84 protein-coding genes and 13 pseudogenes are annotated in these 96,744 nt (G+C 68.5%); 57 read left to right on the top strand and 40 right to left on the bottom strand.

Going from position 1 to position 96,744, the window contains the following annotated elements; genetic code table 11:
- Positions 1-336 precede the first annotated feature (336 nt).
- Positions 337-600 (bottom strand): DUF6199 family natural product biosynthesis protein, encoded by a 264-nt coding sequence (locus tag M4V62_RS43140; protein WP_344646465.1) that lies wholly within the window; start codon positions 598-600, stop codon positions 337-339.
- A gap of 380 nt (positions 601-980) precedes the next feature.
- Here M4V62_RS43140 and M4V62_RS43135 point away from each other — a divergent pair.
- The 5 genes and pseudogenes from M4V62_RS43135 to M4V62_RS43115 all read left to right on the top strand — a co-directional run.
- A pseudogene (locus M4V62_RS43135) lies at positions 981-1,025 on the top strand (hypothetical protein); the annotation flags it as partial.
- 19 nt (positions 1,026-1,044) lie between these two features.
- Entirely contained in the window at positions 1,045-1,317 is a 273-nt protein-coding gene (locus M4V62_RS43130; RefSeq protein ID WP_249593230.1) for a hypothetical protein, read from the top strand.
- A 411-nt stretch (positions 1,318-1,728) separates the two neighbouring features.
- Complete coding sequence (locus M4V62_RS43125; RefSeq protein WP_249585091.1) at positions 1,729-2,190, top strand: hypothetical protein; 462 nt, start codon at positions 1,729-1,731, stop codon at positions 2,188-2,190.
- Between the two features lie 8 nt (positions 2,191-2,198).
- Entirely contained in the window at positions 2,199-2,447 is a 249-nt protein-coding gene (locus M4V62_RS43120) for a helicase associated domain-containing protein (RefSeq protein ID WP_249585092.1), read from the top strand.
- Between the two features lie 35 nt (positions 2,448-2,482).
- Positions 2,483-2,905 carry a helicase associated domain-containing protein gene (locus M4V62_RS43115; RefSeq protein ID WP_249585093.1) on the top strand — a complete coding sequence of 141 codons (423 nt, stop codon included), beginning with the start codon at positions 2,483-2,485 and terminating at the stop codon, positions 2,903-2,905.
- Between the two features lie 119 nt (positions 2,906-3,024).
- Here M4V62_RS43115 and M4V62_RS43110 read toward each other — a convergent pair whose 3' ends face one another.
- From M4V62_RS43110 to M4V62_RS43090, 5 genes are all read right to left on the bottom strand, one after another.
- Entirely contained in the window at positions 3,025-3,405 is a 381-nt protein-coding gene (locus M4V62_RS43110; RefSeq protein ID WP_283779054.1) for an FKBP-type peptidyl-prolyl cis-trans isomerase, read from the bottom strand.
- 133 nt (positions 3,406-3,538) lie between these two features.
- A complete protein-coding gene (locus tag M4V62_RS43105; RefSeq protein WP_249585094.1) occupies positions 3,539-4,165 on the bottom strand; it encodes a GrpB family protein in 627 nt (208 codons plus the stop codon).
- 315 nt (positions 4,166-4,480) lie between these two features.
- Positions 4,481-4,627 (bottom strand): hypothetical protein, encoded by a 147-nt coding sequence (locus M4V62_RS43100; RefSeq protein ID WP_249585095.1) that lies wholly within the window; start codon positions 4,625-4,627, stop codon positions 4,481-4,483.
- Between the two features lie 166 nt (positions 4,628-4,793).
- Complete coding sequence (locus M4V62_RS43095) at positions 4,794-5,300, bottom strand: 2OG-Fe(II) oxygenase family protein (protein ID WP_249592639.1); 507 nt, start codon at positions 5,298-5,300, stop codon at positions 4,794-4,796.
- A gap of 343 nt (positions 5,301-5,643) precedes the next feature.
- Positions 5,644-5,844, bottom strand: coding sequence for a peptidoglycan-binding domain-containing protein (locus tag M4V62_RS43090; protein WP_249585097.1), 201 nt, complete (start codon positions 5,842-5,844; stop codon positions 5,644-5,646).
- Between the two features lie 901 nt (positions 5,845-6,745).
- On the opposite strand from M4V62_RS43090, the gene M4V62_RS43085 reads away from it, so the two are divergent.
- The gene (locus tag M4V62_RS43085) at positions 6,746-7,021 is read left to right on the top strand and encodes a hypothetical protein (protein ID WP_249585098.1); all 276 of its coding nucleotides are present in this window, start codon (positions 6,746-6,748) and stop codon (positions 7,019-7,021) included.
- 80 nt (positions 7,022-7,101) lie between these two features.
- Here M4V62_RS43085 and M4V62_RS43080 read toward each other — a convergent pair whose 3' ends face one another.
- Both M4V62_RS43080 and M4V62_RS43075 read right to left on the bottom strand, forming a co-directional pair.
- Complete coding sequence (locus M4V62_RS43080) at positions 7,102-7,545, bottom strand: nuclear transport factor 2 family protein (protein WP_249585099.1); 444 nt, start codon at positions 7,543-7,545, stop codon at positions 7,102-7,104.
- Between the two features lie 606 nt (positions 7,546-8,151).
- On the bottom strand, positions 8,152-8,496 hold the full coding sequence (locus M4V62_RS43075) for a transposase (protein ID WP_249585100.1): 345 nt from the start codon (positions 8,494-8,496) through the stop codon (positions 8,152-8,154).
- A 192-nt stretch (positions 8,497-8,688) separates the two neighbouring features.
- Between M4V62_RS43075 and M4V62_RS43070 the strand changes: the two genes are divergently transcribed.
- Both M4V62_RS43070 and M4V62_RS43065 read left to right on the top strand, forming a co-directional pair.
- Positions 8,689-9,069, top strand: a complete 381-nt coding sequence (locus M4V62_RS43070) for a hypothetical protein (RefSeq protein ID WP_249585101.1) — start codon at positions 8,689-8,691, stop codon at positions 9,067-9,069.
- 391 nt (positions 9,070-9,460) lie between these two features.
- Positions 9,461-9,637, top strand: a complete 177-nt coding sequence (locus M4V62_RS43065; RefSeq protein ID WP_249585102.1) for a hypothetical protein — start codon at positions 9,461-9,463, stop codon at positions 9,635-9,637.
- A gap of 144 nt (positions 9,638-9,781) precedes the next feature.
- On the opposite strand, the gene M4V62_RS43060 is transcribed toward M4V62_RS43065, so the two are convergent.
- From M4V62_RS43060 to M4V62_RS43780, 3 genes and pseudogenes are all read right to left on the bottom strand, one after another.
- Positions 9,782-10,387, bottom strand: coding sequence for a dihydrofolate reductase family protein (locus tag M4V62_RS43060; RefSeq protein ID WP_249585103.1), 606 nt, complete (start codon positions 10,385-10,387; stop codon positions 9,782-9,784).
- Between the two features lie 323 nt (positions 10,388-10,710).
- On the bottom strand, positions 10,711-11,001 hold the full coding sequence (locus M4V62_RS43785; protein WP_347277112.1) for an alpha/beta fold hydrolase: 291 nt from the start codon (positions 10,999-11,001) through the stop codon (positions 10,711-10,713).
- Positions 11,002-11,087: 86 nt separating this feature from the next.
- Positions 11,088-11,396, bottom strand: a pseudogene (locus M4V62_RS43780) (alpha/beta fold hydrolase); the annotation flags it as partial.
- An 851-nt stretch (positions 11,397-12,247) separates the two neighbouring features.
- Between M4V62_RS43780 and M4V62_RS43050 the strand changes: the two are divergent.
- From M4V62_RS43050 to M4V62_RS43040, 3 genes are all read left to right on the top strand, one after another.
- Positions 12,248-20,518, top strand: coding sequence for a non-ribosomal peptide synthetase (locus M4V62_RS43050; RefSeq protein WP_249592638.1), 8,271 nt, complete (start codon positions 12,248-12,250; stop codon positions 20,516-20,518).
- 186 nt (positions 20,519-20,704) lie between these two features.
- Positions 20,705-21,295, top strand: coding sequence for a carbonic anhydrase (locus M4V62_RS43045; protein ID WP_249592637.1), 591 nt, complete (start codon positions 20,705-20,707; stop codon positions 21,293-21,295).
- Positions 21,292-22,791, top strand: a complete 1,500-nt coding sequence (locus M4V62_RS43040) for a SulP family inorganic anion transporter (protein ID WP_249592636.1) — start codon at positions 21,292-21,294, stop codon at positions 22,789-22,791. Before M4V62_RS43045 ends, M4V62_RS43040 begins: the two co-directional genes overlap by 4 nt.
- A 168-nt stretch (positions 22,792-22,959) precedes the next feature.
- Here the strand turns inward: M4V62_RS43040 and M4V62_RS43035 are convergent.
- Positions 22,960-23,523 (bottom strand): annotated as a pseudogene (locus tag M4V62_RS43035) (DUF2637 domain-containing protein); the annotation flags it as partial.
- Positions 23,524-24,072: 549 nt separating this feature from the next.
- Between M4V62_RS43035 and M4V62_RS43030 the strand changes: the two are divergent.
- From M4V62_RS43030 to M4V62_RS43015, 4 genes and pseudogenes are all read left to right on the top strand, one after another.
- Positions 24,073-24,651: a phosphoesterase gene (locus M4V62_RS43030; protein WP_249592635.1), complete on the top strand. Its 579-nt coding sequence runs from the start codon at positions 24,073-24,075 to the stop codon at positions 24,649-24,651.
- The gene (locus M4V62_RS43025; protein WP_249592634.1) at positions 24,648-26,213 is read left to right on the top strand and encodes an alkaline phosphatase D family protein; all 1,566 of its coding nucleotides are present in this window, start codon (positions 24,648-24,650) and stop codon (positions 26,211-26,213) included. Before M4V62_RS43030 ends, M4V62_RS43025 begins: the two co-directional genes overlap by 4 nt.
- A 49-nt stretch (positions 26,214-26,262) precedes the next feature.
- Positions 26,263-26,844, top strand: a pseudogene (locus tag M4V62_RS43020) (dihydrofolate reductase family protein).
- Positions 26,841-27,254 (top strand): VOC family protein, encoded by a 414-nt coding sequence (locus M4V62_RS43015; protein ID WP_249592633.1) that lies wholly within the window; start codon positions 26,841-26,843, stop codon positions 27,252-27,254. Before M4V62_RS43020 ends, M4V62_RS43015 begins: the two are co-directional and overlap by 4 nt.
- A gap of 535 nt (positions 27,255-27,789) precedes the next feature.
- On the opposite strand, the gene M4V62_RS43010 is transcribed toward M4V62_RS43015, so the two are convergent.
- Positions 27,790-28,632 (bottom strand): oxygenase MpaB family protein, encoded by an 843-nt coding sequence (locus tag M4V62_RS43010; protein WP_249592632.1) that lies wholly within the window; start codon positions 28,630-28,632, stop codon positions 27,790-27,792.
- Positions 28,633-28,732: 100 nt separating this feature from the next.
- Positions 28,733-29,245: a hypothetical protein gene (locus M4V62_RS43005; RefSeq protein WP_249592631.1), complete on the bottom strand. Its 513-nt coding sequence runs from the start codon at positions 29,243-29,245 to the stop codon at positions 28,733-28,735.
- Between the two features lie 196 nt (positions 29,246-29,441).
- Here M4V62_RS43005 and M4V62_RS43000 point away from each other — a divergent pair, with 196 nt between their 5' ends.
- The 5 genes and pseudogenes from M4V62_RS43000 to M4V62_RS42980 all read left to right on the top strand — a co-directional run bounded on the left by M4V62_RS43000 (position 29,442) and on the right by M4V62_RS42980 (position 33,510).
- On the top strand, positions 29,442-29,621 hold the full coding sequence (locus M4V62_RS43000; protein ID WP_249592630.1) for a DUF6480 family protein: 180 nt from the start codon (positions 29,442-29,444) through the stop codon (positions 29,619-29,621).
- A 200-nt stretch (positions 29,622-29,821) separates the two neighbouring features.
- Positions 29,822-31,102, top strand: a complete 1,281-nt coding sequence (locus tag M4V62_RS42995) for a polyprenyl synthetase family protein (RefSeq protein WP_344646405.1) — start codon at positions 29,822-29,824, stop codon at positions 31,100-31,102.
- A pseudogene (locus tag M4V62_RS42990) lies at positions 31,009-31,464 on the top strand (FAD-dependent oxidoreductase); the annotation flags it as partial. The gene M4V62_RS42995 and the pseudogene M4V62_RS42990, both read left to right, overlap by 94 nt.
- Positions 31,465-31,492: 28 nt before the next feature.
- Positions 31,493-31,987 carry a hypothetical protein gene (locus M4V62_RS42985; RefSeq protein WP_249592629.1) on the top strand — a complete coding sequence of 165 codons (495 nt, stop codon included), beginning with the start codon at positions 31,493-31,495 and terminating at the stop codon, positions 31,985-31,987.
- Positions 31,974-33,510, top strand: a pseudogene (locus M4V62_RS42980) (ISKra4 family transposase). The gene M4V62_RS42985 and the pseudogene M4V62_RS42980 overlap by 14 nt, the downstream one beginning before the upstream one ends.
- A 33-nt stretch (positions 33,511-33,543) precedes the next feature.
- Here M4V62_RS42980 and M4V62_RS42975 read toward each other — a convergent pair.
- Complete coding sequence (locus M4V62_RS42975) at positions 33,544-33,915, bottom strand: hypothetical protein (RefSeq protein WP_249592628.1); 372 nt, start codon at positions 33,913-33,915, stop codon at positions 33,544-33,546.
- 244 nt (positions 33,916-34,159) lie between these two features.
- Positions 34,160-34,774 carry a TetR/AcrR family transcriptional regulator gene (locus M4V62_RS42970; protein WP_249592627.1) on the bottom strand — a complete coding sequence of 205 codons (615 nt, stop codon included), beginning with the start codon at positions 34,772-34,774 and terminating at the stop codon, positions 34,160-34,162.
- 104 nt (positions 34,775-34,878) lie between these two features.
- On the opposite strand from M4V62_RS42970, the gene M4V62_RS42965 reads away from it, so the two are divergent.
- From M4V62_RS42965 to M4V62_RS42955, 3 genes are all read left to right on the top strand, one after another.
- Positions 34,879-35,760, top strand: a complete 882-nt coding sequence (locus tag M4V62_RS42965; RefSeq protein ID WP_249592626.1) for an NmrA family NAD(P)-binding protein — start codon at positions 34,879-34,881, stop codon at positions 35,758-35,760.
- A gap of 136 nt (positions 35,761-35,896) precedes the next feature.
- Complete coding sequence (locus M4V62_RS42960; RefSeq protein ID WP_249592625.1) at positions 35,897-36,952, top strand: site-specific recombinase; 1,056 nt, start codon at positions 35,897-35,899, stop codon at positions 36,950-36,952.
- Complete coding sequence (locus M4V62_RS42955; protein WP_249592624.1) at positions 36,927-37,514, top strand: hypothetical protein; 588 nt, start codon at positions 36,927-36,929, stop codon at positions 37,512-37,514. Before M4V62_RS42960 ends, M4V62_RS42955 begins: the two co-directional genes overlap by 26 nt.
- Before the next feature lie 139 nt (positions 37,515-37,653).
- Here M4V62_RS42955 and M4V62_RS42950 read toward each other — a convergent pair whose 3' ends face one another.
- Together M4V62_RS42950 and M4V62_RS42945 are read right to left on the bottom strand one after the other, a co-directional pair.
- Positions 37,654-38,067, bottom strand: a complete 414-nt coding sequence (locus M4V62_RS42950; protein WP_283779183.1) for an RRQRL motif-containing zinc-binding protein — start codon at positions 38,065-38,067, stop codon at positions 37,654-37,656.
- 255 nt (positions 38,068-38,322) lie between these two features.
- On the bottom strand, positions 38,323-39,480 hold the full coding sequence (locus tag M4V62_RS42945) for an IS5 family transposase (RefSeq protein ID WP_249592622.1): 1,158 nt from the start codon (positions 39,478-39,480) through the stop codon (positions 38,323-38,325).
- Positions 39,481-39,799: 319 nt separating this feature from the next.
- Here M4V62_RS42945 and M4V62_RS42940 point away from each other — a divergent pair, with 319 nt between their 5' ends.
- Together M4V62_RS42940 and M4V62_RS42935 are read left to right on the top strand one after the other, a co-directional pair.
- Entirely contained in the window at positions 39,800-40,957 is a 1,158-nt protein-coding gene (locus tag M4V62_RS42940) for a threonine synthase (protein ID WP_249592621.1), read from the top strand.
- A 25-nt stretch (positions 40,958-40,982) separates the two neighbouring features.
- Positions 40,983-41,669, top strand: a complete 687-nt coding sequence (locus M4V62_RS42935) for a helix-turn-helix transcriptional regulator (RefSeq protein WP_249592620.1) — start codon at positions 40,983-40,985, stop codon at positions 41,667-41,669.
- 158 nt (positions 41,670-41,827) lie between these two features.
- Here the strand turns inward: M4V62_RS42935 and M4V62_RS42930 are convergent.
- Positions 41,828-43,035 (bottom strand): IS3 family transposase gene (locus M4V62_RS42930; RefSeq protein ID WP_249592619.1). Its coding sequence is split into 2 segments (ribosomal slippage): positions 41,828-42,750 and positions 42,750-43,035, totalling 1,209 coding nucleotides; the frame shifts between segments, so codons are not numbered across the junction.
- 681 nt (positions 43,036-43,716) lie between these two features.
- Here M4V62_RS42930 and M4V62_RS42925 point away from each other — a divergent pair.
- The 9 genes from M4V62_RS42925 to M4V62_RS42885 all read left to right on the top strand — a co-directional run bounded on the left by M4V62_RS42925 (position 43,717) and on the right by M4V62_RS42885 (position 51,661).
- Entirely contained in the window at positions 43,717-44,916 is a 1,200-nt protein-coding gene (locus M4V62_RS42925) for an ATP-binding protein (RefSeq protein WP_249592618.1), read from the top strand.
- Positions 44,913-45,311 (top strand): roadblock/LC7 domain-containing protein, encoded by a 399-nt coding sequence (locus tag M4V62_RS42920; protein WP_190086119.1) that lies wholly within the window; start codon positions 44,913-44,915, stop codon positions 45,309-45,311. The genes M4V62_RS42925 and M4V62_RS42920 overlap by 4 nt, the downstream gene beginning before the upstream one ends.
- A complete protein-coding gene (locus M4V62_RS42915) occupies positions 45,308-45,697 on the top strand; it encodes a DUF742 domain-containing protein (RefSeq protein ID WP_249592617.1) in 390 nt (129 codons plus the stop codon). The genes M4V62_RS42920 and M4V62_RS42915 overlap by 4 nt, the downstream gene beginning before the upstream one ends.
- On the top strand, positions 45,672-46,277 hold the full coding sequence (locus M4V62_RS42910; RefSeq protein ID WP_160509866.1) for a GTP-binding protein: 606 nt from the start codon (positions 45,672-45,674) through the stop codon (positions 46,275-46,277). The genes M4V62_RS42915 and M4V62_RS42910 overlap by 26 nt, the downstream gene beginning before the upstream one ends.
- Positions 46,274-47,632, top strand: a complete 1,359-nt coding sequence (locus tag M4V62_RS42905) for a cytochrome P450 (RefSeq protein ID WP_249592616.1) — start codon at positions 46,274-46,276, stop codon at positions 47,630-47,632. Before M4V62_RS42910 ends, M4V62_RS42905 begins: the two co-directional genes overlap by 4 nt.
- Before the next feature lie 348 nt (positions 47,633-47,980).
- Positions 47,981-49,237, top strand: a complete 1,257-nt coding sequence (locus M4V62_RS42900; protein WP_249592615.1) for a tryptophan dimethylallyltransferase family protein — start codon at positions 47,981-47,983, stop codon at positions 49,235-49,237.
- Complete coding sequence (locus M4V62_RS42895) at positions 49,210-50,583, top strand: tryptophanase (RefSeq protein WP_249592614.1); 1,374 nt, start codon at positions 49,210-49,212, stop codon at positions 50,581-50,583. The genes M4V62_RS42900 and M4V62_RS42895 overlap by 28 nt, the downstream gene beginning before the upstream one ends.
- A 261-nt stretch (positions 50,584-50,844) precedes the next feature.
- Entirely contained in the window at positions 50,845-51,045 is a 201-nt protein-coding gene (locus tag M4V62_RS42890) for a hypothetical protein (protein WP_249592613.1), read from the top strand.
- On the top strand, positions 51,038-51,661 hold the full coding sequence (locus tag M4V62_RS42885) for a hypothetical protein (protein ID WP_249592612.1): 624 nt from the start codon (positions 51,038-51,040) through the stop codon (positions 51,659-51,661). Before M4V62_RS42890 ends, M4V62_RS42885 begins: the two co-directional genes overlap by 8 nt.
- 159 nt (positions 51,662-51,820) lie before the next feature.
- On the opposite strand, the gene M4V62_RS42880 is transcribed toward M4V62_RS42885, so the two are convergent.
- Entirely contained in the window at positions 51,821-52,291 is a 471-nt protein-coding gene (locus tag M4V62_RS42880) for a hypothetical protein (protein WP_249592611.1), read from the bottom strand.
- Between the two features lie 473 nt (positions 52,292-52,764).
- Here M4V62_RS42880 and M4V62_RS42875 point away from each other — a divergent pair, with 473 nt between their 5' ends.
- From M4V62_RS42875 to M4V62_RS42865, 4 genes and pseudogenes are all read left to right on the top strand, one after another.
- Positions 52,765-53,106, top strand: a complete 342-nt coding sequence (locus M4V62_RS42875) for a hypothetical protein (RefSeq protein WP_249592610.1) — start codon at positions 52,765-52,767, stop codon at positions 53,104-53,106.
- 78 nt (positions 53,107-53,184) lie between these two features.
- A pseudogene (locus M4V62_RS44060) lies at positions 53,185-53,430 on the top strand (pentapeptide repeat-containing protein); the annotation flags it as partial.
- Positions 53,384-53,701, top strand: a complete 318-nt coding sequence (locus M4V62_RS44055) for a pentapeptide repeat-containing protein (RefSeq protein ID WP_425575245.1) — start codon at positions 53,384-53,386, stop codon at positions 53,699-53,701. The pseudogene M4V62_RS44060 and the gene M4V62_RS44055, both read left to right, overlap by 47 nt.
- Before the next feature lie 23 nt (positions 53,702-53,724).
- Positions 53,725-54,057: a hypothetical protein gene (locus M4V62_RS42865; RefSeq protein WP_249592608.1), complete on the top strand. Its 333-nt coding sequence runs from the start codon at positions 53,725-53,727 to the stop codon at positions 54,055-54,057.
- A gap of 79 nt (positions 54,058-54,136) precedes the next feature.
- Here M4V62_RS42865 and M4V62_RS42860 read toward each other — a convergent pair whose 3' ends face one another.
- Positions 54,137-54,418 carry a hypothetical protein gene (locus M4V62_RS42860; protein WP_249592607.1) on the bottom strand — a complete coding sequence of 94 codons (282 nt, stop codon included), beginning with the start codon at positions 54,416-54,418 and terminating at the stop codon, positions 54,137-54,139.
- Between the two features lie 869 nt (positions 54,419-55,287).
- Complete coding sequence (locus tag M4V62_RS42855; RefSeq protein WP_249592606.1) at positions 55,288-56,028, bottom strand: class I SAM-dependent methyltransferase; 741 nt, start codon at positions 56,026-56,028, stop codon at positions 55,288-55,290.
- A 168-nt stretch (positions 56,029-56,196) separates the two neighbouring features.
- On the opposite strand from M4V62_RS42855, the pseudogene M4V62_RS42850 reads away from it, so the two are divergent.
- A pseudogene (locus M4V62_RS42850) lies at positions 56,197-56,478 on the top strand (ATP-binding protein).
- A 54-nt stretch (positions 56,479-56,532) separates the two neighbouring features.
- Positions 56,533-56,892, top strand: coding sequence for a hypothetical protein (locus M4V62_RS42845; protein WP_249592605.1), 360 nt, complete (start codon positions 56,533-56,535; stop codon positions 56,890-56,892).
- A 195-nt stretch (positions 56,893-57,087) separates the two neighbouring features.
- Here the strand turns inward: M4V62_RS42845 and M4V62_RS42840 are convergent, their stop codons facing one another.
- A complete protein-coding gene (locus M4V62_RS42840) occupies positions 57,088-58,578 on the bottom strand; it encodes an MFS transporter (RefSeq protein WP_249592604.1) in 1,491 nt (496 codons plus the stop codon).
- Positions 58,575-59,777: a M20 metallopeptidase family protein gene (locus tag M4V62_RS42835; RefSeq protein WP_249592603.1), complete on the bottom strand. Its 1,203-nt coding sequence runs from the start codon at positions 59,775-59,777 to the stop codon at positions 58,575-58,577. The genes M4V62_RS42840 and M4V62_RS42835 overlap by 4 nt, the downstream gene beginning before the upstream one ends.
- Before the next feature lie 104 nt (positions 59,778-59,881).
- Here M4V62_RS42835 and M4V62_RS42830 point away from each other — a divergent pair, with 104 nt between their 5' ends.
- Positions 59,882-60,991, top strand: coding sequence for an Lrp/AsnC family transcriptional regulator (locus M4V62_RS42830; RefSeq protein ID WP_249592602.1), 1,110 nt, complete (start codon positions 59,882-59,884; stop codon positions 60,989-60,991).
- A gap of 61 nt (positions 60,992-61,052) precedes the next feature.
- Here M4V62_RS42830 and M4V62_RS42825 read toward each other — a convergent pair.
- The 5 genes and pseudogenes from M4V62_RS42825 to M4V62_RS42805 form a co-directional block, all read right to left on the bottom strand.
- Positions 61,053-61,622: pseudogene (locus tag M4V62_RS42825) on the bottom strand (IS5 family transposase); the annotation flags it as partial.
- A gap of 547 nt (positions 61,623-62,169) precedes the next feature.
- Positions 62,170-64,200, bottom strand: a complete 2,031-nt coding sequence (locus M4V62_RS42820; protein ID WP_249592601.1) for a serine/threonine-protein kinase — start codon at positions 64,198-64,200, stop codon at positions 62,170-62,172.
- Positions 64,201-64,384: 184 nt separating this feature from the next.
- On the bottom strand, positions 64,385-66,370 hold the full coding sequence (locus M4V62_RS42815; RefSeq protein WP_249592600.1) for a serine/threonine-protein kinase: 1,986 nt from the start codon (positions 66,368-66,370) through the stop codon (positions 64,385-64,387).
- A gap of 907 nt (positions 66,371-67,277) precedes the next feature.
- Positions 67,278-67,616: a helix-turn-helix domain-containing protein gene (locus tag M4V62_RS42810; RefSeq protein ID WP_249592599.1), complete on the bottom strand. Its 339-nt coding sequence runs from the start codon at positions 67,614-67,616 to the stop codon at positions 67,278-67,280.
- Positions 67,617-68,585: 969 nt separating this feature from the next.
- A pseudogene (locus tag M4V62_RS42805) lies at positions 68,586-69,049 on the bottom strand (maleylpyruvate isomerase family mycothiol-dependent enzyme); the annotation flags it as partial.
- A gap of 274 nt (positions 69,050-69,323) precedes the next feature.
- Here M4V62_RS42805 and M4V62_RS42800 point away from each other — a divergent pair.
- Positions 69,324-69,768: pseudogene (locus tag M4V62_RS42800) on the top strand (transposase).
- Positions 69,769-69,842: 74 nt separating this feature from the next.
- Here the strand turns inward: M4V62_RS42800 and M4V62_RS42795 are convergent.
- Positions 69,843-70,028 (bottom strand): hypothetical protein, encoded by a 186-nt coding sequence (locus tag M4V62_RS42795; protein WP_249592598.1) that lies wholly within the window; start codon positions 70,026-70,028, stop codon positions 69,843-69,845.
- Positions 70,029-70,264: 236 nt separating this feature from the next.
- Complete coding sequence (locus M4V62_RS42790) at positions 70,265-71,188, bottom strand: GNAT family N-acetyltransferase (protein ID WP_249592597.1); 924 nt, start codon at positions 71,186-71,188, stop codon at positions 70,265-70,267.
- Positions 71,189-71,795: 607 nt separating this feature from the next.
- Here M4V62_RS42790 and M4V62_RS42785 point away from each other — a divergent pair.
- The gene (locus tag M4V62_RS42785) at positions 71,796-72,338 is read left to right on the top strand and encodes a DinB family protein (protein ID WP_249592596.1); all 543 of its coding nucleotides are present in this window, start codon (positions 71,796-71,798) and stop codon (positions 72,336-72,338) included.
- Positions 72,339-72,708: 370 nt separating this feature from the next.
- Here the strand turns inward: M4V62_RS42785 and M4V62_RS42780 are convergent, their stop codons facing one another.
- The gene (locus M4V62_RS42780) at positions 72,709-73,269 is read right to left on the bottom strand and encodes a GNAT family N-acetyltransferase (RefSeq protein ID WP_249592595.1); all 561 of its coding nucleotides are present in this window, start codon (positions 73,267-73,269) and stop codon (positions 72,709-72,711) included.
- A gap of 267 nt (positions 73,270-73,536) precedes the next feature.
- On the bottom strand, positions 73,537-73,920 hold the full coding sequence (locus tag M4V62_RS42775) for a hypothetical protein (RefSeq protein WP_249592594.1): 384 nt from the start codon (positions 73,918-73,920) through the stop codon (positions 73,537-73,539).
- 74 nt (positions 73,921-73,994) lie between these two features.
- Between M4V62_RS42775 and M4V62_RS42770 the strand changes: the two are divergent.
- Together M4V62_RS42770 and M4V62_RS42765 are read left to right on the top strand one after the other, a co-directional pair.
- A pseudogene (locus M4V62_RS42770) lies at positions 73,995-74,636 on the top strand (transposase).
- A gap of 532 nt (positions 74,637-75,168) precedes the next feature.
- Positions 75,169-76,974 (top strand): hypothetical protein, encoded by a 1,806-nt coding sequence (locus tag M4V62_RS42765; protein WP_249592593.1) that lies wholly within the window; start codon positions 75,169-75,171, stop codon positions 76,972-76,974.
- Between the two features lie 84 nt (positions 76,975-77,058).
- Here the strand turns inward: M4V62_RS42765 and M4V62_RS42760 are convergent, their stop codons facing one another.
- Entirely contained in the window at positions 77,059-77,559 is a 501-nt protein-coding gene (locus M4V62_RS42760) for a MarR family winged helix-turn-helix transcriptional regulator (protein ID WP_249592592.1), read from the bottom strand.
- Positions 77,560-77,646: 87 nt separating this feature from the next.
- Here M4V62_RS42760 and M4V62_RS42755 point away from each other — a divergent pair, with 87 nt between their 5' ends.
- Entirely contained in the window at positions 77,647-78,096 is a 450-nt protein-coding gene (locus M4V62_RS42755; protein ID WP_249592591.1) for an SgcJ/EcaC family oxidoreductase, read from the top strand.
- 283 nt (positions 78,097-78,379) lie between these two features.
- Here the strand turns inward: M4V62_RS42755 and M4V62_RS42750 are convergent, their stop codons facing one another.
- Positions 78,380-79,822 (bottom strand): serine hydrolase domain-containing protein, encoded by a 1,443-nt coding sequence (locus tag M4V62_RS42750; RefSeq protein ID WP_425575244.1) that lies wholly within the window; start codon positions 79,820-79,822, stop codon positions 78,380-78,382.
- A 147-nt stretch (positions 79,823-79,969) separates the two neighbouring features.
- Between M4V62_RS42750 and M4V62_RS42745 the strand changes: the two genes are divergently transcribed.
- Together M4V62_RS42745 and M4V62_RS42740 are read left to right on the top strand one after the other, a co-directional pair.
- Positions 79,970-80,695 (top strand): TetR/AcrR family transcriptional regulator, encoded by a 726-nt coding sequence (locus M4V62_RS42745; protein ID WP_249592589.1) that lies wholly within the window; start codon positions 79,970-79,972, stop codon positions 80,693-80,695.
- A 13-nt stretch (positions 80,696-80,708) separates the two neighbouring features.
- Positions 80,709-80,927, top strand: coding sequence for a DUF3732 domain-containing protein (locus tag M4V62_RS42740; protein WP_283779182.1), 219 nt, complete (start codon positions 80,709-80,711; stop codon positions 80,925-80,927).
- Between the two features lie 1,008 nt (positions 80,928-81,935).
- Here the strand turns inward: M4V62_RS42740 and M4V62_RS42735 are convergent.
- Positions 81,936-82,589 (bottom strand): GOLPH3/VPS74 family protein, encoded by a 654-nt coding sequence (locus M4V62_RS42735; RefSeq protein WP_249592587.1) that lies wholly within the window; start codon positions 82,587-82,589, stop codon positions 81,936-81,938.
- Between the two features lie 62 nt (positions 82,590-82,651).
- Positions 82,652-84,541, bottom strand: a complete 1,890-nt coding sequence (locus tag M4V62_RS42730) for a S9 family peptidase (RefSeq protein ID WP_249592586.1) — start codon at positions 84,539-84,541, stop codon at positions 82,652-82,654.
- Positions 84,542-84,874: 333 nt separating this feature from the next.
- Between M4V62_RS42730 and M4V62_RS42725 the strand changes: the two genes are divergently transcribed.
- The 4 genes from M4V62_RS42725 to M4V62_RS42710 all read left to right on the top strand — a co-directional run bounded on the left by M4V62_RS42725 (position 84,875) and on the right by M4V62_RS42710 (position 88,561).
- Positions 84,875-85,558, top strand: coding sequence for a DUF3159 domain-containing protein (locus M4V62_RS42725; RefSeq protein ID WP_249592585.1), 684 nt, complete (start codon positions 84,875-84,877; stop codon positions 85,556-85,558).
- Positions 85,559-85,793: 235 nt separating this feature from the next.
- Positions 85,794-86,999: a phthiocerol/phthiodiolone dimycocerosyl transferase family protein gene (locus M4V62_RS42720; protein ID WP_249592584.1), complete on the top strand. Its 1,206-nt coding sequence runs from the start codon at positions 85,794-85,796 to the stop codon at positions 86,997-86,999.
- 156 nt (positions 87,000-87,155) lie between these two features.
- Positions 87,156-87,815 carry a TetR/AcrR family transcriptional regulator gene (locus M4V62_RS42715; RefSeq protein ID WP_249592583.1) on the top strand — a complete coding sequence of 220 codons (660 nt, stop codon included), beginning with the start codon at positions 87,156-87,158 and terminating at the stop codon, positions 87,813-87,815.
- A gap of 119 nt (positions 87,816-87,934) precedes the next feature.
- Positions 87,935-88,561, top strand: coding sequence for a TetR/AcrR family transcriptional regulator (locus tag M4V62_RS42710; RefSeq protein ID WP_249592582.1), 627 nt, complete (start codon positions 87,935-87,937; stop codon positions 88,559-88,561).
- A 12-nt stretch (positions 88,562-88,573) separates the two neighbouring features.
- Here M4V62_RS42710 and M4V62_RS42705 read toward each other — a convergent pair.
- Positions 88,574-89,023 (bottom strand): annotated as a pseudogene (locus M4V62_RS42705) (MFS transporter); the annotation flags it as partial.
- A gap of 637 nt (positions 89,024-89,660) precedes the next feature.
- On the opposite strand from M4V62_RS42705, the gene M4V62_RS42700 reads away from it, so the two are divergent.
- Positions 89,661-90,722, top strand: coding sequence for a DUF6461 domain-containing protein (locus M4V62_RS42700; RefSeq protein WP_249592581.1), 1,062 nt, complete (start codon positions 89,661-89,663; stop codon positions 90,720-90,722).
- 60 nt (positions 90,723-90,782) lie between these two features.
- Here the strand turns inward: M4V62_RS42700 and M4V62_RS42695 are convergent, their stop codons facing one another.
- Positions 90,783-90,980 carry a hypothetical protein gene (locus tag M4V62_RS42695; protein WP_249592580.1) on the bottom strand — a complete coding sequence of 66 codons (198 nt, stop codon included), beginning with the start codon at positions 90,978-90,980 and terminating at the stop codon, positions 90,783-90,785.
- 351 nt (positions 90,981-91,331) lie between these two features.
- Here M4V62_RS42695 and M4V62_RS42690 point away from each other — a divergent pair, with 351 nt between their 5' ends.
- Together M4V62_RS42690 and M4V62_RS42685 are read left to right on the top strand one after the other, a co-directional pair.
- Positions 91,332-92,054 carry a hypothetical protein gene (locus M4V62_RS42690; RefSeq protein WP_249592579.1) on the top strand — a complete coding sequence of 241 codons (723 nt, stop codon included), beginning with the start codon at positions 91,332-91,334 and terminating at the stop codon, positions 92,052-92,054.
- A gap of 18 nt (positions 92,055-92,072) precedes the next feature.
- The gene (locus tag M4V62_RS42685; protein ID WP_249592578.1) at positions 92,073-92,381 is read left to right on the top strand and encodes a hypothetical protein; all 309 of its coding nucleotides are present in this window, start codon (positions 92,073-92,075) and stop codon (positions 92,379-92,381) included.
- A 1,462-nt stretch (positions 92,382-93,843) separates the two neighbouring features.
- Here the strand turns inward: M4V62_RS42685 and M4V62_RS42670 are convergent.
- On the bottom strand, positions 93,844-94,905 hold the full coding sequence (locus tag M4V62_RS42670; protein WP_249592575.1) for a TerC family protein: 1,062 nt from the start codon (positions 94,903-94,905) through the stop codon (positions 93,844-93,846).
- 199 nt (positions 94,906-95,104) lie between these two features.
- On the opposite strand from M4V62_RS42670, the gene M4V62_RS42660 reads away from it, so the two are divergent.
- Together M4V62_RS42660 and M4V62_RS43675 are read left to right on the top strand one after the other, a co-directional pair.
- Entirely contained in the window at positions 95,105-95,512 is a 408-nt protein-coding gene (locus M4V62_RS42660; protein ID WP_344646404.1) for a hypothetical protein, read from the top strand.
- Between the two features lie 448 nt (positions 95,513-95,960).
- Positions 95,961-96,548, top strand: a complete 588-nt coding sequence (locus M4V62_RS43675) for an aspartyl/asparaginyl beta-hydroxylase domain-containing protein (protein WP_344646408.1) — start codon at positions 95,961-95,963, stop codon at positions 96,546-96,548.
- Positions 96,549-96,744: the final 196 nt, after the last annotated feature.

Here is a 96,744-nt window from a genome sequence, read left to right as displayed (position 1 = left end):
CGAACACCCGGGCTGCGCCCGGGTGTTGCGCTCCCGCTCCGCGGGAGCGCTGGCGTGGGGCTGCGCCCCACGCTCACCCGCCTTGCTGCGCAAGGCGGGTGACACTCCGTCCGCTGCGCTCCCGGAGTGCACCGCTGCAGCTCCGGAGTGCAGGCCTTCGCTGCGCTCCGGCCCAGTGGGTCCGCTTCGCTCCCCCACCCAACGGCCCCTCCGGCTTCGCCTCCAGGGCCTCCGATCTAGCACCCACCCGACCCGCTTTAGTTGGCGGACCTTGACGGGTGTTCACAGGCCTAACGGCCTAGCAGCAGAAGGGGCTGGGGGGTTCGTGAGTTCCAGTCAGATCTGCTGCACCAGCATCCATATGGCGAATCCCAGGACCAGCACCCCGCTCGCTCGTTTCATCGCGTACCCCTTACTAGTGGGTTCGGTCGCATCCGGATCCTTCACCCACCCTCTCTGCATGTTTCTGTTCATCCTCCAAAGCAGTTGAGGCCGTATGACCTGCACAAGCCCCATGATCAGGAAGAGGCACAGGAGCGGGATGAGGACTGGACTGCTGTCGCCGTCGGAAGCGGCTTGAATGACTGCGTCGCGATTCATGCTTCTCCGAGTGCCCGGGGTGCTTCCCAGGAAACAGTGTCGATCAGATGAGGGTAGCATGCTTCATTTTCAGTATCGGATAGACTCTGGAATCAGAGCCTATCCGCCAGGCCCGCTCCGAAGGATTATCGAGATCCATCCCACAGCCGTACCGATGACCATGACGGGCAGAGCAGCCAGCCACGTCAGTCCAACCACAACCCTCACGGCCCCTCTTAAACCGGATACACCCCAGCAGAAGGCAGGCGAAGCATGTCCATCACAGGCCACGCTGACCAACGCGAGGCAGCCCAGCGAGAGACCATTGACGCGGTCGTGCGCGCCCTCGAACTGCCTGCAAGATCGCTTGTGCCTGAGCGAGGACTCCGGACTCAGGTGTCATGGCCACCGGGTCCGGGAAGACCCGGGTCGCGGCCCGCAGCGCAGAGAAGCTCCACGCAGGCCGTGTGCTGGTACTCGTCCCCCTCGCTGGACCTGCTCGCCCAGACCGAGGCCGCGTGGCGTGAGAGCGGCCACACGGGCCCGATGATCGGGGTCTCGTCCCTCCAGGGCGAGGACGTGACCTTCCCCAACACCACTGACGTGAAGGAACTGGTCGACTGGGCCCGGCTGTTCGACAAGGTCACCGTGTTCGCCACGTACGCGTCCCTCGGGCTCGGCACCCTGGAGCGCGCACAAGGCAGGCCTCCCGGGCTGGGAGCTGATCGTGGTCGATGAGGCGCACCGAACGTCGGGTCGGCTGGGCAAGCCCTGGGCTGTCGTCCACGACACACCCGCATCCCGTCCCTGCGTCGCCTCTACATGACGGCCACGCCCCGACTGTGGCAGCTCGGGGACGAGGATACCGAGGGGCGCCGGGCGAGTTGGTCGCAAGCATGGAGGACAGCCCGGACGGGCAGTTCGGCGCGCGCTGCTACACGCTGATGCTGTCGGAGGCCATCGGCCGGGGGATCTGCGCGCCGTACCAGGTGGTGTGCGTGGACATCACCGACACCCAGCTCCAGGCTGCGCAGCTCCTGGGTGCTGAGGGACGCTCGGACGAGGTCCGTGGGGCCCGGATTGCAGCCCGCGCTGCTCAAGGCGTCGTCCGAGGAAGGCTTCTGACGCACGTTCGTCTTCCATCACGTGGTGAAGGAAGACGAGGCGTTCGCGGCCGGGATCGCCACGGACGGCACAGTCGTGGAGAAGGGCTTCCTCAGCTCGGTGAAGGTCTTGCGCGAGGGCGTCGACACCAAGAACTGCGACTCCGTCTACTTCGCCGACGTACGCGGCTCCATGCCCGGCCTCGTCCCGGCCGTGGGACGGGCACTGCGGATGCAGCCAGGCGAGGGGAAGGTCGCCTTGTTCATGGTGCCAGTGCTGCTCGGGCCGGGCGAGACAGCGGACAACATGCTCACCTCCCGGGCATGCGGCGGGTTGGCGAAGCTGCTGGAAGCGCTCTGGGCGCACGACGCACGCGTAGTGGAACAGCTCGCCGAACAGCAGGTCCCAAGCCACTACAAGCCCGTCCAGAAGGCCGCGCAGGGCCAGGAGAGCCGGGCGAGGGGAACGGGTCCGGCGGCCCGTCGGCGTCCGCGCGAGAGCTGCTGAAGTTCTCCGTGCCGCGCGACCCGGCGCAGCTGGCAGCGTTCATCAACCTGCGAGTCCTCAACCCCGACCACGAGCACTGGCGGCGCGGCGTCGAGGCCGCCGTCATCTACGCCCGCGAGCACGGCGACCTGAAGGTGCCCTTCACCTACCGTGTGCCCGGTGGCGAGGACCAGGCGGGTGGCTGGCCTCGCTCGCCGCGTTCCCCCTCGGGCAGTGGATCGCCGACAACCGGCGCTTCTACGCCCGCGGAGACATGAACGAGGACCGCATCTAGCAGCTGGACAAGCTAGGCATGGTGTGGTCGCACTTCGACGTCGCGTGGGAGGAAGGTCTCGCGGCGGCGCGTGGATGGGCCGAGGTGAACGGGCACCTGCTGGCCCCGCTGGACGCCGCGCATCAGGGCTATCGGGTGGGGATTTGGCTGAAGAACGCGCGGGCCGCCGCCCGCAAGGCGCAGGAGATCGAGCAGCGGCGGGCCGAGAGCCTGCCGGTGAAGTCGTCGGCGGGGGCGATGTCGGACGAGCGGCGCGAGCAGCTGGAGGACATCGACGCGTCCTGGCGGGTGGAGTGGCAGCGTGCCTTCCACCTCGTCCTGCTCCACCTGGAGGCCGGCCGGCCTCTGCCGACCGAGCCGGGCGACGTCGTGCACCAAGGCGACTGTGCTGCCGACCTCGCCCGGTGCAGCGCGGGCTGGGCCGTGAGGCTGATCTCGTGAGCCCCCTCCAGGCTGAACCCGCGGTCAGCAGCGCCCCGCAGTCGATCCCGGCGGAGGGCGTCGGCCGGCGAGTGTTTCCCGGCCTTGGTTCCGGACGGAGAGCCGGGTAGCAGAAGGCCTCAGACTGCGACGGAGAACAGATCCACCACGAAGACGAGTGTCGAGCCCGCCGGGATCAACGGCGAGGGTGACTGGTTGCCGTAACCGAGGCGCGGCGGAACGATGATCTCGCGCCGGCCGCCGACCTTCATCCCTCTGACACCGCGGTCCCAGCCCTTGATGACCTTGCCACCGCCCACGGCGAACTTGAACGTCTGGCCCCGGCCCCAGGAGGTGTCGAACTCTTTTCCGGACTCGAGGGTGACCCCGACGTAGTGAACCCGGACAACCCTGCCCGGCTTCGCCTCAAGCCCGTCCCCGACGACAAGGTCGCGGATTGTCAGTTCGGTGGGAGCGTCACCCTCCGGAAGGTCGATCTCGGGCTTCGTCAGTTCACTCATTGCAGCCTCATTCGTTCGCCGCCGGAAGCCCTCATACAGACCAGCCAGGTGCAGGGTCACTCTATGCGGTAGATCATCATGCCGTCCTGAACGCTGATCTCCTGGAGTCATGGCTGAGGCCGAATCCGACTCGCTACGCGTCCGGCCTGGAACTCTCACCCGCCATCGCCCGTTCCAGGATTTCCGCAACGACTTCGGACTTGGCGTCGGCGTAGTTCTGCATGTATTCCCAGGACTGCAGGGAAAGTGACCGTTTGGCGTCGGCGTATAGCTTGCGGTCGCTGCTGACGGTGCGCAGCCGGTCGCGGAAGCGCAGCATACGGACGGCTTCTTGGCAGCCTTCGGGCAGGACGTGCAGGTTGGCCGATTCGACGCCTGGGGCGAGGTGGTATTTGCGCAGAACGCGGTGCTCGTACCATTCGGGCTCTCGGATGACGAGCGTGAAGCCAAGGTTTTCCAGGGCCGGTACGTAGCACGCCTCGTCGCCGGGATCGGGGACGGTCAGGAGCATGTCGATGACCGGCTTGGCGGGCAGGTCCGGCACGGAGGTGGAGCCGACGTGCTCGATCCGGTGGTCGACGTGGCCGAGGCGCTCACTCATGGGGACGGCCTCCTGCTCGAAGACCGCGGGCCACCGCGGGTCGTACTCCCGCAGCGTGACCTGGCCGTTGAGCTTGGGCGGAGCGACAAGGTGGGCTGTCTCGATCTCCTCGGCGGTCATGGGTATGCGCGGGACTTCGTCATCGGGCCGTCCGGACATGGGAGCTCCCGTCTGCGCTCTGGGGCCATGAAGCCAGGGCTCTCGGCAATGGGTTGATGGCTTTCCGGCCCCGGCGCGGTTGGTGGTCATCCTTGCACCGCCGCAGATCCAACCGCCACGACCAGCAACCCCGCGAACCTGTGCCGTCAGGGCACGGGCGTCGTCCCCAGCCGTTCGCTGAAGCTCCTTTCGAAGTCGGGGCAGCCCTCTGCAGTGTGTGTATGGCCTTTGGCTCACGTCGGCTTGACGAGGTGTTCGGTGGCTCCCTTGGCAGCATCAGTTACGCCGGGCTCGCGAGCCTGATCGGCATCACCGCTACACCGCCGATCCGGGGATTCGGGGGGGCTGGCCAAGGGCGTTGTGGCCGTCGCCGATCACCTCGGAGGCGTGATCGGCGACGGCATGGCCGAGTACGGCGGTGTCCCGTCCCGGGCCTTCGGCGTCGAGCTCAAGGACCATCATCTGCGGGGCCTGCGGCAGTGCATCGCCGCAACCACAGCGCCCCCAATCCGGTGGGAGGCTTCCCGGGCGCCGGAATGCCGCTCCGCGGTGACTTCCTCCTCGCCGCGGTGTGTCAGCAACACTGCACGCCGAGAGCGCGGGGGCGGGTTCTACCGGTTGTACCGGTTCAGGAGGGATTGGAGTAGGGCTGCGTACCGGGTGCCCGTGTCGAACGGCGCGTAGCGGGCCGGGGTGTCCGCGCTGGTGCACGGCGCCAGCGGTGCGACGACGGTGCTGTAGTCGGGGCGGTGTTTGTACTGGATGGAGATGCGGCCGCTCTCACCGTGCCGACCCGGTGCGTCGCCCGACGGTAGACGCCGTTCGTGGCCCGCTGCAGGTAGTCGGGAAGGGAGACGAACACCGCGTCAGGGACCAGGGGAACCGAGAGCCAGGTGCCGTCCTCGTCCTGCACCTGCAGGCCCGGCGTGTCCTGGAGCTCGACGGTGAAGTAGGCGTGGTCGATGTGCGGGGACATCGCGTAGTCGACGTTGTTGGCGATGTCGGCGCCGTGCCCGGGCCGGTAGGAGTTGAGGCCCAGGTGGTGCATGGGTGAGGCCCGACAGGAATCGGTGAGCGCACCCTTGAGCGCGAGGTCTTGGGCGCAGGCCGCGAGGAGTTGGTCTCCCAGCACCACCAGGCTTTGGATCAGCGCGGAGCAGTTCGCGAACGGCTCGTGGAAGAAGCCGGGTGACGGCTCCGAGGAGGCTGGGGTGGGCAGTACCGGCCGCGAGGGCTCCTCTCCTGGCCGGGCCCGCCTCAACCGTGGGCGCCGGTGCCGCGGGAATGCTTGGGCGCTGCGGGGGTTGAGGGTCGGCGGCGTCGTCGGACGAAGCTCTGCGGTTCGGTGCCGCTCAGCGGGGCATCCGGCGGTCCACTTCCCGCGCTCGCGTCTCCAGTGCGTCGGCGACGGCGGCTGACGAGGCCCGGGGCTCATCGCCGATCCTCTGCTCAGCAGCCCTGGCACAGGGGAGCCAGAATTACATCGCCGCGGTGCTGATGGCGTTGCGGGTGCCCGGGCCGTAGACGCCGAGGGGTTCGTTGATGGCGCGTGCCTGTTGCATGCGCGCGACCGCGGTCGCGACGTCGTGGCTGTAGTAGCCGTCCACGGGACCGGTGTAGAGACGTAGTCGGCCCAACTGCTCCTGCAACTGCCGAACCGAGGTGCCTGTGCTGCCCACGTGCAGCACGCTCGACGCGGCTGCGCTGCCGGCTGCCTGATGCGAGCGGGCAGGCGGGGCGTCGTGCTCGGCGCTCCCCGGGAGTCTTGGGTGTGGTGCGGGCTTGCTGGGCGGGGTGGGCGCGGTGGGTGCCTTGTCGGGTACGGGCGAAGACCCGTGACCGGGAGCGTGCGGTTGCCGAGCGGGAGGCGCGGCGTGCGGACTGGCGGGGGCCGGGTGGCCGTGGGACTGGGCTAGGAGCCCGGCGGTGAGAGCGAGCAGCGCCGCGGACGCATAGCCGTAGGAGAGCGGCGGGAAGCCCCGTTTGGGCTTGATCGCGCCATGGCGGGCATGGGGGCGGGACCGAGGCTGTCTGCCTTTGGAGGCGGTCGCGCGGTGGTGTCCCTTTCCCTTTCTGCCCGGGGTGGATGCCACGTGTGTCAGCCCGTCCATCGGGCGCGGCACTCCCAACGCCGTACGCGAACGTCGTTGCGACGCGCGCGTCGAAGTCTGCGTCAGGTAGGAGGAGAGCGCGGGGTACGTGGACGGGTCCGGGGCGGCTGCTTGGTAACTCACAAGATCGAACGTAGACGTCCGTGCGGCGCCACTCCCCCGCTGCCGGCCCCGAACTGTGATCCTTAAGGCTGCCTTGATTGATGACTCAGGGCCAGCTAAGCCCCAGCACGTCGCACGCCCGCTCCTCGGGCATGAACCGGCCGCGGCGCGGTCGGCGCTGCGGCGCGGTGCCAGGTCACTTCGTATCCGCTGGGTATGAGGGGGCGCTTGGCTGCCTTCGCAGCCGACGTTGCACACCTGGGCGCCCTGGCTGCCCTGACTGCCCGCATCACCCTTTAGGCCAATCGGGGGAAGGCGGAGCGGTCTCCATCGATGTGGGCCCGCCGGCTGCGGAAGGATGCGTTCCATGCGAACCATGAAACGCGTTCTCCTCGCGGCTGCGGCCGCATCGCTGCTGGTGGCGAGCCACGGCGCAGCGGCCGTGGCCTCCGCGCCCGCACCCACGCCTGCACAGTCCACGCCGGCAGCAGGGCCGGGCTGGCACCACGTGGCGGATTTTCCTCCGACCGAGGAGAACCGCTGTCATGAGCGCGGCCGGTGGTACTTGGAGAACGGCGTACGCGCCTACGAGTGCCGAGCCGCCGGAGTCTGGGAGTTGTGGGTTCTCACCGAGCCCTCCTGACCAGGGCCGGGGCCGGGGCCGGATCGTCGCCCTCAAGGTGGTGCCGCCCGGCAGCCATACGCGATCGTCCCTACGGCCGTTTACTGACTCTCCGCCTCGAACGCCTGGGCGACAGCAAGGCTGTCCTCGTAGACATGGTGCCGAGTGACAAGGCCGTCTTCGACGGTGAGGTGCAGGGCGAACCGCGCGCGATAGGCACGTCCGGTCGGCCGGGCGGTCTGGCGGATCTCGCCGAGCACGACCGCCTCATTTCCGTCGATGAGGATGCACTCGACCTCGGTCGCCACGTGTTCCGGGATGTGGCATTCGGCGAGCTCGCGATAGTGGGCGGCTGCGTCGGCTCGGGTGGACCGGTGACGGATCCACGGCGTGGCAGTGCGGCCGTGCTCGGCCTCCGGCCAGTCAAGCTTCCAATCGCCCCGCTCCGCATACAGCTCGGAGATGCGCTCGGGGTCGCCCTCGCCGATCCTGCGCAGCAGTTCCTCAACCACCGTGCGCGTGTTTGTAGGTGCGGCTATAGGCATGGCAGACCTCTCCCCTCCAGGTCCACGCCCTGTCGACGTGGTGAGATCACCGACATTGCCAGCGCAAGTCGGTCGAGGCGATTACCTCTGGAGTAAGGCAAGCCCATCACCAAGATCCGCTTTGATGCACGTCCTAGCGGCCCTTGACCCCTCGAGCGCGTTGCGGACAGTTGCGCGCAACGACCGTCCCGCGCACCGGTGTCGACGGTCAGGGGCGCGAACTGTCCGCCCGCGTGCGTGATGCTCCTGGGCATGCCCCCCTCGCGGGAGCGCACGATTCATTTCAGTGCGTCCTTCAGTGCTGCAGCGAGGATTCCAGTGCTGCAGCCACGGCAGCGAAGGCGGCAGCTACCCGGCCGTGACGGATCGCCTTCTGGGCGTGGCACACCCAAGGTCCCAACCGTCCCAAACTCCGCCTGCCTGGCTCATTGTGGCCAGGGCGCCATCGCGGAGGACCCCGTCGGCTGCCGCGGCATCCACGTCCCAGACCACGCCTCCTGCCTGGCCCACCTGGCCGACGTCGACCGCGATGCCTGCTTGGCCCACCTGGCCGGCCTGGCCCCCGGCACCGACATCGACCATCGCGGCACCACCTTCACTGAATCCCTACTCGACGCCCTTCTCACAGCTCTCCGCGACTCTGCCACAGCACACAGCCGCTTTGGTGCCGCCCGGTTCGATTCGGCGACTGAGGCTCGGGGCGGCCAATCGCTGCTTCTTCTCCCGTAGTTGCCACCGCAGCAGGCCGTGGATGGTCTGGTCGGTGCCGTTGTCGCGCCACTTGTAGAAGTAGTACTTCACTGCCCCGGCAGGCGGCAGGTCGTGGGGCAGCAGGTCCCACTGGCAGCCGCTGCGGTTCTGGTACAAGATCGCGTTCACGGTCTTGCGCATCGCGTATCTGCCCTGGTGGCCGCTGACCGACGGATGCGCGACCTTCCGTGCTGTGATCACGGGTTCGACCAGTGAGCGATGACAAGCCGGACGGAAGATCAGGTACTGCACTCTGAGTGTTTCGGGCACGCCCGAAACACGATGACCTCCGCCGGGGCACGGTGGAAAAGTCAGCCACGTGCATCAGCCGATGCCACCGGGGAGATGTGCCGCCCCAAACTGACCAGACGGCACACAACGGGGGAAGCTCAGATGCGAACCAAACGACTCGTCACGTCCATGACGGCCGCCTTGCTCCTGGCCGGCGGCGTGAGCGCCGGGACCGCCACGGCCACCAGCAGTACACCCCATGGCGGCTCGTCGGTCATGGGTGCATGCCCGGACACCGGCAACGAGGTCACCGTCCCCGGCGGCAAGGCCGAGTGGGATATCACCTGTGAGAGGGGCAAGGTCCACGTTCGGGGCCACGTCAAGGACACCAGGATGGACGGCAAGTGTGCCCGGGTGAAGGCGACGAACCCCCGCAACGACGAGAAGAGGAAGAAGTCGGCCTGCGGAGTGGGCACCGACAAGTCCTTCGACTGGAACCTCGGCAAGGGCAGCCAGGCCAAGGTGTACCTGTACACCTCCTGACCTGGCATATCCATGGGCAGCGCCCTTACGCGCGACGTACGGGCGCGCGCTGCCCACCTCCTTCCCACACCAACCTGGCTCGGGCGGTTCGAGTCGGACTCGACCTGCCCGCCCGGGACGTGCACGCCTACATCTCCAGGCGGGCCATCGTCGTCGACGTGATCGCCCTGTACTGACCAGCAGGTTCCTGACCGACCCTCGGCGACGACCTGACGTGAACCTCTGCCGATGCGTCCGGACCGTGGCCCGAACTCGCAGGTCCGACAAGTGGCTTCGTAAGCGAGAACGGGGTCCGGTTGCAGGTGAGTGCGGGGCCCAGTTACCGCCTGTCGGGGCATGAAATGTATGCGGAGGCCAGCTGGATGGGGCTGGTGCCTTCCTCGGCGCCGCGATGATGGCTGCCCCTGTCGCGGGTCACCCGTTGCGGGCCCGCGACCTGTGCGGGGCCCTCGACCTGCCGACCATCCCGAAGAACACCGAAGGCATCCGGTCCAAGCTCAAGCGCCTGGTCACACGAGGCGTCCTCACCGAACCCGAACCCGGCCTGTTCGCACAGCCCCGCACCTGATCGACGATCCACCCCACTGGCCAGGTCCCCTCACCCAACTCCGAGCCCGAAACAGGGCATTACCTCGCCTACTGCACTCCTAGGTCTTGCTTCGCGCCCGCCAGCGCCGGCCTGGCGGGCAGTCGAACGGCGGACAAGGCAAGGTCACGCGGGGACGTCGAGCGGGGGGTGCTCAAGCACGCGAGGCTTGTACTCGACCAGCTGGATGCGGCCGTCGAAGGTGCGGTGCCCGATCATCTCCAGGGCAACGTCCGGATAGCCGTCGTAGATGCGTTCCTCACCCGTGGCCCCGGTGATCACCGGGAACATCACGACCCGGAAGCGGTCGACGAGTCCGGCTCGCAGCAGGGACCGGCACAGGCTAAGACTGCCGATCGTACTGAGGAGCCCCGAGCCACTGGACTTCATGGCCCGGACCGCCTCGACGGCATCGTCACGGACGAGCGTGGAGTTGGCCCACTTCAGTTCCTCCTCGAGCGAGGAGGAGAACACCACCTTGGACGCTTGCGTGAGCTCGTCGACGGACGCCTCTTCCTCGGGCCTGAACTCGTCTTGGCCATGTGGGACCTCGCCTGCGGCGAAACCCGACATCAGACGGTAGGTGTTTGCTCCCATCAGGTAGGTGACCTCGGGCTGCTCACCGAGCCACGCAAGGTACTCCGGGCCCTCCAGGCCCCAGAACCCGGGCCACCCCTCTCCCGAGGCATGGCCGTCGAGGGACGTGATGAAGTCGACGAGAAGCTCCGGCATGGCGGTTCCCTTCCTGAGGCGTCACAAGCTTGGACCGGCCGCGACATCCAAACTCATCGGCCGCGCTATGGAGTGGGGACGGCGGGCTTGAGCCCTGCCACAGCCCCAGCTCAGCCCACCCTCGAACGGCCCAGGCCGACCGTCACTCTCAGCCGGGCCGAGTGCAACGCTCAGGGGCCAACTGAAACGCTCAGTCACACACTGTGACCGAGCGCTGTAGTTGGCGGGATTCGCCAACTACAGCACTCAGGACGTAAAGCGCTCAACCAGAGGCCGCCCACCATCCGCTGGCCTTTGGTCTCGGGGACGGCTGCGGGCCTGTGTCAGACCGCGTCGAGGAAGCCGCGGACCGCAGTAGCGAAGGCGGCCGGGTCGTTGGCGTAGACGAAGTGGTCGGTCTCCAGCTCGACGAGGTGGGTGCCGGGGCGCCGGGTGACCATCTGCTCTGCCTGCTCCGCCGGCAGGACGCCGCCCTTGGCGCCACGTAGCAGCAGCGCCGGACAGGCGGAGCCGGTCCAGTCGGCCCAGTGGTCGCCGTGCACCTGGTCCTCGGAGTCGTAGATGTCCTGGGGGTGGAAGTGCAGGCCCCAGACGCCCTCCGGCCGCTCACGCACGGCTGACTCGAAGTGCGGTGCGAACGGGCCGAGTTGCGCGACGAACGTCTCCCGGTCAGGGCGCCGCCCTCCGGCAGACTCAGGACGAACGCCAGCGGATTGCTGCCGTCCAGGCCGAGTTCGGCGCATCCCTCGGCATTGATCAGCGCGGTGACGCGCTCGGGGTGGCGGGCTGCGAACTGGTAGGCGTTGATCGCGCCGAGCGAGTGGCCAAGGAGCGCCGCCCGGTCCAGACCCAGGTGATCCATGAGGGCCTTCAGGTCGGCGAGGTAGCCCTCCCGGCTGTAGTCGGCCGCCCGCCCGGACTCGCCGTGGCCGCGCTGATCGGGGGCTATGACCCGCCACTTTGGGGCGAGACGTGCGGCGAGACCGGCGTACGACAGGCCCTCGGACATGTGCCCGTGCAGGGCCAGCAGCGGGCGGCCGGTGCCGCCGAAGTCCATGTAGGAAAGTGTGCGGCCGTCGATGGTGAGCGCGGATCGCTTGGCGATGTCGGTATCCATGGCTTCACCGTAGAGCAGATCTATACACACGTACAAGACATTCGTTTAATACGCTTGTTTGAACCTCGGTGGTCTGCCCACCCGCCGCCCACCTGTCGCGCTCGATTCGATCCCCGGTCGGGCTGCACCGGATCACCGACCCGGGCGGCGCGGCGTCGCACGACGCCATCCCGCAGCACTTCGCCGAGCACCCATCCCTCCCGATTCCGCCGTCCCGCACCGGCGGGACGCTGACCAGCATCAAGGCGGTGCAGCGCCGTCTTGGGCCGCAAGGCGCGGGTCCTCTGCTCCAGCGGGACGAACGAGCACGGCGCTACCGCATCGGCAATGCCCTCCTGACCGGTCCCGCGAGGGCATTCGCCATGGCTGATGCCCGACCCTCGACCCGGCCTGGTGCGCGGCGAGGGATCGTCACCGGTCATCTGACGCGGCCGCGCCATCGGCAGAAGACAGCGGCGCCCATCCAGGACCTGCCACTCGCGACGCGCACGGTCCAGATCGGTGGGACCGACGAAGTCGGGGGCGATTCCCCGGCAGAGCGCGTCGTACGGGAGTCTCGATCCATCCCGGCAATAAGCGGAACTTGACTCCAGCTTGAGGCGGGCTTCCGAGCGACCGGAGAAATCGACCCGTAGGGCGCTCTGTCCGGCATCGTCAGTGGATGTTCCCGCCGCCAGTCCCGGCTGTGCTACCGCGCAGGGGGCGTACTGGTCTTGCCCCCACTGATGGGAGTGCGGTTCTCCGTGGCTACCTCGCTGAACGAATTCGGCCGCTTCGCCTCGTCCCACTGGTCCGGCTCGGGTGAGCCGGGCGATATCCAGTTTGGCGGTGTCTCGGTGGAGTTCCAGCTCGACCGCGAACTCCTTTGCAGAGTCTCGGAGTTGGCCGAGGAGTGCGACACCACGGCGCCCGTGGTGCTGCAAGCGGCGTTCACGGTGCTGCTGCACCGCCTCGGCGGGGGCGACGGCCTCACGGTGGGACTGTCCGTGGCCGGGTCGCCCGACGAGGGTGCGGCACGGCTGGTGTGGCTCGGCGCCGACACGTCGGTGGCGCAGGGGGATCCGGGGGGCGAGGAGCCGTCGTTCACCGCGCTGGTGACGCGATTACGGGACCGGGCCAAGAGCCCGATGGCCTCTGAGGACGTCCCCTGCGGGCTGCTCAGTCCCCTCCCCCGCTCCGCCGGGGAAGGGCTGGTCTGCACGCTCCGGTGCGACGGTGACGTGCACGGGCCGCAAGCCGCGCAGTCACTCGCAGAGCGGTTCGTGCAGGTCGTTCGCCAGGTGGTGGCCCAGCCCCACCTGCGGATCGGGGCGGTCGGGGTGTCACTGGCACCGGTGAGCCGGCGCGAGATCGAAACGTGGGAGCGCCGTTATCCGGGACTCGCCGAGGTGTGGCCGCTGACGGCGCTGCAGTCGGGGCTGCTCTTCCACACGCTCCTGGACGATGCCTCGCGGGGGACCTACCAGATGCAGTTCGTCATCACACTGCGCGGGCCGGTGGCGGGGACCCGGATGCGGGCGGCAGGTCAGGCCCTGCTCGACCGGTACGCGAATCTTCGGACGGCCTTCGTGGCGGGAGCCGACGGGCAATCGGTGCAGGTCGTCGTCGACGGGGTGGAGCTTCCGTGGCGTGAAGTGGACCTGAACGAAGAGACGCAGACGAAGCTCGAGCCGGGTACGGCCTTCGAAGCCTTCCTCGCGCAGGACTTGCGGAGCCACTTCGATGTGACGGTGCCGCCGTTGCTGCGGATGGCGCTGGTGAAGGTGGGTGCCGAGCGGTTCGAGCTGGTACTGACGGCACATCATCTGCTGTTCGACGGCGCGTCGTTGCCCGTGCTGATGCAGGATCTGCTGCACCTCTATACGGCCGACGGGGACGCTTCCGTGCTGCCGCGCGTGGCCGAGTACCGGGACTTCCTGGCGTGGTCGGCGGGGCACGACCGGGATGCGGCGGCTCGTGTGTGGGCCGAGGAGCTGGCGGGGGTGGAGGACCCGACATTGCTGGCCCCCGTCATCGGATCCGGGGCGGGCGGCGACGCGTCAGCAGGGATCGGCGAGGTCAAGGTGGCCCTGACCGCAGGCGTGGTGCGTGAACTGGCCGGGCGGGCCGCCGAGTTGGATGTCCCCCTGGACGCCGTGGTGCAGGGCGCCTGGGCGCTGCTGCTCGCCGCGCTGACCGGGCAGCAGGACGTGGTGTTCGGGGCGACCGTGCCCGGACGCCCGAAGGCGGTGCCCGGCGTGGCCTCGATGGCCGGGCTGTTCGTCAACACGCTCCCGGTGCGGGTCAGGCTCGCGCCCACGGACACTGCGGCTGATCTGCTGCGCGGGATGCGGGAGCGGCATCAGGCGCTCTCCGGCCACCACTGCGGCCTGGCCGACATCCACCGGGCCACCGGCACGAGCGTCCTGTTCGACACCCTGGTGACGTCCGAGTCGTACACTTTGGGCAACCACCGTGTGGACCGCCCAGGCGGTGCCGACGTGGGCTTCGAGGTCACCGGGGTTCGTTCGTCCGCCGGCACCCACTACCCGCTGACGGTCACCGTCAACGCCGAGCCCCACCTCCAGGTGACCGTGCAGTACCAGCGTCACCTCTTCGAGAGCCCCGCCGTCGAAGCCGTCACCAAACGGCTGACCCGTCTCCTCCAACAGATCGCCGCCGACCCCGAACTGCCCGTCGCCCGCCTCGATCTGCTCGGACCCGCCGAGCGGGACCTGCTGCTGCACGGGCACAACGACACCGCCGTGCCCGTCGAGGCCGCCACCCTCCCCGGCCTCTTCGAGCAGCGTGCCGCCGCGACACCCGACGCGGTGACGGTCGAGTGCGCAGACAGGTCGCTGACGTACCGGGAACTGGACGCGCGCGCCAACCGGCTGGCGCGTGAACTGATCCGGCACCGCGTGGCGGCGGAGACCGTGGTGGCGGTATCGCTGCCGCGCTCCCCCGACCTGGTGGTCGCTCTCCTCGCCGTGATGAAGGCCGGCGGCACCTACCTGCCGGTGGACTCCGCATACCCCGCGGACCGGATCGCCTACATGCTGGAGGACTCCCGCACCCTGCTGATCCTGGCGGACACCACCACGGCGGACGCACTGCCCGACCTCGCCGTGCCGGTCCTGCGGTTGGACGACCCCGCGACCGCCGCAGCGGTGGCGCGGCACGACGGCACTCCGGTGACCGACCAGGAGCGGCCCGGTGGGCCGGTGTCCGTCGCGAACACCGCGTATGTGATCTATACGTCGGGTTCGACCGGGCGGCCGAAGGGTGTGGCCGTCACTCATCGCGGGGTGGCCAGTCTGATCGCGACGCAGCAAGCGCGCCTCGACCTGACGGCCGCGAGCCGGGTGCTGCAGTTCGCTTCGCCGAGCTTCGACGTCTCGGTCTACGAGGTGTGCATGGCGCTCTTCACGGACGCCACCCTGGTGCTCGCCGCCCAGGAGCAACTCGCCCCGGGCAGCCCGCTGATCGACACCCTCGCCGTGCGGCGGGTGACCCATGTCTTCCTGCCGCCTGCCGTCCTCGCGGCGCTGCCGCCCGGCACACTGCCGGGCGTGGCCTCCCTCGCCGTGGGCGGTGACGCGGCCACGCCCGAGCTGGTGACCGGATGGTCAGAGGGCCGGGACCTGGTCAACGCCTACGGGCCGACCGAGACCACGGCGATCGTGACCTTCAGCGATCCCCTGGTCGCCGACGACCGCACTCCGCCCATCGGCCGGCCGATCGCCAACACCCAGCTGTACGTCCTTGATGACGCGCTGCGCCCGGTGCCGACCGGAGTGGCAGGTGAGATGTATGTGGCGGGTGAGGCGCTCGCCCGCGGCTACCTCGGCCGGCCGGGCCTGACCGCCGAACGCTTCGTGGCCTGCCCCTTCGGCGCACCCGGCCGCCGGATGTACCGCACCGGCGACATCGTCACCCGGGCCCCCGACGGCCAGCTGGTCTTCCACGGGCGCGCGGACAACCAGGTCAAGATCCGCGGCTTCCGCATCGAACTCGGCGAGGTCCAAGCCGTGCTGGGCACACACCCGGGCGTGGCCCAGGCCGTGGTCGTCTGCCTCGAGCAGGGCGGCGACCGGCGCCTGGTGGGCTATGCGGTGCCCGCCCCGGGCGCCACCCTGCCGACCTCCGCCGAGCTGCGCGCCCACGTAGCCGAGCGGCTGCCCGAGTACATGGTGCCCTCGACCGTCGTGGCCCTCGCCGAGGTGCCGCTGAATCCGAACGGGAAGCTGGACCGGCGCGCCCTGCCCGTACCCGACTACACGGGCGGGACGAGCGGGCGCGCACCTCGCACACCCCAGGAGCAGGCCCTGTGCGCACTGTTCGGGGACATCCTCGGGGTCGAGCGGGTCGGGATCGACGACAACTTCTTCGACCTGGGCGGGCACTCGATCCTTGCCACGCAGCTGGCCAACCGGATGCGCACGACCCTCGGGGTGGAGCTGCCGCTTCGGGTGGTGTTCGAGTCGGCGACCGTGGCGTTGCTCGCGGCGCACCTGGATGCGGGCAAGCCGTCCTCGCGTCCGGTGCTGCGGCGGGCTCCGGTGAGGCCGCAGCGGGTGCCGTTGTCCTACGCACAGAGCCGGCTGTGGTTCCTGGACCGCTATGAGGGCCCTTCGGCAACGTACAACTTGTCCTACACGCTGCAGCTGAGCGGCCAACTTGACCCGGAAGCACTCGCGTTGGCGATGCGGGACGTGGTCGTGCGGCACGAGAGCCTGCGGACACTGTTCGTGGCGGACGGCCAGGGTGTCGCGTCGCAGGCGGTCGTGGAGGAAGGCGATGTCGTCCTCGATGTGCCCGTGCGCGAGGTGACGCCGGATGCCGTGACCGCCGCGGTGGCAAAGGAAGTCGCCCACCGATTCGATCTGTCGGCCGAGATACCCGTGCGGGCGTGTGTGCTGCGGCGCGGGGCCGATGAGTACGTACTCGTCCTTGTGATGCACCACATCGCTGCCGACGGCGCGTCGATGGCTCCACTGGCCCGCGATCTGGCCACGGCGTACGACGCGCGTCAGCGCGGAGAGGAGCCCGCATGGGCAGACCTGCCGGTGCAGTACACGGACTACGCCCTGTGGCAGCGGGAACTGCTGGGGCAAGAGGAAGATCCCAAGAGCCTCGCGACCGCCCAACTGGAGTACTGGCGCACAGAACTCGCGGGGGTGCCGCAACCACTGCGGCTTCCGCTCGACCGGCCGCGGCCACCGGCGGCAAGCCACCGGGGCGACACGGTCGAATTCACCCTGGAACCCGACGTCCACGCCCGGCTCCAGGAGTTGGCCAGCGCTCAAGGGGCCACCGTACCCATGGTGCTGCAGTCCGCGCTCGCGGTGCTGCTGCACCTGATGGGCGGGGGTGACGACCTGACGATCGGCGCACCGATCGCCGGGCGCACCGATGAGCAACTCGCCGATCTGGTGGGGTTCTTCGTCAATACGTGGGTACTGCGGGCCGACCTTTCGGACAACCCCTCGTTCGAGTCCCTGGTGCGGCAGGTGCGGGACAAGGCCGTCAGCGCGTACGACCACCAGGACGTGCCCTTCGAGCGGCTCGTCGAGGCCCTCAACCCCGAGCGCTCCACGGCCTGTCACCCGCTGTTCCAAGTCATGTTCGCCTGGCAGGGAAACGGCCGCGAGAACATCGAACTGCGCGGCCACCAGGCCCAGTTCACACCCGTCGCGACCCCAACCGCCAAGTTCGACCTCCTTTTCAGCATGTCCGAGGGATCCGGCCATGAGATCTCGGGCGAGATCGAGTACGCCACCGACCTCTTCGACCCGAGCACCGTCGAGGCGCTCGCCGCGCGGCTCGTGCGGATCGTACGGCAGCTGGCCGCCGAACCCGGGCTGCGGATCGGGGCCGTTGACGTCCTGGAGGCCGGCGAGCGCGAGCGGCTGCTGCACGAGTTCAACGACACGGCCGCCGATACGCCGGCCCTCACCGTTCCCGGGCTCTTCGAACGGCAGGCGAGCGCCACACCGGACGCCCCCGCAGTCGTGTGCGGCGAAGTGACCTTGACCTACGCGGAGTTGAACGCCCGCGCGAACCGGCTCGCACGGGCACTCGTACGCCACGGTGCAGGGCCGGAGCAGCTGGTGGCACTCGCCCTGCCACGCTCGGCCGACCTGATCGTGGGGCTGCTCGGCATCTGGAAGTCCGGCGCGGGGCACCTGCCCGTCGACCCCCGCTATCCCAGCCGCCGGCTCGGCCACGTCCTGGCCGACGCACGCCCCCGGTGCCTCCTGACCGACTCCTCGACGCAGGGCATCCTGCCGCAGGGCGGCAACGGCGACGACGGACCCGTCCGGCTGCTCGTGGACGAGCTGGACCTCGACGACGGTGACGGCGCGGACCTGCGAGACGACGAACGGACGGCTCCGCTGGCTCCGCACAACCTCGCCTACGTGATGTACACCTCCGGCTCCACCGGCACCCCCAAGGGCGTCTCGATCACCCAGCACGGCGTCGTGAACGGCGTACTGCGCCTCGCAGGGCCGGCCGGTGTCTCAAAGGGGTCGCGGATCCTCGCCGCGACATCGGTCGCCTTCGACGTGTCGGTGTTCGAGATCCTGACCGCACTGTCGGCCGGCGGCTCGGTCGAAGTGGTCCGGGACGTCCTGGAACTCGCCGAGCGGACCGGCTGGACCGGCGCGGTGATCAGCACCGTGCCCTCGGTTTTCGCGGAGCTCCTCGATGACATCGCCGACCGCATCGACGTGGCCACCCTTGTCTTCGCCGGCGAGGCACTGCCCGACGCGCTGGTGGCACGGGTGCAGGCCGCCCTGCCCGGGGTGCGCGTGGTCAACTCCTATGGGCAGAGCGAGAGTTTCTACGCCACCGTGGCCGAGCTCCCGGCCGGGCACGACGCGGGGGGACCGGACGCGTGCGGTGGCACCGGCAGCGCGCCGATCGGCCGGCCCTTGGGGAACATGCGCACCTACGTCCTCGGGCCCGGCCTCGAGCCGGTGCCGGTGGGCGTGGTCGGCGAGCTGTATGTCGCGGGCGCCGTGGGCCGCGGCTATCACGGGCGGCCCGCGCTCACCGCCGAGCGGTTCCTTGCCGACCCCTACGCTCCCCGGCCGGGCGCGCGGATGTACCGCACCGGGGATCTGGCGCGCTGGAACGAGCAGGGGCAGCTGCAGTACGCGGGCCGCGCCGACGCCCAGCTGAAGATCCGCGGGTTGCGCATCGAACCCGGCGAGGTCGAGGCCGCCCTGACCGCGCACCCCGATGTCGCGCAGGCGGCGGTGGCCGCGCGCGAGGGCCGTGGGGCCGGTCGCCAGCTCGTCGCGTACCTGGTGCCCACACCCGGCGCCGTCGGGAGCGGGGGCGGCGACGACATCGCCCTCACCCCCGGCGTGCCGGTCGGCGAGGTACGCCGGTTCACGGCACAGCGGCTGCCGGAGTTCATGGTCCCGGCCGCGTTCGTGGTCCTCGACCGGCTGCCGCTGACACCCAACGGAAAGCTGGACCGGGCTGCCCTGCCCGACCCCGAGTTCGGCGGCGGCAGCTATCGGGCGCCGCAGTCACCAGTGGAGGAGATCCTGGCCTCGGTGTACGCCGAGGTGCTCGGCGTGGACCGGGTCGGCGCCGACGACGACTTCTTCACCGTGGGCGGGGACAGCATCCGCTCCATCCAGGTGGTGTCCCGGGCCCGGACCCGCGGCGTCGAGGTCACCCCACGCCAGATCTTCGAGGCCCGCACGGTGGCCGCTCTCGCCCGGCTCGCCTCGACGCAACGCCAGCACGCGTCGGACGCGGCGCTGGAGGAGTTCGACGGCGGCGGTGTCGGCCCGATGCCGCTGCCGCCGATCGCCCGGCACATCCGCGAACTCGGCGGCAGCTGGAACCGGTTCACCATGTCCGCACTGCTCCAGCTCCCCCAAGGCATCGACCTCGCAGGCCTTGCGGCCACCCTGGGCGCGGTCATCGACCACCACGACATACTGCGGTCAAGCCTGGAGTCCGCCGGTGACGGAAGCCTGCACGTCGCGCCGCCGGGGTCAGTCGACGCGGCGGCGCTGATCCACCGTGTGACCTGCGACGGCCGCTGGAGCCAGGACTGGCAGCGGGACGCGCAGGCCGAACTCGACACCGCAACAGAGCGGTTGGATCCCGAGTCAGGAGTGATGGTCCAGGCCGTCTGGTTCGACCCGGCGCCCGGCGGCGGCACGGGCCGACTCGTCCTTGTCCTGCACCACCTGGTGGTGGACGGGGTGTCGTGGAGAATTCTGCTGCCGGACCTCGCCGCTGCGTGGTCCCAGATCCGCGCGGGCCGGGCCCCGGCCCTGCCCCAGGTGGCCACGTCCGCGCGGCGCTGGAAACACGCGCTCGCGGCGGAGGCGACCGCCCAGGACAGGGTCGCCGAGCTGGAGCTGTGGCGGTCCATCCTGGATGGACCGGACTCAGCCCCCGACCCGGTCATCGGCTCCAGGCGGCTCGACACCGAACTGGACCGCGCGGACACGGTGGACACCGTGCAGATGCGGCTTTCGGCTCCGGTCACCGAGGCACTCCTCACCGCGCTGCCCGCCGCGTTCGGCTGCGGAGTCCAGGACGGGCTGCTCGCGGCCCTCGCCGTGGCCATCGCCCGCAGAGAAGCGGCACGCCGCGACCGCGTGCCGCCCGGTCCATCCGATACGACACAGCCGGCCGGTCCATCCAATACGGCAGAGCCGACGGGTTCATCCACACGGTCCGCCCCCTCCGTCCTGATCGGCGTGGAAGGCCACGGCCGCGAGGAAAGCGCCGTCCCCGGCGCGGACCTGACACGCACGATCGGCTGGTTCACCAGCCTGTTCCCGATCCGCATCGACCTCACCGAATGCGATCTCGACGAGGTGGTCGCAGGCGGACCGGCCGCCGGAGCACTCCTCAAGACCGTCAAGGAACACCTCCTGTCGATCCCCGACCACGGCCTCGGCGAGGTCGGGGAAGCCAAGCCCGGCGAGGACAACGGAGCGCGGAGTCCGCTGGAGCGACGCGGACGGGCGCGGGATCCCGGCGCCGTGGTGTGAGCGGGAGGTGGGGGGGGACGGCGAGCGGTGAGTCGGCCCCCCACCCTGCCACCGGCCACCTGAAGACGGCTTCAGGTGGCTTCAGGTTGTCTTCAGGATCACTCCGCCACTGTGGATCTTGTCGAGCCCACCGCCTCGCACCAACCGACGCGCCGTCAATTGGCGTGCCAGGAGGAACTTTCCGATATGCAGCCCCTCATCGATCACGCCCGGTCCTTCCACCTACAGTCCGCGGCACGACCCGAGGAGTTTGCCCGGCTGGCCGAGGGCCAGTCCCCGCAGGTTCTGTTCATCACCTGTTCCGACTCCCGGGTCGTCCCCTCATTGATCACTGGGGCCCGTCCTGGTGAGCTCTTCGAGCTGCGGACCGCGGGCAACATCGTCCCTCCGTACACCTCCGAGCAGCCCACGGGCGAGGCGGCCACCATCGAGTACGCGGTGGAGGTGCTCGGAGTCCAGGACATCGTCGTCTGCGGCCACTCGCACTGCGGCGCGGTGGGCGCGCTGCTACGCGGTGACGACCTGACCTCCGTCCCGGCGGTGCGCGACTGGCTCGCGCACGCGACGCCCCGGCCCGACGGGGTGGTGGGAGACCCGGCCGTCGCCCAGGCCGTGCAGAACCACGTGCTGACACAGCTGTTGCGACTTCGTTCCCATCCTTACGTCGAAAGCCGCCTCGCGCAAAACCAACTCCGCCTGCACGGTTGGTTCTACGAAGTGCACACGGGGTCCGTACTGGCCCATGACGTGCACGGCGACACCTTCCAGGCCCTGTGAGCGCGACCGTGGACCACCGGACGAAATTCCCTCATCTGCGGCAGGACTTCGCCGCCTCGCTCGTCGTGTTCCTGGTCGCCCTGCCGCTGTGCGTGGGCGTCGCCGTGGCCTCCGGTGTGCCGGCCGAACTGGGCCTGATCACCGGCATCGTGGGCGGTCTGGTCACCGGCATGATGCGTGGCAGCAGCTTCCAGGTCTCGGGCCCTGCCGCCGGACTGACCGTTCTGGTCTTCGAGGCCGTGCAGGAATTCGGGCTGCCCGCACTCGGGATAATCGTGCTCGCGTCCGGCCTTCTCCAACTGGCCATGGGAGCCTTCAGGCTGGGGAGCTGGTTCCGGGCCATCTCGGTCTCGGTCGTCGAGGGCATGCTCGCCGGCATCGGACTCGTGATCATCGCGGGCCAGTTGTACGCGGCGGCCGGCATGACGGCCCCGGCCTCCGGCCTGGGTAAGATCTCCGGGCTGCCCCGGGCACTGGTCGATGCCGCCGGGAGCGCTACTGCCCTCGCATCCCTCGCTCTCGGCGCGGGCACCATCGCCGTCATGCTGGTGTGGAAGCGGCTGCCGCGGCCCGTACGGTCCGTTCCGGCGGCGCTCGCCGCGGTCGCGCTGGCCACACTGGCGTCTCTGGCATTCGCCATGCCGGTCGACACGGTCGAGGTGCAAGGGCTGGCCGGCTCCATTCAACTGCCCGGGCTCGACGCCATCGGTGGGCTCGCCGACGTGAGCATGCTCGGGACAGTTCTGGCCTTCACCCTGATCGCGTCGGCCGAGAGCCTGTTCAGCGCGGCGGCCGTGGACCGGCTGCACGACGGGCCGCGCACCGAGTACGACAAGGAGCTCATCGCCCAGGGCACAGGCAACGTCGTGAGCGGGTTCCTCGGCGCGCTGCCGATGACCGCGGTCATCGTGCGCAGCTCCGCCAACGTCCAGGCAGGCGCGCGGACCAAGGCCTCGCGCGTCCTTCATGGCGTATGGCTGCTGCTGTTCGCGGCGTTGCTCCCCTTCGCACTGGCGCTCATCCCGATCCCGGCCCTCGCGGGCATCCTCGTCCATGCGGGGTGGAAGCTCATCCCGCTGCGTTCGACAGTGACGCTGTGGCGCGCGCACCGGGGCGAGGCGCTGATCCTGGTGGTCACCGCGGTGGCGATCGTCGCGGTGAACATGTTCGAGGGTGTTCTGATCGGCCTGGCGCTGTCCGTGGCGAAGACCGCCTGGCAGGCCTCGCACATCAGGCTGGAGGTCACCGACAAGGGCGCCGGCCCCATCGAGGCGTGCCTGACGGGCAATGCGACCTTCCTGCGGCTGCCGAAGATCCTCGACAACCTGGAGGCGCTGCCTCAAGACCGTCCCATCCGGCTGGATCTCTCGGGCCTGCACCACCTCGACCACGCATGCGGGACGGCGCTGGAGAACTGGTCGACGCGGCACAGTGCGGCCGGGACCGAGCCGGTGAAGGTCACTGAGCTGCCGTTGGAGCGGGCAACGTCCGGCTGACGCACCCTCTCGCGGGAGCGTAGCGTCCCTCGCTCGGGCCCCTGTCTGACGTGGCAGGGCCCGAGAGAGGGACGCTGGTCGGCGATCGGGGCTCAGGTTCCGGGCACCGCGGAGTGTCCTGGTGTCGCCGCCCCCCCCAGCGCCGACAAGGCGGTTCGATCGCTTTCCGGCGGTCTGGGCGAGCGGTACGCCGAAGCGCGCCAGGCGCAGCGGCATCAGGGACTCCACCGGGGCCTTGCGGCGCCAGGAGCGGCCGAAGCGGGCCTGGAGGCGGGCCTGGTAGATGAGGCGGTCCTGCTCCAGCTGGATGACCTGCTCGTAGGAGCGGATCTCCCACAGCTTCATCCGGCGCCACAGCTTGAACGTGGGCACGGGAGACAGGAGCCAGCGCGTCAGACGCACGCCCTCCATGTGCTTGTCGGCCGTGATGTCCGCGATCCGGCCCACCGCGTGCCGCGCCGCCTCGACGGCGACCACGAACAGGATCGGGATGACCGCGTGCATGCCCACGCCCAGCGGGTCGGGCCAGGCCGCCGCGCCGTTGAAGGCGATCGTCGCCGCCGTCAGGAGCCACGCCGTCTGGCGCAGCAGCGGGAAGGGGATACGGATCCAGGTAAGCAGGAGGTCGAGCGCCAGCAGGACGCAGATGCCCGCGTCGATGCCGATCGGGAAGACCACCGAGAAGCTGCCGAAGCCCTTCTGCTCGGCGAGTTCGCGCACGGCCGCGTACGACCGAGGCGCGTGGCCGCGCATGTGATAGGGGGTCTCCCAGGGCTGCGGTTAACGGGCGCACTGGGGGCTTCGTCCCGTTAGTGGTTGGCCGTCGGGTCCGCGGAGAGGTCGAGGGTGAACGCCACTCGATCGGGTCCGGGGCCGTCGTAGTCCGGCTGCACGGCTGAGGCCGCGAAGCCGAGCCGCGTTCTGGGGCCCGCCGTTCCGTGTCTTCGCCCCCAGCGAGATCCCGCTGCTCGTACTCCGCTCCCCGCAGCAGCCTCTCGCGCCCTGACACGGAGTGAGCCGACCATCCCGCATGGACCCGCTCGGGACGACGCCGTCGATGTCGAGGCCGAGGGCACGAGGTTGACGAACCGACAAGAGAGAAGGCGGAGGGACGCGAGCAGCGCCAGATAGGTGATGCGAGCGTGCTCGAGCCGGCGAACCGGGCACATTCAGCCATGCTCAGCGATGTACGACGTAACAGAATTCGCCGCAATGCTTCTCCTGGTTCATGCGGGGCTGGTGGGCTGACCGCGCTCAACTCACCGATCACAGGAGGCGTGCGTGAATCTCGTCGTCAACGGCGACGCGGAGAGCGGGTCCGGCGGCAGTGCCGACCCCGTCTCGAAGGTCCGCGGCTGGAAGGTCGCCCAGGGAGCCCCGGCGCTCATCGCCTACAGTCTCGGCGGCGGCTACCCGACCGCGTCGGACCCCGGCCCGGCCCGCCGCGGCAGCCGCTTCTTCTCGGGCGGCAACAGCCCGCGCACAGCTCTGGTACAGGACATCGACCTGCCCAGGAGCGGCCCGACTGGACGCCGCGCCGTCGACGCGGGCAAGGTCCGCTACACACTGGCCGGCTGGCTCGGCGGCTTCGCCGGACAGGAGGACGGCGCGCGCCTCTCCGTGGAGTTCCGCGACGCCAAGGGCACCCCGGTCGCTCTCAGCGTCCTCGGCCCCCTCAGCGCGGCCGACCGGCAGGGTAAGACCGGGCTCCTGGAGCGCACGGCCGAGGCCGCCGTGCCGCCCACCGCCCGCTCGGCCCGCGTCCTGCTCGTCTTCACGCGCAGCGGCAGCGGCACCTCCAACGACGGCTACGCGGATGCCCTTTCCCTCACCCTCAGCGCCACCGGAGGCCGCCGATGACCGTCAACCGACGTGACCTGCTCAAGTCCGCCGCGGCCGCCGGAGCGCTCGGTCTCGCCTGGCCGCTCGCCACAGGCCTCACCCCGGCTCAGGCCCGCGAGGCCGCCGAGAACCTGGGTGCCGAGTACGACCGCGCGCCCTTCACGCTCGGCGTCGCCTCCGGTGATCCGCAGCCGCACTCCGTCGTGCTGTGGACCAGACTCGCCCCCGAACCGCTCGCCGCCGAGCAGAGACTTCCCGAGGTCGTGGAGGTCGAGTGGGTCGTCGCCAAGGACGCCCGGCTGCGCCGCGTCGTCGCCCGGGGCACGGCACCCGCGTCGGCGACGCTCGGCCACAGCATCCACGTCCCGGTGAGCGGCCTCGCTCCGGGTAAGCACTACTGGTACGCGTTCAAGGCACTCGGAAGGACCAGCCGGGTCGGCCGTACGAAGACGGCGCCGAGCGGCCGCGTCTCCAAGGTCACCTTCGCCGCCGCCAACTGCCAGGCGTTCCACGACGGTTTCTACGCCGCCCATCGTGGCATCGCTCGCGAGAACGTCGACTTCGTCATGCACCTCGGCGACTACATCTACGAGCACGGCCAGGTCGGCGGCGTACCCGAGAATCATGTGCGGGACCACGACGGACCGGAGATCCTCACACTCGCCGACTACCGCAAGCGGCACGCCCTGTACAAGGGCGACAAGTCGCTGCGCGAAGCGCACGCCGCCCATCCGTGGTTCCTGACCTGGGACGACCACGAGGTCGTCAATGACTACAGCGGCACCGGCGGCGACGCCGCGTTCATGCGGCGCCGCGCGGCCGCGTACCAGGCGTGGTTCGAGCACATGCCGCACCGCGACTCCTTCGGCGGGTCCGCACTGCCCGACCCGGAGATCCACCGAGTGCGGCGCTGGGGCGACCTGTTGGAGCTCGCCGTGCTCGACCTGCGCTCGTACCGCTCGGCGCAGAACCTCCCCGACGGCACCATCCTGGGCACCGAGCAGAAGGCGTGGCTGAAGAAGACCGTCGACCGCGCCCCCGACGCCTGGCACATATGGGCCAACTCGATCATGCTGAGCCAGCTCCGGGGCCGTCCTGGCGGCTCGTACATGTTCACCGACCAGTGGGACGGATTCCTCGCCGAGCGCAAGGAGGTCCTCGGGCACGTGCACGACAGCGGTCTGGAGGACCTGGTCGTCATCACCGGTGACTGGCACTCGGCGTTCGTCGACGACATCCGTACCGACTTCGACGAGCCGGACTCCCCCTTGGTGGGTACGGAGTTCACCGCGCACTCGGTGACGTCCGGCGCGTACTCCGCGGACTGGAACGCGGCCAACGGCCCTCTGATGGGCCAGGCCAATCCGCACCTGAAGTACTTCGAGGGCAACCGATACGGCTACGACGTGTACGAGGTGACGCCGGAGCGGTTCAGCGCGCACATGCGGGTCATCAGTGACCGCAGGGACCCGCACTCGCCCGTCAGCACGCTGACGACATTCCATGTGGACCGGGGCAAGGCCGGGTCCTACGAGGACGAGGACACCAAGGGGTCACCCGCGCAGTACCGCAGGGACTGACATCAGGCACCGACATGCCCCGGCCCGAAGGCCGGGGCATGTTCAGGTGCTGACCTGCGGTTATAAGGCGGCCACTGCAGTGTCGCTCGACGGCTATATCGCCGGCCCGGACGACCAGCCTGGCCAGGAGCTCGGACGCGCCGGTGGACGTCTTTTCAACTGGCTCGACGACCGGGAGTCCAACGGTCCCAGTGGACAGGTCTATCGCGAGGCGCCGGCGACCGGCGCGGTGATCTCCGGCCGTCGCACTTTCGAACTCGCCGGGCGCTGGCAGGGCGACCACCACGACGGCGTGCCGATCTTCGTCCTCACCCACCAGGTGTATGACGAGGACGTGCCACCCGGTCACGCGCGATTCGTCACCGATGTCGAGTTGCGCCCGTCAAGCTCGCGCAGCGGCAGGCGACCGGCCGGTCATGGTGCACGGGCCGGGGCGGCCCAAGCGCTTCTCCGAACCGGGCAGGTCGACGAGATGGAGATCCACCTGATTCCGGTCCTCCTCGGGGACGGCCGACGGCTGTTCGACCACCTCGGTGGTGATCACATCGAACTCGACCTCGTCCGACGACTCGAGGACCGAGACGTCACGCACCTCCGCTACCGCGTGTGCCGACCCGAGGAGGCAGCATGAAGACGCTCTTCGTCTCCTACCGCGTGACCGAGCTGAACCGCTCGCTCGGCTTCTACACCGCCCTGGGCCACGTCGAACTGGGCAGGGTCGAGGTCGGCGACGGGGCTCGCCTCGTGGTCCTCAGGTTCCCCGGCGAACCGTCGGCCTCGCTCGAACTGGTCCACCGCCCCGGCAACGGACCGGTCGATGTGGGCAGCGGTTTCGACCACCTCGCGATCCAGGTGGAAGCGCTCGCGACCACCCTGAAGACCCTGACCGAAGCCGGCCTGGGACCCGAACCCCTTCAGTACCCGGGCGGCTCTCACGGCCCGAAGACGTCGTGGCTCACGGACCCGGACGGATACCGGATCGAGTTGGTGCAGTGGCCATCTGGACATCCCGACGGCATCACAGCAGCAGACTTCACCTGAGGCGGTCATGGCCGGTGGGCCGGCACCGCTTCTGGCGATCAGCTGCCATGCTGGCACTGCCTGATCATCGCTCTGCTCGAGCCCCTGATTATGGACACCGAAAACACAGCTACCAGCTTTGGCGTTGCGGCGGGTACGGCACCCGTCCTGCTCCTGCGCAGACGCTTCCCCTTGATCACGTTCTTCGCCACCATGCCGTGCCATGCCTACACATGGGTGGTGTGGGCGCCAGGCGTGGCGCTCTGCAACCTCGCAACTACCTGCACACGTCGGTGGATCCTGATTCTCGCCAGCGTCCTGTTCGCGACGGTCTGCAAATTCCCTGGTCGCCCGACGCAGCGGACTGGTCCACGGTGGACAGCATCCCGATGATCCTGCTGAACTTCGGCAGAAGCATCGGGCCCCCTCTGGCCTTGGGCGTGCTGGTGCGCACCCGCCAGCAGCTCATCACCAACCTGGAAGAGCTGCGGCATAGCCGGGCCAGCGAGTCTGACCTGCTCGCCGACACCAGCCCGGTCCCGGACGAACAACGGCGCTACCTCATCGCCCATCGAATGAGACCGGTAGCCGCTCTGCCCGCCGGCCGCACCGCCCACTGCTCCACCCGCTCGCAGCGGGTGAACCGCAATTCCGAAGATGCCCACGGAGGCAGCAGGGCCACGGCGTTGGACGCGAGCACACCGTAGAAGGGCAGCGCCACGACGGGTATGGGCGGCCGTAGCAGGAGGTAGCGGGTGGTTTCCAACGCCGCCGGGGTGCAGGCCAGTTCGCTGCGGTAGTCCCCGATGCGAGCCTTAAGGGCGGACAAGGATCGCGGAGGCTCGAGCACGCCGAGAGCCTGGGCGATACGGGCCGTCTGCGCCACATACGTGTCGCACTCCGCAATGCTCAGGGGGCGCGCCCCGTACTTCTGATGCGCCCGCAAGAAACTGTCGGCCTCGGCCACATGCACCCATTCCAGCAAGTGGGGATCCGATGCGCGGTAGGCGATTCCTTCGTCCGTGAATCCACGGATCCGCTCGTGGACACCTCGCACGCGTGCGCAGGCCGCTTCGGCGCTCGACGCGGTGCCGTAGGTCGTGGTGGCGAGGAACGTGCTGGTCCGCTGGAGGCGTCCCCAGGGGTCGCCCCTGAAGCCGGAGTGCCCGGCGACCGCGGCCATGGCGACCGGGTGGAGCGACTGCATGAGCAGCGCGGAGAGCCCGCCGATGAACATCGAGCTGTCGCCGTGGACGCGGCGGATCGGGCTGTCGGGCGGGAACCACCGCGGCCCGGGAGACAGATGGATCTTTTCGCGGTTTCGCGGGCCGTCCGGGCCCGCGACCCGTGCGAACAGCAGGGAGCCGGCACGCTCGCGCAGCGGATCGAGGAGCGACATGACGGCCTACGGTGCTCCCTGCTGTTTCACCATCACACAGGTACTTCGCCGTGCGTCCGGACTTCGGATGCACGGACACCGCATTCTTTGTCCGGGATCGTCAGCCGATGCGGCCGGGCCTGCCGCGCCCGGAGAAGCGGCCACCACCCTCGACGTACGCCTTCGTGCCCTGCTGCGAGCACAGGACGATGGCGACCACCGAAAGGATCAACCCACTGATGAAGCCAGCGAGTTGGGCCTGTGCCGTGTCGGTGCTGAAGTCGGCCTGCGCGATCATCGAGCCGATCGCCACTCCGGACAGGGCGGCGATGATGCCGAGCTGCATGGTCAGTCGCTCGGCCCCGTCCGCGTCGGCCGCGAGGAGCCGGTACGCGTTGCGCGCTATGGAGAGCCCGAAGAGCAGGAGCACCAGGCAGATGAGCGGGCCGAAGCCGGACTCGAACGTCTTGATGCCGGTGTACACGGCGTAACAGGCCATGACCCCGCCGATCAGCATCGAATAGACCCCGGCGGCCGTCGCGACGGCCGGCCGCCGTCGGGCGGCCGGGGTGGGCGCGGGGGTGGGGGTGGACGCGGGGCGGCCGTCGTAGGGGTTACGCGGTGGGTTGGTCACGACGTGTCCTCACTCTCGTGGCGCCGGTTCGCCGCGCGGGACGTTACACGTCGGCCAACACGCCTGCCAGACAATGCAGTTGGCGGCGCGGCGCAGTCCGCCCTGCCCGCTGAGGCGGCACTGACCTGCCCGGTCCGACCCGGCGTGACCTGGTCTTCGATGTGCGTGGAGGTGCTTGTGGCGGGACAGTGGACCCATGAAGGATTCACATGTCCCTCCTACGGAGATGCCGCCGGTCGAGGGTTCGACGGCGGAGGCTCATCAGGAGCTGCCCGACGGCGGAGTGTGGCAGCACCCGGCGTGGTGGCTTTCGCTCATCGTGATCGGCGCCGCTCTGATAGCGGCGTTCTTCATCGTGCGCCTCGTAGGACTCTGAGCGTCTCTTCGCCTCTCCTCACACGTGCTTGCTCGGCAAGTGCATCCACAAGGCGGGTCCGTACGGAAAGGGTCGTACGGACAATGCCGTGGCCCCATGCCGACCGCACCCCAGGAGAGGAACCGCGATGCGCCGCACCCGGGCGGAGGCTCCACCACCCGTCGTCGGCGGCGAGGGCGCGCGAACCCTCGGACCCGAGCATGCGAACGTCCAGCTGCTGTCACGGGAGCCACTCGCCCCTGATCCACACTCCTCGGACCCACACGTCCAGGACCCACTCGGCCGGCATCCCGCGGGCCGCGGCCGCTCCAGCGCCTCGCACACGGCAGCCGCGGTCGACTCCGACGTCGGCGCCGCGGTGGGGCGCCGACGTCGGTGATGTCCTCCAGGAGCGGCTCGACGCGGCGGTCGTCGTCGACCCGGCCTTCGCCCAGGGCGTGGCCGAACATGTCGTCGCCTTCACGCTGGACGGCGGAAAACGCATGCGCTCGCGGTTCCTGTGGTGGGGCCTGCGGGCGTGCGGTAGCCCGGTGGACGACGCTTCCGTGCGGGCGGCCCTGCGCTTGGCCGCGGGCATCGAACTGATCCAGACGTGCGCGCTGGTCCACGACGACGTGCTGGACGGTTCGGCCGTCCGCCGTGGCCGGGCCGCCGTCCATGTGGACCTCGCGGCCACGCCCGGCGCCCACGCCTCTGGGTCAGGCGCTTCGTTCGGTACGGGCGCCGCGATCCTGGTCGGCGATCTGGCCCTGGCCTGGGCCGACGACGTGGCGGCTGCCACGGAGTTCCCGACGCACAGGGCGCGCGAGGTGCGAGCGCTCTGGCAGGCGATGCGGTCGGAGATGGTGGCCGGTCAGTACCTCGACCTGTACGGGCAGGCGACGGGTTCCCGCTCGACTTCCCTGGCCATCAAGACGGCCTCGCTCAAGAGCGGTCTCTACTCCGTGGAACGGCCGTTGGCCTTCGGCGCGGCTCTCGCCGGAGCCGACCGGCGCACGACCCGGGCACTGTGCTCGGCCGGCCGCTGCGCGGGCATCGCCTTCCAGCTCAGGGACGACCTGCTCGGAGCGTTCGGCGACCCCCGGCACACCGGCAAACCCTCGGGCGACGACATCAGGGAAGGCAAGGTCACCTATCTCCTCGCGGTGGCGCGGACCCGCGCGCAGGCGACCGGCAGCCGCGCCGTGCTGCGGCTCCTGGACACCCGGGTGGGCGGCGGCGCCGCACTGACGGAGGGCGACCTGGAGCGCGTACGGGACGCGTTGGTGACCAGCGGCGCGCGCAACACCGTCGAGACCAAGATCCGCCGGCTCCTCGCCCAGAGCGTGCGGCACCTCGACCGCGCCGCTCCCGCACGCCCTGCGGCCGCCCCGTTGAGGGACCTGTTCTGCACCGTCGCGGGCCTCCCTGCGGCCGCCGCGCCCGATGCCGCGGTCGGCCCGCCTCACGCGCTCGGCGGCTCGGCGCCGGGCGCCGCGTGACCGTCGTGGAACGTGCCGCGGTGCCCGGAGGCCGCGCCGGTCTCCTCGAACAGGGCGGGTACCGGATCGACACTGGGCCGACGGTCCTGACCATGCCCGACATCGCGGACGAGGCGTTCGCGGCCGTGGGCGAACGGCTCGCCGACCGCGTGGACCTGATCCCGCTGCATCCGGCTTACCGGACGCGTTTCGCCGACGGCGGCGTCCTCGACGTCCACACCGGCGCACAGGCCATGGAAGCCGAGATCGCCCGCTTCGCGGGAGCCAGGGACGCCTTGGGCTACCGTCGGCTGCGCAGCTGGCTGCAACGTCTCTACCGGGTGCAGATGCGCCGGTTCATCGACACGAACTTCGACTCCCCGCCCGTGGGTGGTGGAGGAGGCGATCCTGATGGGCTCGTTGTTCAAGGAGTTGGAGGCCCGGGAGGCGACTGCCCGGGTGCGGGTGGACGAGCTTGAGGAGCAACTGGCCGAGGTGACGGGCCGGCTGGAAGAGGCTCGGGAGAATCTGGACCGGTTGCGCATCGCTCGGGAGACGGTGTCCGAGGTGATGGCCGAGATGTCGGCGGATGCGCCTGCCCCGGTGGATGCGGAGCCGGAAGTCGTCGGGCCGGACGAGACCGAGGGGGCATCTGCGTACGCCGGAACCGAGCGGCAGATGGTGAGGGTGCTGGCGGTACCCCACTGGCGGCCGGGAATGGACACGAGTGCACTCCCGAAGATCTACCGGGACATCGTGGAGGTGGTCCGGACCTGTTCACTCCGGCCCATCGCGAGGCGGCAATGGGGCCCAACTCCTCATGAGAGAAGGGCTCTTCTCCCTAGAGTCGAAGGTGCCAACCAAATCGACGCTCGCCGAGAAGAGCCCCGGAATGGAACCGTATGACACAAGCGTGAGTGCTGACCTGTTTGCCCGCTCGGTCAGTGCCTTCGAATCGCTGTTACGCACCCTGCAAGGCAAGCCGGCCCAGTCGTTCACCCACGCTGAGCTGGAAGAACACCTGGAACAAGCCGGACGTCAACTGATGCGGCAGCTACTGCAAGATCACCTGGACCTGCGTGCCCGCAGGGAAGAAGAGGCAGCCCGGCGGGAAGTGCCGCCACGAGTGATCGGCTCGGACGGGCGGCCGCGACCGTGGCGGGAGACGGGCCACGCACGCTGGCTGGCCTGCATGTTCGGCCTGGTGCGAGTGGAACGCATGGCCTATCGGGGCCCGTTGATGGCCAATGTCCATCCGGCCGATGCGACGCTCTCGCTTCCCGCGGGCCAGCACTCGATGGGCTTGCGGCGACTCGCGGTGACCGAGGCGGTGCGAGGCTCATTCGACCAGGCCCAGACGGCGATCGAGCGACGCTGCGGACGAGTACTGGGCAAACGCCGCCTTGAACAGCTCGTGGCCGCCGCCTCCAATGACATCGACTCCTTCTACCAACAGCACATTCCCGTCCCCTGCAGCCGGGACGTCCTGCTGGTCATCGAGGTCGACGGCAAGGGCGTGGTCATACGACCGGAAGCGTTACGGCCCGCCACCCAGAAGGCCCGCATCGCCGCCGAGGCCGGACATCGCAGCCGACTCACGCCGGGCGAGAAGCCCAACCGCAAGCGGATGGCCTCCGTGGCCTGCGTCTTCGACGCCGTCCCCACTCCCCGGCGCCCACACGACGTGATCCATCGCATCCGCCCGGCGGCCGCAGCAACCGCCGTCGGATCCGCCGCGGCCCGGCCGCGACACGCAAGTGGTGCACCGCCTCCCTCCTCCACCCGGCCGAGAAGGTCATCGCCGACGTCTTCGCCCAGGCCGAAGCCCGCGACGCCGGCCACCACCGTTGCTGGATCGTCCTGGTCGACGCCGCCCGCCACCAACTCGACCTGATCCAGCGCGAAGTCACCCGACGCGGCTGCACGATCAACGTGCTCCTCGACTTCGTGCACGTCACCGAGTACGTCTGGACGGCAGCCCACGCCTTCCACAAACCCGGCACCCCGAAGCGGATGCCTGGGTCGCCGGCCATCTGAACACGATCCTCGCGGGCCAAGCCGACCGCGCCGCCCAGGAGATGACCACCCAAGCCGACCAGGCCGGCCTCCGGGCCAGCCGGCGAGAGGCCGTCGATACCTGCCGTCGCTATCTGACCGGCCGCCTCGACCAGCTCCGCTACGACATCGCTCTGGCCGCGGGCTGGCCCATCGCCACCGGCGCGATCGAGGGCGCCTGCCGACACCTGATCGGCGATCGCCTGGACATCACCGGAGCCCGCTGGGGCCTCGACGGAGCCGAAGCCGTCCTCCGACTCCGCACATTGATCGATAACGGCGACTTCGATTCCTACTGGCGCCACCACACCGCGCGCGAGCACCAACGTCTCTATCCGGGGCCTGCCCAGCAGAAGTACAGTCTCACGGCTTGATCACAAGCTCCCTCACGCCACGGACTCGAACAACTACCGGTGCAGATACGGGTCATGTGAATGAGCGACCGGATCCGGATGAGCCCTGCACCATTCCACAAGACGATCTGTCAGACGATCGAAGGGCCCGTCATCAGCAGGAACCTCCAGATTGCTGATCACGGCCAAGTCGCCAGCGATCTCTCGGGACGCCGATGCATCGAAGACCAGCGGTTCGTCCAAAGTCCGCCGAAGGAACAGGACCAGCCGCTCGAAGCCGTCGTCCCAGTTGACGTTGCCATTACGGCCAGCCTCGTCGCGCAACTTCTCCACGGCCCGGATCAGTTCACCCTGCACGGTGACCGCCTGCCCCCGTTCAGGGACATACGTCCGCCAGATCCGGCCTGCCTCTTCAGCGTATTTCACGAGGGCGCACTCTATCGCCGTCGCCCTCCCTCAGAACGAGCCGCACCCAACGGCTTTGGCTATGACGTCCTGCACTTCTACGCCAGCGGTAACACCACGACGGCTCTGTTCTCCATATAGCCGACCAGGTGGCATGTAGCTCTGAGAAGCCGCGTCGAGGCGAGTGCGACGGCTGGTCGGTGTAGGGGACCGTTCTTCGGTTCTTTGTCCGCGGGGCCTCTCCGAGCGACTGACCTGCCGGTGGTCAAGAGTTCTGACTGCGATCTTGCTTCGTCGTTGTGTTCCTGTTCGGTGCCCGGGTCAACATGCCGTCCATGGTCAGTGCCACGAGCCGGTCCGCCTGCTCAAGGGGCAAGTGCTCGCGGGTCCAGGCGGCGGCGTTCATCAGGGCGAAGATGTCGGCGCCGGTCACGTCCCGGCGGAGTGCGCCGACCGCTCGGGCGTTGGCGATCAGCTGGTCGCTGATGTCTGTCATACGCACGCAAGAGGCATGGAGTTCGGACTCCTGGTCACCCAGGCCGTCAGCCAGCACAGCGGCCAGCCCCTGGTAGGCGGCGGCGTGCTCGACTACCGCGTACACCCACCGGATGAGCGCTTGCGCGGGCGGGGAGCTGGTGAGCAGTTCCTGCCCGTGCTGGAAAAGGGCCTGATTGCGTTCGCGTAGCAGTGAGCCGACGAGGGCGCGACGGTTGGGGAAATGGCCGTACAGCGTGCCGATCGCGACGCCAGCCCGTCGGGCGACGCTGTCCAAGGGCGCGTCCGTGCCCTCTTGACGGAAGACCGCGTCGGCCTCGGCCAGGAGGCGATCGCGGTTGCGCCGAGCGTCGGCACGCAGCCGGCGGCGCGGGGGCTCGGTCATCTTCTTCGCTCCTTGCTAATTCGAGGAAGCCTCAGGTTAACTCTTTCCGAGGGTCCCTCAGGTTAGCCGTTTTGGGGGCCGCCGTACCCGTTGAGGGGAATTACATGATCTTGATAACGGGAGCCACCGGCTCCATCGGCAGGTCCTTGGCGGGCCAGCTGCGTCAGGCCGGCGCGGCGTTTCGGGCACTGGTCCGCGACGAGGCCAAGGGGCGGGCAATGGGCTGCGATTTCGTCGTCGGCGACTTCGACGACCCGAACTCGATCATCGCAGCGCTTGACGGCGCGGACCGGCTGTTCCTCAACAGCGCGGGCGCGCAGCCGGTGGATGGGGAGCAGCCGATGATCCGTCAGCAGAAGACCGTGATCGACGCAGCGCGCGAGACCGGCATCACGCATGTGGTGAAGGTGTCGGTCTGGCAGGCTCGCCAGGGGGCGAAGCTCTCCCAGGGCGCGCACGGGGAAATCGAGGAGTATCTGCAGGCGTCTGGTCTCGCCTGGTCGCTGCTGCAGCCCGCTGGCTTCATGCAGAACTTCCTCACGCCGGAAGCGTTCACCTCTGACGGAAACCTGATCAGCAGTTACGGCAGCACTCCCGTCGCCCACATCGACTGCCATGACATCGCGGCCTGCGCGGCCGTCCTGCTGGCAGGGTCGCTGGCCCAGGAGAAGGCTTTCGTCCTCACCGGCCCTGAGGCGCTCACTGACGCCGAGGTCGCCGACAAGGTTTCGTCCGCGCTGGGCCGGCCTGTGGGACGTGCGGAACTGCCCCCCGACTCTCTGGCCGCCGCCATGAGGTCCCAGGGCCTACCGCCCCGGTTTGCCGACGATGTCGCTTTCCTGGTTAAGGAGGTCGCCGCCGGATCCCAGGCCACGACCACGACCACAGTCCGCGATATAACCGGCCGGCCAGCGCGCACATTCGACGACTTCCTGGCAGCCAACCTGCAATCCTTGCGGGCCGTCGCCGCTCCACCGACACCCTGAGTACCCCAGATCGGAGATTCCGGAGCCCCTACCGTGATCATCGCGACCTGCGGCGGACCAATCCGGCCACCGGGGCGAGGTGTACGCATTTACTGCGGCAGCGCCGGAAGGGCGGGACGGCGTGACGATCGAACCAGTGACCGAGCTTGAGAGCGGGGGCGCACTTCGGTTGCCGCGTGCTCGGGTCGCACCTCTGTCCGCCCCTCCCGCGTCGTACACCGCGGCGGTCGAGCGGTACCTCACCGGCGCGGGCATCGCGAAGTCGTTCGCGCGGATCTGCCGGATCTCGCTGACGACGTGGGGATGGATGCTCGCCGGCGAACCGGCGCCGACCGGATCCGCCCGCCGGGGCGCGAAGCCGCCCGCCTTCCCCGTCGCCGCGATCGACGACCCGACGCTGCCGGAGGTGCTGGCCGAACTGGCGGCGGCGAGGGCTGACGAGATGGACGCCGACACCGTCAACCGGGAGCTGTCCATCGCGCGCAAGGCGATCGGCTGGTGGCAGCGCCAAGGCTGGATCGAAGGCGATCCCACGATCGGCATCGAGCGGCGGCCGGCACCGCCGGACCGCACCAAGGCCCTGGCGGAGAACCAGATCGCCGCTCTGTGGCGGCTGGACGTGGCGCTGCGGGAGAAGACGCGGTGGAAGATGCTCTACGAGCCCGCCGCACGGGCCGACGAGGTGCTGTGCCTGAACGTGGAAGACCTGTACCCGCAGGACAAACGCGGGAAGATCACCGCCAAGGGCGGGGCGACCGAGTGGATTCACTGGCAGTCCGGCACCGCCCAACTCCTGCCCCGCCTGATCGCCCGCCGCACTCGCGGCCCACTGTTTCTCACCGACCGCAAGGCCCCGGCCGGAACGCCGACGCTCGACGTGTGCCCGGAGACCGGACGAGCCCGGCTCTCCTACCGCCGCGCTGAGGAGATCTTCGAGGAGAACACCCGGCTGCTGGCCAACCCGCTCGCCTCACCCGAGGACATCGAGGACCTGGACGGCTGGACCCTGCACCGGCTCCGGCACAGTGCCCTGACGCACGACGCGGAAGACGGCACCTCCACTCCGATGCTGCTGGCCCGCTCCCGCCTCCGTGTGGCGGGAGCTGTACGAACCGTGCACAAAAGCGTGATCCCGCCGTGCCCTCGACCGTCGACACTCGTACGTCATGGACGAGATCGCGCTACCGCATAAGGGCCGCGGCGACGGAACCGTACCGGTGCTGCACGTGCCGGGCGGGACGGCGACCGTATTGGAGATCAAGAGCAACTTCTACGGGGCGCTCTACGTCTACGGCCTGGTCGACACCCCGGACACCCTGGCGCGCGGCGACATGCTGTGCACCGTCAACTCCTTCAGCCGGGAACGCGCACGCGCCGTCATCCCACGGCAGTACACACACATCGCCGTCGACCCCGGCAGCCGCAAGAGCAAACCGCGCTGGAAAGCCGGCTTCCGCTCCTCCGACACCTGCCGCGGGCTGAAGGAGACAGCGGCCGGGAAGCACCCAGACGTGCTCCTGTACGAGGGCGGCGGCGCGACGGCCGTCTTCGAGGTGCACGGGAAGGGGTACGCGCGGCTGTACCACCGCGCACTTCCCAGCCGCCGATCGCCCGCCAGAGGCACGGAGGGGAAGCGGGCGGAGCTGCAGTCCGTCGGGACCGGGCCCTTCCGCGGGAAGGTCGTCATTCCAGGACCGGGACTGATCGAGGTGGACTGCCTGGTGCCCTGGTCGCTCACCCTCCGTCCGGCATAGACGAGATGAGCCTCTGCCAGGCATTCAAAGGGGCCCTCGTCGGCCCGCGACGTTCGCGCGGCATCACGGGGCGCGGTCTGCTCGAGGTCAGCGCTGGCGAAGAAAGTGGTCTACGAAAAGGGTCTGAGCGGCGCGTGGCCTACACAGCAGCAGCGTACAAAGGTGCCTGACGGGAAGCCGCCGGAGCAGCGGGCGGGTATGTGTAGCTGTCAGGGTCGGCCGGGGTGCCGTCGTAGCACTCCAGGCAGGATCCGAGGGTCTTGAGCGGGAGGCAGCGGTGATACCGCCTGGAGCACGAGGGGCAGGTCTGCCGTTGGGCCATCGCCCAGTCAAGCGCGACCTCCTTGGCGAAGGTCATCGGCCGTATCGGCAGCGTCTTGTCGATCTCGTACAGCCATGCCTTGCGCTTGCCGCCCCGGCACTCGATCGCGGCGACCGGTTCCTGGCCGCCGGGCCGTAGGCGCCGCTCCCGCAACTGCCGCATGGTGTCCAGGCCTTTGGGGGCCTGCCTCCAGCGGTAGACGGGGAAGTCGTCGCTGTCGTAGACGTCGATGTCCCGGACGGCCGGCAGGGACTCGGGGTCAGCGGCGTCGGGTAGTAGGTGGGCTGGGGCTGCTCGCCGTAAGCTTGTCCTACCGTTTTAGCTCGGGCCCACGCCGGTCATTCGTAGGATCGGTGGACCCCAGGAGAGCCGTCGGCTGGCGGCCGCCGCACATGGTGCCGGCCTCGAGGCACTTCTGGAGCAGTTCCTGCCGGACATGCTGCACCGCTTCAAGGTACGCACCGGCTGACGGGGGCCATTTGGCGTCTACTCCGCGAGCTGCTTCTTCAGCTCGCCGGCGCGCGGCCCGGAGTCGGTAGCGGGAATCTTCCAGCGGTGGGCGCTCTCCTCGCCGTCCACGTAGATCAGGGTGCCGCCTTTCGCCCGGGCGGGCGTGAGGTCGAACGCCTGGAGACGCCACTGGTAGGTGCCCGGCTGCACCGCATCCGCGTTGTTGTACTTGTCGACGGTGATGCTCGTCGAGTTGCCGCTGTCGAAGCCGACCGCCTCCCCGTCCGGGGCGATCCACGACCAGCCCCCGCCGCTGATCGGCGCCACCTCGTCCGCCGGTACCCCGGTCATGGCCTTGTCCTTCATCGTGACCACTGCGAAGACGCCGTTCGCCGCAGTCTCCGTGCCGCTCTTCTTCAGCCGCTCGCGGGACGTCGTCGTGGTGGTGTCGCGGGTGAGTCTGCGGTGGTGCATGAGCCAGCCGATGCTGCGCTCGATGGTCCAGCGGCGCGCAATGATGGTGAACCCGCGGACGCCCGGCGGGCGTTGGACGGGGTGGACGTCGATGCCGAGGCGGGCGCCGTGGTTGATGGCGGTGGTGCGGTAGCCGGCGTCCACCCGTGCCTTGGTCACCCGCGGGTGGGCGGCGGCGATGCGGGACAGCAGGGTGGCGCCGGCCGCGGTGTCGGACACGCTGGCCGCGGTGACCAGCACGGTCAGCAGCAGACCCAACGTGTCGCAGCCGAGATGGCGCTTGCGGCCGGTGATGCGTTTGCCCGCGTCGTGCCCTGGTCGGCGAGGTGCACGTTGGCGGAGGTCTTGATGGTCTGGGAGTCCAGCATGCGGGCGGAGGGCTCGGGCCCGCGGCCCGCGGCCCTCGGCCTCCCGGACCAGGAGCGGCAGCAGGCCGGTGAGCTGTTCGAACACGCCGTCCTGTTGCCACGTGGTGAAGTAGCCGTACGTCGTGGCCCAGGGGGCGAAATCGTGCGGCAGATATCGCCAGGGGATCCCGGTGCGGTCCACGTACAGGATGGCATTCATGATCTGTCGCAGGTCGTGCTCGGGCGGCCGGCCGATGTCCAGGGCATCGCGGCGGCGCCGGGCCCGCCGGGCGGCGAGTACGGGTGCGGTCAGCTCCCAGCGTTCATCGCGTTCATCGGACAGGTCGCTGGGATACCCGGTGTGCGGGGTCATGTTTTGGATGTACCGCGCGGCGAGCGGCCTGGCCAGCAGGCACAGGGTGGTGGGCCGGGCCGAGTTGGGAGGAGACAGGAGGTGCCGGGACGAAACAGTCCCCTGCCGACGCATCACCGCCTGCTCGCTCACTGCCCCCTCCCGCCCCAATGCGGCTAGGCCGCCAGAACACCATGCATGGCCATGAAACAGCGCCAAGCACCCAGTTAGACTCATTGTTTAAATCTGGACTCCTCCTCTAGCATGCGGATGGCAGCGTGCCTGCCGGGTCGCAGGACCCCACGACCGCACGTCGAGCGAGGAGAAGCCGGAACCGTCCATGAATGCCGAACAGCACTCAGCCGCCACTGCCCCCGACCTGTACGACCGGTCCGGACAGCGCTACCCCCTGGACGAGCCCCGCTGGCGGGGCAAGGACGGCAGCCCTCTCGCCGTCAGTGCACTGCCGGGCCTGCGGCCCGAGCAGATCGACACCGCCGAACGGTCCCTGTGGCGCTACCACGCGGCCCTGCCCGTCGACGCCGCCCGCCGGGTGAGCCTGGGAGAAGGGTGTACGCCGATGGTCCCGGTCGACTGGGCCGGCCGACGCGTGCACTTCAAGCTGGAGTGGTTCAACCCGACCTCCAGCTTCAAGGACCGGGGCGTATCGGTGATGATGTCCCACCTCGTGGCGCACGGCGCCGATCGCGTCCTCGAGGACAGTTCGGGCAACGGCGGTTCTGCGGTGGCCGCCTACGCCGCCGCTGCCGGCATCCGAGCCAAGGTGATCGTTCCCGCCCTCACCTCGGAGGCCAAGATCCTCCAAACCCGCGCCTACGGAGCGGAGGTCGAGCTGGTGGGCGGTACCCGCGACGAGGTCGCGGACGAGGCGATCCGCCAGTCGGAGCAGATCCCCTACGCCAGCCACAACTGGCACCCCATGTTCCTCCAGGGCACCAAGACCATCGCCTACGAGATGTGGGAGTCCCTCGGCTTCACCGCACCCGACAACGTCGTCCTGGTGGCCGGCGCGGGCAGCAACATCCTCGGGTGCGACCTCGCCTTCGGCGAGCTGCTCGAGGCGGGCCAGATCGACCGGCGCCCGCGCCTGTTCGTCGGGCAGCCCGAGCACTGGGCGACCATTGCCGACACGTTCAACGGCATCGCCCCCTCCAGCCGCGGCGAGCGGGTACCGACGATCGCCGAGGGCGCGTCGATCGCCCGCCCGGTCCGACTGCCGGAGGCCGTGGCGGCCATCCGCCGCTCCGATGGCGCCGCCTACGCCGTCCCGGAGGCGGGGATTCACACCGCGGTCCGTGCGCTGAGCGCGCGAGGCCTGTACGCCGAGCCGACCAGCAGCGTTGCCGCGGCAGCCCTCGACCACTTCCTCGCGACGGGCGACATCGCGCCGGGCGAGACGACCGTGGTCGTCCTCACCGGTGCGGGGCTGAAGTCCGCCGAGCAGCTGGCCTCGGTCTTCGCCGGGCCCAGCGACTGAGCCGATACCAGCAAAGGAAAGCGCGATGGCACACCCCTCCCCAGACGATCTCACCGACGCACACCCCGTGCGGAAGGATGCATTTCTCGTAGCGGAGGACGAGCACCTGGTACAGGAAGCTGAGCGCATCGCCGTCGCCATCGGCCGCATGTTCCCGGGCCTGTGCGAAGTCGTCCTGCACGATCTGCGCCGACCCGACAGCGCCATCCGCGCCATCGAGAACAACCTCTCCGGGCGGCAGGTCGGCGACTCCGCCACTGAGTTGGGGCTGCGCCGCATCGCTGATCCCGACTACCCCAGCGTCATCCAGAACTACAGCAACCAGTTCCCCGACGGACGCCCGGCGAAGAGCACCTCGATCGGCATCAAGAACGCTGACGGGCGTTACGTCGCGGCACTCTGCCTGAACCTGGACGTCAGCACGCTGTCCCCGCTGGCACTGACCCTGGCCAACCTCGTCGCCACGGACAACGAAAATACGGGTGAGGCGTTGGAGACGCTGCGCGACCGCACGGGACGCGAACTGCGGTCGGCCATCGACTCCTTCGCGGCCCAGCGCTCCAGCACCCCCCGCAGCCTTAACCGCGACCAGAAGCGCGAACTGGTCCGGCATCTGCATCACGAGGGATTCTTTGAGGCCCGCAGTTCCGCACAGCACATCGCCGACCGGCTCGGCGTCTCCCGGGCAACTGTCTACAACTACACGAAATAGCCACCCCACCTAACCGGCCACGGCCTGAAGCACAGCCCCCACCGCCAATACCGGGCCCCCACCCAAAACGGGACTGACACGAAAATAGAGTCAGTCCCCGGCGGCGGGGCCCGACGGGCTGCCGGACTTGGGCCTCGACCCCGAATCCTGAACACGGGTTATGCGGCTGGTGTCAGCGTAGTTGGTGTGAGGTGGAAGGCGTTCTCGAAGGCGATCGGTGATCGTTGTCCGAGGCGGGAGTGTCGGCGCCGGGTGTTGTAGCGGTGGAGCCATCTGAACGCGTCGAGTCGGGCCTCTCGCCCGCCTGGCCAGCTCTTGCGTCCCTGCAGGGTCTCGCGTTTGAAGGTTGCGTTGAAAGACTCGGCGAGTGCGTTGTCCGCGCTGGACCCGACCGCGCTCATGCTTCGCCGGACCCCTGCTGACCTGCAGGCTTCAACGAAGGCACTGCTCGAGTTGCTCGTGTACTGGGCTCCGTGGTCGGTGTGCATGATCGATCCGGCGAGGCTGCCGCGGGTGCGGACGGCCGCGGCCAGGGCGTCGACCACGAGGTCCGCGCGCATGTGGTCGGCGATCGCCCAGCCGGCCAGACGGCGCGAGGCGAGGTCGATGACGGTCGCCAGGTAGGAGAACTTCCCGCCCTCGATGGGCAGGTAGGTGATGTCGCCGACGTACTTCGTGTTCGGCTTGGCTGCGGTGAAGTCGCGGACGATCAGATCTGGGGCCCTGGCTGCAGCCGGATCGGGGATGGTGGTGCGGTGCCGGCGGCGCAACCGGACCCCTTCGATCCCGGACTCCCGCATGATCCTGGCGACCCGCTTGTGATTGACCGCCTCACCGATCGTCTCCCGGAGCTCGGCGGTGATCCTCGGCGCTCCGTAGGTGCCGTCCGATTCCTGGTGCACCGCCCGTATCCGGACGGCCAGCTGTGCCTCGGCCGCCTGCCGGGCGGCCCGGTCGGCGGCTGTCCGGCGCCAGTAGGAGAAGCTCGAGCGGCTGACGCCAAGGACGCTGCAGAGCCGCTTCACGCCGTAGCGGCACTGCAGGTCAGCGACGCACTGGAAGCGGTTCACCAGCGCGTCTCCCCGGCGAAGTACTTTGCCGCCTTCCGCAGGATCTCGCGTTCCTCCTCCAGCTCGCGGACCTTGTTCCGCGAAGCCGCGCTCTCCGCCTCCAGCGGGGCCGGCGGCTGGGCCGCCTCCGGCGACCGGCGTCCCCGCGGACGGCTTGCTCCGGCAGCCCTCACGCAGTTCCGCAACGTCTCCGGGTTGATCCCCAGATCGGCAGCGACCGACCTGATCGTCGCCTCCGGCCGCGACTCGTAGAGCGCGACCGCGTCCGCCTTGAACTCCGGCGGGTAATGCTTCATGACCCGAGATGTCCGTTCTCAGGTCCTCAGGAACCAGCGTCTCGTGTGTCCGACATCAGGGGTCAAGGCCCCCGCCCTCCGCCCCCGTCGGCCGTGCCTGATCCTGCTCCTCGGACAGTTCATCTGACGGCACGGATTCCGCAATCCGGATCTGCCGGCGGGCAGTAAATCCCAGGCCCACGAGGGCGTCAATGTCGGCCAGGGCGTGGTGACTTGATGCCTCGCTGCGCGCACGCCTGCGTCGACACCTCGCACTCCCCCAGCCGCGCCCAAATTAGCCAACTTGCGCTGAGCGGACGCCTCTCGTCCATGCTTCGCCTTGCCGGCCCGTGTTCCGGTGCGGGCATCCGGTCACCAGGTGAGGGCTCTTTGCGCTGCGGAAACTCGGACAGCACACTGCTGGGCGACTCAGTGCGCGGCCGGCTGCCGCGAGTCTCCACGTCGCGCTCACATCTTCTTCACTGACCTAAGCATGGCTTTTTCGCCAACGTGGCCACGGCGTGGCGTACTTGACAAAGTGTCATGATCGTTTGGTGTTACGATCTCGGGCACATGCCACGTGGACTTTTTCCTCGGCTTGGCTACAGCCAGGGGGCTCTCCGGGTGGTGAAGGCTGCCCACGCCGAGGGTCCGCATGGACAGATTCCGAGAGCTGGACTCCAGCCGCTCAAAGAGAGTCACATGACAATTTTGCAGGATCCGACGGTCTGGGCGCTTGCTGCCGGCGTCCCTGTCGCCACCATGGTGGTCGTTCGCCAGCGAAAAACGACTGAGTCGTTGCGCCGTCAGAAGCGGGGACTCGAAAGCGATCTGACCGAACTTCAGGGCAGCCACGCTGACCTCCAGTCCACCATCGCAGAGCTCCGCAGGGGCTACGACGAGGTGGTCCGACAGGCAAAGGAAGAGGCGGAGAACGCCACCAATACCGTACTGAAGTCTGCGATGCAGACCCTTCAGGGCCTCGCGGCGGAACAGCAGCGGGCCATCTCCGGGCTGCAGAAGAAGTACGGCGATTCGGCCGTGCTGCGGGATCTTCTGGACGTCGACCACATGAACTCGCAGTTCAACCGGCGTGCACAGTCCATTGCCGTGCTCTGCGGCGGGTGGCTCGGCCGGCAGCGGGATGCGGCATCCATCTACGACGTGATCCGCGCAGCTCAGGGCCGTATCCGGCACTACCAGCGCATCGACATCGCCTCGCGGGTGGACATCGCGGTGACCAGCCGCGCCGTCGAGCCGGTCGCGCTGACGGTGGCCGAACTGCTCGACAACGCCACCAGCTATTCGGCGCCGTCCTCCATGGTCGACGTCGAAGTGCGGACGGTGCCCAAGGGCATGTGCATCGTGATCGACGATGCAGGCGTCGGGATGAGCGAGGAAGAGAAGACGGCCGCCACAGCTCTGCTGTCCAGTGGGTCCGCGGTGAGCGTCTCCGAACTCGGCAATCCTCCCGCGTTCGGTTTCGCGGTGATCGGTGCGCTGTGCGCGCGCTTCGGGTTCACGGTCACCATCGACAGCACTTCTCCCTACGGCGGCGTCCGAGCGGTGGTGATGGTGCCGAAGGAGTTGTTGACCGACATGCCGGAACCCGCGAGGCCCGCCGCAACGCAAGGGGCCAACGCGGGCACAGGGGACAGCGGTTCGGCTCCCGCGACGACGGCGGGCGACCTGCCCCGGCGACAGAACAAGCGCCGCGCCATGGCACTCGTGCCGGACAACCAGCCCGATGAAGCGACTGCGCCGCCGGCCCGGTCGGCGGAGGCACGGGTGGCGGCCATGGGCGCATTTCAGCGCGGCACTCTCAGCGGCCGAAGTGCGGGGGTACCGGCCGCCGAACGCGACACTCCTGCCGATACACACGAAGGATTCGATGCCCCGTGAGCGACGACCTGTCCTGGATGCTCGAGGACGCGCTGGCGATTCCCCATGCCCTGCACGCGGTCCTGATCTCTGCTGACGGCCTGCAGATGTCCCGCACCGCGGAGATCGGCCGGGACGACGCCGACAAGGTGGCCGCCGCCGTGAGCGGACTGCAGTCGCTCAGCCGGTCCGTCGGATTCTTTTGTGGTGACGACGGCACGACCTGGCGCCAGACGCTCATCGAGTTCGACGGTGGCTGGGTGTTCCTGAATGCCGCAGGAGGTGGCTCCTACCTCGCCGTGGCAGCGTCCGCCGAGGTCGACATGGGAGACATCACGTATCGGATGCAGCAGCTGGTCAGCCGACTGGGCAAGGCCATGTCGACCGCCCGCCGCACCGACACGGTCACCTCATGACGGATCCGGACCGCACCGAGCCCGAGCTCGTGTCCGAGGCCGGCGAATTAGTCCGGCCCTATGTCATCACCCGTGGACGTGACCTGCTCGACGAGGGCGCGTTCGCCCTCATCACCCTCGTCACGACATCCACCGATGAGCAGCAGCGCCCCCAGCGGCTCTCGCCCGAGGAGCAGCAGATCCTGGAGATGTGCTCCAGCGGCTACCTCTCGGTCGCTGAGATCGCCGCCCATTCTCAGCTGCCTCTGGGTGTCGTCAAGGTGCTGCTCAGTTCCCTCGCCGAGGGGGGCTATCTGGTCACCCGTGCGCCGGTTCCCTCGGCTCGTCTCGCCAACAAGGCCTTGCTTCAGGAGGTGCTCGATGGTCTCAAGGCTCTCTCTGTCTGAGGACGCCTACGTGCGCAGCGGTGCACAGCAGACTGCGGTGAAAATCCTGGTCGTCGGGCACTTCGCCGTCGGCAAGACCACTCTGATCGGCTCGCTCTCCGAGATCGCGCCGCTGTCCACCGAGGAGCAGATGACGAGCCTCTCGGAGAGAGTCGACGACCTCAAGGGAGTGCAGGGGAAGACCACGACGACGGTCGCCCTGGACTTCGGTCGCCTGACCCTCAGCGAGCGCATCGTGCTGTATCTGTTCGGGTCACCGGGCCAGCAGCGGTTCGTCAATCTGTGGGACGACATGGCCCGCGGAGCGCTGGGCGCCCTGGTCCTGGTGGACCCCGAGCGACTGGCCGACAGTTTCGAGGTCATGGATCTGGTCGAGAGCTACGGCCTCGACTTCGCTGTGGCCCTCAACCAGTTCGACGGCAGCGCGGTACACACCCCCGAAGCAGTCCGGGAGGCGCTCGATCTGCTGCCCGACACCCCGGTCGTCACCATCGACGCGCGCGACAAAGCGTCGTCCGTCAACGCCCTGATCACCATGGTCCGCTATCTGCAAAAGCGCGCCGCCCTGGAGCACGCATGACAACCCCTCCCGTACCTCCGCCCGGCTGCCCCGCACACGGCAGCGGGCAGCGCATATCCCTTGACACCCCGGAGTTCGCCGCCAACCCGCACGCGTACTACCGTTACATGCACCAGCTCGGCCCCACGGCGCCGGTCACCATCGCGCCCGGCGTGGAGGCGACCCTGGTGACCGACTACAACGCGGCTCTTGAGCTGCTGCAGGATCCCACTACCTTCCGCAAGGACGCGCGCCGCTGGCGTGCGCTCAACGAGGGCCTCATCCGCCCCGACAGCCCGGTCCTGCCGTTGCTGGCCTACCGGCCGAACTGCATGTTCACCGACGGCGCCGAGCACGTGCGACTGCGGCAGGCCATCACCGAGAGCTTCGCCCGCGTCAGCAACAGCCGGCTGAGCCGCATCGTCAACCAGGCCGCCCAGTTCCTCATCAACCAGTTCAGCGCTCGCGGCAGTGCCGACCTGCTCAGGGACTACGCGCAACAGCTCCCCCTGTACGTCTTCAACGAACTCTTCGGCTGCCCGGCGGAGATCGGCGACCGGGTCCTGTTCGGCATCTCCGGCATGTTCGACGGCGTCAATGCCGAGCAGGCCAGCCAGGTCCTGCTCCAGGCGGTCGGCGAGCTGGTGGCACTCAAGCGCGTCCATCCCGGGGAGGACATCACGTCCTACCTGATGCAGCACCCGGCACAGCTGACCGACGAGGAACTGGCGCACACGCTGGTGCTGCTCCTCGGCGCGGGCGGCGAGCCGGAAGGCAACCTCATCGGCAACGCCTTCTACACGATGCTGACCGTTGAGGAGTACGCGCGCAACGGGCAGTTCGACAAGGCCCTCGATGACACCCTGTGGCGTAACGCGCCCATGTCCAACTACGCGCCGCACTACCCGGTCTCCGACACAGACGTGGCCGGCGACAAGGTCCGCGCCGGTGAGCTGGTCCTGGTGTCCTTCGGTGCCGCCAATACGGCGCTCGCGGACCAGGGGGCCGACACCCGCGGTCACCTGGCCTGGAGCGCAGGCCCGCACGCCTGCCCGTCCAAGGAACCGGCCAGGCTCATCGCCCTGACCGGCCTGGAGGCTCTGTTCAACGCGCTGCCGGACGTTGAACTCGCGGTCCCCGCGGACAGCCTCGCCTGGCGGCCCGGCCCCTTCAACCGAGCTCTGGCCAGCCTGCCCGTCCGCTTCGGTGCGGTCACCCCGCGCCCCGCGGCCGCGCCCGAGCCGACGGCCGCGTCCCCTCGCCACCAGGCGCACCCTCCCCTAGCGCCCACACCCACGCCCACGCCTGCGGAGCCGCAGGCCACCGGCAAGCCGGCGCGCTGGAGCAGCTTCGTGAGGTGGCTGACGGGCCAGTAGCCGGTGCACCCCCTGTGATGTAGGCGACACGGGCAGTTGTTGTAGCCTGCATGAAAGATCAACTGCTGGGGTAGGACAGCGCGGAGTGTCTGGAGTGACACGAGATGAAGGAGAGGCAGTGAACCTCGCAACCTCCGCGCCCCGTTCCGCAGGCAACCGGCCGGGCCAACGGCGCACCACATCCAGCAGCAGCAACTCGTGCGGGTGCGACGACCCCGAAAAGGCGCAGGGCCGAATAGCCGTGGCTTACGACGGATCGGCCCTCGTCTCCCGCCTCGTTGGCGCAGCACGTCCCCGTACCTCCGCGCCATACAGAAGCTTCTTGCGCCGTGCCGTGCGAGGAACGCGATGACGTCCCTGCCGGAGGCGGGCATACCGGCAGACGAACCCGGTAAGGCCACGCTCGGCGATCACGTGCTGGGTCAACTACAGCGCCTCGGCGCCGCGGTGGGCCTGAGCGAGGCGGACACCGCGCTGTACGGGCAGGTCCTGCTCGACTCCCTCGCGGACTCCGCCCGGCGACCGTTGTCTCTGCCCCCGGCGTCGCCCAGCTTCCTCTCCGACGACCACACCCCCGTCGAGTTCTCCCTGGCCTGCACGTCGGACGCCGCCCCGGCACTGCGGGTGCTCGTGGAGCCCGGATGGACCCACGAGGACATGGGCGACAGCGGCCGCGCCGGACTCGAGGCCATCCACGCGATGGCCGCCCGCTGGAACTTTTCCACCCATCAACTCGACGCCCTGCACGACTTGTTCCTCCCCGCCACGGCCGAGGGGCCGCTGTCCCTGTGGTACGCGCTCGATCTGCGCGCGGGAGGGGTCCCCGGCGTCAAGGTCTATCTGAACCCCTCCGCCGCCGGACCCGAGCACGCTGCACACACCGTGCAAGAGGCGTTACGCCGACTTGGCTACGACAAGGCCTTCGCGCAGCTTCCCCCCGCGGCGGGCTATCCGTTCCTCGCACTGGACCTGGGCTCCTGGGAGTCACCTCGCGTCAAGGTCTACGTGAAGCACCCGCGTATGTCGGCCGACGACGCCTGCGCGCTCGGCCATGCCTCCGGGGCCGCAGCGGCAGACATCCGCCGCTTCTTCCACGCGGCCGCCGGACCCCTCCCGCCATCCGGGCAGCACGGGGACAGTACGCCGCGCCTGCTGCGGCGGTCCGCGCTCACCTGCCATTCCTTCACCGAAAGCGACAGCGACCCCAGCGGCTTCACGCTCCACATCCCCGTCCGTGACTACGTGCGCGACGACGAGGAGGCCCTCGACCGGGCAACCACCCTGCTCACCCGGTTCGGCATGGACCCCACGGTCCTGCGCCGGAGCCTGCGCGCTCTCACACAGCGACAGCTCACCGACGGTGTGGGGCTGATCGCCTACCTCGCTCTCGTGTACGAGCGAAACCGGCAGCCCCGCATCACGGCCTATCTGTCCTCTGAGGCCTATCTGACCAGGGCGCCGACAGAGCAGTACGCGCAAGTCGGCCTGTTAGCTGCACAACGCACCCAGAGCGCTCTGAACTCCGGTCGCAAGGCCGCCGATCATGCCATCCCGCACACCGCACCAAAGGAAGTCACGTGGAGCCGTACCGCATCAAAGTTGTAGAGCCGATCGCGTTCACCACCCGGGCGGAGCGCGAGGCCGCGCTGAAGCGGGTCGCTTACAACCCCTTCGATCTGCGTGCCGACGAGGTCACCATCGACCTGCTGAGCGACTCGGGGACCGGTGCCATCTCCGCGGACCAGCTCGCCGCGGGCATGCACGGCGACGAGTCCTACGCCGGCAGCCGCAGCTACTACCGGTGGCACGAGGTCGTCTCCGAACTCACCGGATACCCCCACATCCTGCCGACACACCAGGGCCGCGCCGCCGAGCGCATCCTGTTCGCCGCCCTGCTCAAGCCCGGCACGAGCGTGCTGTCCAACACCCACTTCGACACCACCCGCGCCAACGTCGAACTGACCGGCTGCCAGGCCTACGACCTGCCCTGCGCCGAGGCGAAGGACCTCGACAGCGATTACCCGTTCAAGGGCAACATCGACCTGATCGCCCTTGAGCAGGCGTTGGAGAACGCGCATCAAGCGCCCGTGGCGGCCGTGCTGATGACCATCACCAACAATGGTGGCGGTGGCCAGCCGGTCAGCATGGAGAACCTGTACCGGACCGCCGAACTGTGCCGCCGCCACGACGTCCCCCTGATCCTGGATGCCGCACGTTTCGCGGAGAACGCCTGGCTGGTGACCCAGCGCGAGCCCGGCTACGCCAACCGCACCCCCCGCCAGGTCGCCGAAGAAGCCTTCCGCCTCGCGGACGGCTGCGTCATGAGCGCGAAGAAGGACGGCATCGTCCACATCGGCGGCTTCATCGGTCTCAAGGACCCTGAACTCGCCGAGAAGTGCGCGGGCCTGCTCATCGCCACCGAGGGCTTCACCACCTACGGCGGCCTGGCCGGCCGTGACCTCGACATGATGGCCCGCGGACTTGTGGAAGTCACCGAACCGGCCTACCTCGCCGAACGCGCCGACATTGCCGCCTACCTCGCCGAGCGCATCCGCGAGGCCGGAGTCGACATCGTGGAGCCGGCAGGCCTGCACGCCCTCTACGTCAACGCCGGGCGGCTGTTGCCCCACATCCCCCCGCACCAGTACCCGGGCACCGCACTGGTCTGTGAGCTCTACCTACGCGGAGGCATCCGCTCGGCGGAGCTGGGCAGCCTGTACCTCGGGGAAGAGGACGAACAAGGCAACTCCATCAAGACCGCACCTTATGAACTCGTGCGGCTGGCACTCCCCCGTCGGGTCTACACCCGCAGCCACTACGACCATGTCGCCGCCACCCTGGCCGACATAGCCAAAAACCCCGAATCGGTGCACGGCTACCGCATCGTGGGTCAGTCGCCGATCCTTCGCCATTTCAGCATCAAGCTGGAGCCCGTGCAGTCCGGCGGCTGATCTCTACTCGACACGTCGCTTCGCGCAAGAGTGGGGCCGGCAGCGCCGGCTCCCACTTCTTGAGCTCGACTCTGTCGGGGATCTTGGAGTTTCCCGGTGGCAGCATGGTCAACGGGCATGCTCGGGACCCCTACCGGTGGATCAGCAAGCTGTCCGAAGCCGCCCGGCTGCTGGATGAGGGTTGTGGGTGCCGAATATTACGTCGGTGCAGTTCAGCACCGCTATCGCGCCAACGACAGCGGTCGGCAATGATCAATGCCCATGCTCCTCCGACTGGCCTGCATCGCCGTCACTCACGCCTTCACCGCCCTGCGGCTGATCCCGATGAACGACCACGACAAGGACGTCGAGATCCTCGCGCTGCGTCACCAGCTCGCCGTCCTGCAACGTCGGCTCGGCAATCAGCGCCCCGGATTGCAGGCGGCCGACCGCGCCTTCCTGGCAGCGCGACTTCATGAATAACCGTCACATCCGCCTCAGCCGCAACCCGCGTCCCGGCCGCCCCCGCACAATCGCCTCCGTCCGCCGCCTCACACTCCGCCTCGCCTCGGAAAACCCAGGCTGGGGATACCGGCGCATCCACGGCGAACTCGCGCTCCTCGGCATCAAGCTGGCGCCCTCCACCGTCTGGGAAATCCTCAAGGCCGAAGGCATCGACCCTGCAACCCGACGCTCGAACGTCACCTGGGCCACCTTCCTGCAGTCCCAGGCCGAGGCGATCCTCGCGATGGACTTCATCGAGACCGTCACCCTCACCGGGCAACGTCAGTACATCCTCGCCGCCATCAAGTTCATGATCCGCGACCGCGACGCGACATACCCCGCCGTCATCGACGAGATCCTCTCTCAGGCCGGGATCCGTACCGTGCTCACCGCCCTCCGCACGCCACGCATGAACTCAATCATGGAACGCTGGGTTCGCAGCCTGCGCCGTGAACTCCTCGACCGCGCCCTGCTCTGGAACGAAGCCGCACCTCTCCACGTCGTCCCCGAACCGCTCGAACAAGTACAGATCGAGCGTCTTGACATCGGCGTGGCTGAAATGGACGCGCAGCATGTCGTTGGCTCTCCCCGCTGAGCGCGAGGGGCGGGTACATCGCAGCGCGAGGGGTCAGGAGACGATAACCGTGTCCTCAATGCGTGCGTACGGGGACCGGCCAGGGGCGGCGGGCAGGTGCCCCTGGCCGGAGCGAGAGCGCGATGGTTCGCTTCGGGCAGGGAACCGGAGCGGACATCGTCAGTTGCAGGCGTGGCCCCAGCCCATGTCGGGGCGCCAGGTCTTGGTGCTCGCGGTCCCGCCCTGCTTCTTCCAGGTGAACTTCGCCTGTACCTGGAAACTGTTCGTCGGCCACCTGCACGGATTGACCGACGAGGTGCCTGCCAGGTCTTGGGTTCGGTGCCAGCCGTCGTTGTCCTTGGCGGACTTCACCGTGAGCGTCCTGGTGCCGTTGAAGCGCAGGAGCTTCACGTCGTTGACCGCGACCGTGTAGTTGCCACCGCCGGCGGTGTCGGTGATCTTCGCCCGTGCCCGGTATGTGTCGGCCTCGTCGTCCCACCATACGGTCGCACAGCGCTTGACCTGCTTGCCGTAGCACTCCCAGGTGCTGTCCGCGGACGCCATGGACGGTGTGAAGACGATCGATGCGCCCACCGCTGCGACGGTGAGCCCACCAGCCGTACCGATCCGGCCGAGTTGCTTGAGCCTCATGAGGTTCCCTTCCATGTCCCGCGGCCGTTGACGGCCGCCGGGTCTCCAGAGCTGGCGACGGGAACGCTAGCCGGGAATCCGGGGTGAACCGTGAGGCGTGCGGTGCTGTTCCGCAGCCGTGACAACGTCCGGATTCGGCTGCCGCCGCCAGCCGACCGAGCCCCAAATCTTCCAGGGCGCGAGCGACGGTCGGCCAGGAGGTGACGTCTGGGCAGTACCCGGTGCGGTGGTTCGTGACGTCACTCTCAGCCCACCGGCCTGCCTTGCGAACGAAGTTGAAGTCAGCGGCGCGGTTTCCGCGCCCCGCGTTTGGGTTCGGGCGCGGGGACGCAGCCTTCTGGGTTGGCGCGTAGAAGGAGAAGGCCCGCAGCGTTGCCAGGGCACCTCGTGCGGGACGTGTCGCCGCCTGCGGCGCGGGCTCGGGGGTGCGAAAGCCCGGCCGGGCGTGGGTGCTTGGCCTCGGTGCGGCAGTCGTGAGCGTGTTGCTCGTCGCGCTGATCGTCGTCGTGGCGCCGCGCCATCTCCTGGCCTGGGAAACTGCCGGCGCCCGCGTTCCGGACCGCGCGAAGGCAATCAACGACATTCGGACCACGCTGCTGCAGGGGCTGGCCGGGGTGGCATTGCTTGTTGGAGCCTTCTTCACTTGGCGGCAATTGCAGGTGACGCGGTACGGACAGCTCAGCGAGCGGTTTACCGCGGCGGTGGAGCAGTTGGGCAACCCTAGCGTGGAGGTGCGCATCGGAGCGGTCTTCGCTCTGGAGAGGGTCGCTGTCGACTCACGGGACGATCGCGGGACCGTCGCCGAGGTGCTCTGACTGTTCGCACGACGCATCGCACTCGCCACACCACTCGAAGCCCGCCCCACCCCTGGCGAGATAGCGAGAAGCGGTGAAGTGGCCCTGGCGCACGCGGGTGACACCTTGCTGGTCCTACGCTCCCCGGATGTGCACGCGGCGGTCACCGTGCTCGGCCGTGCTCCACGCCCCGAGGGGCTGACACTTCGTCTCCAGCGGGTGGACCTCCGACGCTCGATGCTGGACCACGCGGATCTCGTCGACGCGGACCTGCACTACGCCGATCTGACAAACGTGCATCTCCAGGGGGCCCGGCTGCAACGAGTCGACCTGTCCGGAACGTGGCTGGTCAGAGCAACTGGGAACCGACCTGCGACAGGCCTCGATGCGGTCCGTCTTGCTGTGCCACGCCCGGCTCGACGACGCCGACCTGCGCGCGGCGGACTTGAGCAATGCCGACCTGACAGCGGCCGTCATCGGTGCCGCGCGATTCGAGCTGGCTGATCTGCGCGGCGCGGTTCTGACGGGCACCGACCTGACCGGGGCGCCCCCGCGAGGTCGTCGCTGTCTCCCCACCGGGTCACCGTTCCGGAACCGGTCACCTGCCAGAGAATGACCTTGAGGTTTCCCGTCTCGGTGATGACGGAGGTTGCCAGCCGTCCGCCGGGCGCCGCACCGATGTCGTGGCCGTTGGTGATCCCGGCCAGTTCGTCGCTGTCTCCGAGTACGGCAGCTGCCGTACTCGCCCTCAGTGCCCTGACCACCTCCTCCGCCCAAGCCGACGCGGCCAGCGAGCGCCTACAGAGGTCGATCGATGAGCAGATAGCCGAGTACGGCGGAACGCAAGTCCCTGACTGCGCCGTTGCCTACGATGACGGCGCCGTTGTCGTGTTCCCCAACCCGGTGACCGGCGAGGCCCCGGACAACCTCGGAAAGGGAACTCATACCGCCCAGGCCGAGAGCTTCCAGTAGAGGCCTGCCGAGGCAGGGGAAGCTGGCAAGGCGAAGAGGGCGGCTACTGCGATGGCCGCCGATGCAGCCTTGATCATCTTCATGATTCGGAAGTTGCCGCGCAGCGAGGATGAATATTCCACCCTTCGGAATGAATCGCCCTGATGAACGGGCTCGCCTTGCCCGACCACTTGCCGTCGGGATAGGAGACGGTGACGAACGTCCAGGTCTCCTCCAGTGCGGCCGCGTTGAGCAGGTTGGCGAACTCGGTTGTCGCGTCGTGGGCGTTGCGTGCGTGCAGCGGGCAACGGGCAACGGGCAACGGCACATTGATGTGAACCACGGACTGCGTGCTTTGGGCATCATCGTCGGCCAGCGTCATCAACTGCCGGGCTGCCGCCTGAACACGGTCGGCCCGTTCCCTGCCCAGGGCCCCAACGACTCGTTCCTAAAAGCTCACGCCTTCCGCCCTCCCGGCAACAGACCAGACCTTCCGCGAGCACCCGGGGCCACTCCAGCCCCGGGCGGGGATGGAGGGGAGGAGCCTGTCCACAGAAGGGGGCGGCCAGGTTCATCTTTTGGTCTGTGGGCCATCCCTCTGCCCGGCGTGACCTGCCGGCACCGGCCGTTCGCCTGCCCTGCCGCCGTAGCGGGGCCCCCACCTGCTCTGCATCTCCCCTGCACCCGCGACCCTGGCTTCGGGCGCGCCCTGCCGCTGAGGGCCTGGAAGGCGGTGACGCCGGAGACAGGCGGAGCCGCACCTTGTCCGAAGGCCGGAGTGCCGGGCCTGGACGCGAGCCTGTCCCGCGCCCGACCGCCGGTCCCTTGTCCCCCAGACCTCCACCCGCGCTCCTGGCTGCGAGCATCGCCTCGACCGCGACGAGCTCGATGCCGACCAGCACCGGCGCTCCTTGCTCGCGCTCGCAGAGCAGCTCGACACCCGGTTGCGCGGAGGGCATTGGCATACGGCGTCCTCACCCGGTCGGCGACATGCCGACAAGCTGGGCCAGGTCGACACCGGTCTCGATGACGGCGTCGGCTCGCCGCTGGCGCCGCCCCGCCTCATCGACGGCAGCCTGCGCGCCGGCTGGGCGGATTTGACGGCCTGCAAGTCCGTGTCACCGGCGCACCGGAGGCTCTCACCTGGCTCGAGCACGGGCAGCACCGAACCACCAGGAGGGACACCGGCATGGCGAAGCCGTCCGCCAGGCTCCCCCGCGGCGGACGGCTCACGTCTCGGCGCGGGGGAACTTACGGTTTGTGGGTTACCCAGAGCAGTTCCGCCGGCCAGCGGTGTGCCCAGTCGGGTGGGTCGGTTTCGTTGTAGCCGTTGGGTGTTCCGAGGTCGGGCCGCGGCTCGATGAGGTCGTCGATGACGAGACCCGCGCCGCGCAGGACCTTGACCCAGTCGCCGTAGGTGAGCTGATAGCTGCTCGCGCCGTCGTCTTCGGCGATGGTGTTCAGCCCGAAGTAGTCCTGCCGCAGCGTCGTGGTCACGCGGCTGGCAGCTTCGTCGTAGCAAGCTTCGAACCATGGGCTGGCGACGTTGAACACCAGCCGCCCGCCTCGGACCAGGACGCGTGCGGCCTGCGGGACGGCCAGATGCGGGGGCGCCCAGCTGAGCCCACCGAAATCGCAGAACACCAGGTCGAAGCTCTCGGCGGCGAAAGGGAGTTGTTCGGCGGCGCCTTGCACCAGCGCGTAGCGGGACGCTCCCATCGCGCGGCCCGCTGCCGCGAGTTGGGCCTCGGACAGGTCGAGCCCGACCACGTCTGCGCCCTCGGCGGCCAGCGCCCTGGACCACTGGCCGGCGCCGCAGCCGAGCTCAAGGACGCGCTTGCCCGTGACGTCACCCAGCGCGTGCAGGTGCGCGTCGGGGATGGAGTACATGCCCCACAGCCGGGGTGTGGCACCGATCTGCGGATCGTGCTCGTGCTGGTAAGCGCTGCTGATCTGATTCCAGAGCCGCCGGTTGGCGGGGATGCTGTCCACGCACCGACTCCAGCACTGCCTGCCAGGAGCGGTCAACACGATTAGGGCACCGGCCGGTCTTCACCTCGGTCCGGCCCCGGATCGGCCCCGGATCGGCCCTGGATCGGCCCATGACCCGCCGGACGAGCCCTACCCCCTCCCGGCCGTCGGTTGCCGTTGCCCCGGCAGATAGAGCCCGGAGGCCGCAGTCAGGCCGGGGCATGCCTGCCACAGCCGATCCCGGCCCCTGACGCGGCGGACACCGTGGTCCTGGTCGTGTCCGAACTCGTCACCAACGCCCTGCGCCACGACGGGTGCCGCTGCACAGGGGGAAGCTGACTGCGCACCCCTGACCTGAACGGCGGCACCGGAGGCTTCGGCCGGCCCATGGTCAACCGCCTCGCCCGCTCCACCGCGGCCACCAGCCGGGCCGCCGGCAGCAAGACTGTGAGCGCTCGCCTTCCTCGGTAGCACCCCAGCACCGCGGTTCAAGCAGTTGGCCGGCCGGCGAATATAATCTTGCGCATGTCGAAGCCTGACGAGCTGCTCGTTGAGGTCGCCGCCCTGGTGGAATCCGGGCAGAGCAACCAGATGTCCCTGACCGTGGTAACCGGTGGTGCTGTCATCACCGGCCGTCTAGCTCCCGAAGCAGTGTGGCGGCAGAGGGTGGCGGAGGTGCTGACGGATTCGGACCGCTTGGCAGAGTTCTCCGCCGTCTTCGATACCCCGGCGAAGAAGGACGGGCCGCCTACGTATCTGCACTTCCATGTCGCCCGGATCCTGCAGGGGACCGTGGGAATCCCCGAGACAGGCGGGATGTACCGCGTGGCGATCGAAGACATCAGCACCTGGACCGTGGGCGACTTCAGCTATTCCGACCACTGAGCACAGCCACTCAACAAGAACCCGCCGCACTCACTGTGGGCCCGACCAGCGCGCGTGCCGGTCGGGCCCACATTGCTGTCCATGTGCCGGACCCTCGCCACGGTTCAGGACGCCCTCAACCACGAACACTGAACCAGCCATTGGCGCTCACCAAGCGGCGAGTCCCAATCGACGCGGGCGTCGGGCATTGCTCGGCTATGTCGTGCCACCCTGAGATCCCGCATTCCATCTTGGTGAGGTGTTCCGGTCAAGCGGACCAGGGTTCCGCGCCGTACCTGAGTCATCCGCCTGACGATTGGTCAGAGCCTGGAGTATGAGCGCGCCCACGCACAACAGCGCGCTCAGTCCCCAGATCGTCAGATAGGCGGAGAGCGCCGGGACGTCCGTATCCCCGACGACCAGGGAGCCGAGGATGACCGCCGAGCCCGCGCCCGCGACGCTGCCGCCCAGGGTCTTGAGGTTGTTGTAGACGGCGGTCGCGCTCGCCGTGCGGTCCGTGGTGCTGCGCTCCGCGATCAGTGTGGGCAGGCCGCCCATGGCCAGGCCCATGCCGAAGCCGGCGACGGCGGAGGCCAGGGCGAACAGCGGCAGTGTGGTGTGGGCGGCGATAAGCCCCCCGCTGCCGGCCGCCATCAGCGTGAAGGCGAGCAGCAGGACGCGCCGGTAGCCGGTGTGGGCCGCCACTTTGGCCACGAGGCTCGCCCCGGCGAAGGCCAGGACGTGGGGCACCGCGCCCCATGCGCTGATCTCCCAGGTCGTGAGCCCGAATCCGTACCCCTCGTCGGCCGGTGAGGCGGCAAGGTACGAGATGGCGACTGCCTGTCCGCCCAGCATCACGGCGCCGAAGACGAAACCGGAGATGTAGTACGGCGCGGACCGGGGGTGGGCCACCGTGCGGACGTCGACCAGGGCGTGTGGCCGGCCCCGTTCGAGCCGGACCCACCAGGCGAGCAGGGACAGGGAGATGGCGAGGCCGCCCAGGGTGAGCGGCGAAGTCCAGCCCCACGCCTGGCCGCGTGCCGTCGTGCCGAGGAACAGCAGCAGCGCCAGGCCGAGCAGCAGCGCGCCGGTCCAGTCCATCCGGCCGGGCGCGCGTGTGCGGGACTCGGGGATCGCGCAGTACGAGAGGGCCAGACAGGCACACGCGATCGCGGCGAGGACGCAGAGCGTCGCCTGGACGCCACCGGTGAGTTCGAGCAGCGGGCCCGCCAGGCTGTGGCCGAGGAGCGAGCCGAGGGTGAGTGCGCCGACGAGAAGCCCTACGGCACGCCGCGCGCCCTCGAGGTCGAGCCGGTCCCGTACGAGGCCGATTTCCAGTGGCAGCAGTGCCGCCAGCGGACCCATCAGGGCACGACCCACAAGGAGCACCGTCAGATTCGGTGCGAGGGCCACCAGAACAGTGCCCACCGCGACGCAGGCCAGGGCGACCCGGATCAGCCGACGGTGCCCGTACAGATCGCCGAGCCGCCCGAACACCGGTACTCCCACCGCGGCGGCCAGGAACTGGACCGCCATGTACCACTGCGCCTGCGACGCGCTGATGGACTGCCAGTCCTGTACGGCCGGCACCAGCGCCGGGCCCGACCCCTGAAGGAAGCCGCTGACCAGCTCGAAGACGACCAGCAGACCGACGACGGCGGTGACCCGGGGCGCCGCCACCTCCTGTGTCCCGCCAGGCGCTCTCATGCGGACGCCCCGGCGGCGAGCCGACGCTCCGCGAGTTCGGCGAGCAGCGCCGCCTGGCGGTGGAGCACCCGGTCGTCGAACTCGGCCCGCGGGGAGTGGTTCTGCGGCGCCTTCTCCACGTCCACGCCCTCGGGCGCCGCGCCGACCAGCAGCATCGCGCCGGGCACCTCGTTCAGGACCAGGGAGAAGTCCTCCGAACCGCTCGCGGGCTGCGGGGCATGCCACACCTCGCCCGCGCCGAACAGCTCGCGCGCCGTCTCCAGGGCGAACTCCGTGGCGACCGGCTCGTTGACCGTGACCGGGTAGAGCATCTCGTACTCCACCTCTGCCTCCAGGCCGTGCGCGGCCGCGATCCCGCGCACAAGGCGTGGCAGCCCCTGGGCCAGCCGTTCGTGGTTCGCTTCCGAGTAGCTGCGTACGGTCGCCTGGAACTCGGCCGTGTCGGGGATGACGTTCTGCTGCGTACCGGCGTGCAGCTGTCCGACGGTCACCACCACCGGGTCGAAGACGTCGAAGGTGCGCGTCACCCAGTTCTGCAGCGCGGTCACCATCTCGCAGACCGCGGGCACCGGGTCCTTGGCGTGGTGCGGAGCCGAACCATGCCCGCCCTCGCCCCGCACCGTCACCCGCAGGACGTCGGACGCCGTCATGACGGTGCCGGGACGGGACGCGACCCAGCCGCCCGGCAGCCGGTTGGCCGACACATGGAGAGCGAAGGCCGCGTCGAGCGGCTTGCCCGCCGCGTCCAGGACACCCTCGGCGATCATCGCGCCCGCGCCGTTGTGCCCCTCCTCACCCGGCTGGAACATGAACACCACGTCGCCCTGGAGGCTCTCCCGGCGCTCCGCGAGCAGCGTCGCCGCGCCGACGAGTCCGGCGGTGTGCAGATCATGCCCACAGCCGTGCATCCGACCCGGCATCTCGGAGGCGTACTCCACCCCGGTGAGTTCGTCCACCGGCAGTGCGTCCATGTCGCCCCGCAGCAGGACCGCCCCACCGGGGCGGCCACCGCGCAGGACAGCCGTGACGGAGGACAGCTCCCGGCCGAGCGCGATGTCGAGCGGGAGACCGTCGAGCGCGGCGAGGACCTTCTCCTGCGTACGCGGCAGCCGCAGGCCGAGCTCCGGCTCGCGATGCAGGGAGCGGCGCAGCCGCACGAGATCGGGCTGGAGTTCCCTGGCGCGTTCCAGTACGGACATGCTGCGTCGACCTCCTGATACGGTTCCGGCTTTCGGTGGGGCAAGACTGAAGTCCTGACCCTTCCGTCGGCACCGAATCGCAGGAAACGCGCAAGGGACTTCGAATGACGCAGCATTCCGGGCACAGTCCGGTACGGACGCTCGACGACGTCGACCAGGCCCTGGTGCACGCACTGCAGATCGCCCCACGGGCCGGGTGGAACGAGATCGGCGCCGTACTCGGCCTCGACGCTGTCACCGTGGCCCGCCGCTGGCACCGGCTCACCGAAGCCGGTGCCGCCTGGATCAGCTGCTCCCCGTCACCCGCCCTCGCCTCGGCGGGACAGGGACTGCTCGCCTTCGTCGAGGTGGACTGCGCCAGCGGCAGCCTGCTGACCGTGGCCCAGTCCCTCGCCCAGCTTCCCCACGTCTCGACCGTCGAACACGTCAGCGGAGACCGCGACCTGCTGCTCACCGTGATGGCCCCGGACCTCGCGGCGCTCACCCACTGGGTGACCCGCGGCATCGGCGCCATGCCGGGCATCGTCGCCACCCGTACCCACCTCGCGAACACCGTCTACGCGGAGGGCAGCCGCTGGCGGCTGCGCGTCCTGGACCGTACCCAGATCGCCCGCCTCGCCGACACCGGCGCCACCCGCGCCGAGGCCCCCGTCTTCCCGCTCACCGATCTGGACCACGCCCTCGTCGCCGCCTTGTCCATGAACGGCCGCGCCACCTACCGCGCGCTCGCCGACGCCTGCGGGGCGAGCCCGGACACGGTCCGCCGACGGCTCGGCCGGCTGTTCGCCGCCGGCATGCTCCAGACCCGCTGCGAGGTCGCACGCCCCTTGTCCGAGTGGCCGATCACGGTGATCCAATGGGGGCGGGCGGCCGCGGGAGAGCTGGAACGCGTCTCCCGTGGTGTCACCGGCGCGCGTGAGGTGCGGCTGTGCGCCGGCGTCACCGGCCGGAACAATGTCCTCGTCGTCGCCTGGGTGAAGTCCCTCGCCGACGTGCAGCGCTTCGAGGTACGACTCGCCCAGCGCGTACCCGGCCTGGAGATCACCGACCGGGCCGTGGCGCTGTGGCCGCTGAAGCTCAGCGGCCATCTGCTCGACGAAGAGGGATACCGCATCGGCGGAGTCCCTCTGGACGTGCGCACGGCCGGAGCGATCCCCCGGTCCGGGGCGCCCCGGAGCGCCGCCCGGCCACCGGAGCGCAGCGGGGACGTTTGAGGGGCGGGGCAGGACCGCGATCCAATGAGGCGCGATCATCAGCTCATGGATCTCCAGGGAATCGGGGCGGGGCCCGCAGCCACTGTCGCCCTCGTCGGCCTTCCAGCGGCTCTCGCGGTCGGCCGCTGGCAGCTTCGAGCCGCTTGTCGAGCAGCGGCAGCAGTTGGTGACGTCGTTGCGGTTTCCGCCGGTCAGTGACACCGCGAGTGGGATGCCCTGGCCGTCGACGATGAGGTGATGCATGCTGCCCGGCCGTGCTCGGTCGACCGGGCTGGGCCCGCTTCTGGGCCCCGTCGGGCCGCCCGCACATGCGAGGAGTCGATCACCGCCCGGACCAGTCCCGCTGGTTCTTCGACCGCAGCTTCTCCAGCAACACCGCGTGCGACTCGTCCCAGACGCCCGCCTCGTTCCAGGCTGCCAGGCGTCGCCAGCAGGTCATTCCCGAGCCGAAGCCCAACTGCTGGGGCAGGTACTCCCATTGGATACCGGTGTGCAGCACGAACAAGATCCCGCACAGCACCTGCGGGTCCTGCACCCTAGGCCTGCCCTCCACCAGCTTGGGTCCCGGTTCGGGCAGCAACGGCTCGATGAGCGACCACAGTTCATCCGACACGATCCACCATTTTCGCAGGTCAGCCAGCACACGTGCGGTGCACCACCAGCAGACGAAGAACGACGTGGCCCGCACGGCGAGCGCACTCGGCCGGGTCCACACGGGAGTACAGCCACAACGAGATCCCGGCGTGCCGGAGATCGTAGGGCCTCTTGGCCAACCCGGAGGCGAGTTCCGTTCGGTCAGGACGTACTTGCGTGCCCGCGCCCACGTCGTGCCGTACCCCGCTGGCTCCACGTCGTTGCCCGCCTGGTTCCGGAACAATCGGCCGTCCGACGCCACTCCGAACCGTTCGATGTGTGCACAGCATGCGCACGACCATGCTCCTGGATTGCGTGCATGTCACCGAGTACGTCAGCTGCACTGCCGGCCGAGGGCGTCCGGTTGGTGGTCAACACCGTCACCAGTCGGGCCACTGCACGAGCCGAGGGCACTTCAGCCGATCTGGTCACCGTTGTTCTCGGTGCGTGCGAAGGCCGGTCAGATATGCCTGAGCACCCCTAAGGACCGAGCACCCCAAAATCCTGAATCCTTTGACCAGAGACATAAGAGGCGCCCCTCCGGATCAGCCGGTGGACCTGTCCAACCTGATCTCGCTCTCCGATGTGTCCCCTTCGGGCGTACTGAACGCGTCCATGCTGACCCACTTGCCGTCGACACCGGAGAAGTGGGTGATCTCCAGGAGCGGACCATCCTTGCGGCAGCCGGGGTCGGACTTGGGCGCATTGCCGTCGTTGCCGGCTGTCCGTAGTTGTGCCGGGGCGGTGTAAAGGGTGGTCTTGGGGTCGTTGGTGTTGTCGATGTCCACGAGGGAGAACGCTTCAGTGATGTAGTGGCAGGTGTTGCCGTACTCCTTGATGCGGAAAGTTATACCGTCCTCTCCAGGGGTGAAGACCCTCATGTCGAACTCCTCGTAATGAGTGAGCTTGCCGGGCTTGGCGCTCCGCTGCCCTCCAAAGGGATCCATGATCCTGCTGCCCGGATCGGACAGCGGATGCTTCTTGAAGACCACAGGGTCCTCCTCGCCCGTAGCCCGCTCGATGGTGTCGTCGGACGAGTGGGTAAGGGTCATCCCGGGCTGCAGCTTGGCGCAGTCCTCGGTGGCGGCTTTCGGTTCGGAGCGCTCCAAGGTGCCTGCGGCGATCTTGATCCCGGACCCGGTGGACGCGGAGGTGAGGCGGCCGCTGTAGACGCACACGTGACCCTCCAGCCACGTGGAGTACTCGGCAACCTTGTCGCCGCGCCCGCCCCCGGTGATCTTGAGGCGGACAGGGGTCCGATTGCCCGTGCCGTTCACGAACGCGCCGGTCCAGGTACCGGCGTACCCGTCGGGCAGGATGCTGGGCTTGTTCTTTTCGCCACCGGTCTTCGGGGAGCCGGTGTCCCAGGGGCGGATCACGAAGAGCCCGCCCACGAGCACGGCGAAGGCGGTGGCGGCCACGGCGGCCACGACAACACGGCGTCTACCGAACCGAGTTGGGGCAGCGGGGCCGGATGGCACGTTACTGGGTGCGCTGTGCAGGGAGGGAGCGGGCGGCAGTGGGGGTGCCTGCGCGGGAGGCTGCCAGGAAGGTTGAGGCGGGTTCTGGTGTGTGGGCGTGGCAGTCGGCGTATAGGGCAGGACCGGGGCGGGAGCCGGGCCGAAGCCGATCGCCGAATCCGGTGCCGGGCCTGCGAGGACCGTTGGCTCCGGGGCCCGACTGGGCGCGAAGTCCAGCAACTGTGCGGACTGGCGGCCTAGTTGGCTGAGCACCTTCCCCGGCAGCCAGGGCTCATCGGGGTCCGTGGCAGTGCGGGCCAGGACGTCCTGGGGGGTGGGCCGCTGGGTGGGGTCCTTGTGCAGGCATTGCTGTACGAGGTCGAGGAGGGGTTCCGGTATGCCGCTGAGGTCGGGGTGCTCTTCCGCGACGCGGTACATCAGCGCGTGCAACCCGCTGGCCGTCGTCCCGAACGGGGAGCGTCCGGTGGCAGCGTACGCGAGGACCGAGCCGAGGCAGAACACGTCGGAGGCGGGAGTGAGCCTCTGCCCCCGCACCTGCTCAGGCGACATGAACCCAGGCGAACCGATCACCGCACCGGTACGCGTCAACGCGCCCTCAGCCAGGGTCTCAAGCGCCCGCGCGATGCCGAAGTCGATGACCCGCGGCCCGTCGATGGTGATCAGGACGTTCGACGGCTTCAAGTCGCGGTGGATCAGCCCCGCTGCATGGATCTCGGCCAGGGCCCGTGCCAGGCCGCTCGCGAGGGCACGTACCGAGGCCTCGGGCAGCGGCCCGAAGTCCTCGGCGACCACGGTGGTCAGGTCAGGTCCGGGCACATATCCGGTGGCGACCCAGGGGGACCGGGCCTCGGTGTCCTCGTCGAGGACCGGCGCGGTCCACTTCCCGCCCACCTTCCGGGCGGCTTCCACCTCGCGGGCGAACCTCGCCCGGAATTCATGGTGTTGGGCCAATTCGGCCTGGATCACCTTGACGGCGACGGTGCGCCCATCCTCGGAGCGGGCGAGGTAGACGCGGCCCATACCGCCGGCGCCGAGGCGGGCGATGAGGCGGTAGGGGCCTATGTGCGTCGGGTCTTCGGCTGTCAGCGGGTCCACGGGAGGACCATAATCGACGGACGTTGAACGGAGATCGGGAATTGCCGATCGTCAGCAACCATCCGCAGCAGGTGGGGAGATCGGCCGCGCTGCTCGTCCGGGGCCGGAGCACCTGTGACGAGGATCGCGAACGGCTCGTGAGGGAGCAAGACGCTGGAGCGGCTCAGGTGGACGGTACGACGGATCAGTCGGTCCTGGATATCGCGTCACTGTACTCAGCGCTCCCGTGGAGCGGCGCGCGCAACTCCAGGTACGCGCCCTCGGAATCCTCGCCCATGTTGTAGGGCTCGAGGTCCATGAGCGGTCCGTCGGCGGCGCATCCAGTTTCGGACTTGGCGCCGCCTTTTGGTGTCGCCGGGGCGGTATGCAGCGTGAGTTGCCCGTCGTTGTCCGTGATGGAGAACGGCTCGGCGACGTAGCTGCAGGGCTTGCCATCCTCCCTCTTGATGCGGAAGGCCACGCCCTGCTTCCCCGGCCCGGAGATCGTGAGGTCGAACTCCGTGTCGTACATACCGATCTTGTCGCTCCAGGAGCCGTAGAAGGACTTGAGCGCCGTGGTGCCCGGGTCGCTCATCAGGTCCTTCGTGAGGATCATGGAGGACGTTCCTCCCGTCACCAGCTCGAAGGTGCCGTCGAGCGGGCTCTTGAGGGTCATCGCGGGCCGCTCCTTCTCGCACAACTCGGCGGCGGTCTTTGGCTCGACGCGCTCCAGAGTGCCGGTGCCCACCTTGGCCGTCGAGCTGCCCGACACGGAGGTGAGGCGGCTGCTGTAGACGCACACGTGGCCCGTGGTCCGCATGGAGTACTCGGCGACCTTGTCGCCACGCCCGCCCTTGGTGACCTTGAGACGGACCAGATGGGACGGGGCGGATGTGCTGCCCGTGACCGCGGCCTGCCAGGTGCCGGCGAACTTCGTCGGCAGAGTGCTGGTCCCGCTCTTCTCGCCATCGCCACCGCCGCTCTTCGAGGATCCGGTATCCCAGGGTCGGATCGCGAAGAGCCCGCCCACGAGTACGACGAGCGCGGCGGCGGCCGAAGCGGCGACGACAAGACGACGCCGACGCCACCGAGTTGAGGCCGGAGGGCCGTGGGCCACGCTGATGGACGCGTTGTGCAGGGCGGGTGGGGTCGGTGGCGGGGGTGTGTGCGTGGCCTCCTGCGTGGGTGCCTGCCAGGCAGGGTGCGGATTCTGGTACGTGGGTGTGGCAGCCGACGCGGGGAGCGGGGCCGGGGCAGCGGCCGGGCCCGAGACGGCAGTCGGCTCAGGGGCCCGGTGAGGCGCGAGGTCCAGCAACTGTGCGGACTGTCGGCCCAGTTGGCTGAGCACTCTCTCCGGCAGCCAAGGCTCGTCAGGATCCGTGGCGGTGCGGGCCATGACGTCCTGGAGGGTGGGGCGCGCGCCGGGTTCCTTCTGGAGACACTCCCGTGCGAGGTCGAGGAGGGGTTCCGGCATGCCACTGAGGTCGGGGGCTTCTGTCGCGACCCGGAACATCAGGGCGTGCAGCCCACTGTCCGTCGTCCCGAACGGGGAGCGTCCGGTAGCGGCGTACGCCAGGACGGAGCCCAGGCAGAAGATATCGGAGGCGGGAGTGAGCCTCTGTCCGCGCACCTGCTCAGGCGACATGAACCCGGGCGATCCGATCACCGCACCGGTGCGCGTCATCGCGCCTTCGGCCAGGGTCTCCAGGGCCCGCGCGATGCCGAAGTCGATGACCCGCGGCCCGTCGATGGTGATCAGTACGTTCGACGGCTTCAGGTCGCGGTGAATCAGCCCCGCCGTGTGGATGTCGGTCAACGCGTGGGCGAGGCCGCTCGCGAGGGCACATACGGAGAACTCCGGCAGGGGACCGTGCTGCTCGGCCACGACGGTGTGCAGGTCGGGCCCGGGCACGTATCCGGTGGCGACCCAGGGGGACCGGGCCTCGGTGTCCTCGTCGAGGACCGGCGCGGTCCACTTCCCGCCCACCTTCCGGGCGGCTTCCACCTCGCGAGCGAACCTCGCCCGGAACTCGCGCTGCTGGGCCAATTCAGCCTGGATCACCTTGACGGCGACCGTGCGCCCATCCTCGGAACGGGCGAGGTACACGCGGCCCATGCCACCGGCACCGAGGCGGGCGATGAGCCGGTAGGGGCCTATGTGTGCCGGGTCTTCGGCGATCAGCGGGTCCACGAGAGGACGATAATCGACAGGCCCGGCACGGAGATCGGGAATGAGAGATCGTGCGCGCGAACCTTCAACAGGTCATGGCGTGTACTGCGCGAATCCGGCATCACCCGCGAGCACAAAGCGGGCCGCTACAAGGCCGTCGAACTGCGCCGCGACGACCTGGATACCCGCTTCCCCCACCTCCTGCACGCCGTCCTCACCGCCACTCCCCCACAGCCCGCCGATTCGGCCCGCCGAAGGCCTGGAGACGCCCCGCGCCAGCCGGTAAGCCGCCGCGGACGGTGCCCGACGCAGGCGCTTCGGTCCGGGGCGGTGACCTCGGTCAGGTCCGCGCCCGCGCGGGCTCTCCCAGGTCGACCGGGGCGTCTCGTCGAACCCGACGAGGTGCCCCGGCCCTGTAGCGGGGCGCGTTGTTGGCCCAGGAGCGGGCGCAGCCGGGCAGATCAGGCAGCTTCAGCACGGCAGGCGCGGGCCCAGGTGATCGCTCCCTTTCAGGGTGCGGGGGCCTGGCACGGCACGCGAGGCCGTGCGGTGACACGGGCTCAGGAACACCGGAGACGGCCCCTACCGGGCGCACTGCAGTGGGTCAGAGGCCTGGGCGGGGCGCAGCGCTGTTGCGATGGACGCCCGGTGGACAGCCGCTGCGCCAAGGCCTCGCCATGCCTCTCGACGTAGCCGGGGCCGTCCTGGAGGGCGGTCCCGAGGACCGCAAGCTCGTGCTGGACGAGACGGAGAAACAGTTCAACATCGGAGATGCCTGCCGCCCTGCGGCGAGCAGCGCGTTCGCTCCGGCCGAGCCTCTTCTGCGGGGGCCCGGCGAAGACGAAGTTGCCCGGAGCACGTTGCGGTCCCTGCAGCACGCGTGGACAGCAGCCGCACGCTCCTGGAGGAGTTGCAGGTCTCAGCCGTCTCAGGCCGCGGTGGTGGGGTGTTCGGTATCGGCAGTAAGGCGGTGTTCGGTGTTGATGCGCTGGGCTTCTTCGAGTTGGTCTTCGAGGATGACGATGCGGCAGGCGGCCTCGATGGGGGTGCCCTGGTCGACGAGTTGTCGGGCGCGGGCGGCGATGCGTAGTTGGTAGCGGGAGTAGCGGCGGTGTCCGCCCGCGGAGCGCAGCGGGGTGATGAGGCGGGCTTCGCCGATGGCGCGCAGGAAGCCTTGTGTGGTGCCGAGTATCTCGGCGGCCCGGCCCATCGTGTAGGCGGGGTAGTCATCGTCATCGAGACGGCCAAACGTGTCGTCTGCTGTCATCTGCACCTCTTTGTGGAACGCGTGGAGGGGCCCGGGTGCCGTACTGGCACCCGGGCCCCGAAGGAAACTGCTACACCATCTGCCGGCCCTAGTGCTGCGCCGGCTTTCTGTTTCCGCTGGCCCGACCTGGAAGTTGTCGGGGTTGCGGGGATCGCGGTTGCTTGACCGGAGACCACCTCACTATCGATGTCCTGCGGTACCCGGACTCAACACTCCGCCCGGGCGATCCTGATGGCGCCTGCTTCCTCCGTTCATCCCTCTTGGATCACTTGCCACTTACCGGAACTGCGTACTGCTGGGTGATGCGTACCGCTGGTGACCTGATGGAGCGCCACTCTTCGGCAGCCAGCCCCGTCGCCTCTCCTGCATCTGCTCTGGCTTAGAACCCCACTGCCGAACCTCCCGGCGCGCACGCCCGCAGCCGACGCCTTCACCGAGGTGCTGCTCACTTGCCTGCACTGCTGGGTACTGCGAACTGCACTTGCTCGTACTGCACTTGCTTGTACTGCGGTCCTGCTCACGGCGGCCCCTGATCACTGCGGGCCACCCGGTCCGGTCGTCAGCCCCGTCACCGTCCTGCAACCGCTCTGGCTTCGGAACTCCACCACCGCACCGTCCTGCGTACTGCACTTGCGGGTACTACTACCCGGCAGTTCATCCCTGCCGGGCCCTGCTGTCTTCCTGGCTACGAGAGAAACCATAACCACACCACCACCCAATGTCTACTCTGACCGACATAGATTTCCGTCAGGCCAACAGCTAGATATTCGAACTCCATGAGCGAGGGGTGAACGTTTCACGAACATCCACAGCAGCCGATTGCTCCCTGCCCGCACATCCGCCCGGCCCCCTGCGCGCCGTCGATAGCGGCGCACTGGAGTGCAGAGTCGCGCTCGACGACACTCGTCGTATTGGCGGCGCCCGAACCAGCGGCCCTCAGGCCTCTGTGACGTCGGGACGACTGAGGCGATCCGCCCCCTGGTAGTACTCAGCCACCCGCGTGACGGTCTCAGTTGGGTAGTCGCGATGAAGGCCCAGCGGACGCCGGATGCCCTCTGCATGCACGATCGTCTCGCCCAGCATGGCCACGGCAGGCAGGGGAGGCTTGGCTGTACTGGGGACAACACGCCGGAACCGCTCAAGTGTCTCGGCCGGGGTCTCACCGAGCTGTTCGGCCAGCCGCATCGCCACCTGTTTGTCGAAGTCGAATCGGCAGCGGATCACGCCAGCCAGCGCACAGTATTGAGGCTCGCCCCCGCAGTGAGGTGCGCCAGCACCTCACGCACCATCAACCCGGCACACAGTGACGGGGTCGCCCACTGATCGTCAGACAAATCCGCAAGATCGGCTACCAGTGCCGCTCGCTCAGTACGGATCAGTGGCCAGACCTCGGTCCCCGGACTGCGATCTGCTGCCAGTTCCGAACCAGCCATATGGGCAGGTCTCCTGTCACGAGTCGTGCTCTGTACTACACCTGGACCGGAACGCGTGCTTGCCCGGAAGAGTGTTCGAAGGAGAGCCTCTCCCGCTCAAGCAAAGTCATCGCCCACCAGGTGACTATTCCTCGACGCACCGAACCGGGCCCTGTCAGGCAGCACAGTGGACATGCCGAGTCGGTAGCAGGTCCTGACGCTAGAGGGCGTCTGAGAAGCCTGTCAGCGGGAAGTTGCCTGGTAGCGGGGTGATGGCGCACTTTCGGGGGCTGGGGTGTGCGGGCTACGTACCCGTTACTCGACGGATCTTTCCGATCCGGAGTGGGAGATCCTGTGCCCGCTGGTTCCGGCGGTCAAGCCCGGTGGTCGACCGGCGAAACACACACGGCGGGAGATCCTCAACTCGCTGGCTTACTGGCTGCGGGCCGGCTGTGCCTGGAGACTGCTGCCGCATGACCTGCCGCCCTGGCAGACGGTCTACCACTACTGGCGGCAGAGGATTCCGCTCGACCTGGGCTCGGGTGGGAGCACCGCCTCCGGCAGTACCCCTCTTCGCGGGGGTCCCGCGGCGTTGGGTGGTGGAGCGGACGTTTGCCTGGCTGGGACGGTGCCGCTGACTGTCGAAGGACTACGAATACCTGCGAGTCTGCTCGGAGAACGCCATCTACCTCACCATGGCCATGCTCCTTGTGCACCGCCTCGCAAGACCAACCCGCTGACAGGCTTTTCAGACACCCTCTAACGACCTCGGGGAACGGGTCGTGTTGGTCTGGCGGTTCGGCTGGTGGGTGATTCAGCAGGCCGTGGCGCGAACGGGCACGAGTTCGGTGCTCGTGAGGCGACGGGTCGCGCGTCGGGCCACGCGGTCGAAGACCAGGCCGGCGATGGCGAGGTGGGTCTGCTCGTAGCCCTCGCGGCCTCCGGTGTAGCGCTGAAGCGGATGCCACTGCTTGTACTCGGCGTTGGTGTGTTCGACCACGGTGCGGGCTGAAGACAACCGGCGACACGGCGTAGAACGGCGACAACAGGACCTCCGGGGCAGACGAATTGGCTTCGCAACCCTCGTGCTGCACCAGAGGTCCTGTCTTCCTGCGCCCAACCGGCCGAAATCACCTGCCCAGGCAACCTGTTCGTACAGAACCGCCCTCACGATCGACAGGGCTACGGCTGCCGTGCAGGTTCGCCAGTGATCGCCTACGACCGCCGCTGTTGGTGTCAGCCGGTGATGTCAGCGGCGCTGGAGGCGGTCCGGGCAAGGGGGTGGAAGTTGATTCGTTCGCGCACCACGGGGAAGCCAGCCTTGGTGAAGTTCGCGGCCATGGGGAAGTTGCCCCGGTCCGTGGCGCCGGTGACGACCTCCGCGCCCTGTTCCACCAGGAAGTGGGTGCACTCGGCGAGGAGGTCGTATGCGTAACCATGGCCGCGATGCTCCGGCAGGACGCCGATGAAACCGATGGTCGGTCCGGAGGGGTTGTGCGCCGGGATGTGGATGCCGGCCAGTTCGCCTTCCGGGGTGCGGGCGAGCTGCCACCATTCCCGCGGGGACGGGCACCAGTGGAAGAATTCCAGTTCTTCCCGCGCGGCCTGGTCGAGGCCGCCCTCCTCGATGGCCTTCAGCGCGTGGGCGTCCAGCGTGGCCGCGTGGATGCGGCGCAGCGCGTCGAAGAAGAGCGCGTCGTCGGGTTCGGGGCCGAAGACGGGGCGTCCGGGCCGCTCCGGCAACCCGCGTTCCGGGGTCCAGCGGTACAGGAAGCGTTCCACCAGGAGCTCGTAGCCGGCGGCCCGAGCGGCGGCGAAGCGAGTCTCGGCGGCCGCGGCCAGGGCAGGGTGCTCGCGCCAGTCGCCGGGCAGGTTGAGCTCGAGTTCGACCCGCCACGGGGCGGAGCGCAGGAGTTCGGCCCCCGCCTCGACCTCGCCCTCGGCGACGTCGAACCAGTTGAGGTTGATGGGTTCCTCGTCATCGGGACCGCCCCACCAGGCGCCGCGGGCGACGACGGCGCCGTCGCGCAGGGCCACCCGCTTCCAGTGGGGGCGGTGCGTGGTCCGCTGGTGCGCGGCACGGGCGTTCAATGGGTCGGGGTGTGCGTCGAACAGATGGGCGTCGCTCTCGGCGAGCGCGCGGATGACCGTATCGGTCATGGGTTCCTCCGGGATGCGTACGGCAGGAGCGCTCCCGGTCGGATCAGAGGTGCCACACCGGGGTAGCGGGAAGGGAGCGCTGGATGGTTGAGAACTGCACGGCACTCGCCTCCTTCCGTTCGCCTCACGCGGCGTGGTCCGGAGCCATACGTTACTTGGACACCGACGGGTCCGTCCACGGAAATGGCGAACCGTGCCGACGAAGCCCCTAGCCTCGCCGTTTCATTTGGTTTGCGGCTGATGGGGCAGAAACGCGAAAGTTCCTTCCTGACCTGGGGCGATGAACTTCGCAGTAGAACTGCGACGACAGGACCTCCGGGGCAGACGAGCTGGCTTGGCAACCCTTGTGCTGCAACGGAGGTCCTGTCTTCCTGCGCCCAACCGGCCGAAATCACCTGCCCAGGCAACCTGTTCGACCAGAACCGCCCTCACGATCGATAGGACTACGGCTTCTCACCCGTACGGCCCTTCCTCTGGCACGGCCTGACCTGCTCGCATTCGCTCGCGAAAATTCATTCCACGCAGGGCCTGTTGCTCGCTACACCCTGATGCACCACACCAGGCGACGTGGTGGCTGCCCTCCAAGGCAGGATGCGAGGATCGAACGATGAACAATCCCCGCCGTGAGCTACTGCGCTGGCAGTTCGACATGACCTGGTCACTGTTCACGTATCACCTGGAGCGGCTCGCGCCCGAGGACTTCCTGTGGGAGCCCACTGACCTGACTTGGACAGTGCGCCCGGACGCCGCTGGAAACTGGCTGCCGGACTGGGCCGACACCGAGCCCGACCCCGTTCCCGTTCCCACCATCGGCTGGGTGAGCTGGCACATCGGCTGGTGGTGGAGCACTGCCATCGATCACGTGCAGGGACGTACTCCCCGGGAGCGTACCGACATCACTTGGCCCGGCAACGGACCGGCGACCGTCGCCTGGCTACAGGATCTGCGTGCCCAGTGGCTGGCGGTCCTCGACAAACTCACCGACGCCGATCTGGACGCCGCTTCCACACTGCCGTGGCAGACCCCGCCGGACAACACCATCGGCCACATGATCGCCTGGCTGAACGCCGAGTTGATGAAGAACGTCGCTGAGATCGGGCAGCTGCAGCTGATTCGGGCGGCCTCGAAGCCGCGACCCAGGAAGCGATAAAGCTCAGGGAAAGGAACCTCGTCCAGCACGGCCGCCGGGACATCGAGCCCAATTGCTCCCCAGGTCGTAATTCTCGTGAACATCCACGACCCCAGAGCTCGCCGACTGCTGCAGGTCGACGCCGTTGTCATCCAGGCACTCGCCGGTGGGCCACGTTCTTGAAGTGGCGGGCGGGCACCGTCGGGCTCGACGTGAACGGTCCAACGTTGGAAAAGATTCCCATGATTGGCGCTCGTCGGTTCAGGTCATCCCACGCAGGCCTTCAGCACTGTCGTCAAGGAGCAAATGTCAAGAGTTGTGAATCGTCTGAGGGCAAGACTGCCTGTGTGGAGCGGCGGAACCGCTGAACGTCCTGCCGGACGGCGGGCTGCTACGGGTGTTGCTCCCACTTGGTTCGGGTGAGTTCGTACTCGACTTCTCCGTGCTCGGAGCCTTCGATCGCCTCCGGCCAGTGGCCGGTGAAGTGGCGGAGAAACAACAGGCCCGCCTTCTCCATCACACGCCGGGATCCCGTGTTGACCGTCATGGTGTTCGCGGTCACCCGTTCCACCCCAAGATCCGTGAAACCCTTGCGGATCAGGGCCCGTGATCCCTCGGTGGCGTAGCCGCGGCCCCAGGCGGCCTTGTTCAGCCGGTAGCCGAGTTCCGCCACGGAGGGGTTGTAGTCGTCCAGGGGGCGGAGTTCGAACCAGCCCAGGAAGAGGCCGGTGTCCGTCTCCTCCGCGGCCCAGTAGCCGCGGGTCCCGAAGCACGGGTAGTCGTGCAGGAGCCTGGGCAGGGTCTGTGCCTGGATTACCTCGAGGCTGGTGGGCCGGCCGCCGTTGATGAAGCGCATGACGTCGGGGTCGTTGTCCAGTGCGAGCAGCTGGTCGGCGTCGGCCTCGGTGAACGCGCGCAGCACGACCCGATCGGTCTTCAGGAAAGTGTTCATGCCGCGATCTTCACCACCGGCAGCTGGACCCGCCACCGGATTTCGCAGCAGGCCAGCGAAGGAGTGGTTGTTCATGCTGCGAGGGTCTCGGGCCTTCGACGAGGCGACCTCGTTCGAAGCGGGCACCAGCCCTCAAGAGGGCAACGAAGCGGGGTGCGTTGACCGGCCGCCAGCGGGTCTGGCGGACTCGACGAGCTTGAGGACCTCAAGGCTGTCCCGTAATTGCTGGTCACCCCGTTGGCGATGGCGCGCTCTGCGGTCCCGTGGTTAGCCGAAGATGAGCTTGACTTCCTTGGCCAAGCAGAACCTCATGACGGTGACCAGCTGGCTGAGGTCATCGATGCGTCGTTGGAGCACTGGGTCACTACCATTGAGCGTCCGTTGGTCAAGAATTGCTTCCAACCGCGGCAGCACGGCTGCGCATTGAGCGGGAGTGAGGTCGGGACCGTCGTCATCTGGGTGGTCGAGTAGCGGTGCCAGTGTGGTGGACACGCTGCTCCACGAGCGGTCTCCGCCGAAGCCGTTCATCTCCGCGAGCGCGAATCCCGCGACCTGGGCCAGCCACTGCCTGAACAGGCTGAAGCCGGTGTAGGACCAGGAGACGTCAGGGCTCGTCACGTCATCGTCTCCTGGGAAGAGCATGAGTCCCATCCCATCCCCCTTGCTTGCCTGGTGCCCAGGATCAGTCGTGAGGAGGGCCCTCGGCAACTGAAATGATCTCACGCATGGCTGGTGTGATCATGGCGTCGGAGAGGTCTTGGATAGCCCCTTTCACCGGGCTCAGTCCGCGTGTGTTCGGCAAGTTGGTGACCCAGTTACGCCGCGACACCGCAGGCGAGCGACCACGCGGACGGCCGTGGAGCATGTCGCCGGAGGACCGGTCTTGCTGGTCACGGCCTACGGGCGAACGAACTTGACGATGAGGCCACTTGCCCCGCTCTTAGGTATCTCCAGCAGTCGAAGAACTACAGGTACTCCACCGCCCACCAGGTCGTCATCGACGCCGATACCCGGCTGATCGTCGTATTCGGCCAGCCTTTGCCAGGAAACCGCCACGACTCACGCGGCTGGGAGGAATCCGGCGCCAAGGCCGCGGTCGGCACCACCATGACCATCGCGGACGGCGGCTACCAGGGCACCGGCCTACTCATCCCACACCGCCGGGCCGCCGGGCCGCCGGCACGAGCGAACTACCTGGCTGGAAGGAGCAACATAACCGCTCGCACAAACGGGTTCGCGCCCGCGTCGAGCACACCTTCGCCCGCATGAAGAGCTGGAAGATCCTGCGCGAATGCCGTCTCGAGGGCGACGGTGTGCACCACGCCATGCTCGACATCGCCCGCCTGTACAACCTCAACCTCGCCTGATAGGCCAACGGATCGCACAGCGTTCAGCTACGTACGCCCGACCCTAAGATCAATTACGGGAGGCCTTTAGGCGCTGTTTCTCGGAACATGTGCGGAGCCAGATGATGAGGGCTGCGAGGGTGACGGTGCCGAGGTAGCTGTAGGCCCGTTTTTCGTAGCGTGTGGCAACGCCGCGGAAGCCGTTCAGGCGGTTGATGGCCCGTTCGACGGTGTTGCGACGCCGCCCTCGATGCAGCCGCCGACACGTATTACCTGACCGCTCGCCGCCGCTGGCGCAGGTGACGTCGCCCCGCCCGACACAAGTGCCCGGGGGCGCGGCCGCCCCGGGTATCCGGTCTCGGGCACAGTCTTCCTGCCGGCACCCTGTTGACGGGGGGCGATCTTGGATTCAGTCCCGCCTGCCCGCTACCAAGCTGGCCCTCGCACATTTAGCCAACCCGGGGCCAGTGGGCAGCCGCCGCGCGTACGGTCACACCAGGAACGACGGTGACCGCCTGGTCACACCGCGTCAACGCGTCGGGAGGGCCGAAGCATGGTGAACGCCGGGACGTACTGGATATGGCAGCAGCTCGCCACGAACGATGCGCTGCCGGACGAGGCGCTGCCCACGGTGACCGAGGCACTGTGCTCGACCTCCCTCGCCCCCTACGGCGTCGACAGGCAAGGTGAGGAGCGCCGCACCAAGGCCCTCGCGGACGCACTGCCCGCCCTGCTCCGCCGCGTCACCCGCCCCGGACTGCGCCGCCAGCTCCTTCAGCAAGCCGATCACCAGCAGCTCGCTGAACTCGCCGCCCAGGGCATCGTGGTGGCCGCCGACCTGCCGGCGATCCTGCGCACCCACCGCCCGACGCCCGGCCTGGTCATCGGTCTGGCCCGCCACCCCGACCAGGTCGAAGCCGCGATCGGCCTGCTGCCCGGCATGCACGACACCGACCTCGAGAACGTAGTCACCCACTGGGACCCCAACCGCTACCCGCACCGGCCGGATACCGAACCTGCCCCTCCCCTACCCCCGGTGCTCTTCGACGCAGTCCTGGAGCACGCTCTCACCCCGCTCGCCCGGCTACTGGCAGACCCTCACCACGAGGGGTGGAAGGTCGCGCAGCGTGCCGACCTGGGCCTGCCCAACGTGTTCGGCGAAGGTGCCCCCTGGCGGATCCTCGCGACCTGCCCCGACCGCTGGCACGACCTGGTCGAACACCCCACCCTCGGTTCAGCCATCCAGCACCTCTTGCTGGACCAGGCTGAAGCAGAAGCCCGCCGCAACCGCATGATCGCGTCCAGCGGCTCCTCTCTCATCCAGGACACGGACGATGGCCCGGGCGAACAGCCAGAGCCGAAGCCGGCGCTCGACCTCGCCCTGCTGCGTGCCTGCCTGCCCGCCCTGTGCCTGCCGGAGATGGCCGACCTGCCCAAGCCGAGTGTGTCCGCTCGCCACCGGCTCCACCAGATCGCCGACCGGGTCCGCTGCAACCCACGCCTCCTCGACATGGCGGCCACCCAGCTACAGGCGACCACCGACACATGCGTCCGCCGCGGCCACCTGCTCTCCCCACTCCGCAACGACGACCGCGAGCACCGGGCCGTCGCCATCGCCGAGGACTTGGCCCTCCTCAGCACCAACCCCGCCCACCTGGCCAAGGCCTGCGCCCTGCTCGCCACCCTGGAACAACCCGCCGTCGTCTCCACCCCGCCCGGCCCTCGCCTGGCCCGCATCACCGCCGGCACCGACCTGCTCAGTCCGGTCCGCCTCCTGGAGCACCACTACCAGCACCGGCGGGTCGCCGCGCTGACCGAACTCGCCGCTAACCCGCACACCCCAGGCACCGCGGTCACCGACACGCTCCCCGCGCTGCACCCGCTCGAACTCGCCTGGATCGCCCACCAAAACGACATCCCCGACTGGCTGCACACGGCCGCGGCCGCCCTCGCCCCGGCCGACGACAACGAGGCCGTACTGCGGCTGCTCACCGACGAGGAACTCGACCGCCACCCCGACCCGGCCGCCGTGCTGCAGTCCTGGCTGGACGCCCCTGAATCCGAAGGGTTCTGGTCGCGCCGCGACGTCTACAGCGCCGTCCTCGACTCCCGCCACCACACCCTGCACCACCTGCGCCAGCTGCCCGCCTACGAGCTACTCACCCGCAACGAACCTGCCCTCGCCCTCCCGCACCTGCTCGCACACTGCGGCAGCCAATCCAAACGCTGGAAGGCCCTGTTCGAGGCCCTCGACAACGGCCCCACCGACGAAGAATTCACCTTTGGGGAACTACTCGACAGCATCCACGATCCTGCACCGGCCCGAGGCGGCAGCTCCACGGCAAAGGCCCAGGCATGAGAAACGCTCCTACCCGCGCCCGAGCCGAAGCGACCGCCAAGTCCAGCTGACATCTGCCGGTTCCGACTCGGCGGCCCGCCACCCTCACGAACGGCGAGCCGCCGCGCCTCCCTTGCGCTGACGACCGGGTGCTGCTGCGTCCCGGATCTCCTCGGTGGCCGCACGGAAAGCAGGGGCGGCGTGAGCGAAGTAGTCGAAGAGAACAGCGCGTTGGTCCGGCGTGTATCGACTGAGAACCTCGGCGATCTGACGCCGGGCAGGCCCGACCACCTTCTCAATCTGGTCAAGGGAGTCGGCCACCGGCTCGACGACGACCTTGCGTCGATCATCCGGATCGGCAGCCCGGCGGACGAATCCGGCTCGCTCCAGGCGGTCGATCAGGCGGGTTGTCGCCCCGGTGGTGAGACCGGTACACGCGGCCAGTTCTCCCGAGGTGAGCGTGCCTTCCAAAGCGATCTGGCTGAGCGCATACCACTCGGAGGCGCCGAGCCCCACCGCTTCCGCACCGGCCATGCCATGGAGTCCCACAGCGTCGAGGTACTGACGGAAGACCAAGTGCTCATCTACCGGCGTCGGGTCTGCCATGTCCCTGGTCCCTTGCTAGATAGCTGCACACGTGCAGATAATGTTTATATGCAGTATCTGCATCAGTGTAGCTACCTGGAGGACGCCATGCCCACTACGGACGACCGGAATGCCGTGACCACGGTGATCGCCTCCCTCATCGACGCCTGGCGACGCCACGACGCCGACGCGTACGGAGCGCAGTTCACGCAGAACGCCACCTACGTCACCTTCGTCGGCACGTACTACCAGGGCCGCCGCGACATCGTTGACAGCCACCGGACGCTGTTCGCGAAATTCCTCAAGGGCACCCAGCTCGCCGACGAGATCCTGGACGTCCGCTTCTACGGTCCAAGCACCGCCGTGGTCACCGGCCGCGGTGACAGCTACAAGGGCAGCAGGCCAAAGAAGCTGACCAAGGTCCAGACCTACACCCTGGTCCGGGAGCCGGACGGCCAGTGGCGCATCGCGGCCTTCCATAACACCAAGCGCAAGCCGCTCATGGAGGCCATCTCCTTCAAGGCCGCCCCCGCTCTCGTCCCGGCATCCCAGAAGTGACCGGTGAAGCCGCAGAAGACCCGCACGGGCAGGCGCCGACACACTCGCATCGCACTCCTGCCCGTGGTGCGGGTCCGACTGCTGGAGGCGGTGCGCTCGCTGGTCGTCCTCGCGCACCGGGTGCTCTGTAGCGGCGTCCTCCCGGCTGGCGCACCGGCTCCTCGTCTCGCGGGCATGGTCGACCCTTGCGGCACCTATCACGCAACTTCTGATTGCCGGATACCAGCAGATTCAGTCGATCGAAGCCGAAGAACAAGTCCGGTTCTACGCGGTGCAGTCGGAATTAGGCGATCTTGGGGCCACAGCGCATACCGACGTAGACGCAGCCTGTGCCGTCCTGCAGGGCGGAGAAGACCACGGGCATGTAATCCTCGCTGAATGCGGCACCCACTCCCGTGCCGGCGAACACCGACTCCGTCACCGGTAGCAGATCGATTTCCAAGGGCTCGGAGAAGTCCTTCATTCCGTCGACGAACTCGTACACCGCGTGTCCCGCACCGTCCCGTTCGGTCACAGTGATGACCACACCCTCGCGCCTGTACGTGCCGAGGAGCGGTGCGAGGTCAACCACCGGCGGCTCGGCCGGAGGGGCGAAGGGCGCAGGCATCGTCACGCCGGCCAGGTCGGCGAGCAGTTCCCGGTAAAGGGCCGCATACAGCTCGCGCGCCCCACCGCCATTGGTAAGCAGGGCGACCGCGACGCCCGCCGAGGGGACCACGCGCAGGTAGCCGTACTGTCCGATCGATGCGCCGTCGTGGCCGTATCCCTGGACGCCGTCCCAGTCGTACAGGGTCCAGCCCAACCCCCAGCCGTCGGCGCTGACCGTCCACTTGTCGGGTGACTCAACCACGCGCTGTTGCATCAGCGCGACGGTTTCCTCGGACAGCACGCGCGTGCCGTCCTGCGCGAGGCCGCCGTTGAGGTGCATCTGTGCGAGCCGGACGACGTCCCCGGCTGTGGCGATGACCCTGCCGTAAGGTCCTGCCGAGCGCGGCATCAGGTCCCAGGCCGGCGCGGGGTCCGGATCCTGGCCCGCCTCACCCAGGTGCCCCATCGCCGCACGGAACCGCAGCGCTTGTTCGGGCAGCGTCATGGTGTGCGTGAGGCTGAGCGGAGTGAGGAGCAGGTCCTCCAGTGCCTTGTCCCACACCTTGCCGGTCACGACTTCGATAATCCGGCCGAGGACGTTGTACCCGACGCTGCTGTACGAGAGCGCGGTGCCGGGCGGGCAGTCGAGCGCCACGTCCCTCGCAGCCTCGACGTACTTGGCGAGGCAGTCGTCGCCGCGTCCGCTGTCATGGGTGAAGTCGCAGGTGAGGCCACTGGTGTGGCTGAGCAGCTGGCGCGTGGTGATCACCTTGGTCGCGTCGGGGTCGGCGGCGGAGAACTCCGGCAGGACCTCCACGACCGGTGCGTCCAGGTCCAGTTCACCTGATTCGGCGAGCCGCATGATCAGAGAGGCTGTGTAGATCTTGGCGATGGAGCCCATCTGGAAGACCGAATCGGTCGTCGCCTCCACTCCCGTGCCGCGATGCAGCACGCCACTGGCCAGCTCGTGGATGGTCCGGTCGACGAGAACCGCCAGTGACGCGGCGGGGACGTGATGCTCGGCACGCAAGGTGTCCAGACGGGCCTGCCAGTGGGCAATGTCCAATTTCTGGCCCGCCGAGTCCCGCGCTCCCCAGGCGCCCTTGCTCCCCCAGTTGCCCTGTTCATCCCAGTTCACGACGTTCGACATCTTGAGACCCCCGACTGTTGCGTACGGCGTTCCTTGCTGCGAACACTGTACGCACTCGGGAACAGCGTACGCAAGATGCGCACGCTGTCCGCTATGGTGAGGCAAGAAGGTGGAGCGAGTAAGGGTGAGGGGCGTATGTCAGCCGAAGAGAAGCCGATCGCATCGGTGTGGACCCGTCCGCAGCCCCGGCAACGGGAGCAGCTGACCCGCGAGCAGATCGTCGCCGCAGCGATTGAGTTGCTGGACGCGGAGGGCATCGAGGCGCTCAGCATGCGTAAGCTCGGCACCCGCTTGAAGGCCGCGGCTACCTCGCTCTACCGACACGTGGCCAACAAGGACGAGCTGATCCAGTTGGCCGTGGACGACGTCTTCGGAGAGCTGCACATGCCGGTAAGTGCCGAACGTGGCCAGTGGCGTGCGGACGTCACTTGCATCGCCACGGAACTTCGTGCGATGAGTCTGCGACACCGCTGGCTCGCGGCCGAGCTCGGCCAGGTCGGTCTCGTCCATATCGGCCCCAACGCCATGCGGATGGCGGCGGGCCTGCTCGCGCAGTTCGAAGTGGCGGGCTTCCCGGCGGACGAGAGGGACCGGGCGATGGGGACGCTTACGGCATACGTCATCGGTATCGCCGCCTCCGAGGCCGCGTACCTTTCGTTGATCGCCCGCAGCGGCAGGACCGAACAGGAGTGGGTGGCGGGCCTGCGGCCTGCCTTCGACGACGCCTCGCACCAATACCAGCGGCTACGAGAGGGAAGCTCTGCCCAGCAGGACCTGCCCCCGCAGCAGATCCGCGACGACGACTTCGCTTACGGGCTTGAACGGGTCCTCGACGGCCTGAATTCTCGGATCGGCACCTGAGTGAGGGTTTGAGATCCCGAACTCCTCAGTCGACCGAGAAGCGGTACTGCGCCTGTTCGAGCTGATGCGGGACGTCGTCACCGACCTGCGAGGCGGCTTCCAGATCATCGTCAGTGACCACGCCAACCTCCCCGGGGAGTGGTTCCAGAACTGCGTCCGCTACAAGCGGCGCGACGGCGAGGCCCTCATTCCCCAAGTCTGGATCGACGAACACGGCGGCAGCAGCGACTGAGCAAGCGCCGTTGCCGGATTTCTCACGCGGCGCTCCCGGGCCTTCGAAGTCCCTGCCAGCCACGCACCGGCGATATTCAGTCAGCGATCGGTGATTCGCAAGCGCATATCCGCTGCAATGCCAGGGTGTCAGTGCGTGCTGCCATGCTGATCAGGCGCGGCTCTACTCGTGGTTGTCGCGTGCCTTAGGAGCGCGAGCAGCGCGGCAACAGCCCGGTCCCTCCGACTTCAGCGAAACCCTTTCCGTCCATGGCGTCGACGGCTACCGGATCCTGCGCGACACCACGGGTGTCCAACCGCACTGCTACTTCGCCTGGGCCGAAGGCAGCCCTCTGAAGCACATGTTCCGCTACTTCCTCCTCGGCCGCGGCGACACCGCCCCCGTCACACGCGAAATCCTTCGCAAACACGAAACCGACCCCGACCGCCGCCCCCGCGTCCACGTCGGCTGACGGGCGAGCAGCGGGCGGCTGCCGGGCGATCCGGAACCTGAGTGCGCGCAGAAGCACTGCGAACAGGCCGGCCGCGGACTGCGTCTGGTCTGCGACCAGCCCTTCATCGGCCGATTCGGGACCTCATCTGCGCAACATCACACTTCCCCTGATACGCCACCACCCACGACGCCTGCGCATGACGCGAAGTACCCCCGACCTGACCGGCAGCGGCTTTCCCTCAGGGGCCCCGCGCACGGAGACGCTCATATATCTGCCGGGTCGGTGTATCCGCTCGGGACGCATGCCCCCTGGCACTGCCTCGGGTTGGGAAGCTGGAGAGTCATCCGTCCGCCCTCTGCACGGCGTGCTCGGCCACCTGCTCTTGAGGCGTGGACTGCAACAAGGCAACCTTTGCAGGTCCTTTGGCCGCCGTCTGCGACCAGTCCGGCTCCGGGCGATCGTGAGCAGCTCCGCGGGATCCATTCAGCACTCCCCGCCCCGTGGCTCGACCCAGATCGCAAGTGATCTCGCGGCGTGATCCACCGAATCGGCGTGTCTGCCTGTCAGCCTTGTGCTCAGGCGCTCCAGCCGCCGCCGACGGCCCGGCTCGACAGGTACGAGTCGCGCAGCGCCTTGCGCAAGCCGGGAACGATCTCGTCGAACCGCGCGGCGAGCGCTTTGAGCGCCTGGTTGTGGGTGCGGCGGTCTCCTCGGCTCCATACGCAGGTCACTTCGAGCTCGGTGGCGAGCACGGCCATGGCCAGCTCATCCAGCGGGACCGTCGCCGGGTCGGCCTCGCTGAGCACCGTGTCGCGTACGCGCTCCTGGAGGGCGCGCACCTCCTGCGTGTGGGTGACGGTGACGCGGTCGGTCGGGATGAGTCCCATCACCTTGCCGCGGGAGACGGTGACCTCTCCCGTGGCGGCGAGCTGGTCGCGGACGGGCGTCTCGGCGGTGTGGGCCTTGTTGTGTAGGAACTGGAGCCAGCCCTTTGGCTTGTTGTCGGGCAGATCGCACCACACCGCGGCGGTGAAGGAGTCCTCCGGCGCCTTCCCGGGCCTCCGGATGACCTTGCCTCCCGTGGCGTCGAGCAGTCCGTCGCGTGCCAGCTCGGTCAGGGCGCCGGCACGCAGCAACTGGCCGCGGCCCTGCAAGTTGTCGAGCTGGAACTTGCCCTGGTCCACGGTGTAGCAGAGCAGATACAGACGTTGCGGCAGTGTCTGGGGCATGTCGTCTCCCATGCGAAGGGGGCGGGGGTTTCAGATGGCGCAGGGAGGAGGGGCGAGCGTTCTCATGCCTTGTGGGCCTCGAAGCCCAGGTGTTCGGCCAAGAAGCGTTCCGCCGCGGTGTAGAGGGCGATCACGTTCTCCGGGTTCTCGATGGCGTGGCCCTCGTCCTCCATGACGATGTACTCGACGGGGACGCTTCGTGCGCGCAGGGCCTCGACGAGCCGGTCGGATTCGGCGAGGACGACACGGGCGTCGTTGGCGCCGTGCACCACCATCAGCGGGGTGCGGATCCGGTCGACGCGGCTGATCGGGGAGCGGGCCAGCATGTCGGCCTCCTGCTCCGGGTCGGCCGGGTCGCCGACGTAGGTGTACCAGTTGTAGACGAGCATCGGTTTGACGAAGTCGGGCTGGCTGCGCATGAAGTTGGCCAGGTCCGAGACGCCGACTACGTCAACGGCGGCGGCGAAGACGTCCGGGGTGAAGGTGACGCCGACCAGTGACGCGTACCCGCCGTAGGAGCCACCCATGATCGCCACGCGGTCCGGGTCGGCGTACCCCTGCTCGACCGCCCACCGCACGCCGTCGATGAGATCGTCGTGCATCTTGCCCGCGAACTCCCCGATACCGGCCCTGGTGAACGCCTTGCCGTACCCGGTGGAGCCCCGGAAGTTGACCTGAAGGACCGCACAGCCGCGGTTGGCGAAGAGCTGCGCGGCGGGGTTGAAGCCCCAGCTGTCCCGGGTCCAGGGGCCGCCGTGGACGAACAGCACCAGCGGCAGCCGGGACGGCTGGATGCCGACCGGCAGCGTCAGGTACGAGGGAAGCGTCAGGCCGTCGCGGGAGGTGATCGTCACCGGTCGCATCGGGGCGAGCGACCCGGGGTCGAGGTCCGGCTTCGCCCGGTGGAGCAGGCGGCTCTCTCCCGTGGTGTGGTCGTAGAGGTAGGTGGCCCCGGGGGCGCGGTCGTGGGTGAAGCCGGCCACCCACCGCTGTCCGCTCTCGTCGCTGGAAAGACCGGCGAGATCGCCGTCGGACAGCTTCTCCAGGTTCTCCAGTACAGCGGCGAAGTGCGGGTCCAGAGCATGGATCACCTGTCGCTCCCCGAGGTAACGGACCCCGAGCAGCTCACCCGAGCGTCGGCTGCGGATCAGTGGGGAGGGCAGGGCGGGGAAGACTCGTGCGCGGGTGTCCAGGTCGTACCGCGGGTGGGAGTCAACCTCTTCCTCCTGGCCGGTGGCCAGGTCGAGCCGGGCCAGGCGGAGCCGGTCGCTCCCGCGGTGCGAACCCACCCACACCCCGGTGCCGTCCGGGGTGACCTCCATGGGGTAGACCCCCAGGGGAGCGTCGCCGCCGTCGAACAGCGCCACTGGGTCCAGCGCGCCCGTCGCGCCGTCCCGCCGTGACAGCTCGATGTCGCCGCCGGCCGTCGTCGCCAGCGCGAACAGTTCGCGCTCGCCGTACAGCCAGCCCTCGACATTGCTGCCGGGCATCTGGGCGAGGGTCGTGAGGGTGCCGGTGGCGATGTCCAGTTCGACCAGGTCGAACTCGGCCCTGTCGCGCAGGTTCAGCTGGGTGATCACCGTGCCGGGCTTCCCGGCCGGCAGGTCCAGGCCCATGGTCCGTACCCCGGGGTAGGGCGTGAGGTTCACCGCGGGGGCGTCCGCGTCCGCCAGGTCGACGCGGTAGAGGTGCAGGTTCTCGTCGCCGCCCTGGTCACGGGTGTACAGCAGCCACCGCGGGTCACGGGTCCAGTGGTAGCTCACCACTCCGCGGTCCTCGGTACTCACGCACTGCGCGTCGCCCGGTGCATCGACACTCTCGATCCAGACGTTCAAGCGGTTCTTCCAGGGCGCCAGGTACGCCAACTGACTGCCGTCCGGCGAGAGGGTGACCTTCGCACGGGGCGGCGGTCCGAAGAACTCCTCGACGGAGATGGTCTCCCGCTGTGCCATGGCGGTCCTTCCTGCGGTGGGGCGCCCGATGGCGCAAGGAGGCGGGGCCGAAAGGCCAACTTGTCACTTAATGACGGTGTCACTAAGTGACAATCACCGCAAGCACTCCCTGGAAACTTCCCGACCGCCATACATGCGCCGCGAGCGAGATCCACACCCCGGAGCAGAGGCGCAAGCGCCCCACCGAGGGCAGTCGGCCGAGCGACGGCTAGGACGTGACGTGCATCACATCGATACGGGTAGCCAACCTTGTCACTTAATGCCACAGTATCACTTAGTGACGTACTGGCATCGCACTTGCCCCCCCAGACGAACTCGGGAGAACTGACCACCATGAAGACCAAGAGCTTCCTGGATACAGAGTCCGACGCACCGGCGGAGCAGACGGCATCCCAGCAGCGCTCCTCGGTCCTGGACCAGGCGGGAGGGACTCAAGGAGTCATCTACTCGGCGCTGCCCGCGCTGGCATTCGTCGTCGCCAACAGCGTCGGCGGAATGCGGGTGGCGATCGTCGCCGCCCTCGCCGTCGCGATGGCCATCGGCGTGGGGCGGCTGGTGCGCAAGGAGTCGGTGCAGCCCGCGGTCGGCGGCGTGTTCGGCGTCGTGATCGCCGCGGGCATCGTCTGGTTCACCGGCTCCGCCAAGGACTACTTCCTCATCGGCATCTGGGCGAGCCTGGCCGGCGCCGTCCTCTTCCTCGCCTCCGTCCTGGTGCGGTGGCCGCTGGCCGGTGTGATCTGGAACGCGGCCACCGGCAAGGGCAACGTCTGGCGTGCGGACAAGCGCTCGCGGCTCTACTACGACATCGCCACCCTGGTGCTCGCCGCCGTCTTCGGCGCCCGGTTCGCCGTCCAGCAGTACTTCTACGCGACCGACCAGGTCGGATCGCTGGGTGTTGCCAAGATCGCCATGGGCTTCCCGCTGCTCGCCCTGGCCCTCCTGGTGGTCGCCTGGGCCGCCCGGAGCTCGAACAAGCGGCTGAAGGCACTCGGTCTGTTGCCCGCCAAGCGCGGTTGACCCTCCCCCAGCAGGCGCCGGCCGCCCGACGGGCAGGGCCCGAACGTATCCCCGGGCACGTACGTGCCACCGGGCGGCGGACGGTTCCCCTCCCGAGCGGGAGGGACCACGGCCCGCCGCCGACGATGCCCGCTCTCCCCCTCCTCCCCCGGAAAGAAGGAATGGCATGGCGACAACGGGCCAAGGAGAAGTAGTCCGGCCGCTGGGAGCATTCGAGCGCACGATTGACTTCTACATGCGCCGCAATCCTCTCCAGTTCTCCCTGGTCGCCGAGATGGACCGGCACATAACGGAGGCCGAGCTGGCCGTCGCGCTGGTGAAGCTGCGGCGTCGGCACCCGATGCTCGGGGTGACGGTGGACCGCACGGCACCCGCGGCCGTCTACCGGGCGACCAGCGCCGCGATCCCGGTGACGACCCTCGCCGAGGGCACGCCCTGGCAAGCGGTCGTGGCGGCCGAGCAGACCCGCCCCATCTCCCCGGCACCGGGCGGTCCTTGGGTGCGCGCCGTCCTGCTGCCTGGGGGTCGGCGGTGCGACATCGTGCTCACGTTCGCCCACCAGGTCACCGACGGGGTCGGCGGGCTGCGGGCGCTGCTGGACCTGGTGGCGATCCTGGACGGCGCGGAACCGGCCCCCGGCCGTGTCCCCGAGGCGCTGGAAGACCTGCTGGCCCGCCAGATCACGGCACCGGAGACCACGGACACCTCGGGCGCCACGGACACCGCATCGCCGTCGGCGGACGATCCACGCATGAGCGGGGGCGGCGAACTCGCGCCGTTCTCCGGGCAGGTGCCGCACCTGCAGGCTCTGGCGCTCGACCAGGAGCTGACCTCCCGGCTCGTCCACCGTTGCCGCCAGGAGAGCACGTCGGTACACGCCGCGCTCTGCGCCGCCGCCGCGGTGGTATTCCACCGGCGCGGACGGGACTTCGTACGGGTACTGACCCCGATGGACCTGCGCCGGGCCTGCGGCCTGCCCGACGAGGTGGTGAACCGCTTCGCCGGGGCCCGGACCGCGAGCGAGGCACACGAGGCCGACGACTTCTGGAAGCTGGCCCGCGGCACCCGCGAGTCTCTGGCACGCCAGCGCACTCCGGGTGCCCTCAAGGCCGCCGGTGCGGCACTCGCGGAACACGCCCCCACGAGCGCGGAAGAGGCCGAGGCGATGATGGGTGCTGCCACCGCCGCCGACATCCAGATCACCAACCTCGGTGTGGCAGAACCGTGGCGCCAAAGCACGGAGACGCTCACCGCCCTGTGGGGCCCAGGGCAGATCACCCAGCTGCGCGGGGAGCACGTGCTCGGCGTCGTCACCGTCGGCGGGCGGCTGCGGATGACGGAGCTCACCCACGATCCCGTTGCCGGTCTGGTCGGGGACATCGCCGTCGTGCTGGCCGAAGCCTGCGCCGGGTCGGGAAACGGCGCGGACTCCGGAACATGAACACTCGGCCAGAGCCGCAGGCCGCTCGATGGCACCCGCGAGCCGAGCACCTGGCTGACCTCGCTCCCTGGCAGCCGCGCCGAGCTGGAAACGGGCGTCACTTAATGTCATTATGACACTGACGGGCTGACACTGGAACGAGCGGAGGTGACCGACATGGCGACGGCCAAACGTGGCGGAAACGGAATGAGCGAGCAGCGGCGCCACCGGCTGCGCCTGGAGATCTCCCGGGAAGCGTCCCGCCTGTTCTGGGCCCAGGGCGTGGACGCCACCAGTGGTGACCAGATCGCCGACGCGGTCGGCCTGTCCACCCGCACCATCTGGCGCCACTTCCGCAGCAAGGAAAGCTGCGCCGAACCCATCGTGACGCAGGGCGTGGAATGGGAGATGCGCACACTGCGCGACTGGCCCGCGAACCTCTCCCTCGAAGAGCGCTTCAGCACGGAGGCGAGCCGGTTCCGTCGTGAGGCCAGTGCGGTCGAGCTGGCCGACAATGCGCTCGCGATGCGGATGATCCGCCTCGCCGACACGGAACCGGCCCTGCGTACCGCCTGGCTGATGGCCTGTGACCTGGTAGAGCGCGAGATGGCCGAGATCATCGCGAAGCGTCTCGGGCGCCCGGCCGACGACCTCGACGTGCGCCTGCATGCCGCGGCGGCCTCGGCCGCCATCCGGGTCCTCAACGAGGACATCGGCGCCGCTCTTCTCGACGGCGCCGACCCCGCACAGTTCGCCGACGCCTCGGAACGCTTGGCGCGCGCCGTCCGCAGGGCCACGGGAGGGGCCGTGGGGGATCCGGTCGCCGACGTGGAATGACGATGCGGATGCTTGCCAGTCTGGCCCCTTAATGCCGCCGTGACACTCGATGACATTTATGAATGCGCTGTGACGGGGTGATCCGAATGGAAACGCTCACGAGCCCTTCTAGCAGAGGGATGAGTGAGCGGCGGCGCCACCGGCTGCGCCTGGAGATCTCCCGGGAAGCGTCCCGCCTGTTCTGGGCCCAGGGCGTGGACGCCACCAGTGGTGACCAGATCGCCGACGCGGTCGGCCTGTCCACCCGCACCATCTGGCGCCACTTCCGCAGCAAGGAAAGCTGCGCCGAACCCATCGTGACGCAGGGCGTGGAATGGGAGATGCGCACACTGCGCGACTGGCCCGCGAACCTCTCCCTCGAGGATCACCTCGCGGCCGAGGTCGCCCGGCACCACAACGCCGCCGATGCCGGGGAGCAAGCCGACACCTTGCTCGCGATCAAGATGATCCGCCTTGCGGACCACGAGCCGCCGATCCGGACAGCCTGGCTCATGGCCTGTGACCAGGTGGAGCGCGAAATGACCGCCATCATCGCCAAGCGTCTCGGGCGCCCGGCCGACGAGTTCGCGATGCGGCTGTACGGGGCGGCGGCCTCCGCCGCCTTCCGGGTCTTCAACGAGGAGCTCGGCGCAGCCGCGCTGCGCGGTGTCATTCCCGAGGATCGCGAAGGCAACGTGGTCCGACGCATGGCGCGGGTCGTGCGCGATGCCACCGCAGGAGCGATCGGCGACGCGGTCACCCGGTAGCAACCCGCACAAGCCTCCGCAACGACTCGCGGCGTACTCGGCCACCAGGACCGCGCCGACCGCCCACTCCCCGCCGAACCCGACCCCCTGCAAGGCCCGGAAGACCAGCAGGGTGCCGAAGTTGGGCGCGAAACCACAGGCGACCGTGAACACGGCGTACACACTCACCGTCCACATCAGCGCGCGTACCCGGCCGACCCGGTCGGCGAGCACTCCGGCCAGCGCCCCGCCCACGGCAGACATCAGCAGAGTCACCGTGGCCAACAGGCCCGTCTGGCCATTGTCGAGCCCGAAGTAGACGCCGATGGCGGCCAGACTCAGTGGCAGCACGTAGAAGTCGTACGAGTCCAGGCCGTAGCCGCCGTACGCGCCGAAGAACGCACGCCGCCCGTCAGGGCCGAGCTCGTGGAACCAGGCGAACCGGCGGCCGCCGTCCGGCGTCGGCCCCGCTTCCCGCGGCAATGGGCTCCGCTGATCCGCTGTGACGGCCTGGTCCGGGGCGGCGGTCTCGTCCGGGGCGGCGGTCTGACAATGACCAGGACCGGACGTCCCGGGCGGCCCTGGTGGACCTGGTGGACCTGGTGGACCTGCTGACCGGGCAGAGAACCACCGACCTGCGCCATAGGCGTGCTACGGGGCCTGTCCATCTTCGATGGATGTCATGTCTGCGCATGGCCTTTGGTTCCGGGCTTCTTGATGGTCACCGTCGGCCTTGCGCGGATTCGACTACGCACCTCAGGGCGCGCGGCAAAGCGCCAGTAGAGAGCCCTGCCAGACTCCGACCGGGTACGACTTGCCACGAATGGTCTCCCATCCGCCCGATTCGCGGTCGCCGTCAAGAGGTGGGTGGAAGGCATCGGGAAGTGACGTGGATGCTGCCGCAGCCGACACTCGCCGAGCCGGTGGCCAGCCCTGTCCTGCGGCCGGGCCGGGCAGTCGAGCCAAAGTGGGACAGATTTCAGACACCGTCTCGGAACCTCCGGTCATAGGTTGGAGACGGCATCTGAGGAGTGCCCCCGCTACCTTCCTGTCGAGGTCGCGACCGCGCGCTCGATGGGACCGGGCCCCGACTGTCAGTGGCGCAGACGAGAATCCCCACATGACCTCACCCCAGCACCTTCAGGGCCTCCTCGCCGATTTAGGGCTTGAGCAGGCAGCCACGTTCACGGCCGTGCACGGCGGTGACGAGGACGCTGTCATCCGGCTCTTCGGCGGCAACCCCGAGCAGTGCCGCCCCCTGCGACTGGAGGAACTGCGCGAGCACTACGACGGGGATCTCATCCTGGTCTCCCGGTCAGGACCTGCCGTCATCGTCGTGGAGAACAACAACTACCAAGGTTCTCGCCAGGAGGTGCTGCGCCCGCTCTCTAGGCACGGCCGCACCGCCAGCGTCTACTGGAACGTCAACGCGGTCTCCCAACTGAGCCTGGCCGAGGACGGGCTGATCTCCTCCACATTCGAAATGCTCGCGCCCGAGGACATATTCGGCGCGCGCCCCGACGCCTGGCAGCCCCTGTTGCAGGGCCTGAACCTGGAAGACAATGACAACCTGTGGGGCGCTGGCCTGGCGGCTGTCGAGCGCGCGACCGGTGCGCGATTCGGCAACTCCTGGGTACGCGGCCCGCACCGCGCTGTGGAGATCACGCGGGTGCCGGAGTACCTGCTGGGGCAGGGACTCATCGACTCACCCCTCCTCAAGCGGGAGCCCTTCCTCAGCTATCTGGCCGGCCTGGGACCCTCGCTGCTGCAACCGATGCGGCGCCACGCCCTGGACCTGGCTCTCGCACACGCCCACCTGCGCGAACACCCCCTGGCCGTAGCAACACTTACAGCCGCCACCCTCGCGCCCGACGCGAGAGTGCGGCTGCGCGAGGACCTCACTGCCGCACACGACCAAGCGCTCCCCCGGGCCCGCGCGCTGCTGATCGGCGAGCCGGAAGACTTCGAACCCGAGTGGGAACGCCCCTCCCACCTCGTCTTCCGCCAGGCCATCGTCTTCGGTGTCCTCGCCCAGTGCGTCGCTGCCCATCTGCCCACCCAGGCGGACGGGCTCCCGGACATCCTCAGCTCCTTGGTCACGGCGATGACCGGGGACGGCGCACGGGTCGAGGAGTTCTGGATGGTCCAGCACCTGCACAACGCGGCACGAAGAGCAGCCTGACCCGCGCAGCTGGACACCGCACCGTCAGACCCCGGCGAACTCGCCGGAACATCCCGGCCGTCAACCACAGGAGAACCTCCATTCCGAGGTTGCAAGATGGGTTGTCAGCGTTTGTACTGCCTGCTCGATCTTCCCCAGCTTGTCCTCCAGTTGAATCGTGGGTCGGTTCTCCCGCAGCGCCCACGCCACGACGTCGAGGTCGAGGTCGACGGTGAACTCCAAAGCCTCCACTGCCCCGGCAGGACCGTCCGCGTTCACGGTGAACGTGTAGACGCGGGAAAGCTCGGTGTTCGGGGATGGTCCGGGCCAGTACCTGCAGAACAACCTGAGTCAGGTCCGGCTCATCCCCCGCGGGAAGCCAACTGGACTCCAGGGGCGGGTCGAATGATATTTCCGACACTTGTATGAGCATGACGGCCTCAGGCCGGGTCTCGCGCAATCCTGCAGACCCGTCAAAGGGAACTTCCACATAGGGCTGTCAGTAGATGGATCCAGTTTCTCAGATCCGACCAGAAGAGTTGCTCTCATCTCTGACACCTTGTTGCTTTCGCACGGCTGGGACTCCCTGTACATCGAATCGGGACCGCAGTCAAGAGTCAAGAAACGACGGTGGTTACGGACAATGACCCAACGGGAACTTTTTCTACCGGGGACACTCTGAGTGCAGAGCCCCTACTCAGGAAGGGGTTGGTCTGGTACCTGCCCAGCTACAGCACAGTAGAGGTGGCGCATAACGGACGCGCTGACCCCAACGACCGTGTCCGCGCACCTGCGGTGCGGTCAGATGCTATCGACTACCTGATCAGGGATAAGAGGGATTTCGACGTTCCTGGCGCAGATCCGACCATAGTGAAGAGTAAGGTCGTACGCCCTGTTCTGCAGATCGACTTGCCGTTCATTGAGGGCGTGAGCCTGAGAGATTTCAGCAAAATCACAACTGCCGAATTTGACTCTTACAGGGCGTTTCGAAGTTTCCTTCGGAATAGATTTCTACAGATGGAGGAAGGATTAAATGCGGATGGCACGGAGGTGGCGCTCGCATTAATCAGGGAGGAGATTGAGGACCAGGTTAGGGCTGTCACGTCAGAGATGCAGACTCTTCGCCGCAAGAGGGCATGGGCAGCTACTGGGGCGGTCGCGGGAACCAGTTCAGCACTTCTCGTTGCGGTAAATAGTGCGCTCTTCGAAGCCGCCCTGGCAGCCCTAGGACTCGCCGGCGCAGGGAGTCTCTGGCAGTACTTTGGGGCCCGTGCAGAGAACAGCTATCGTCCCCTCAAGAGCGGAAAATGGTATTACGTTTGGCTACTAACGAGAGAATTCCAAACTCTCTGAAAGAGACTCGCCCTGGCCGTGGCCTTCACCGACCCCGTCGGCGACGATGACGAGATCGACCTCGGAAGGCAGTACCTGAACGCCCTCGACCTGCGCGCCACGCCCCTGACCGTGCAGATCGCCGCACTCATCCGCGACACCGGCACCACAACCACCCAGTTCGACGACCGCGCCCACCTACTGCGCACCGAAGCCGAACTCGCCGGACTCACCGCCATCCAGGTTCTGCTCGAACTCGCCGTCGCCTTCCACCACGCCGTCCGCCGGTCCGCTGGACAGCGCCTACTCGCCCGAACTCCCACGCTGCGAGCGGGAACCCCGGCTTGAGCTGCGCGCCAGATCGCTTACGAACAACGTCGCCTTGGCCACACCACGTGCCCAACGAGGAGCGCCGCCCCGCGCTGTCCAGAAGACGCAAGCGCAGCCGCCGACGAAGAGCAGAACGACGACCGACAATATGAACGCGAGCATGATCCACCCTATGTTTGTGTGATGGCCTGCGTCATCCGCTCAGGCCGTCCTGACCTCCAGCAGACCGTACGATTGCGGTCAGTAGACGTGGCTTCGCCTTACCCTACGGCCCCGGCTGGCCCCTCCGCCCAGCCGGGGCGTTTGCGTATCTACAGGACGTCGGCGATTTCCTCGACCCTGTCGGCGAGTTGGGAATCAGGGCGGGGGACACGTCCCATGCCGAACTCCTCCACGGTGTCGACCTTCAAGCGGCGAACGGCGTCCCGCAGCCGCTGGGGAAGACGGGTTTCGCGCGATGCCGTGGCCGACTGCCGTGTGCGGGGGGGCGCAGGGTGGGTGGGTCGGAGAGGGTGAGGGCCCGGTGGGCCCAGAAGCCGGCGTCTCGGACTTCACCACGGCTGAGGTGGTAGAGGTTCAAGCACTGAGCGGCCACTGCGTTGTGGGGGTTTCCCCATCCCTAGCTGGATTCGATATCCAGGAGGACTCCTGACCACCGCGGCAGGTTGATCCGCTGCCGCCGGTCCAGCCCTGAAGGAACGCAAACGACCCTGAACACACGCTCCACACCCAGACCAACGCACCCCGGCCGAGTCGGCAATGGTCCCGGACCAACTCGATCAGCCCTTGACGAATGGTCAGGATCCCGCTCACGCGAGTGACATCAGAAGTCATCGCGATTGATCATGCAGAGACGCGCTCAGTGACTCCCAAGCACGCCGCGAAACGACTCCCGCTCAGACCTCCACAGCCGACAGGGTGTCCCCGGCGAGCGCAAAGGGCCGCTACCTGGCCGTGTACGGCACCAGTTGGGGTATTGCGGGGATCGCAGCACCTCTCTTGGGGACGCAACTGCTCGAACATGCCGGGCCAGCCGGGCTGTGGAGTGCGATGGCACTCGCATACCTGCTGCTCGCGATCTGGCTCAGGCCGACACCACTGCGGACCGCTTCGACCGGACGGCACAGCGCCAAGGGGAGCGGAAGTGCCCAGTGACGTCATGAGGGAGCTGTACCCCGCTATCGCCAGACCGCTGGTCTGGCGAACCAGTCTGCACCTGCCCGCTGCTGCTCACCGGTCGGGAGAGTGCTTGCGGTGGGGGTCGAGCCGGAAGTCGGGACAGTCGCGGCTTTGACAGGCGCCCGGGCCCCATACGGGAACGAACACGCCGAGGGACTTGTGGCGGTGCACCGCGGCCGGCACGGGCTTCTTGCAGGTCGGGCACTCATACACTTCAGACTTACGCTTCATTTTGACCATATTTTTACTGTATGCCCATGTTGGTATGCCGGGAAGTGGCGGGAAGTGGCTTGTTCCCTCGTTATGGGCGGCCCTCCTGGCGCGGTGGGTCGGCTGGGGGCTCAGGGTCGTGCGCCACAGGTGGCGAGCTGGGCTGCCCGAGAGGTCTGGAGACGTCTGCCTGCTCGTCGGCCTGCTCCGTGGCGCCTGCCGGGGCGGGCCTTTTGATGCTGAGCACTACGGACCCTGTCAGGACGATGACGATGACAGCGAGGCTGATCGGTGAGGGAATTTCCGGGATGCCGGGGTTGATCATCTTGTGGGACGCCTGGAGGATGAGCTTGAGGCCGATGAAGGCGAGGATGATCGCCAGGCCCTTGCTCAGGTAGTGGAAGCGGTCCAGGAGCCCGGCCAGCATGAAGTACAGGGCTCGCAGGCCCAAGATGGCGAACGCGTTGCTGGTGTAGACGATGAACGCGTCGTCGCTGACCGCGAGGACGGCGGGAACGCTGTCGACGGCGAAGATCAGATCGGCGGCCTCGATCGCGGCGACCACCGCGAGCAGCGGGGTCCCCACACGCTTGCCGGCTTCCTTGACGAAGAACTTGGCCCCCGCGTATTCGTCCCGGACCGGGATGACCTTGCGGAGCATCCGTACGGCGAAGCTCTTGCCGGGATCGAAGCTCTCGTCCTCGTCCTTGAGAAGCTTGTAGGCGCTGTAGAAGAGGACCGCTGCGAACGCGAACAGTACGGCGGTGAAGCGGCTGACCACGGCAACGCCGAGGGAGAGGAAGATCCCGCGGAAGACGAGCGCGCCGATGACGCCGAAGAACAGCACTCGGTGCTGGTAGGCGCGGGGCACCTTGAAATACGCGAAGATCACGGCGAAGACGAACAGGTTGTCGACCGACAGGCTCTTCTCCAGCAGCCATGCCGTCGTGTACTCGGTGCCGGCCGTGGCGCCGAGTACGAGGAAGACGACCGCGCCGAAGATCATGGCCAGGCCCACCCACAGGCCGCTCCAGGCAGCGGCCTCCTTGAAGCCGATGACGTGCGCGGTGCGGTGGGACAGCAGGTCCACCGCCAGCGACACCACCACCGTCGCGGCGAACGCCCCCCACAGCCAGAGCGGAACCTCAAGCACGCCAAACACCCTCACTTGGCCCGCGCAAAACGCACAGGCCCCTACACAGAAGTGTCCGGCATTGCGCCCCCGGGAGCATGTGGAGCGATCGCAGCGGGGGAGAACTCGAGTTGTCGGCGCCCGCAGGGGCAAACCGCGCTGCGGCGGCGACGGCCGCCTGATCGGCTACTCCAGCCTTCTTCAGGCTCAGGCGGCCGTGGTGTTCCAGAGCCCTGCGCCGGGCCCGGCAGAGCAGGCCCAGGGCGTAGCAGTCGAGGAACTCCACCGGTCGCAGGTCCGCAACGGGTGCAACGAGCTGCACAACGACCGGCGCACCACCACCGTGGAAGACGGCCTGGTGCACGTCTCCCCCGATGCCGCGCTGGATTCCCCCGATGTCGCGCTGGATCCCTTCGACCGGCCACCGCGCACCGTGTTCAACCTCGTGGTCTACGAATCACCCACCGAACCGCGGCGCACCCTGCTCAAGATGACGGTGACCTCCCACGACGATCGTGGGCCCCTCACACACGAAGTGACCACCCGGGCACAGACCGACACCGCCATCTCCGAACTCGAACAGGCCGCCGTCGCGCTTCGACGGTGGCGCACGTTCCTACCCCAGTAGCGATCCTCAGCTGCTCGCGCCACCGCGTCGATGCGTCCGAGACAGGCCCTCTGCCGCGCGGGCAGGAACTCCCGCGCCTTGGCGGCACATTGACACCCGAAGCGGCAAGGAGATGCCCGCCAGCAGGCGAGAGCTGTCTGCCGGCCGCAGCGGCGGGTGGCAGCACGGTCGCACGCCAGCCCGCCCCACCACCGGTAGACGACCCACCCCATCCTCAGCCCGGCCAGGGCCAGGGAAGCTCCCGCCAGGGGAAGCAGGCCCGCGCACAGTGCCGCGAGTCCCACACCGACGGAGTCCGCGACCAGCGCGTTGCGGCTGTCGTTGCGCTGCAGGTGAGCGAGTTCGTGCTCCAGGACGTACGGCATCGCGGCGCCACGGGCTGTTCGGCCAGCACCGGGTACGGATCGTGCAGGACCTCGAGGTCCAAGGGTCGTAGCGGTCGGAGGGCATCGCGGGTCGGCCGCCCAGCTCGCCCCCGTCTTCGACGCGGAAAGGCTCGCGGCCGAACTCACGGCCGTCACCGCCCACATCTGGAATCCGCAGCGCATCCACACGTACGGCGGGCAGGTCGGCCAGCCCGCCGCGATCGACTGGCGGGTCCTGCCCCTGCGCAGCCTCGGCGGCGAGCCGGAGCGCACCTCCCCCGGGCAGCCCCGGCCCTCAGCCGTTCAAGAAGCCGCACTGGCTCGACCAACTAACTGCCTACCTCGCGCAGATCCTGGACTCGATCCCGGCCCCGCTGAACGCGGTGCGGCTGATGGCGCTGGGGCCCGGTGCCGTCTCTAACCCGCACAGCGACCCCAAGTACCGCCTGGACCGAGGCCTCGTGCGCCTGCACATCCCGATCATCACCGACCCGGGCGCTGTGCTCGTCCTGGACGGCGTCGAACACTGCTGGCAGGCGGGCTGCCTGTGGTTCGGAGACTTCTCCCGCGAGCACCTGGTGCGCAACACCAGCCAGACGGTGACCCGGGTGCACGTCGTCATGGACACCCCGCTCACCGCCGACCTCGCGGCCTGGTTCCCGGACTCCTAGCAGTACCTGCTAACTTGCGGGGAGGTTCTCTTCAACCGACCCGCCCCAGCAACGGCCCCCGCCTGGCTCGCCGGGCTGCCGTACGAGGGACTGCTGCCGTCCGGGTTCGCGGACTTCGACGCGGCCGCCCCGCTGGATGGCTCCCTCATTCTCGCCCGCATTCACCGCGGCGCAGACGGTGTCCTTGCCCTGACGG

Source organism: Streptomyces durmitorensis (genome assembly GCF_023498005.1).
Classification (GTDB): domain Bacteria; phylum Actinomycetota; class Actinomycetes; order Streptomycetales; family Streptomycetaceae; genus Streptomyces; species Streptomyces durmitorensis.
The sequence above is the reverse complement of the archived record's forward strand: the minus strand, read 5'-3'. Positions and strand labels throughout refer to the sequence as shown.

What these genes read in the sequence shown, in the direction of transcription:
- M4V62_RS43060 (WP_249585103.1), bottom strand. Translation starts at nt 10,387, where the DNA reads ATGCCGGAGCTTCTCGTCGACTTCATCACGTCCCTCGACGGCCATGCC.
- M4V62_RS42865 (WP_249592608.1), top strand. Translation starts at nt 53,725, where the DNA reads ATGACGGAGGTTGCCAGCCGTCCGCCGGGCGCCGCACCGATGTCGTGG.
- M4V62_RS43105 (WP_249585094.1), bottom strand. Translation starts at nt 4,165, where the DNA reads ATGTCCGGACGGCCCGATGACGAAGTCCCGCGCATACCCATGACCGCC.
- M4V62_RS42730 (WP_249592586.1), bottom strand. Translation starts at nt 84,541, where the DNA reads ATGGCACAGCGGGAGACCATCTCCGTCGAGGAGTTCTTCGGACCGCCG.
- M4V62_RS43070 (WP_249585101.1), top strand. Translation starts at nt 8,689, where the DNA reads ATGCGAACCAAACGACTCGTCACGTCCATGACGGCCGCCTTGCTCCTG.
- M4V62_RS43115 (WP_249585093.1), top strand. Translation starts at nt 2,483, where the DNA reads ATGGTGTGGTCGCACTTCGACGTCGCGTGGGAGGAAGGTCTCGCGGCG.
- M4V62_RS42780 (WP_249592595.1), bottom strand. Translation starts at nt 73,269, where the DNA reads ATGAACACTTTCCTGAAGACCGATCGGGTCGTGCTGCGCGCGTTCACC.
- M4V62_RS42845 (WP_249592605.1), top strand. Translation starts at nt 56,533, where the DNA reads ATGTCGAAGCCTGACGAGCTGCTCGTTGAGGTCGCCGCCCTGGTGGAA.
- M4V62_RS42880 (WP_249592611.1), bottom strand. Translation starts at nt 52,291, where the DNA reads ATGAGGCTCAAGCAACTCGGCCGGATCGGTACGGCTGGTGGGCTCACC.
- M4V62_RS42955 (WP_249592624.1), top strand. Translation starts at nt 36,927, where the DNA reads ATGGACGAGATCGCGCTACCGCATAAGGGCCGCGGCGACGGAACCGTA.
- M4V62_RS43015 (WP_249592633.1), top strand. Translation starts at nt 26,841, where the DNA reads ATGAAGACGCTCTTCGTCTCCTACCGCGTGACCGAGCTGAACCGCTCG.
- M4V62_RS42840 (WP_249592604.1), bottom strand. Translation starts at nt 58,578, where the DNA reads ATGAGAGCGCCTGGCGGGACACAGGAGGTGGCGGCGCCCCGGGTCACC.
- M4V62_RS42885 (WP_249592612.1), top strand. Translation starts at nt 51,038, where the DNA reads ATGAATAACCGTCACATCCGCCTCAGCCGCAACCCGCGTCCCGGCCGC.
- M4V62_RS42940 (WP_249592621.1), top strand. Translation starts at nt 39,800, where the DNA reads ATGAATGCCGAACAGCACTCAGCCGCCACTGCCCCCGACCTGTACGAC.
- M4V62_RS42935 (WP_249592620.1), top strand. Translation starts at nt 40,983, where the DNA reads ATGGCACACCCCTCCCCAGACGATCTCACCGACGCACACCCCGTGCGG.
- M4V62_RS42970 (WP_249592627.1), bottom strand. Translation starts at nt 34,774, where the DNA reads ATGACCGAGCCCCCGCGCCGCCGGCTGCGTGCCGACGCTCGGCGCAAC.
- M4V62_RS42830 (WP_249592602.1), top strand. Translation starts at nt 59,882, where the DNA reads ATGACGCAGCATTCCGGGCACAGTCCGGTACGGACGCTCGACGACGTC.
- M4V62_RS43110 (WP_283779054.1), bottom strand. Translation starts at nt 3,405, where the DNA reads ATGAGTGAACTGACGAAGCCCGAGATCGACCTTCCGGAGGGTGACGCT.
- M4V62_RS43045 (WP_249592637.1), top strand. Translation starts at nt 20,705, where the DNA reads ATGCAGCCCCTCATCGATCACGCCCGGTCCTTCCACCTACAGTCCGCG.
- M4V62_RS43100 (WP_249585095.1), bottom strand. Translation starts at nt 4,627, where the DNA reads ATGATGGTCCTTGAGCTCGACGCCGAAGGCCCGGGACGGGACACCGCC.
- M4V62_RS42785 (WP_249592596.1), top strand. Translation starts at nt 71,796, where the DNA reads ATGAACAATCCCCGCCGTGAGCTACTGCGCTGGCAGTTCGACATGACC.
- M4V62_RS42945 (WP_249592622.1), bottom strand. Translation starts at nt 39,480, where the DNA reads ATGACCCCGCACACCGGGTATCCCAGCGACCTGTCCGATGAACGCGAT.
- M4V62_RS42835 (WP_249592603.1), bottom strand. Translation starts at nt 59,777, where the DNA reads ATGTCCGTACTGGAACGCGCCAGGGAACTCCAGCCCGATCTCGTGCGG.
- M4V62_RS42890 (WP_249592613.1), top strand. Translation starts at nt 50,845, where the DNA reads ATGCTCCTCCGACTGGCCTGCATCGCCGTCACTCACGCCTTCACCGCC.
- M4V62_RS42715 (WP_249592583.1), top strand. Translation starts at nt 87,156, where the DNA reads ATGGCGACGGCCAAACGTGGCGGAAACGGAATGAGCGAGCAGCGGCGC.
- M4V62_RS42765 (WP_249592593.1), top strand. Translation starts at nt 75,169, where the DNA reads ATGGTGAACGCCGGGACGTACTGGATATGGCAGCAGCTCGCCACGAAC.
- M4V62_RS42735 (WP_249592587.1), bottom strand. Translation starts at nt 82,589, where the DNA reads ATGCCCCAGACACTGCCGCAACGTCTGTATCTGCTCTGCTACACCGTG.
- M4V62_RS42905 (WP_249592616.1), top strand. Translation starts at nt 46,274, where the DNA reads ATGACAACCCCTCCCGTACCTCCGCCCGGCTGCCCCGCACACGGCAGC.
- M4V62_RS42965 (WP_249592626.1), top strand. Translation starts at nt 34,879, where the DNA reads ATGATCTTGATAACGGGAGCCACCGGCTCCATCGGCAGGTCCTTGGCG.
- M4V62_RS42985 (WP_249592629.1), top strand. Translation starts at nt 31,493, where the DNA reads ATGGGCTCGTTGTTCAAGGAGTTGGAGGCCCGGGAGGCGACTGCCCGG.
- M4V62_RS43025 (WP_249592634.1), top strand. Translation starts at nt 24,648, where the DNA reads ATGACCGTCAACCGACGTGACCTGCTCAAGTCCGCCGCGGCCGCCGGA.
- M4V62_RS42710 (WP_249592582.1), top strand. Translation starts at nt 87,935, where the DNA reads ATGAGTGAGCGGCGGCGCCACCGGCTGCGCCTGGAGATCTCCCGGGAA.
- M4V62_RS42910 (WP_160509866.1), top strand. Translation starts at nt 45,672, where the DNA reads ATGGTCTCAAGGCTCTCTCTGTCTGAGGACGCCTACGTGCGCAGCGGT.
- M4V62_RS42745 (WP_249592589.1), top strand. Translation starts at nt 79,970, where the DNA reads ATGTCAGCCGAAGAGAAGCCGATCGCATCGGTGTGGACCCGTCCGCAG.
- M4V62_RS42725 (WP_249592585.1), top strand. Translation starts at nt 84,875, where the DNA reads ATGAAGACCAAGAGCTTCCTGGATACAGAGTCCGACGCACCGGCGGAG.
- M4V62_RS42755 (WP_249592591.1), top strand. Translation starts at nt 77,647, where the DNA reads ATGCCCACTACGGACGACCGGAATGCCGTGACCACGGTGATCGCCTCC.
- M4V62_RS42860 (WP_249592607.1), bottom strand. Translation starts at nt 54,418, where the DNA reads ATGACGCTGGCCGACGATGATGCCCAAAGCACGCAGTCCGTGGTTCAC.
- M4V62_RS42995 (WP_344646405.1), top strand. Translation starts at nt 29,822, where the DNA reads ATGCGAACGTCCAGCTGCTGTCACGGGAGCCACTCGCCCCTGATCCAC.
- M4V62_RS43010 (WP_249592632.1), bottom strand. Translation starts at nt 28,632, where the DNA reads ATGTCGCTCCTCGATCCGCTGCGCGAGCGTGCCGGCTCCCTGCTGTTC.
- M4V62_RS42925 (WP_249592618.1), top strand. Translation starts at nt 43,717, where the DNA reads ATGACAATTTTGCAGGATCCGACGGTCTGGGCGCTTGCTGCCGGCGTC.
- M4V62_RS42915 (WP_249592617.1), top strand. Translation starts at nt 45,308, where the DNA reads ATGACGGATCCGGACCGCACCGAGCCCGAGCTCGTGTCCGAGGCCGGC.
- M4V62_RS43085 (WP_249585098.1), top strand. Translation starts at nt 6,746, where the DNA reads ATGCGAACCATGAAACGCGTTCTCCTCGCGGCTGCGGCCGCATCGCTG.
- M4V62_RS43000 (WP_249592630.1), top strand. Translation starts at nt 29,442, where the DNA reads ATGAAGGATTCACATGTCCCTCCTACGGAGATGCCGCCGGTCGAGGGT.
- M4V62_RS43080 (WP_249585099.1), bottom strand. Translation starts at nt 7,545, where the DNA reads ATGCCTATAGCCGCACCTACAAACACGCGCACGGTGGTTGAGGAACTG.
- M4V62_RS42810 (WP_249592599.1), bottom strand. Translation starts at nt 67,616, where the DNA reads ATGACAGCAGACGACACGTTTGGCCGTCTCGATGACGATGACTACCCC.
- M4V62_RS42700 (WP_249592581.1), top strand. Translation starts at nt 89,661, where the DNA reads ATGACCTCACCCCAGCACCTTCAGGGCCTCCTCGCCGATTTAGGGCTT.
- M4V62_RS42790 (WP_249592597.1), bottom strand. Translation starts at nt 71,188, where the DNA reads ATGACCGATACGGTCATCCGCGCGCTCGCCGAGAGCGACGCCCATCTG.
- M4V62_RS42720 (WP_249592584.1), top strand. Translation starts at nt 85,794, where the DNA reads ATGCGCCGCAATCCTCTCCAGTTCTCCCTGGTCGCCGAGATGGACCGG.
- M4V62_RS42900 (WP_249592615.1), top strand. Translation starts at nt 47,981, where the DNA reads ATGACGTCCCTGCCGGAGGCGGGCATACCGGCAGACGAACCCGGTAAG.
- M4V62_RS42775 (WP_249592594.1), bottom strand. Translation starts at nt 73,920, where the DNA reads ATGGGACTCATGCTCTTCCCAGGAGACGATGACGTGACGAGCCCTGAC.
- M4V62_RS43065 (WP_249585102.1), top strand. Translation starts at nt 9,461, where the DNA reads ATGATGGCTGCCCCTGTCGCGGGTCACCCGTTGCGGGCCCGCGACCTG.
- M4V62_RS42760 (WP_249592592.1), bottom strand. Translation starts at nt 77,559, where the DNA reads ATGGCAGACCCGACGCCGGTAGATGAGCACTTGGTCTTCCGTCAGTAC.
- M4V62_RS43140 (WP_344646465.1), bottom strand. Translation starts at nt 600, where the DNA reads ATGAATCGCGACGCAGTCATTCAAGCCGCTTCCGACGGCGACAGCAGT.